The following is a 113,772-nucleotide window of genomic DNA, read 5'->3' as shown; positions in this document are numbered from 1 at the left end:
GATTCGGCAACGATCTTTGCGTACGGCAGGACGGTGGACGAACCAGCAACCTGGATCTGGTCGCGGGCGACAGCAACGCCAGCGAAAGCGGCGGTTGCAGCGAGCGCGGCAACAGTAAGTTTAAAGGTGTTCATTTGAATCTCCCGGCATTTGGGCTTGTGTGAGTGCGGCCTCAAAGAGGCCCTCGCATTGCCTTTTTTCATCGGCAGGACTCTCTTAGCGCCTTAAGCACCGTCCTTTTATGTCAAATCGGTGAAACATTTATGACAGATTAAGCTATTGATTATTAAAGTAAAAACACGACACTTCAAAATAGTGTGCGACATATTGCGTCAGAAGCGCACCGTGAACTCGGTTCCCTTGCCCACCTCGGATTTAACGATCAGCCGTGCACGATGGCGCGTCAGAATATGCTTGACGATGGCAAGCCCGAGGCCGGTGCCCTTCTTCGAACGGCTGTCTTCAATGCTGACGCGATAGAAGCGCTCCGTCAGGCGCGGCACGTGTTCGGCGGGAATGCCAGGCCCCTTGTCGATAACGCTGACCTCGACGGGCTGGCCCGACCCGTTCTTCAACCAGACATCGACGATCTCGCCCTCCTGGCCGTATTTACAGGCGTTTTCCATCAGGTTTTCAAAGACCTGAACGAGCTCATCGCGATCGCCCAGGACCTCGACCTTGCCCTCGGGCAGATGCAGGTTGATCGAGACGCCGACATCCCTTGCAAGCGGCAGAAGCGAGTCCCTGACGTGGCCGAGAAGCGGCACGAGATCCACCTTCTCGTCGGGAGCGATGTGCGATTTGAGTTCCAGCCTGGAGAGAGACAGGAGATCGTCGACAAGCCTGCTCATGCGTGTCGTCTGGTCGAACATGATGCCGAGGAAGCGCGCCTGCGCCTTCTGATCATTCTTTGCCGGGCCCTGGATGGTTTCGATGAAGCCGCGCAGCGAGGCAAGCGGCGTGCGCAGCTCGTGGCTTGCATTGGCGACGAAATCCGAGCGCATGCGATCGATGCGCCGAACCTCGGAAATATCGCGGAAGGAAAGGATGTAATAGCGCTCGTTGCGGCCGTCATCATCCTTGAATTCGACAGGAGCGCTGCGAACAATATAGACGCGCTCCGAAGGCAGCCGCTCGGAATGCTCGATCTGGTTCGGGGCGTTGGTGGCGATGGTCTCGCGCACCATGTCCAACACGCCAGGCGAACGCAACCGTGCCGATATATGGGAGCCGAGCGTCGCCTCGCCGAAGGCTTTTTCTGCCGCCCGGTTCTGAAACAGCACCGAGGCATCTTCCGAGAGCACCATGACCGGGATATCGAGGCCGGCCAGCGTGGCGGAGACTTCAGGCAGGCGGCTCGGAGGCACTTCGGGCTCGGGTTCGACCGGTTCGACGACATCGGGCCTGATGACCGGGGCCTCGTTGAAGAGCGAGGTGACGATCATAACGAGCAGCAGGGCGAATACGATCCATTTGTTCATGCCCGCAGCAAGCGCGACAAGCGCGCTCAGCAGCGTCGCCAGCAAAACCGGGCGTTCGCGCCGGATGCGCGCCAACAGGCTTTTTGTCCACGGCATTTGGTCTTCCAAACGGCCCCTCACGGCATCGATTCGTTTTTCTTCACATTCAAACTCTGCCTGATAGCCGCGTTTCATGACAGAAGTTTTCCGTTTCCGAAACTTGTACGAAAAGCCGCAGCACTCAGCACCGGATTATGCTTTGCTCACGCATCGGATTTGATTTTCAATGATAAATATGTTCGCCTGCCGAAAGGCGAAAGCATCAAGCGCCGGAGGAGATGATGGCCGAAGACGTCGAAAGCAGAGCCGTGGAGCTCGAGATCAGGGGCAAGAAACGCGTCTTCGATATCGATGATCCCGTGCTGCCCGACTGGGTGGACGAGCATGCGCTGGAATCCGGCGACTATCCCTACAAGAAGAAGCTCAAGGAAGACGAATATTTCGAGGAGCTGAGGAAGCTGCAGGTCGAGCTCGTGAAGGTGCAGTTCTGGCTGCAGGCGACCGGCAAACGGGTGATGGCGCTCTTCGAAGGGCGTGATGCGGCTGGCAAGGGCGGCGCGATCCAGGCGTCCTCGGCTCACATGAACCCGCGCCTTGCCCGCGTTGTGGCGCTCGCCAAGCCCACGGAGCGGGAGCAGGGCCAATGGTACTTCCAGCGCTATATCGCGCAGTTTCCGACCTCGGGCGAATTCGTGCTCTTCGACCGCTCCTGGTACAACCGTGCCGGCGTGGAGCCGGTCATGGGCTTCTGCACGCCGAAACAATACGAGGACTTTCTCAACCAGGCGCCACAGGTGGAGAAGGTCATTGCCCATGAAGGCATCTTCTTCTTCAAGTTCTATCTGGATATCGGCCGGGAAATGCAGATCAAACGTTTCCATGACCGGCGCCACGATCCGCTCGCCGTCTGGAAGCTTTCCTCGATGGATATAGCCGCCCTGACCAAATGGGACGACTACAGTGAGAAGCGCGACCGCATGCTGAAGGAAACCCACACCGAATTTGCGCCGTGGACGGTGATCCACGCCAACGACAAACGCCGGGCACGGCTCAACCTCCTGCGCCACATGCTGAAAACCATCGACTATGACGGCAAGGACAAGAACGCTATCGGCGCGATCGACGACAAGATCATCGGCTCCGGCCGAGGCTTCCTGAAATAGAGGTCGCTACAGCCTCGGACGCATGGCGCTCCGGCAAACCCTGCCGCTTATTGGCCGGGCAGGATCCGGACGGCGAAGAGATTGATGCCGCGAGCCTTGCCATCGACATCACTGTTGATCATGAGCCGGCCCGCGGAATTCGGGGCCAGCGAACGGTCGAAGCGCACCTGAAGCAGCGCGTCCGATTTTTCACGCGTGACGTTGAAGCGGTGGCGGGCGCAATTGCCGAGTGACTGGAAATCGCATTCGACGGTGATCTGCGTGGGCTCGTCCGTGGTGGACTGCAAGGTCAGCGCGATGGTCGAGGACTTGCCGGCGAGCTGCTGCAGGACATTGGCCGGGATGGTGATGGAGACGTTGCCATCCGTGTCGCCGCTCTGGGATGTCAGGCGGACGGCCTGACCTTCTGTTTCGGTGACATTTTCCGTGCGGGCACGCGCACCGCTCTCGATCTTGTCGGCATCGGAAGGCTTGAAGACCTCGATCCAGTCTGCCGAGAAGCTGTTTTGCGGGTCGATCGTCACAGGCTGGTCGTCATGCGAGGAGGGGCTATTGGCGGCACTATCCTCGCCGTCGAAATCTTCCGGCTGGGTGCTCGCGGGCGGATTGGCGACGCTCGTGTCACGCTCGGCCGCCGTCAGCAGCAGGCCGGAACTGTAAGCCCACCAGGCACCCGTGCCGATGAAAGCGAGCAGCACGCACCAGACGAGCAGACGAGAGAAGAACTTGCGCGGCTTGCGGCGGACAGCTGCCCGCTCGGGGCGAAAATCCATGCCGCCGCGCTTTTCCGGCGCTGCGCGCATTTCGCCGCGCGTCTCTCCGTGGGGTGCCGCCCCCAGCTGATCAACGCTGCTCGTGTGAACGTCATCCAGGCTCGCATCATCCGAGGCCCGGGAGGCGGCATGGTGGCCGCGCGTTTCACCGGCGACGACCGGATCGTGATCTTCCTGCGCAGGATAAGCGGGCTCTGCCGCGTGATGGACGGGCTCGGGCATTTCTACGACAGGGGGGACCGGAACCTCCGGAGGCCCCTGCCGCGGGTGAAGGCGGGCGCGCTCTTCGCTCTCGATGGTGTGGATCGTCGTTTCGAGACGGTGGCGATGATGGGCGACCACATCGGCATCGGTGATATCCTGCTTGCGCAAGCCGGCTTCCAGCGCCTGACGCGCGGACTGATAGATGCGTGCACGAACTTCCGCACTGTCGCGGTCTGAATTATCCAACGCAGTTCTGATAGCCGTTTCTAGTCCGCTCACATCAGGCCCTTCACGTTTCGTGCCGGCATCGAGCTCAAAGATCACATGCCTGTCAAAATTCGGTAGCGGCAAGTGCGGCAAACCGCAAGCCTTGCAACCTTACCGGAGCGCATCGGCGGGGGATAAGCGACCCCGCGCTGTGCTCCAAATCTCCATTAGATATTCTGAAACTAGACGGGATTACGGAAAAGAGCACGCGTTCCCTCTCTTGCCCTTTTCCTCAGGCACCGGCTCTGATAATCAATTGACGTTTTCGTAAACGTCAAAATCGGTGAAAGCATGGCCCTGCCCGCGATACTCAGAGATAATCTGCGACTGCCGGTCATCGGCTCTCCGCTTTTCATCATTTCCCATCCGGCGCTGACGCTGGCGCAATGCAAGGCCGGCGTGATCGGCGCCTTTCCGGCCTTGAACGCGCGGCCGGAAAGCCAGCTCGACGAGTGGCTGGCCATGATCACCGAAGATCTTGCCGACTATAATGCCAGGCATCCGGAGCGGCCGGCAGCCCCCTTCGCGGTCAACCAGATCGTCCATATGTCGAACAAGCGGCTGGAGCACGATCTGATGCTCTGCGTGAAATACAAGGTGCCAATCGTCATTTCCTCGCTCGGTGCCGTGCCGGAAGTGAATGCCGCGGTGCATTCCTACGGCGGCATCGTGCTGCACGACATCATCAACAACCGCCATGCCAATTCGGCGATCCGCAAGGGCGCGGACGGGCTGATCGCCGTTGCGGCAGGTGCCGGCGGACATGCGGGCACGCTTTCGCCCTTCGCGCTGGTGCAGGAAATCCGCGCATGGTTCGACGGCCCACTTCTGCTTGCCGGCTCGATTGCAACCGGCGGCGCCATTCTGGCCGCAGAGGCCATGGGCGCCGACATGGCCTATATCGGTACTCCCTTCATCGCGACCGAGGAGGCGCGCGCCTCCGATGGCTATAAACAGGCGATCGTCGAGGGCGCCGCCGCCGATATCGTCTACTCGAACTATTTCACCGGCGTACACGGCAACTACCTGAAACCCTCCATCCGCGCGGCAGGGCTAGACCCCGACAACCTGCCTGATGCCGATCCCTCGAAGATGGATTTCGAACAGGCGACCGGCGGCGCAAAGGCCTGGAAGGACATCTGGGGCAGCGGCCAGGGCATCGGCGCGATCAAGGCCGTGGAGCCGGTCGCCAAGCTGGTCGACCGGCTGGAAGTGGAATATCGGGCCGCCCGCACGCGGCTGGCGCTGTGAAATGCGGGCCTTTCCATTGAATGGGGGCCTTTCCACAGGCTTCAGCTTTTTTGCCATGGGGCATAAGAGGGTGCTTGAAATCTTCAGACAATGCCTGTATCAGCCCCATGCAAATCGCGGGCGACAAGCTTCGCCCGCCGGATTGCCGCTTTAGCTCAGTCGGTAGAGCACATCATTCGTAATGATGGGGTCACGTGTTCGAGTCACGTAAGCGGCACCACTAGCCTCTTGATTGCAAGTATAATTCTCGACGTCTTCAGATATTACCTGCCGACGACGCGCTCAAGTTGCCGCGCGTGTAGCGCCTAGGTGTACCGCGCTCCAAGCTCGCAGGTCTTCTATCACGGCCCGAAATCACAAAGGCGGGAGTGTACTTTCTGGTTAGCCCCAATCCGGACGCCGATGGTCAAACGTTCGTTGGCCATACAGCGCCTTGGCACCCCGCCGAAACAGCCTAAGTCGGCGAAGGCCCCCGTGTCAAAAGGACCACGACGACTGCGAGCGACAGGAGCACTCCGAGTACATAGAATGTGTCGGAAAACGCCATGACGAAGGATTGTTGCTGGACGAGCGTGCCGAGCAAGATTTCGGCCTCATGATGCGCATGACCGGCATCGCCGGCGCCATGCGCCATAAAATACTGCTGCATGTTCGTCAGAAACTGCCCGACGTTGCTTCCATAGGGCGTGACCGACTGGCCGATGATGTTGGAATGGAATTGTTCACGTTTGGTGATGATCGTTGCCAGTGTGGCCGTTCCCACTGCGCCACCGAGGCTTCGCATCATGTTGAACAGCCCGGATGCCGCTCCTGATTGCTCTCTGGGGATTCCAACAGTTGCGATACCGATCAACGGTGCGATCACCACGGCCTGACCAATTGCACGCACAATGTTGGTGATCATGAACTGGGGACCACCATCGTCAAAGCTCAGATGCGTGTTCAGAAAGCAGCTTGTCGCGAAGATAGCCAGACCGACAGAGACGATGGCACGCCGATCGAAGTGCTTTTGCAGCAAAGGCACGAAGGGGATGATCAGAAGCTGCGGCAGGCCGGCCCAGGCCAGCACCAAGCCGGTTTGCTCGGCATTATAGCCTTGAACTCCGTTCAGGTACGCAGGCAGCACGTACACCGAGCCATAGAGAGCAAAGCCAACGATGATATTGGCGAGCGTACCCAATCCAAAATTTCGGTGCGCGAGCAGACGTAATTGGACAGCAGGCTTCTCGACGACCAACTCGATAATGATGAAAATCGTCAGTGCAATGGCTGCCAGGATGGCCAAGTGCACTATGTAGGGTGACCCGAACCAGTCGTCCTTGTTGCCTTCATCGAGTACTGTTTGCAGTGATGCCAAGCCAACCGCCATGAATGCGATACCGAGCCAATCGCCGTCGCGCAGCAATGCGAGGTTCATCTTGGATCGTTCCAGCGTCGGATAGAGCAAGCCAAACATCAACGCCCCGGGGATGAGATTGATGAAGAAGATATACTGCCATCCGTAGTTTTCGGTCAGGTAGCCGCCGATGGTCGGCCCGATTGCTGGTCCGAAGGTCGCAGTCAGCGCGAAAGCCGCTAACCCCGTCGGCTGCTGGCGTAGCGGGATCGTCGTCAACACGCGAGTGAAGGCCATCGGAATCATCACCCCGCCCGTGAGGCCCTGCAATCCACGGAACATGATCATTTCCGATAGGTTCGAGGCAAAGGCGCAGCAGATGGAAAACATCAGGAACAGGCCGAGATTGCCGAGCAAGGCGCGGCGGAAGGTGAAGACGCGGCTGAGATAGTCCGTCAGCGGGATCATGATGATTTCGCCGATCAGATAGGCGGTCGAGATCCAGGTGCCGTTGTCGGAACCGGTACCGATTCCGCCTTCGATCTGTGGAAGCGAGGAATTGGTGATCTGAATGTCGAGAACGGCAATCAGCGCCCCCACCATACAGCCGCCAACCGCGATCCAAGTGCGTACGCTGGCGACCGCCTCGCGCTCAACGCCAGATGTTTCCATGCCCGCCATCGCCGTAACCTCCGAAGGATTACTTGCTTGTGTTCCCAGGAGGGTTGCCATTAGCGGCCGGTCCAACCTTGATTGTGGTCGTTACCGACATCCCCGGAAGCAGGCGACCGGCCAGTGGATCCGACTTGTCGATCGTGATCTTGACCGGAACACGCTGGACGATCTTGGTAAAGTTGCCGGTCGCGTTATCGGGCGGCAGCAAGGCGAACTCCTGACCGCTTGCCGGCGCTAGGCTGTTGACGATGCCGCGCACGGTGATACCTGAAAATGTATCCACGTCGATCCTGACCGGCTGGCCTGGCTTGACGTTGGCGAGCTGAGTCTCCTTGTAATTGGCGACGACATAGGCCGCCTGGAGCGGCACTACGGCCAGCAACAGTTGACCAGGCTGGGCGTAGAGGCCAACCCGGACTGCCCGCGCGCCGACAACTCCGTCGACGGGTGCTCGCAGCACCGTGTATCCGAGATTGAGTTCGGCCTGAGCCAGCGCGGCACGATTGTGACCAAGAGTCGCTTTTGCTTCGGACTCTTGAGCATCGAGCGTAGCGATCTGCTTCTGCGCGGCGACCAGTGCAGCCTTGTCCTTGACTACGACGGCCTTCGCCGAATCGGCCTGCGACGATGCCTGTTGGGCCTCCTCCACTGTTGCCGAACCCGTTTTTGACAGGGTCATGAAGCGCTGGTTGTTCTGTTCAGCGAACACTTCCGATGCCTGATCGGTATTGATCGTCGCTTGCGCTTCATCGATCAGGGCCTTTTGTTCGCTGAGTTGGGCGGCAATACTGACGATGGCCGCTTCGGCCTCGGCGACATCCGCCTTGGCCTGATCGACCGCCGCCTGAAAGTCGCGCGGATCAATTGTCGCGAGAACGTCACCGGCTTTGACCGGTTGATTGTCATTGACAAGAAGCGTCTGGATATAGCCCGCCACCTGTGGCGCTATCGCGACCACGTCGGCCTGCACATATGCATCGTCCGTCGATTGTTCGAATTGCCACACCGTCCAGTATTTCCAGCCGCCATAGGCCGCTGCACCAAGCGCCACTATCCCTATCGTACCCAGCACCAGCATTCGCCATTTCGGCTTTCGCGTCGGCGGAACAGGTGTCCCTGTCTCCGCTTGATCGCTCTCATCTGAAGTTTTCAGGTTTGTGTTCGCAGGATGATTGGTGACATTCATGGTCATGGGGGCTCCTGCCCCTGAAGCGCCAACTGGCGGTTTGGGCTGCACCGGGATTTAGCGATTCCAGCAAAGTTAGGTTCAGCCAGCCGGCCGACCCGACCGGGGAAGGCAGTGATGCGATGGATGAAAATTATCCCGTTAGTGTGTGTTCCATAACCATACGTTGGTGTAGGATATGCCGTGCTTTCTGGTCACGACTTTGAGTTCGGGCTTGCGACGAAGGCCAACTGCAGCAGGTCGTTGATCTGGCTGTTTGGATGCCCGCTGGCCGTAAGCGGTGGGCCGCCCCCCTTGACCGAGATCATCGGTAGATTTGCTACTCGCCGCATGAGTTGCACTCTGGTATCGCGGCACAGGCTGACATTTCGAGTTTCGCGAAAACCCCTGACGGCGATAATCCTACCGGCGGCGCAGCCGTTGGAGGCGGTGAGACGCGCCCATCCCGACGCCCGTATCGGACCGGGAAATTTGCCATCCCAGACTCGTGCTCGACAGTGTGCAGGTGATTGCGCTGCCAGTCATGGTCGTTCCGCTGAGACCGACCAGAGGCAGAATGCGCGACGACGGCTGTTCATAACAAATGCGATGCAGTTCGACGCGATACAGCCGACGCAGGGCGACGTTCACTCTATCGGCGGCTTGCCGCACGGAAGGCAATGTGGGCCGGCCCGGCACGGCAGCCGTCGTCCGTGCAGGTCCTGAAGCGGGCTGAACCTATGGCCCATTCCGGAACAGGCGTTTTGAATCAAGGTTCCTGATCATGCTGAACTGCAGCACGTTATCAGCTTCGAGCTGGGCTGCCGGCGCGGGCCTTCCTATGAAATAGCCTTGAATCTGGTTGATCCCATACTGCTGCATCAGCCGCTGATGTTCGATGGTCTCGACGCCTTCAATCAGGATCTGCACGCCGCGATTACGCAGCAGGCTGATGATGTCGAGCAACATCCTCTTGCCTCTTTCCGTATTGCAGTCATGGAGGAACGATCGATCGATCTTGACGGTGTCGAACTCTATGAGACGGAGCCACGAGAGACCTGCGAAGCCTGTGCCAAAATCGTCAAGCCAGACCTGAGCGCCGAGCTTTCTCAGGTCGCTGATGCAACGAACGACGTCCTGGTCGATTTCCAACTCCACGCCCTCGGTAATCTCGAAAGCAAGCCGGGCGCCCGTCACGCCGAATTCTGCCAGCGTTGCCGCCACATAGGTGGCGAAACCCGGCGTCTTGAGTTCGATCGGGGAAACGTTGACGCTCGCGACCTGCACGAGGTCGGCCGCCAGCAAGTCCCGGCAAACAGTGCGGATTGCCCACCGGCCGAGTTCGACGATTGAACCCGTACTTTCGGCGACCGGGATGAATTTGACAGGCGGTACGGACGTTCCATCCAGCATGCTCAAACGCATCAAGGCCTCGACAGCGTCCGTCTTGCCCGTCTGGACGTTGCGGATCGGCTGGTACACGAGAGAGACAAGGCCGTGATCGAGCGCGATCTTCAGGGTCGCAGCTATATCCTCGCTGTCATCGCTGCTCTCGGGATCTTCGGGATCGAAGACCACCAGGGTGTTGCGGCCCGCAGCCTTGGCGGCGTAAAGCGCGCGATCCGCTTCGTGAATGACCTTCTCGACCTGCTTGCTCTCGTCCCGCGTACAGGACACGCCGACACTCACCGTGATGACAGTGGTCCCGTCCCGCCTGTGTTCGTGTGGCCAGGCCAAGGCCCTAACGGCAGCACACATCGCTTCTGCAAGCTCGACCATTCGTTCTGGATTCGGCATCGGTGTGATGACGATGAATTCCTCACCGCCGTATCGCCCGATGATCGAACCCCAGGACTCGGCCACGCTTCGAAGAAGCTCGGAGACAGCGATGAGACAGCGGTCACCTTCCTGATGGCCGTAGCAGTCGTTGTAGCGTTTGAAATAATCCACATCGATCAGGAGGACGGCGAAGGGCGCGCTGTCGTCCTGCCAGTGTTGCCAATGATCACGCAGACGTTGATCGACGGCCCGCCGATTTTCGAGGCCGGTCAGCGAGTCGGTGTTCGAGAGATGCAAGAGAGCCTTGCCTCTTTCGTCCGCGGCAGCTTGCTGCAAACTGGCTTCAAGAGCATTCAGGAAGACTTTGTAGCGTTCCCTATTGAGCTGAAGATTCACGTAGGACGTGAAAACAAAGCAGGAAAAACAGAACGCGCCGAGAATGAGCTTGTGCAGCAGCAACATCGGCGCGAACAGATAGAGGGCGCCAGTGAAGATGAGCACGTTCGTTGCGGAGGCGGCAAGAGCAACCGGAAACCGGAAACTGAAGAACAGATTGACGCTCATCATGAAGATCGCGCCAAACACCATATAATAGGAGAACGCATCCCTGACCGCAGTCATCTGGCCAGTGAGAAGCCAGACGAGATAGGCAGCGAGCACCGACAGCGCCGCAGCCATGTCGACCGTATCGGCTTTTGCCTTGCGATAGAGCAGGAATTCCAGCACGCATAGTGCAGCGATGCCGACCACGAGCCGGCCGGCGACAGTGTACTGGACGACATCGCCAATAAAAAGATAGTCCGTGAAGGAATATGCAAGGTAGGCAGCGACCGCTGTCCAGAGGCCTTTGCGCGTCGCGTTCTTTCGGCTGCTCTCGCTATTCTGCTTGTATAGGCAACGCAACTGTTCTGGCGACAGCGTCGGCCGCACGGTAGCAGCTGCGGTCTCGGCTAACACGTGCATCATGCCCCTGCCACCCAACATCTTGCAGCAGTTGCCCTTCGCAGACTGCCGAGTGACGCTGGATAGCCGTAGGCAGACTCCACATCAACCGATAATGCCCAAACGGTCCCGAAGCGGGCGGGCTATCGCTCGGTTTCACTAATATTTTCTAAAGTCAGACGTGCATTTGCCCCGCAGTCCAACCTTAACGCTTGACCTCCGTGTAAATGATGAGGATTTTACGCAATGTTTTAAATTCTTGTTTACCAGTGAGGTTTCCGTGGCTCAGCCGCTCTTTTCTCTTGATGGCCAAAGCTTGATTACGCCGCAGTCCTTCAGCAATACGCTTCCCTCACCGAACCGAGATAACGGGGCAGACCATCTGCGAACTGCGGAGGCAGAGTTTGCGATCGTCATCAACATTGCCATGCAACGGTTCTCCGCGGGCGGGAACCTGCCGGATGCCGTCAGGTGGTTGATCGGCCAGCTCCATGAGGTCCGTCATAAATTCGGCGCTGCCGTGTGGCAGAAGCTCATCCCGATCATTCAGGCCCATCCCTCGGCAAAGATCCTCCAGCAATGCCCGTTCACCCGCTGGTCCTTTGACAAACCTCGCGGCTATTCCGGCGATGCCAGTCTCATAGACTTCATTTATGGGCATCCGGCGGTGGCCGAAGAAGTGGCCAGATCCACCCGTCTGGGCCTCGATATCTTCGACTACACGATAAATGCCCCCGGCCCGGTCGCCGTCAGGGAACGTCGCGACATCCTGACCCGCTATGTCGACGAGACCGCTGCGCGAACAGGTCCGGATACCGAGGTACTGGCCATCGCTGCCGGTCACCTGCGGGAAGCGGAGGCATCGAAAGCCCTTGCGGAAGGCCGCCTGAAACGCTGGGTAGCCCTTGATCAGGATCCGGAAAGCATCGGCTCCGTCTCGAGCCAGTTCCATGGAACGTCCGTCGAGCCCATCAATGGATCCGTGCGCGGCTTGCTTGCACGAAAACACCGGATCGGCACGTTCGATCTGATCTACGCGGCAGGATTATACGATTATCTTACGGACAAAGTGGCAATCCGGCTCACGCAGATCTGCATGGAAATGCTGAAGCCCGGCGGCGTCTTCCTGTTTGCCAACTTTTCCGACGAGATGGCCGATGACGGCTACATGGAATCCTACATGAACTGGGAGCTTCTCCAGCGCTCCGAAGCCGACATGTGGCGTATTTCCCATCGCAGTGCGCCGGGAGACACTGACAAGACGGTCTGGTTCGGTGCCAACCGCAACATCATCTACGCTACCATCAGGAAGCAGTCGTAGGTTCCGATGGGTCGGGCGCGTCACAAAATCCGGGACATGTTCACTGACGCTGCAGATCGATGCGGCTCGTCACCACCGATCGGCCCGAGGCAAGGTCGCGATCGACGGTCTGCAGGCGAAGCCCGTTCTGGCCCACCTTCTCGATCATCATGTTTGCGCTCCGATCGCCGTTAGTGACGCGCGCCCAGGTGACATTGAAGTTGAGAGCATCGCCTTTCCTGCTGCCGACAAGCCTGGAGGGCTGGCCCGATGGGCCCGTATAGTTGCCGGTATAACGTTGACCGACAGCCTTTACATTTGCCGAGAAGCTTCTTGTGACGACGGCGAGACCACGGCAGTTGCCGTTCATGGCCACTGTCGTGGCGCTGGCGTCGGATTTCAGATTGCAGGACACGTTGACCTTCATGCCGCCGATCCTGGTCAGGACCATGCCGCTTCCACTCCAGTTACCCTCGAGCGAATTGAGGAAATCCGCCTCGGACGCGTTTGCGCCGGCGGCAAGGCCGGTGAGCGAAAGAAATGCTGCGCATAGAAGAGGACGCATCGGAGCACCCGGGAGTTTTCCTCAGCCGAAAACAGTCAAGGCGAGAAATAGTTCCGTTCTACAGGCGAACTTGCGTTGTTATTCATGCCAGTGATCCGCCACCCATGGCGTCGGGAGAATATAGTGGCGCAGGTAGCGGAACGGTTTCTTGTTGCCGCGCTTGCCGGCGTCGAAGACGCCCCTGATATGATCGAGCCTCGTTTCGGCCCGGCCTTTCGGGCCGAATTTCCCGTCGATGGCATTCTGCGGGTGGAAGCCGCGCGGGAAGAGGACGACGCGGGCGCTGGAGGGCAGGCGCGGAGTGAGGAAATAGTTCAGCGGAAAGGCCCAGTGGCAATCCTGCCGGAAATGCAAGACCCAGCTCCGCGGGAAGAACTTCACGCCACCCGGCGCATTGCGGGTGACGAAGCGCTGTTCATACTGATATTCATCGGCCACTTTCTGCGGGTTGGCCCTGAACTCCTCCTGCAGCGGCAGGAGCTTGCCGACCGGGAAGCGAAAAAGCGAGCTCTGGCCCAGCTTTTCGAAAGGCGTCGTCTGGTTGCGGGCCATGACGACATCCTCAGGCTCTCCAACCTCGAAAAACGCATCGAGGGAGGCGACGATCACCAGGTCGAGGTCCAGATAGAGGACCGGCCCGCTCAGACTTCCAAGCTTCGGTCCCCAAAGCCTTGCCTTCGGCCAGATGCCTCTCGTATTGACAGGCATTTCGACATCCAGAGGCGGCAGATCCTCACACAGGATGCCGGAATGGAGGTCGTCCCGGCAGTCGGTGAAACAGGTAAAGGTGAAGGGCGGCGTGATGTTGCGTTTCACCATCGCAAAGAGACGGTTGATGAAGGTCGGCCCGTATCTCGTGCCCCAATTGATGCAAATTACCTGTCTAACCCCGCCGCTCGCAGCCAAAACATGCGTCATCATAGCTCGCCATTTCCCTGCCCGGATCCGAACCCCTCGCATCCGATGGAGCGGTTCGCAGGCCTGCATCAGATTTTCAGTTGGGAATAACCTGGCGGAAATGCAATCCTGACATCCGAGAGCCCTGGCCTGCCAGACCTCGTGTTTCGGCGGAAACCCACCGAAACCTGCTTTGTAAAATGCCTTGTATTTGAATTTTGCCGGGGTCGGAAGCGGTTTAAAGCGTCGACACAAAAGAAAGCATATCACTTGCGCTTTACCTGCTATCAGCGGGAGCATAAAAGACTGCCGACACTCCGCGTTGCACTTGCCCCGCCAAGCCGAGAGCAGTTTTCTCGCCACGGAGAAAGCTCCGAAAGGTTCATCATGTCCGCCACCGCCCAGCAATCCAACCGCACGCTCGTGGTTGCCACGATCATGCTCGCAACCTTCATGGTGGCGATCGAGGCCACCATCGTGGCGACCGCCATGCCGCGGATCGTCGGCCAGCTCGGCGGCTTCACCTATTACAGCTGGGTCTTTTCAGCCTTCCTGCTGGCGCAGTCGACGACCACCGTCATCTACGGCAAGCTTTCGGATATTTTCGGCCGCAAGCCGGTCTTGATCGGCGGCATCATCGTCTTCCTCGTCGGCTCGCTCTTCTGCGGGCTTGCGTGGTCGATGGCCTCGCTGATCGTCTTCCGCCTGGTGCAGGGGCTGGGTGCCGGGGCGATCCAGCCGGTGACGATGACAATCATCGGCGACCTCTTCAAGCTGGAGGAACGCGGCAAGGTGCAGGGCGTGATGGCGACAGTCTGGGCGACTTCGGCCGTCGTCGGGCCGCTCGCCGGCGGCATCATCGTCGATACGATCTCCTGGGCCTGGATCTTCTGGATCAACCTGCCGATCGGCATCTTCTCGATCATCGCCTTCCTGCTCTTCCTCAAGGAGGACGTGGCGCACAAGGATGCGAAGATCGACTATCTCGGCGCCATCCTGTTTTCGATCGCCATCATCGCGTTTTTGACGATCCTGACGGAGACAGATGCGCCGGCCTGGGTGCTCATTTCACTTGCCGCCGTTTTCGTCGTGACCGGTATCCTATTCGTGCTGCAGGAGAAGCATACGCCGGAACCGATCATTTCGATCGCGCTCTGGAGCCGGCGGCTGGTCGCCACCAGCAATGCCTGCATGCTGCTTGCCGGCATGGCGCTGATCGGCCTTTCGACGATCCTGCCGATGTATGTGCAGGGCGTGCTCGGCCGCTCGCCGATCGTTGCCGGCTTCACGCTCACCATGCTCGTCGTCGGCTGGCCGCTTTCCGTGATGCTTTCCAGCCGGTTCTTCAGGGCATTCGGCATCCGCAATACGTTGCGGGTCGGCAGCTTCATGTTTCCCTTCGGGGCCTTCTTCCTGCTGTTCCTGACGCCGGAAAGCCATCCGGCCGTCGCGGGCGCCGGCTCCTTCTTCATGGGCTTCGGTATGGGACTGATCAACCTCACCAGCATCGCGCTGGTGCAGGACAGCGTGGAGTGGTCGATGCGCGGCAGCGCCACCGCCTCGATCATCTTTGCCCGCAGCCTCGGCAATACGCTGGGTGCCACCGTACTCGGCGCCATCCTCAATGCCGGTATCAACCACTATGCGACGGGGAATGCGGCCAACAGCCTGCGTGAGGCGCTGAACCAGCCGACCGGGCTCTCCGAACTCGCCGCCGATCCGGCAGTGCGCGGCATTTTCGATGCGGCACTACACTGGAGCTTCTGGGGCGTCGTCGTGGTGGCGGTGCTGACCTTTGCGACCACCTGGCTGATCCCGATCGGGCGCGGTGTGAAGGCCGGGGGCGCGGGGAGTGCTGCGAGCGAAGCGGCGTCGCATTAGACCTGATCTTTTTCCCGAAGTGCAAAAATGCAATAACAAAGGAGTGACGCTCGCCCGGGTCATTTACAACAGCTCATTCGTTGGATAAGGCGAATTAGAGCATCAATAAAACCGGGAGCTGAAATACTAATGGTTGTTTCGGGATTTTTCAGACAAAGTCATATTCAAATTTTTATGCTCTCTACGATGTTAGGTCTGTCAGGATGCGTCACAAATAATAATGGCGTTCAGAATTCTGAGGATCATAGTCGAGCTCTAAGTGGAGAGCGGACAAAAATGGGCCAGTCTTACATGCTGAATCCAGACTGCAGCCCAAGAACAATGCCTAATGTAAAACTAATTCAAGCCCCGGAGCACGGATCCGTCGAATTCGTGAAAGAAAATATTTTCGCTAACTATAAGAGTGCCCCTCAAAGCAGATGCAATTCCAGGAAATCTCCCGGAGTATCCGAATACTATACTTCAAAGAGCGGCTATTCTGGAAAAGATATGTATAAGGTGAGAGTGTCCTATGGGGAGGGAACGATCAAGGACGTAACCGTCAACATCAATGTGATCAAGAATTAAAGAGGCCTGAGCATCGGCGATCCCGTAAGTCGTAGCGCCACTCGTCACTTCACGCAGTCTCGGCCGCCTGCGGAATGGACTGCAGCAGCGTCTGGCGGGCCGAGCGGAGGTGGATGCGACAGGCGGCCTGGATCCTGGCCTGATCGCGGGCTTCGAGTGCTGCGATATAATCGAGATGCTCGTGGATCGCCCGCTCGTTGCGTTCGCGGGCCGCCGTCTTGTTCCACTGATAGTGATAGTGAAAGATGATGGCGATCGCGTCATAGAAATCGGCGATGAAACGGTTCTTCGAGGCGCGGTGGATCAAGAGGTGGAAGCGCTCGTCGAGGACTGAGAATTCCTTGAAGCGGTTGTTGATGTCCGAGAGCATGGAGAGGTGCTCTTCCTTGATGGTCGCAAGGGCAGCCCAGGCCTGATGGTCAGCAGGAAGCTTGCCGAACTCGGCGGCCGAATGCAGCTCGAACATTTCGCGCACATCGGCAAGTTCCAGCGCAAATTCACGGGTAAAGCCCTTCAGCGTCCAATGGCTGTTCGGCCGTTTTTCGATCAGGCCGAAGCGCGAGAAGCGGATCAGGAATTCGCGCACGCTGGTCGTGCCCGTGCCGATCTCGCGGGCAAGCTCCAGCTCGTTGATCTGCATGCCCGGGGCAGCCTCATCGGAGAGGATGCGCTGCATGAAGCTGCGCTCGATGATGTCGTGCAGCGAATCCGTTTCCTCCGAGGGGAAGAAGTCGCGGTCGACAGGCTGGCGCAGCACGATCTTCTGGCGCTTGTTCCAGCGGATGATGCCCTCATCGCTGAGGCGGGTCAGGATGGCGCGCGCGGTGCTGCGGCTGACGCCGAGCTGGGCGGCGATTTCCGGCTCCGAAGGCAGCGCCGTGTCCATGCGCAATGCTGCCGCATATCGGTTATAGGCTTCCTTGAAGACTGTATTCTGCCGTGCCATCAGACCCCGCTTTCCGCTCAAACCCGACGGCTCTGGCGACACGGCGATAGTGCCCGCCGCCAAGAACGGGCACAGCCGGACCAGGAGCCTCTTCAGGCGACCTTTATCTTATTTTCGGTCGCATGCGGCTGTTTGCCTCCCTCGTCCACAGGATCAATATTCCCGTTGACTTGAAAATGTTTATTGTAGATAAAAAACAAAATCAATGCGCATTCGTCGATGTAACAGGCGCAGAAGCGAACGTTTCGTCAGGGAGATGAAATTGGACAGACAGCCTTGGATCATCCTGTCGGCCGGAGACAATGTCGCGGTCGCAACGGCCCCGATTGCCGAAGGAGCGACCGTTGCCGGCGTTACGACGCGCCAGAAGATCGACCCCGGCCACAAGGTCGCCATATCGGACATTCCGATCGGCACAGCGGTCGTGAAATACGGCCAGGCGATCGGCCGCACCACGGCTGATGTGAAAGCCGGCGACCACGTTCACAGCCACAATCTGCATTTCGAAAACGACCGCCTCGCGGCGACCGCCAATTCAGCGCCTGAAGAAGCAAGTGCTGAGGACAGGGCGCGGACCTTCATGGGTTACCGCCGCGCCGACGGCCGGGCGGCGACGCGCAACTATATCGGCATCATTGCCAGCGTGAACTGTTCCACCACGGTCTGCCGGGCAATTGCCGACGAGGCCAACCGCACCATCCTGCCGCACTATGACGGCATCGACGGCTTCGTGCCGATCGTCCACGACCAGGGCTGCGGCATGAGCTCGACGGGTGACGGCATGAACGTGCTGCACCGGACACTTGCCGGCTATACGCGCCATGTGAATTTCGGCGGCGTGCTGATGATCGGCCTCGGCTGCGAGGTCAACCAGCTCACCCTTTACGGCCAGAGTGGCGCGGGCGCCTCCAAGCGGCATTTCAACATTCAGGACGCAGGCGGGTCCCGCCGCGCGGTCGAGCGCGCGATGGGCGTGCTGCGCGAAATCGCCGCCGATGTTGGCCGTGAGAAACGCGTGCCGATGTCGATCGGCGAGATCATCATCGGTCTGCAATGCGGTGGCTCGGACGGTTTTTCGGGCATCACCGCCAATCCGGCGCTTGGTGTTGCTGCCGACCTCCTGGCGGCTGCCGGCGGTACGGCGATCCTTTCGGAAACCTCCGAGATCTACGGTGCCGAGCATTTGCTGCGCAGCCGCGCCGTCAGCGACGATGTCGCTAAAAAGCTCGATGAGAAGATTGCCTGGTGGGAAGACTATGTCGCCCTGCACGGTGCCTCGCTCGACAACAATCCGTCTCCGGGCAACAAGCGCGGCGGCCTGACGACCATTCTCGAAAAGTCGCTCGGCGCCGTCGCCAAGGGTGGCCGCTCGCCGCTGACCGCCGTCTATGGTTATGCCGAGCGCGTCACCGCCCCCGGCCTCGTCTTCATGGACACGCCCGGCTACGATCCGGTTTCAGCCACCGGCCAGGTTGCCGGCGGCGCGAACATGATCGCGTTCACGACCGGTCGCGGCAGCTGCTTCGGCTGTCGTCCCGCGCCCTCCCTGAAGCTCGCCAGCAATTCCGCGCTCTATACCTCGATGGAAGAGGATATGGATATCGACTGCGGCTCGATCGTTACGGGTGACGCGACGATCAGCGGCAAGGGCCGCGAGATCTTTGAACTGATCGTCGATACGGCCTCCGGCAAGAAGACGAAAAGTGAGATTTTCGGCTACGGCGACAATGAATTCGTCCCGTGGCATCTCGGAGCGACGCTCTGAATAATATTTATTGATTTCAGGTCTTCACGAGGAGGAATGATGAAGACGAGGAGAATTGGCAAGACGGCGCTGGAGGTGACCGAAATCAGCTTCGGCGCCGCTGCCCTCGGCGGCCTTTACCGCGCCTGCCCGCGTGAGCAGGCAATGGAAACGCTGGAAACGGCATGGGATCACGGCATCCGCTATTATGATGTGGCGCCGTGGTATGGCCTCGGACTTGCCGAACGACGCGTCGGGGATTTCCTGCGTGACAAGCCGGAAAACGATTATGTTCTGTCCACCAAGGTCGGTCGTCTGTTGCGCCCGGTGCCGACAGGCACGGTTCCCGACTACAGCTATGTCGATCCGCTCTCCTTCGATGCCGATTACGATTATTCCTATGACGGCATCATGCGCTCGGTCGAATTCAGCTATGCGCGCCTCGGCCTGAACCGCATCGATATCCTCTTCGTTCATGACATCGGCGCCTATACGCATGGTGCGGCCAGGAATGCCGTGCATCTGAAGAATTTCCTCGATAGCGGCGTCAAGGCGCTGGAGCAGCTGAAATCCTCGGGCGCGATCAAGGCTTTCGGCCTCGGCGTCAACGAGGTGCCTGTCTGCCTCGACGTGATGCGCAACGCCGATATCGACACGATCCTGATGGCCGGCCGCTACACCCTGCTCGACCGTTCGGCCGTTGCCGAACTGATCCCGCTCTGCCGGCAGAAGGGAACCTCGTTCGTCGTCGGCGGCGTCTTCAATTCCGGCATCCTCGCGACCGGCCCGGTGCCGGGCTCGCATTTCGACTATATGCCGGCGAGCGATGAAGTGCTCGCCAAGGTGGGCGCAATGGAAGAGGTGGCCAAGCGCCACCGCGTACCGCTGGCAGCCCCTGCCCTGCAGTTTCCGCTGCACGACCCGGTCGTCTCCTCGGTGCTGATCGGCACCGCGCGCCCGTCGAGCCTGACGCGCAACATGGAAAATTTCGAGCCGCGGCTTCCTGCCGACATCTATCCCGAATTCGAACCCTATACGCTTGTCGCCGCGCCGCTCGGCGAAGAGGCCGTGCGGGTCTGAGGAGACACCATGCTTAAAGGTATTCACCCGCTTCTCGGCCCCGATCTGCTCTATGCGCTGAAGAGCATGGGGCATGGCGACGATATCGTCATTGTCGATGCCAATTTCCCTGCAAGCAGCATGGGGCCCGACGTCATCCGGGCCGATGGCGTCAGCGCCACTGCCATGGCCGAGGCGATCCTCACCCATATGCCGCTCGATACGTTCGTGCCGCGATCGGCATGGCGGATGGAGGTGGTCGGCGATCCCAAGGCGGTGCCGGAGGTTTGCGCCGAATTCCAGGAGATCGTCACCCGGCGCGCCGGCGATTTTTCCATCGCATCCGTCGAACGCTTCGCCTTCTACGAGATGGCACGGAAGGCGGCCTATATTGTCGCGACCACCGAGTTCCGGCTCTACGGCAACCTGATTTTGAAGAAGGGCGTCGTGCACCCGCACGAGGTGCAATTCGACTGAGGACCGTATTTTAGGTTCTTATGTATTGGAAACGAAAACAATTGCTTGGCAGACAATTTAGCGGGTAAAAAAGCGAAATCGGCACACTTGCAATTTGCTTTCGCCTCGGCTAGCTTCACATCGTAAATGTTTTTTATCGATAAAAATCGTCCGCCTGCGTTCAGCGGTCCGGTTTCATTGGAGGAGAACGCACCCTGAGAGGAGAACCCTTATGAATATCGTGAAATCCATTCTGTCTCGCCGCGCCTTTACGGCACTTGCAGGCGCCGCTGTCATTGCAACGGCAATGCCGGCCGCGTCCTTTGCCGCCGAGGTAACGATCCCGATCATCGTCAAGGACACGACGTCCTTCTACTGGCAGATCGTTCTGGCCGGCGCACGCAAGGCCGGCAAGGATCTCGGCGTCAACGTGCCGGAACTCGGCGCCCAGGCTGAATCCGACATCAACGGTCAGATCAGCATTCTCGAGAATGCCGTTGCCGGCAAGCCGGCCGCCATCGTCATCTCGCCGACCGAGTTCAAGGCACTCGGCAAGCCGATCGATGAAGCCGCCAAGTCGGTTCCGATCATCGGCATCGACTCCGGCGCCGACTCCAAGGCATTCAAGTCGTTCCTGACGACCGACAACGTCCAGGGCGGCCGTATCGCCGCTGACGGCCTTGCCGCCGCCATCAAAGGCGCCACCGGCAAGGAAGAGGGCGAAATCGTCATCCTGACGAACCTTCCGGGCGTTGGCTCGCTGGAACAGCGCCGCGAAGGCTTCCTGGATCAGATCAAGACCAAGCATCCCGGCCTGAAGGTGATTGCCGACAAGTACGGCGATGGCCAGGCAACGACCGGTCTCAACATGATGACCGACCTGATCACGGCAAACCCGAAGCTCGTCGGCGTCTTCGCCTCGAACCTGATCATGGCGCAGGGTGTGGGCCAGGCGATCGCCGAAAACAAGCTCGGCGACAAGATCAAGGTCATCGGCTTCGACAGCGACGACAAGACGGTCGGCTTCCTCAAGGATGGTGCGATCGCCGGCCTCGTCGTTCAGGACCCCTATCGCATGGGCTATGACGGCGTGAAGACCGCTCTTGCCGTCTCCAAGGGCGAGAAGGTCGAGCAGAACGTCGACACCGGCGCAAACCTCGTCACCAAGGCGAACATGGCCGAGCCGAAGATCGACGCGCTCCTGAACCCGAAGATCAAGTAAAAACGACAGGCGGCCGCGCCGGCTTCAAAAGCCGGCGCGGCCTTTCTCATCCGTGGTATGGTTCACCAGGGATGGAGCAGACGTGACAAGAGGAGGAGAGGTCCATGGTCGGACTGGAAGAGGTCAGTCATCGCCACGATGACAGCGCCACGCTGAAAGAAGCCAATCGAATTCCCGCCGGATCGCCTATCCTCGAACTGAAAGGCCTGCAGAAGAATTACGGTCACGTGCAGGCGCTGAAACCGGCGACGCTGACCTTCCTTGCCGGTGAAATCCACGCCATCGTCGGCGAAAACGGCGCCGGCAAATCCACCCTCATCAAGTTGCTCACCGGCGTCATCACCCGCACGGCAGGCGAGGTGCTGTGGTGCGGCCATCCGGTGGGACTGTCGACGCCGAACGAGGCAATCGCCCGCGGCATCAACGCCGTTCATCAGGAAGTCGTGCTCTGCCGGCACCTGACCGTGGCCGCCAATCTCTTCCTCGGCGACGAGGTCAACCGTTATGGGCTGATGCGCAGGAAGCAGATGGAGAAGATGGCGCAGTCCGTCCTCGACGATCTCGGCTTCGGCCTGCCGGCCGGTGCGCTTCTGAGCTCGTTGACGATCGGTCAGCAGCAGCTCGTCGCCACCGCGCGCGCGGCCATGCGCGGCACGCAGTTCCTGATCTTCGATGAGCCGACCGCCTACCTCACCCGCCAGGAATCCGCACAGCTCTTCAAGCTGATCCGCCGCCTGCAGAGTGAAGGCGTCACCATCGTTTATATCAGCCACCGCATGGAAGAGGTCTTCGAACTCGCCGACCGTGTCTCGGTGCTTCGCGACGGCACGCATGTCGGTACGCGCCTGATCGGCGAGACCAACGAGGCCGAGCTGATCGCGCTGATGATCAACCGCTCGATCGAGCAGATCTACCACAAGGAAGACATTCCGACCGGCGAGACAATCCTCGACGTCAGGGGACTTACAGGCCCGGGCTTCGAGGAAGTGACGCTCTCCGTCAAGGCAGGACAGATCGTCGGGCTGTATGGCCTGATCGGCGCCGGGCGCAGCGAATTCGCGCTCGGGCTTTATGGTCGCCAACCGACAAGTGCGGGCGAAATCCACTGGATGGGCAAGCGCGTCGACATCAAGAACGAACGCACCGCGATGGAGCTCGGTATTGCGCTGGCGCCCGAAAGCCGGCGCGACCAGGGGCTTTGCCTCAACCTGCCGATCGGCCTCAATATCAACCTGCCGGTATTCGGACGCCTCAGCAACGGCCCGGTCATCAATCACGCACGCGAATCGACGAATGCCGACAAGCAGATCCGCGATCTCAGCATCAAGACGCCGAGCCGGCGTGTTCCGGCCTCCAGCATGTCGGGCGGCAATCAGCAGAAGATCGTGATCGGCAAGTGGCTGAGCCACGGCGCCCGGCTTTTCATTTTCGACGAGCCGACTGTCGGCGTCGACGTCGGTACCAAGGCGGAAATCTACCGGCTCTTCGCCAAGCTGCTGAAGGAGGGGGCAGGCATCATCCTGATCTCCTCCTACCTGCCCGAGGTCTACGAACTGGCCGACCGGCTGCACGTCTTCCGCAGCGGCAAGCTCGTTGCAAGCCATGATTTCCACGCGGCGACGCATGAAGAAGTGCTCAGCGAAGCGATCGGCGTCTGAGCCAAAAGAATAAGAGGGAGAAAATTCATGACTGTCACCCCCACCGAAATTGTCGCGCCGCCGCCGCGCCGGAAGATGAACATTCTGTTCGGCCTGACACTGATCGGGTTGCTGATCTTCCTCTGGGTCGTGCTCGGCTTCGTCACCGAGAGCTTCTGGACGCCGCTCAACATCTCCAACCTGCTGCGCCAAGGTGCGATGACGGCGATCCTGGCGCTCGGCCAGACCTTCGTCATTATCACCGCCGGCATCGACCTTTCCGTCGGCGCAATCGTCGGTTTCTGCACCGTCATCATCGCCTGGCTCTTACAGGCGGGTGTGCCGCTCTGGGCGGCAATCTTGCTGACGCTGGCAATCGGTGTCGCGATCGGCTCCTTCCATGGCTTCGGCATCGTGCATATGGGCCTGCCGCCCTTCATCATCACGCTTGCGACGCTGACATCGCTGCGCGGCATCGGCCTCTTGATCACCAACGGCTCGACGATCAGCATCACGGACGAGGGTTTCAGCAATTTCGCCCGCGCCGATTTCCTTGGCGTTCCGAGCCTGTTCTGGATGGTCATCCTGGTGGCGATCCCCTCCTTCGTCTTCCTGCATCTGAGCCGCTGGGGCCGCTACCTCTTCGCGGTCGGTTCGAATGCCGAAGCGGCGCGCCTTTCCGGCGTCAACGTCAAGGGGATGATCTACCTCGCCTACATCCTGTCGGCTTCGTTTGCGGCCTTCGTCGGCGTGCTGCTCGCCTCGCGTATCGCAATCGGCAACGCGACACAGGCCGACGGCTGGGAACTGCAGGCGATCGCTTCCTCCGTCATCGGCGGCACGTCTCTCTTCGGTGCCGTCGGCTCCGTGCATGGTCCGCTGATCGGTGCGTTCATTCTGGCGACCATCAACAACGGCGCAAACCTTCTGAACGTCAACTCGTTCTGGCAGCGCATCATCACCGGCCTGCTGATCATCGTCATCGTCTACTTCGATCAGCTTCGCCGGCGCCGGGCGGGCTGAGCGAAATACAAAACAAAGCCGGCCCGAGGGCCGGCTTTCTTCATTTCAGCAATGCGAGAACCGTCATGAAAGCAGTCCTTTGCCGCGAACCCGGCGTCCTCGATCTCATCGAGCGCCCCTCCCCCGAAAAACCTGTTGCCGGCTGGGTACGGCTCGCCGTCAGCCATGTCGGCATCTGCGGCACGGATTACCATATCTTCGAAGGCAAGCACCCGTTCCTCGAATATCCGCGCGTAATGGGACACGAGATCTCGGCGACCGTGCTCGAAGCAGGCGACGGCGTGGCGATGGCGACGGGCACACCTGTGATCGTCAATCCTTACCTTTCCTGCGGTAGCTGTGTCGCCTGCCGGCAGGGCAAGCCGAACTGCTGCACCAATATCAAGGTTCTCGGAGTTCACACCGACGGCGCCTTCTGCGAGGAGATCGTGGTGCCTGCGGGCAATCTCTATGCCGCCAAGGGCCTCAGCCTGGAGGCTGCCGCGACCGTCGAATTCCTCGCAATCGGCGCGCATGCTGTACGCCGCTCCATGGCGGCGGAAGGTTCCCGCTCCCTCGTTATCGGCGCAGGCCCGATCGGCCTTGGTGCGGCAATCTTCTCGCGTATTGCCGGTCATGATGTGACATTGCTCGATACGAGTGCGGAACGGCTGCAGATGGCCTCCGAGCGCTTCGGCTTCACGTCAGGCATCGTCGCCAATGATGGGACCACAGATGCCGTGAAAGCCAGGACGGACGGCGATGGTTTTGATGTCGTCTTCGACGCGACAGGCTTCGGGCCGTCGATAGAGAAGGCTTTCAGCTTTGTCGCCCATGGCGGCGCGCTGGTGCTCGTCAGTGTCGTGAAAGACGATATCCGCTTCTCCGACCCGGAGTTTCACAAGCGGGAGATGATGGTCATCGGCAGCCGCAATGCAACGCGCGTCGACTTCGAACATGTCGCGGATTCGATCGCCAAGGGCCTCGTTCCGGTCGACAAGCTGATCACGCATCGCACGACGCTTGCCGACGCGCCGCGCGACCTTGCCCGCTGGGCGCATGAGAAGAGCGGCCTCATCAAAGCCGTGATCAAGGTTGCCGCTTAAGCAGCGTCGATTGCCGCGCGCATCTGCCTGACGACCTCGACATCCGTGCGGTTCGAGGTCGGCACATCGAAGCCGAAGGAGACGGCGCGCGGATCGGCGCTGGCAACGGCGGAGCTGCAGGAGCCGTGGATCTCGTGCGCACCCGTTGCCCGCAGAATCTCGACGGCATTAGCCGGACGCACGCCGCTGCCCGGCATGATGGAGATGCGACCTGCCGCCTTGGCGGCGATGCGCTTCAGCGTTTCGAGCCCATCCATTGCCTTCGGTACGCAGCCTGACGTGAGGATGCGCTCGCAGCCGAGTTCGACCGCCTGCTCCAGTGCCGCATCCGGATCGGGCACGAGATCGAAAGCGCGATGCAGGGTCGAGCCGAGGCCGGCGGCATGCGCCTTCAAGCGATGAATGAGCGGCATGTCGAGCGTGCCGTCCGACCGGTTGGCGCCAATGACGACGCCGGCGAGGCCGACGGCCCTGACGGCATCGATATCGGCCAGCATCGCCTTTTCATCCGTGGCATCGAAGATGAAGGGACCGGCGTGAGGGCGGATCATCGCATAGACCGGGATCGGTGCTTCGGCGGCAATTCGCATCAGGCTCGGCAGCGGCGTCAGTCCGCCAAGTTCCAGCGCCGAGCAGAGCTCGATGCGGCCGGCACCACCCTCGATCGCCGCCGCAAGGCCTTGAGCGCTATCGACGCATACTTCCAGCAAAACCGTCATCGTCCGAATCCCTCTTCTTCCGCCGCAGCTTATTTATGCGAAGGCGGCATCTTTCGCGACAGGTCCCGGGACGATTTTTGCAGCAGTCGCGATCAGCAGGTCGCAAGCGTCAGCGGCCGCTTTCCGATGATTGAAGGCCACGTGGTAGGACATGGGCATCGGCTCGGCGAGTTCGACGATGCGCACTCGGTCGGCAATCGGCATGGCGCTGACGCGGCCGAGGAAGGAGACGTAGCCGTGATTGGCGACGAGATCGACGATGACAGGCAGCGAATCCGCCGCGGTGATATCCCGGTCGCGGAGGCGGCGATGCAGGGTACGGTCATAGCCGAAGGTCATGGCGGCATGGCCGATGCCGGTGCGCGGGCTCGGCGTGCAGATCGGATGACTGGCGACAAGCTCCGTGGCAGTTGCTCCCATGCTGTCGAGCGGAGCGATCGCCACCATGTCGGTGCGCAGCAATTCGCGATGACGGAAGCTTTCCAGGCCGAAGACGGAATCGAGGATCGCGACATCGATGCGCCCGGATTTCAGCGCCTCGCGCAGATCGTCCGCGGTCATCGAGACCAGCGATAAGGCATTCTTGTTGCGGCCGGTATTCCACTCGGCGACGAGGCTGCCCAGGCAACGTGCAACCCAGCTTTCCGAGCCCGTGGGGATGATGGCGCCGATGCGCAGCGAGCGGGCGGTGCGCTGGTAGCGTTCGTCGGCCGCGGATTTCAGTTCGTTCCAGGCAAGGCTGATGGTCGAAAAGACCGCATAAGCAAAGCGGCCCTCCTCCGTCAGCGCAGAGCCTTGTGCCTGACGTTCGAAGAGTCGGTCTCCGAAGAATTTCTCAAGATTGGCGATCTGCAAGGAAAGCTGCGGCTGACCAAGACGAAGGCGGCGTGCTGCCCTATTGATGCTGCCTTGATCGGCAACCTCCAGATAACGCTCCATGGTGACGAGCTTGACGGGGATGCGGGCGGCCCATTGTCCGTAAGCTTCCGGTTCACGATGACCGAGCCTGTCTCCAAGCTGCCCTATTGCAGCAAGGATCGGCGCCAATCCCTCCAGGACTCTGCCTCCGGCAAGCAGAATGACCAGTTCGCCCGAGGAACGCTCCGCGAGCTTCAAGGCAAGCTCCGTCTCCAGATTGTCGATCGCCGCCGACACGGTCGAGACGGAGACGTTGAAGCGGCGCGCCGTCTCGCGCATGGAGCCGGAAGAAAGAACGTGACTTGCGATGAAGAGGGCGCCGAGATGCAAGGCTTTCTCCGGAAACTACTGAAAAGGCGGAGGATATGACGTGTTCGTGAAAAAAGATATCCCTGCCCGCGAAGGTGCAGGCTATCGTTCACCCATAGAAATCCAGGCGGCGAAAAGAACCGATCAAAAGCACCGGAACATCGTGGAAACACGCAAGGGGACAAAAACAAATCGCGCCGGCCTTGGAAAAGGGAATGCAATTCCGCGCAACGGTCTGCATTCGCCGCCATAATCGCGCCGCGAGAGCGAATACTGGAGGGGGCTGCTTCGATTTTCGGGCATCGATTTTTCGGGCATGCACACTATTTCCATGACGCACGTATTTCCGGCATGATGGCCTGATGGCTGACCATGCCGGCTGGTTTTATGCGCGCAGGCTTCGCGTCCGGGGCTTTCGCGACGTTTAACGGTGTTCAACCAAGGGGATAATCATGCTGAAGAAATTCGCACTTGCCGTTTCGCTTGCCGCCTTTGCGGCCGGCGCGGCCCACGCCGCAGACGTCGTCGTTTCATCGAAGATCGACACCGAAGGCACGCTGCTCGGCAACGTCATCGCGCTCGCGCTGGAAGCCAACGGAATCAAGACGCAGGACCGCATCGCGCTCGGCGCGACGCCCGTCGTGCGCAAGGCGATCACTGCTGGCGAAATCGACATCTACCCGGAATATACCGGCAATGCCGGCTTCTTCTTCAACAAGGCCGATGACGCAGCCTGGAAGAACCTCGAGCAGGGTTACCAGGAAGCCAAGAAGCTCGACTACGACGCCAACAAGATCGTCTGGCTGACGCCTTCGCCGGCCAACAACACCTGGGCGCTTGCCGTGCGCAACGATGTTGCCGGCCCGAACAACCTCAAGAGCATGTCCGATTTCGGCAAGTGGGTTTCGGGCGGCGGGGCCGCCAAGCTTGCAGCTTCGGCTGAATTCGTGAATTCGGCCGGCGCGCTGCCCGCCTTCCAGACCACCTATGGCTTCACGTTGAAGCCGGATCAGGAAGTCGTGCTTTCGGGTGGCGATACGGCCGCGACGATCAAGGCTGCGGCCGACCAGACCAACGGCGTCAACACCGCCATGGTCTACGGTACGGATGGTGCAATCCAGGCTGCCGAGCTGACGGTTCTCGAAGACGACAAGGGCGTGCAGCAGGTCTATGCACCGACCCCGATCATCCGCGAGGCCGTGCTGCAGGCAAACCCGAAGATCCAGGAAATTCTTGCTCCGATCTTCCAGAGCCTGACGGCAGACGAGTTGCGCAAGCTCAATGCCAAGATCCAGGTCGATGGCGAACCGGCGAAGTCCGTTGCCGAAGCCTACCTGAAGGAAAAAGGCTTCCTGAAATAATTGGCTGATGCGCCCCGCCTGTTCAGGGCGGGGCTTTCTCCCACAGGGTAGGATCGATGGAAGAAACCTTAGCGGTCCGCAAACTGGACCGGCTCGGCGTGGTACTCGTGGCAGGCGGCATTCTGGCAACGGCGCTTCTGCCCTTCATCTATGTGAAGGCAAACCGCATCGCCGCCGGCAAGCCGATGCTCTTGACGCAACTTCTTCCGCAACCTTCCGTCGTCATCCTGCTGGTGCTGCTGATTGCCACAGCATTGGCAACTCTCTTCCTGCGCAATGCTTTCACCCGGCTCGCCCTCGGCACGCTCTGTCTTGCGGCGCTGATCGCCGCCATTGGTCTCACCGCAACGGCTGCCACCCCGCCCGGCAGTACGGTGGCACGCATGACGCCCGGCGGCAGTTTCTGGGTGCTCTTCGGGGTGATCGGCCTCATCATCTCCGACGCGCTAGTGAAGATCCGGCTGACGCCCTGGATGCGTGTCGCTGTGCTTGCCGCCTATACGGCGCTTCTCGGCCTCTGCCTCTCCTCCGGCCTGCTCGATAGCCTGTCGATCCTCCGGGAATTCTCCACGCGCTCGGCGCAGTTCTGGACGGAGGCCTATTCCCATCTGCTTCTGGCCTTCGGATCGCTTGCGGTGGCGATCGTGCTTGGACTGCCGCTTGGCATCCTCTGTTTCTGGGTGCCCAAGCTGCGCGCCATCGTGCTGCAGACGCTAAGTCTGATTCAGACCATTCCAAGCCTTGCGCTATTCGGCATATTGATGCTGCCGCTCGGCTATCTCGCGACGCATGTGCCGCTCGCGGCCGAAATCGGCATTCGCGGGATCGGCACGGCGCCGGCGCTGATCGCGCTCGTGCTCTATTCGCTGCTGCCGATCGTCGCCAATACGGTCGTCGGCCTCGAAGGCGTCGATCCCTCGGTGCGCGATGCGGCGGCCGGCATGGGGCTGACGCGCCGACAGATCCTCACCGGAATCGACCTGCCGCTTGCCTTCCCCGTCATCCTCACCGGCATCCGTATCGTGCTGGTGCAGGCAATCGGCATGGTGACGATCGCCGCCCTGATCGGCGGTGGCGGCTTCGGCATCTTCATCTTCCAGGGGCTTGGCCAGACGGCCATGGACCTCGTTCTGCTCGGCGCCGTGCCGACCGTTTTCTTCGCCTTCTCCTCGGCCGTCATCCTCGATGCGGTCATCGAAAGCATCCAGGGGCCAGCTGCATGAGCAAGATCGAGATCAGGAACGTCACGAAGCGCTACGGCGCGGCCACCGTCGTCGATGATGTCTCCATGAGCGTCGAGAAGGGCTCGATCACCGTCATCGTCGGCACATCGGGCTCCGGCAAATCGACGCTGATGCGGATGATCAACCGGCTGGTGCCGATCACCGAAGGTGAGATTCTGGTCAATGGGCAGAATATCATGGACGTGCCGGCGACAGAGCTTCGCCGCAAGATCGGCTATGCGATCCAGGGACACGGCCTCTTTCCGCACCGGACGGTGGCGCAGAATATCGCGACCGTGCCGCAACTGCTCGGCTGGGACGCAACCCGGACCGACAAACGCGTGAGGGAACTGCTCGGCCTCTTCAATCTCGATCCGGCAGCCTTCGCGGAGAAATATCCGCATCAGCTGTCTGGCGGTCAGCAGCAGCGCGTCGGCGTTGCCCGGGCGCTCGCGGCCGAACCGGAACTGCTGCTGATGGACGAGCCCTTCGGCGCGCTCGATCCCGTCATTCGCGGCAAGGCGCAGGACGATCTGCTGGCGATCCAGAAGCAGTTCGGCACGACGGTCGTGCTCGTCACCCATGACATGGACGAGGCCTTCCATCTCGGCAACCAGATCGCCGTGATGAGCGGCGGCAAACTCCTGCAGTGCTCGACGCCGGAGAAGATCCTGACAGAGCCTGCAGACCCCTTCGTGCAGCAATTGACCGGCACATCCGACCGGGCGCTGAAGCTGATGTCGCTGACACCGCTGAAGGACAGTATGGAGCCAGCCAAGCCGGGCCTGCCCTATTCGCTGGCGCAGTCGCTCAGCCTTCGCGATGCGCTTGCCGAAATGATCTGGCAGGGCGTGGATGAGGCAGCCGTGCAGAATGCCGACAAGACGGCTGTCGGTTCGATTTCGATGGAGCGGCTCATCGAACTGGGCCGCAAGGCATGAAGTTTCTCCTCGCCAATCTGTTTCGCGCGCTGGCGCTGGTGATCCTGCTCATCCTGATCTTCAGGACGGAGTGGCTCTCCTTCATGCTGGTGCCGCTGACCAACAACAATGCGCCGCCGGTCTATATGCAGAACAGCCTCGCTTCACTGGCGCTCGGCCATCTGGAGCTGGTCTTCGTTTCGATTATCGGCAGCGCGGTGCTTGCCGTTCTCGGCGGTATTTTCGTTACCCGGCCAAGCGGCGCCGACTTCTTGCCTTTGTCACGCGCCATCGCCAATGCCGGCCAGACCTTTCCGCCTGTCGCGGTGCTGGCGCTTGCCGTTCCCGCTACCGGCTTCGGTGCTGCGCCGACGCTGATCGCACTCTTTCTCTACGGCCTGCTGCCGATCTTCGAAAATACGGTCGCAGGCCTCAAGCAAGTGTCACCGCAGGTACTGGATGCAGCAGACGGAATGGGCATGAACGGGACGCAGCGCCTCTTCCAGGTCGAGCTGCCCCTCGCCCTTCCGCTGATCCTCGAGGGGCTGAAGGTCGCAACCGTCATCAATATCGGCACGGCGACGATCGGCTCGACGGTTGCGGCAAAGGGTCTCGGCGAAGTGATCATTGCCGGTCTGATTTCCGACAATACCGCCTTCATTCTGCAGGGCGGCCTGATCGTCGGCCTGATGGCGGTGCTGATCTATGATGTCGTCGGCATGCTCGAAGGCGCGATCACGCGCAGAATGGGCTTGCGTCCGGCTTGAGAGGACGGCTACCAAGGCTGCCTAGGGCACGTTCGTTTTCTTCGAATCACGAAAGTGCTCTATCTGCTCGTTTTTACGCAATTCCGAACGCATAACCGCTGCACGCTTCTGATGGAATTGCTCTGGATATCAGCGATTGGGAGACCGCCTTGGCCAAGATGATCCATTCCATGATCCGCGTTCTGGACGAGGCGCGCTCGGTCGAATTCTACAGCAAGGTCTTCGGGCTCAAGATTGCCGACCGTGTCGATTTCGAGACTTTCACGCTGATCTACATGAGCAATGACGAGAGCGGTTTCGAGCTGGAACTGACGGTCAACAAGGGCCGTATCGAGCCCTACAATCTCGGCGATGCCTACGGCCATCTCGCCGTCTCCGTTCAGGAAGTGGAGGTCGAGCACAAGCGGCTGACCGATCTCGGCCTCAATCCCGGCAAGCTCGTGGAACTCAACCGCGACGGCAAGCTGTTCGGGCTGTTCTTCTTCATTACCGATCCCGACGGCTACAAGATCGAAGTGCTTCAGCGCCACGGTCGTTTTCAATAAAATACAAGAGGCTGACATGATTGGGAGGAGAGACCTTCATAACGGCTGGACGCTTTCCTGTAACGATACAGGAAGAACCAGTCTGCCGGCGTCCATTCCGGCAACGGTGCCCGGCTGCGTGCATCTCGACCTGCTGACAAACCGGCTTATCCCCGATCCCTATCTCGATATCAACGAGATCACCAATGACTGGATCGGCAAGACGGAATGGGTCTACCAGCTCAATTTCGAAGCCGCGGCCGATGCCATCAAGATGCAGGAACTGGTCTTCGACGGCATCGATACGATCGCGACGATCCAACTGAACGGCGAGGAGATCGGCCGCACCTTCAACATGCACCGCACCTATCGCTTCGACGTTTCGTCTCTCCTGCGGTCGGGCACGAACGAACTCAGTGTCACCTTCCATTCCGCCTATGCCTACGGTGCGGAAATGGAGAAGCACTACGGCTACCGCCCAAACAACTATCCGGGGCCGGGCAACCTGATGCGCAAGATGGCCTGCAATTTCGGCTGGGACTGGGGCCCGACGCTTGTGACGGCTGGCCTCTGGAAGCCGGTGCGGCTGGAGAGCTGGGATCGGGTGCGGCTTGGCGAAACCCGCGTCTCGGCAACGCTTGCCGGCGGCGATGGGCTGGTCAAGGTTCATGCGCGGCTGGCAAGACATGGCGAGACCGGACTGACCAAGCTGACGGCCGAGATCGGCGGCGTGACGCAGACGGTCACGATCGACACAGATGCGGATGAGGTTTCGTTCGAGGTGCGCGTGCCCTCGCCGCAGCTATGGTGGCCGCACCATCTCGGCGCGCAGCCACTCTATCCGCTGGAGATCCGGCTGGAGGACGAGAGCGGCGATATACTCGACAGCTATTACAAGCAGATCGGCTTCCGCTCGCTGCGGCTCGATACGTCACCGGACGCACATGGCTCTGCCTTCACCTTCATCATCAACGACGTGCCGATCTTTGCCTGCGGCGCCAACTGGATTCCGGACGATTGCTTTCCCTCGCGCGTGACGGCGGAGCGCTATGCGGCGCGGATCGACGAGGCGAAGGCCGCCAATATCAATCTGCTGCGCGTCTGGGGCGGCGGCATCTTCGAGCGGGACGAATTCTACGAGGCCTGCGACCGGGCCGGCATGCTCGTCTGGCAGGATTTCCTCTTTGCCTGCGCGTCCTATCCGGAGGAAGAGCCGTTGCGTAGCGAGGTGATTGCCGAGGTGCGAGACAATGTCGTGCGGCTGATGCCGCATGCTTCGCTCATCATCTGGAACGGCAATAACGAGAATATCTGGGGTTTTGACGAGTGGGGCTGGAGGCCGATCATCAAGGACGGCGTCAGCTGGGGGCTCGGCTATTATCTCGATGTCCTGCCAAAGCTCTGCGCGGAACTCGATCCTGACCGGCCCTACTATCCTGGCAGCCCCTATTCGGGCTCCATGGATATCGAGCCGAATGACGACCGGCATGGCTGCAAGCATATCTGGGACGTGTGGAACGACGTCGGTTACGAGGTCTACCGCAATTACATCCCGCGCTTCTGCTCGGAATTCGGCTGGCAGGCCCCGCCGAACTGGGCGACGCTGCAGGAGAGTGTGCATGACAACCCGCTAACGCCGGAATCGCGCGGCGTCTTCCATCATCAGAAAGCGACGCAAGGCAATGACAAGCTCATCAGGGGCCTTGCCGGACATCTGCCCGTGCCGCAGACGATGGATGACTGGCATTTTGCCACTCAGCTCAATCAGGCCCGCGCCATCCGCTTCGCCGTCGAGCACATGCGCTCGCATCGCGACATCTGCAAGGGCGCGGTCGTCTGGCAATTCAACGATTGCTGGCCGGTGACGTCCTGGGCGGCACTCGATTCCGCCGGCCGGCGCAAGCCGCTCTGGTATGCGATGCAGCAGGCATTCCACCCTCGCCTGCTGACGATCCAGCCACGCGGCGAAGGCCTTTCGGCAGTGGCGGTCAACGAGCAGACGCTGTTCTGGCGCTCGAAGATCAGCGGCAAGCGGGTGCGGCTCGATGGTACCGTGCTGGCGGAGTTCGAATTCTGGCGGCTGCTCTGCGACCGGTTCGAAGCGAAGGAATTTCCGTTGCCTGCGGATATCGCAAAAGCCGGTGCAGCGGATGAGGAAGTCATCGTCGTCCAGATGCTGGACAAGCGGGCCTTCCACTATTTCGTCGAGGATATCGACCTTAAGCTTCCGGCACCTGATCTCAGCATATCGCTGGCAAAATCGGCCGGCGGCTACGATGTCACGGTGACGGCGCGGAATTTCCTGAAGGATCTCTGCCTGATGGCGGACCGGCTCGACCCCTCGGCTGTGGTCGACTCGATGCTGGTGACGCTGCTGCCCTGTGAAAGCCACGTCTTCCGTTTAACCACCGAGAAGTCCTTGTCGGCCGAACAAATCGTCGTTGGAACGGTGCTTCGGACCGCCAATGACCTTGTGAACAAAAACTGAAAGGCCCCGCTCTGGCGGGGCCTCTGCCGGCTCATCTGCGCGGGCGACGTTACATCCAGTAGGGCGGCACGCCGTAATAATCATACACGCGGCGGCCATTATCGTTGTACCAGGTGTCGTCATCATCCGCGTAGCTCGGCGCGCCTTCGATCTGCTCCTTGGTGAGATCGATGCGGTAGCCGTCCAGCTGGGTATCATAGCTCAGCTTTGCCCAGGGCAGCGGATAGTGGTCGTGGCCGATGCCGAGGAAGCCGCCAAAACTCAGGACGGCGTAGGCAACGCGGCCATCCTGCTTCCCGAGGATGAGACGTTCGATGGAGCCGATATGTTTGCCATCGGCGCCATAGACGCGGGTGCCTTCAACGCGGTCACTGGCGATCAGCGTCGGCGTATCCTTGACATTCGGGTCGCGGCGAGTGGCGTCGGTATCCTGATTGAGCATTGTGCACCTCCTTTATCGTTTCCTCGTGGTTCATCCACACCGACAAAACGTACCCTATGCTTCAAAGTTCCCTGTCACATGATGTTCGCAGGCACCGGCTGCGATATTGACGTTTACGTCAAGGTTATTGTAGCCTCAAGTTGCTTGAACCGTTCAAGCAATGGCATAAGCTGCCTTGACGGAGGATGGAGGAATCTTCCGATCGATCCCGGCGCAAATCCGGTTTCGGCGGCCGAATGGGAGAGAGAAAATGAACAGCATTTCCGTCCACCCAAGCGGTGAGAAACCGGAAAAACCATGGCTTGCCACCTATCCGGACATCGTTCCGGCCGAGATTCCCCCACTGGAATTCACATCGCTTCCCGACCTCCTGGAAAAAAACTGTGCCCGCTTTGCCGATCGCAAGGCTTTTTCCAGCATGGGCAAAACGATGACCTATCGCGAACTCGAGGCCCAGACCCGAAAGGTGGCTGCGTGGCTGCAAGGTGCCGGTCTGCAAAAGGGCGATCGTGTCGCCGTGATGATGCCGAACGTGCTGCAGAACCCCGTCGCGGTCTATGGCATCCTGCGCGCCGGGCTCGTCGTGGTGAACGTCAACCCGCTCTATACGCCGCGCGAGCTTGAGCACCAGCTCAACGATTCCGGCGCCAAGGCAATCTTCGTTCTGGAAAATTTCGCGCGCACCGTCGAACAGGTCATCAACAAGACGGACCTGCGCCATGTCGTCGTCACCTCTCTCGGCGAAATGCTCGGGCCCAAGGGGCATATCGTCAATTTCGTCGTTCGCCGGATAAAGAAGCTCGTTCCTTCCTGGTCCATCCCGCAACACAAAAGTTTCAGACAGGTCCTGGCCGAAGGCGCGCACAAGACCCTTGCTCCCGTTGCGCTCACCGGCAGCGACATCGCCTTCCTGCAATATACGGGTGGGACGACAGGCATTGCGAAGGGTGCTGTGCTGACGCATCAGAACCTGCTGGCCAACAAGCTGCAGCTGCAACTCTGGCTGAAATCCGCCTTCGACAAGAAGAGGCAGCCTGATGTGCTAAACTTCCTCTGCGCGCTGCCGCTCTATCACATCTTCGCACTGACGGTGAATTCGCTGATGGGCATGTCGCTCGGCGCCCATAATGTGCTGATCGCCAATCCACGCGACATTCCGGGGCTGGTCAAGGAATTCCAGAAGTCGAACATCCATATTTTTCCAGGCCTCAACACGCTGTTCAACGCGCTGCTCAACAATGCCGACTTCGCCAGGCTCGATTTTTCCTCGCTCGTCATGTCGCTCGGCGGCGGTATGGCAGTGCAAAGACCGGTCGCGGAGCGCTGGCTGAAGGTGACCGGCTCGCACATTACGGAAGGCTACGGGCTGTCCGAGACATCGCCTGTCGCGACGGCCAACCGTTTCGATTCCCCTGAATTCACAGGATCGATCGGCCTTCCCATTCCTTCGACGGAACTGGATATCAGAGACGAGGACGGCAATTCGCTGTCGCTCGGCGAGATCGGCGAGATCTGCATCCGCGGGCCGCAGGTCATGGCCGGCTATTGGAACAAGCCGGAGGAAACGGCGAAGGTGATGACGCCGGACGGCTATTTCCGGACCGGCGACATGGGCTTCATGGACGGGCGCGGCTATACCAAGATCGTCGATCGCAAGAAGGACATGATCCTTGTCTCCGGCTTCAACGTCTACCCGAACGAGATTGAGGAAGTGGCGGCCATGCATCCCGGCATTCTGGAGGCGGCGGCCATCGGCGTGCCGGACGTGCATTCCGGCGAGGCGGTGAAGCTCTTCATCGTACGCAAGGACCCTGGGCTGACAGAGGCCGATGTGAAGGCGCATTGCGCCGCCAATCTCACCAACTACAAGCGACCGCGTTTCATCGAATTCCGCACCGAGCTGCCGAAGACGCCCGTCGGCAAGATTTTGCGCAAGGACCTGCGCGGCTGAATTTGACCGTCCCGTGAAATTGCGAGCCATCCGCTTGTCGCGGGTGGCTTTTTTCATATTTCGACAGATGGCTGAACTTGATTTGACCAGGAGAAAGGGAATAGTTTCCGCAGCCCTCTCCGCCTCCAAAGGAGCCTTCCATGAATGCCATCGTCGAACAATTGAAGAGCACCGCGGCAGCCACCAAGGCAACCGATCTGCGCGCCGCATTCGCGGCCGATCCGCAGCGCTTTTCGCGCTTTTCCGTATCGCTTGACGACCTGCTGATGGATTTTTCCAAGACGGCCGTCAACGACGAGATCCTCAAGCTTCTGGTGAAGCTCGCCGAAGAAGGCGGTGTCGAAAAGAAGCGCGAGGAGATGTTCTCCGGCAAGGCGATCAACTTCACCGAAAACCGTGCCGTTCTGCACACGGCGCTGCGCAACCGCTCCAACACGCCCGTGCTGGTCGATGGCAAGGATGTCATGCCTGACGTCAATGCCGTTCTCGCCGCCATGGGCAAGTTTGCCGACGGCGTGCGCTCCGGCGCGCTGAAGGGCGCGACCGGCAAGAAGATCACCGATGTCATCAATATCGGCATCGGCGGCTCGGATCTCGGCCCGGTCATGGCGACGCTGGCGCTTGCCCCCTTCCATGACGGCCCGCGCGCCCATTTCGTCTCCAATATCGACGGCGCCCATATTGCCGATATCCTGAAGCTGGTGCAGCCGGAAACGACGCTCTTCATCGTCGCCTCCAAGACCTTCACCACCGTCGAGACGATGACCAACGCCCAGACGGCGCGCAAGTTCATCGCCGGCGCACTTGGCGAAGCTGCTGTTCAGCACCACTTTGCCGCCGTTTCGACGGCGCTCGACAAGGTCTCGGCCTTCGGCATCGAAAGCGAACGCGTCTTCGGCTTCTGGGACTGGGTCGGCGGCCGCTACTCGATTTGGTCGGCAATCGGCCTGCCGCTGATGATCGCCGTCGGTCCGGAGAATTTCGGCAAGTTCCTCGACGGCGCACATGCCATCGACAATCATTTCCGCAAGGCGCCGATTACCGAAAACCTGCCAATTCTGCTCGGCCTTATCGGTTTCTATCACCGCAATGTCCTGGGTTACCCGACCCGCGCCATCCTGCCTTACGACCAGCGCCTGTCGCGCTTCCCGGCCTATCTGCAGCAGCTCGATATGGAATCGAACGGCAAGGGTGTCACCATCGACGGCACGCCGGTCGAGGGCAATTCCGGCCCTGTTGCCTGGGGTGAGCCCGGCACCAACGGCCAGCACGCCTTCTACCAGCTCATCCATCAGGGCACGAGCATCATCCCGGCCGAATTCATGATCGCCGCGAACGGCTTCGAGCCGGAGCTGCGCCACCAGCACCAGCTCTTGATGTCCAACGTTCTCGCCCAGTCGGAAGCGCTGATGAAGGGCCGCACCTTCGCGGAAGCCAAGAAGCAGCTGACCGACAAGGGCATGGACGACAAGAAGGCCGATTTCATCGCCCCGCACCGTGTCTTTACCGGCAATCGCCCGTCGATCACCTTCGTGTACGACAAGCTGACGCCCTATGCGCTCGGTCGCCTGATCGCTCTCTACGAGCACCGCGTCTTCGTCGAAGGCGTGCTCTTCCGCATCAACTCCTTCGACCAGTGGGGCGTGGAGCTCGGCAAGGAACTGGCGACCGGCTTGTTGCCCGTCGTCGAAGGCAAGGAAAGCGCTGCCGGCCACGATTCCTCGACGCAGGGGTTGGTTGCCGCGCTGGCAAAGCTCGCCAAGTAAGTTTGGCGATCGCGCCCTTACAGAAGCCCATCCGTGATGCGGGTGGGCTTTTTTATTTGACGCTGTCGAAATGCAGAGCATCTCGTCGTCTATAGAGAGAGTGCTGGAGGAGGAGCCGATGACTGCAACGGATGACGAGCTGGTGAAATTCGAAGCCGAGGGGGCGCTACCATTGCCGCCCGCGGACGATGAGGGTTTCGTCGAGAATGAAGGCGCGCGCATCTGGTATGCAAGCTACGGCACCGGCCCGGCCGTCATCCTGCTGCATGGCGGGCTCGGCAATAGTGGCAACTGGGGCTATCAGGTTCCCGATCTCGTCGAGGCAGGCCACCGGGTCGTGGTGATCGACAGCCGCGGACATGGCCGCAGCACGCGTGACGACCGTCCCTATACCTATCACCTGATGGCATCGGATGTGCTGGCCGTGATGGATCATGCCGGGATTCGGGAAGCTGCCTTCGTTGGCTGGAGCGATGGCGCCTGCACATCGCTGATCCTTGCCGACCAGAATCCGGAGCGCGTCTGCGGCGTCTTCTTCTTCGCCTGCAACATGGACCCCGGCGGCACCAAGGAATTCAAGATGACGCCCGTTATCGATCGCTGCTTCAGCCGCCACAGGCAGGACTATCAGGCCCTATCGGCAACGCCCGACCAGTTCGAGGCCTTTGTCGGCGATGTCTCGAAGATGATGGCGACGGAGCCCAACTACTCGGCGGAGCAGTTGGTTGGCATCAAAGTTCCAGTTTCCATCGTGCTCGGCGAGCATGACGAATTCATCACGCCCGAGCATGCCGACTATCTGACAAGGACGATCCCGGATGCGGAATTCGTGCTCATGCCAGATGTCAGCCATTTCGCGCCGCTGCAGCAACCGGACCTCTTCAATCGCGAGGTCCGAGCCTTTCTCGACCGGATCGAATAAGATTCAGAGGCCGATTGCGTCTACCCAGGGCGCATTGGCCGTTGCAAGCGGCTTCGGATTGGGTGGCGCGCTTCAACCCTCGTCTTGGCGCAATCATATGGGGGAGCCTGATCGCCGTGGCCAGACCGAGCCGTTCCAGCAGCCGGATGAAATACCAGCCCAGATCCAGCTGGCCCGGTTCGATGCCGAGCCGCGCGGATTCCGGAAAGGCGTGATGGTTGCCGTGGAAACTCTCGCCGAAGGTCACCAACCCGAAGTGCGGCAGGTTATACCCCTGCACAGCGACATCATCGATACTCCAGCCCTGATGGCCAACCCGATGGGCAAAATGACCGACCAGCCAGTGTCCGGTCAGCGACACCGCTATCCGCACGGCAATGCCCCAGACTAGCCACGGCAATCCGCCGAGCATGAAGAGCATGAGTACCAAGGGGATCTGCTGCGCCATCCACGTCGCCTCCACGAAGCGATAGAAGCGATCGTGCCGCTCCCGCTCCCCGATGACGAAATGCGGCGGATGGTCCAGCACCACTGCACAATGCATCTGCCAGAAGGCGTCGATGAAAAACGACCGCCTGTGTGCAAAAAGGTCATGGCACTCTCGCTGTCGCTGAGCCCAATCGCGAATATCGTGCGCATAGATCATGCCGAAGGGGCCGGCCATGCCAACCAGCGTACCAATATAGACGAGAAAATGTTCGATCCAGATATGGGTGTTGAACGACCGGTGGATCAGCAGCCGGTGCATGCCGACCGAATGACCGAGGCAGATCGTGATCGCGGTCAACAGGATGAAGACGGCAAAGGCACTCCAGGTGAAAGTCAGCGGTCCGCCAATAATCGCAATCAAGGTCATCGTGGTAATCCAGATCGACTTCGTGGGCATCCAGACCACCCTGCCCTTCACTGGATCGCTTTTGTCATCAATCATCCGTCCGGTGGAAATGCTGCTCATGGCAAACTCCCTCCCTTCGGGCGCATTCAACACTTGAACACCGCCCGCCAATTCATTATTTAAGGAATTACCTAATTACTTTGCGGCAAGAGAAACAATTAAGCAATGCATTAATTGCTTAATTGTTTAATGGATCGATGCAGCGATGCCTCGGGCACGGAGACAGGACTTGGAAGAAGAGATGTTCGATGACGCTGCGGAAGACGGTTCCGTCAGCGCCGCTCAGCGGGTATTCCACGCACTTTCCAGTGCGCCACGTCGGAAGATACTCGCCTATCTCTCGGCATCGGGCCTGACCGCCGGCGAGATCGCCGACCGCTTCAGCATGTCCAAGCCGGCCGTTTCGCAGCATCTTTCCGTCCTTGAGACGGCGGGTTTGATCCGGCGAGAGAAGCAGGGTCAGTTCGTCCATTACTCCCTGATCGAGAACAATCTCGTCAACACACTCAACGGCTTCGTGCAGGAAGTCTGTCCGGTCGGTCGGCCGATCAAGAAGGAAAGCCAGGCGCGCGCCCGCGCGAAAGACGCGAAGGAATTGCCTTGAGTTTCAAGGCAGCGGCGGGGTCTGGCTGAAAGTCTTACAGTCCAATCTCTTTTGCCCAGGGCGGGTTGGCGCCGGCGCGGGAGACGGTGACGGCAGCCGCCTTGGCGCCAAGCGCCAAAGCGTTGCGGAGCGCCTGTTCGTCGAGGCTGGCGACCTGCGCCTTGGTCAGCAGGTTATCCATCTTCAGCGAGGCGAGGACGCCGGCGTCGAATGTGTCGCCGGCGCCGACAGTATCGACGACGGTGACGCGCTCGCTAGGTACGGTGACCTTGCGCGCGCTTGTGTAGCCGGTTGCGCCTTCAGCACCCTTGGTGATGACCACGAGCTTGGCGCCGTGGTTCAGCCAGTGAGCAGCCAGTGCGTCATGGTCGCCGTCCAGGCCGAACCATTCGAGATCCTCGTCGGAGAATTTCACGATGTCGGACTTGGCGGCCATGCGCTTGATGCGGGCCATGTGCGCAGGCTTGTCCTTGATGAAGCCAGGGCGGATGTTCGGGTCGAGCGAGATGACGCGCTTTGCGGCTTCGCGGTCGAGAAGCGCTTCGTAGGTTTCGCCGCAGGGGCTCGGGATCAGGCTGATCGCGCCGAAATGCAGCGCTTCGCAATCATCGCCGAGAACAGGCAGATCATCCGTGGTGATCATGCGGCCGGCAGTGCCTTCGTCGTAGAAGGCATAGGTTGCCTGACCGTTGACGAGCTTGACAAAGGCGATCGTCGAAGGGCGCGAGGTGATGGCGCACGGGCTGTAATCGACATTGCTCGCCTTCAGCGTATCGAGCAGGATTTCGCCCATCATGTCATCGGCAATGCCGGTGAAGAAGGCCGTCGGGATGCCCAGACGACCAAGCGCAATCGCCGTGTTGAAGATCGCGCCGCCGGCATAGGGCGCAAAGCCCTTTTCGCCAAGGGTCGTATCCCTCGGCAGCATGTCGATCAGGGCCTCGCCGCAGCACAAAATCATCGAATTCCTCCCAACAGGACTTACGCGTTTCTCAATCGATTAAGCGAGCTTTTGTCAAAAGGCTAGAGCGAAAGCTCACTCACGCCACCATTCCTTGCCGACCAGGCCAGCGGCGCATCGAGGAAGGCCTCGACTTCCTGCAGCGTCTTTTCATCGAAGAGCTTCTGCTCTTTGGCGATCGCCAGAACCTCACGCCAGGTGGCGATATGATGGAACTGGACCTTGCCATTGGCAAAGCGCTGATGCGCCTCCTGGAAGATGCCGTAGAAGAAGAGCGCCATGCCGTGATCGACGATGCCGCCGGCGGCCCTGATGGCATCGATGAAGGTGAACATACTGCCGCCGGCAGTGGTCAGATCCTCGATGATGAGAACGCGGGCGCCTTCCTTCATGTCGCCTTCGATCTGCGCATTGCGACCGTGGCCCTTCGGCTTCTTGCGGACATAGATCATCGGCAAGCCGAGACGATCGGCAAGCAGTGCGGCAAAGGGAATGCCTGCGGTTTCGCCGCCGGCGATGCAATCGAACTGTTCGAAGCCGGCATCGCGCAGCAGCGTGCTGGCGGCAAAGTCCATAACCGTCGAGCGGACGCGTGGGAATGAGAGAAGCTTGCGGCAGTCGATATAGACCGGGCTCATGATGCCGGAAGCATATTTGTAGGGCGTCTCGGCATTGAAATGAACAGCCTTGATCTCCCAGAGCATCTTTGCCAGCAGCTCTGCCATGACGGCGCGGTCAGGAAATGTGGTCTGGATCATGCGGCTTCTCCTTCGGCTGACGTTCCAGCGGCAATAGCAGCAAGAGCGGTCGGTTTCCAGACTGAAGACGGCCGTCAGCCGAGCAGGCGGCCAATATCCGCAACCTGCATCTTCCTGAAGAGCGCGATTGCCTGCGCGCCCTCTTTCTCATCCAGCGAAACAGCGTAGCGAACAGCCGCCGCCAGGAGCTGCATGGTCAGCCGGGCAATGGCCAGAAGCTCCGGCTCGGCACGCTTTGGCCATAGTTGTTTTAACACCGAGAACAGGGCCTGCGCGTGGAATTCCATATCTTCGGCATCGACCTGCTGAAGAAGCTTGTCCGTATGGGTCGCGTGCCAGATATCGCGCATGACAGGCTCGCGGCGGAAGAATGCATAATATTCATCCGCGATGACGCCGAGGACTGTCTGCAGATTGTCCGCGTCCGTCACCTTCGCCAGTTCGTCTGCCACGCATTGCCGGCCCTGCTCATTGAAGCGCTCGGCAAGTGTGCGGATGATCGAGGTCTTGTCCGGGAAATATTGATAGAGGGCACCGAAGGAAATCTCGGCCTTTTCAACGATTTCACTCATCTTCAGTGCATCGCTGCCGTTCTTTTCGATCACCGCGGAGGCGACCGTCAAGATTCTTTCGAAGCGTTCGCGGCCGCGCTGCTGGCTCGGGATACGGCGCGGCTGGCCGGTCGGCTCCTGCTGGCGCCTGCGTCGTGCGATCACCTCTTCTGCCATCTTCCGCTTCCCTCGACTGTTGACAAAGAAAATAAGAGAGTTTATCGCATTTTGCAAATGAGAGAGTTTCTCTTATTTTAACCGAAGAGGAGTTTCGATATGCAGAATTCCGAAATCGTTCTGATCGGCGGATCGGGAAAAACCGGCGGCCGCATTGCCAACAGGTTGGAGGAGCTCGGACTTGACGTTCGCAAAGCATCCCGCTCCACCGCACCGGCCTTCGACTGGGAGGATCGCACGACCTGGCGCAATGCACTCACGGGTGCGACGAGCGCATATGTCGCTTTCCAGCCGGACCTTTCCGTCTCCTGGGCGGCAGAGGCCATCGAGGCGCTTTCAAGACTCGCAAGGGAGTGCGGCCTGCAGCATATCGTGCTGCTGTCCGGCCGTGGCGAAGAAGGGGCGCAGCGGAGTGAGGAAGCGCTGCGGGCGGCAGGGATCGACTACACGATCCTGCGCGCCTCGTGGTTCTGCCAGAATTTCAGCGAGGGCGCTTTAGTAGAGTCGCTCATTGCCGGCAGGCTGGAACTGCCGGCCGGCGATATCAAGGAGCCCTTCATCGATGCCGATGACATTGCCGATGCGGCAGTGGCGGCGCTGACCGATATCAGGCATCGCAACAGGATCTACGAGCTGACCGGCCCTCGCGCGCTGAGCTTCCGCGAAGCCGTGGCCGAGATTGCGGCTGCCTCAGGCCGGACTATCGACTACGAACAGGTATCGATGGCGGACTTCAAGGAGAGCCTCTCCGTAGCGGGAACACCGGAGCCTGTCATCGCGCTGCTGGAAGAGCTCTTCGGCCAAATCCTCGACGGGCGCAATTCCGAGGTGATGAGCGGTGTGACAGAGATTCTCGGCCGCCCGGCAAGGGATTTCAAACAATATGCGCGGGAGACCGCGGCGACCGGATTGTGGAGCGCCTGACCATGCAGATCGTTCTCGTCATTTCCCTTATTGCCGCTGCGATCGGCAGCGGCCTTGTCGCCGGCATCTTCTTTGCTTTCTCCACCTTCATCATGACTGCCTTTTCGCGCATCCCTGCCGAGCAGGGCATTGCTGCGATGAATTCCATCAACGTGACCGTCGTCCGCTCGCCTTTCATGCTGCTTTTCGTGCCGGTGGCGATCCTCTGCGTCGTCATCGGAGTGCTGGCCTTCGTGAACTGGCGCGGCGGCGCCTCTTCGATGATGCTGGCCGGCGTGGCACTCTATGTCATCGCATCCTTCCTCTCGACCATCGTCTTCAACGTGCCGATGAATGATGCGCTGGCGAAAGTCAGCGGCAACGGGCCAGAAGCGGTGCAGCTCTGGACGACCTATCTCAGGGACTGGACGTGGTGGAACCACGTGCGCACGATCGCCTCGCTGCTGGCCTCGGTCGCTTTCGTGCGGGCGCTCATGATCATTTGAAAAGGGCGGAGGGAATAGCCCTCCGCCCTTCGCTGTTTCTGCGCAATTCCGGACGCAGAACCGCGGCACACCTTTGCTGGAATTGCTTTAGCTCTGCTGGCAGAAGGTGATGCGGTTGTTGAAGGGGTCGATGACGCCCATTTCGAGGCCCCAGGGCGCTTCTTCGACACCCGGGTTCATGTAGCGATAGCGTTTGCCGGCGAGTTCTGCCTGATAGGCTCGGACATCCCTCACCCGTACGAAGGCTCGCGCGCCTGGGCTGGCATCGCCGGAATGTTCGCTCAGGTGCAACTGCATATTCTCGCGGGAGACCTGGCAATAGAGCGGGGAGTTTTCGCCGAAACGATGCTCCCAGTCGAGCGTGAAACCCAGGAAGCCGCAGTAGAATTCCATGGCTTTCTCGACCGAGAAGATGCGGAAGATCGGCACAGGTGGTTCGATACCGATAGCAGATTTCGCACCTTCGGCCTCATCCAGCTTTGCCGAGAGAATATTCCACTGGTCGAGGCCGAATTGTCTGGCGACAATCTCCAGGGTTTCGCTATGGGTGAGGGAAATATCGCGGTCGGCAAGCGCCTGCCGCAGGGTTTTTGCCATAAGCTTGGCATCGCGAAAATCGCGCATGGTTCATCCTTCTCCGTTGGCGGCAAACAGGAAGATCAGTGCCCGCGTCTGCTGACCCGTTCGCCATCGATTGCCAGAGCAAGGATGTGAAGGTGGAGTTGGACGCATTCACCATTATGCTTGCGCATCGCGGGGCGGCTGGCTGCATCCGGCCGATCTCACATTACGAAAGGTCGGGAGACGGATCAAGAGGCCGAGCGCGCAACACCTGCCGGCACCGAATGAAGGTGGCTGGCGAGTTCGACGCGGTTGCGGCCGGCGCGTTTTGCGGCATAGAGCGCCTTGTCCGCCTCGTTCAGCATGGCATCGAAATCCAGCGGCTCGGAACGTCCGGGCGCGACGCCGACGCTGACAGTGCATTTCAGCACTTCGTCCTCGACATAGATGTCGCGCTCCTCGAAAGCCTTGCGAATGCGCTCGGCGGCAAGCTCGGCGCGGCCGGGCATGATTTCCCTCAGCACCAGCGCGAATTCCTCGCCACCGAGGCGGGCGGCCGTATCACCGCCGCGACAATTGGCGGAGAGTTCGCCGGCAAAGACTTTCAGGACGTGATCACCGGCCGCATGGCCGTAGCGGTCGTTGACCGATTTGAAATAATCGATGTCGAAGACGATGACGGCGGTCGAAGCATCCATGGAGCGGACGCCATATTGATCGAACAGAGCGCGGCGGTTCACTAACCCCGTCAGCGGATCGGTGATCGCATCCATGCGGTGACGGGCGGCAAGCCGCCATTGATGCAGTGCCAGCGACAAGGCGCCGATGCCGGTCATCCCGGCGATGCACACGGCGATACTGAGGTCTTCGGCCCAATTGCTGGGTGCGGCCCCGAGCACCAGCTTGCCGTCCCAGATCAAGACTGCGGCGCAGAGGACGAAGGAAATCGCCGTCAATGTGTAGAGGGCGGTAATGCCTGATATCGGCGCAGGTGCTTCTGCGCGGTCAAGCCAATATTGCCGGGCGGTGGTGAAGAGCAGGAAGGCGATGGCGAGATTATCCGCGATGAAGGCCAGACCATCCAGCCCGGCGATCATCGGCGGAATGGATGCGACCATGGCGACAAGTGCACGCACGACGATGCCTGATTTCGGGAGCCGACCGGTGCGGAACTGATAGCCCGCGCCCCAGATCGTGGCAAAACCGGCATGAAACAGCACGAAACAACCCGCACCGAGCAGGCGCTCGGGTTGTTCCACATAGTGGGCATAGGCTAAAATGCCGGCGACAACGAGAACGAGGCCGAATGCGCCGGTGAGAAGAAAGGTTTCAGCCCGGCGCGCAAGCCAGCTTCCCATGAGCGTCACGGCAAGGCAGGTTGCTGAAACGCCAAGCGCCAGCAGCAATGAATTATAGTCAAGCATCATGCTTTAAATCTCCGCGGCTCTTGCCGCGCCGATAACGTTTTTAAAAATCTATCTCGTCATTGCTGACGAATGTCTTACGCATTCCATTAAAAAACATAGGTTTCGCAGCCGAGCGTTACAAAATCAACGTTCGACAGCAACTATAAGAAGAAAAATATTCAAGCCTGTACAGCTTCTCAGGCTTTGATCTGCCAATGCAATGCAAACATCGGATCGAAGACGGTAACCGGCCCGGCGCCGGTTTCGATCCTGGCGGGGAAGACCACGGGGTCGGCCTGCCGCTCCAGCGTGATACGTTCCTCGTTCGGCTCGAGCCCATACCAGGCCGGACCATTCAAGGAGGCAAAGGCCTCCAGCCTGTCGAGCGCGCGATCCTGCTCGAACACATGGGCAAGGCAGCTCATCGTGTTGATCGAGGTATAGATCCCCGCGCAGCCGCAGGCACATTCCTTCAACGGGTCGACATGCGGCGCGGAATCCGTGCCGAGGAAGAACCTGGCATCGCCGCTGGTCGCCGCCGCCCTCAATGCCAGCCGGTGATTTTCGCGTTTCGCGACCGGCAGGCAGTAATAATGCGGGCGAATGCCGCCGACGAGGATGGCATTGCGGTTGATGATCAGGTGATGGGTGGTAATGGAGCCGGCAAGATTGCCCCTGGCCGACTTGATATAGTCGATTCCATCTGATGTCGTGACGTGCTCCATCGTCACCTTCAGTTCCGGCAGGCGCTTGCGAAGCGGGTCGAGCACCGTTTCGATGAAGACGGCTTCGCGGTCGAAAATATCGACGTCGGGCGTCGTCACCTCGCCGTGGACGCAGAGCGGCAGGCCGATCTTCGCCATGCGCTCCAGTACCGGCATCGCCTTTTCCATATCGCGCACGCCGCCGTGCGAATTGGTCGTGGCGCCGGCCGGATAGAGTTTTACGGCGGTGATGAGGCCGCTCTTCTTGCCCTCTTCCACATCGTCGGCGCTCGTGTGCTCGGTGAGATAAAGCGTCATCAGCGGCTGGAAGCGATGGCCGGCCGGAAGCGCCTTCATGATACGCTGGCGATAAGCGGCCGCATCCGCGGTCGTGACGACCGGCGGGACCAGGTTCGGCATGATGATGGCGCGCGCGAAGGTTCGGCTCGTATCTCCGATCACACCTTCCAGCATGGCGCCGTCGCGCAGATGCAGATGCCAGTCGTCAGGACGGCGGATAGTGATCGATTGCATGGGAGCCTCCGAAGCGATGCGGGTTTCGCCTCGATAGCATCAAGACCGGTGCAGAAACAACTGCTCAGGCCAGCGCGATTTCCAATGTGATGTCGGCGGGCCGACGATTTTCGAGAATGAGCCGGCCGTTCGGCAGGTCGTTGCCGTAGACTTTGGCGCTCGCTTCCTCCTCGGTCAGTCTATAGCCGCGCCAGCGATCCCAGAGGCGCTCTTCCAGAACTTCCATCGGCGGGGCGAGCATGATCGTGTAATCGAAGATGCCGTCGAGCTCGGCCCATTTGCCCTGCGTGAAGAGCAGATAGTTGCCCTCGATGATGATGAAGCGGTCCTGCGGATCGATCGGCCTGGCCGACGCGATCGCAAGCTCGCGCGAACGATCAAAGACGGGAACGAGGACCTCCTGATCGGCGGGCCGCACGGCTCGAACAATATCGAGGAAGCCGCGTACATCGAAGGTTTCCGGAATGCCCTTGCGAGCCAGCAGGCCGCGCTCGATGAGAACCGTATTGTCCATATGGAAGCCATCCATGGGCAAAACGGCAGCACTCTCGCCCAGCACCTTCAAGGCGTCGGCGATATTGTCGGCCATGGTGGATTTGCCGGCGCCGGGTGGCCCCGCAATCGCAATCAGGAAGCGCCTGGAATCGCCGGCGCGGTTCAGGACCTCGCCGACGATTTCGCCTATTCTCGCATTCATGCCGCAACGGGCTCCGCAGGGGCTGCCTTGGCGCCGGTCATGAAGGCGACGGCATCGGACATCGTGTATTCCTTCGGATTGATGACCGTCAGGCGGCGTCCGAGACGGTGGATGTGAACGCGGTCCGCGACCTCGAAGACATGCGGCATGTTGTGCGAGATGAGCACGATCGGGATGCCACGGGCGCGCACGTCGAGGATCAGTTCTAGCACGCGGCGGCTTTCCTTGACGCCGAGGGCGGCAGTCGGCTCGTCCATGATGATGACCTTGGAACCGAAAGCCGCCGCACGGGCAACGGCGACGCCTTGGCGTTGGCCGCCGGAGAGCGTTTCCACCGCCTGGTTGATGTTCTGGATAGTCATCAGACCGAGTTCGGACAGCTTGTTGCGTGCCTGCTTTTCCATCGTCGGCCGGTCGAGCATGCGGAACCACGAGCCCAACGGACCTGGCTTACGGATCTCGCGGCCGAGGAACATGTTGTCGGCAATCGACAGCGCCGGCGAAAGGGCGAGGTTCTGATAGACGGTTTCGATGCCCGCTTCGCGCGCTTCCATCGGTGATCTGAACTGTACCTGCCGGCCTTCCAGGGTGATCACTCCGTCATCGGGCGTGATTGCGCCCGATATCGCCTTGATGAGCGAGGATTTGCCGGCGCCGTTATCGCCGATGACAGCGAGGATTTCGCCCGGATAGAGGTCGAAATCGGCATTGTCGAGCGCAGTCACGCGTCCATAACGCTTGACGAGGCCACGGGCAGTGAGAATGGGTTCGCCAGCCATGGTCACACCGAAACCTTTCTGATCCATTGATCGATCGCGACGGCGGCAATGATCAGCACGCCTGTCAGCAGGACTTTCCATTGCGGGTCGGCACCGAGCATGTTGAGCCCCATGGACACGACACCGACGATCATGGTGCCGAAGAGCGTGCCGAGAATGGAGCCTCGGCCGCCGAAGAGCGATATGCCGCCGATGACGGTCGCGGTGATCGCTTGCAGATTATAGTCCGTGACGGCCGAGGACGGGGAAATCGAGCCATTGCGGCCGATCGAGACCCAGGCGGCGAAGGCAGCGATGACACCCGATATGGTGTAGACGGTCAGCAGCACCTTCTTGGTCTGGATGCCGGAGAGCTTGGCAGCTTCCGGATCATCGCCGACGGCATAGACATGCCGGCCCCAGGCGGTGTGATTGAGGACATACCAGAGCAGCACGACAAGCAGGACCATGGCGATAACACCGAGGGTCAGCACCGCGCTGCCGAGCTTGAAGCTCGTGGCGAAGAGATGGAGCAGCGGCGCCTGTTCATCGACATCGGTATCGCGGATCGTCTCATTGGCGGAATAGATGAAATTCGTCGCCATGACGATATTCCAGGTGCCGAGTGTCACGATGAACGGCGGCAGCTTCATGAAGGCGACGAGGAAACCGTTCAGCAATCCACAGAGACCACCGACGACGAGGCCGGCTACGACCGCGATCGGTGTCGGTATGCCATAGGTGATGGCGACATTGCCCATAATGACGGCCGAGATGACCATGATGACGCCGATCGAAAGATCGATGCCGGCGGTCAGGATAACCAGCGTCTGGCCGGCGCCGAGAATACCGACGATGGCGATCTGCTGCAGGATCAGCGTCAGCGTATAGGACGAGAAGAACCGTCCGCCGATCGTTATTCCGAAGATCACGATCGACAGTATCAGCACGATCAGCGGCACGGCGGCCGGTGTCGAGTGCAGAAAATGCTGCGCGCGCTTGATCAGCGAGACATTCTCGTGCTCGAACGAGGCAACACTCTTGTCGCTTTCGTCGAGGACGCGTTCAAATTCCTGTGCTCCGGTCATTGTTCCTCCTTCGCAGCCGCGCGCCGAACTCACGCGAAAGCCGTCGCCGATAGTCTTCCGGTCTTTGTTCAGCCGGTTTGTCGGGCGACGGCATATGGTCCGCCCAAAACGGCCGGGGATCAAGCCCCGGCCACTCCGCACTTATTCAGGCAGGGCTTAGCCCCAGCACTTGTCCGTGCCTTCCTTCGTGTCGATCGACTTGACGCCGGAAACCGGCTTGTCGGTGACGAGGGAAACGCCGGTGTCGAAGAAGGACTTGCCTTCGGTCGGCTTCGGCTTTTCACCGCCGTCAGCGAACTTCTTGATCGCCTCGACGCCGAGCGATGCCATCATCAGCGGATATTGCTGCGAGGTCGCACCGATGACGCCTTCCTTGACCGACTTCACGCCCGGGCAACCACCGTCGACCGATACGATCAGTACGTTCTTCTCCATGCCGACGGCCTTCAGGGCCTGATAGGCGCCGACCGCAGCCGGCTCGTTGATCGTGTGGATGACGTTGATGCTCGGGTCCTTCTGGAGAAGGTTTTCCATGGCCTTGCGGCCGCCCTCCTCGTTGCCGTTCGTCACGTCATGGCCGACGATGCGCTTGTCGTCTTCGTCGCCGATCTTGTTCGGGTCCTTCGGGTCGATGCCGAAGCCCATCATGAAGCCCTGGTCGCGCAGGACGTCGACAGTCGGCTGCGACGGCGTCAGGTCGAGGAAGCCGACCCTGGCGTCCTTTGCCTTGTCGCCCAGCGTTTCCTTGGCCCACTGACCGATCAGCTTGCCGGCGAGCAGGTTGTCGGTTGCAAACGTGGCGTCTGCGGCATCGGCCGGCTCAAGCGGCGTGTCGAGTGCGATGACCAGCAGGCCGGCGTCGCGAGCCTTCTTGACCGAGGGCACGATGCCCTTGGTGTCCGAAGCGGCGATCAGAATGCCTTTTGCGCCATCGGCAATGCAGCTTTCGATCGCTGCGACCTGGCTTTCGCTGTCACCGTCGATCTTGCCGGCATAGGACTTCAGCGTGACGCCGAGTTCCTTGGCCTTGGCTGTCGCACCTTCCTTCATCTTCACGAAGAAGGGGTTGGTGTCGGTCTTGGTGATCAGGCATGCGGAAACATCCGCCGCCATTGCCGGAGCGGAAAAGGCGACGCCGAGCGCGAGCGCGCCGAAAGCGAGAACTGATTTCTTCATGAACTCCTCCCAGATTAGCCGGCCCGCCCCCAAGGCGGCACCGGAATTCATGCACGGCGAGACTTGCGGAATGTGACATGAGCCCCTCCCAAAGCCGTCCCGTGCCGTTGACGCTGGCAATTAAGAGCGAAAGAAAACCGCTTGTCAATAAATAAATCCAATTGAATTATTAATTCGATGTGGCATGCTGGCGAGAAATCGGGCATAGGCCGTTAAACGGGAGGAGTGGCCAATGTCGTCCTTGGATTGTCCGGATTCCATGCCGGCCCCACCACCAATTCTAAATCCGTCGGGAGGTGCGAACCAGATCAGGGTGCGCGCCTATAACGAACGGCTCGTGCTGTCGCTGGTGCGCCTATACGGCGCGTTATCGAAGGCCGATATCGCACGCCGCAGCGGGCTTTCGGCCCAAACCGTCTCCGTCATCATGCGCGCGCTGGAGAAGGAAGGCCTGCTTTCGCGCGGCGAACCGATCCGCGGTCGCGTCGGCCAGCCATCCATTCCGATGCGGCTCAATCCGGACGCCGTCTATTCCTTCGGCGTGAAGATCGGTCGGCGAAGTGCCGACCTCGTGCTGATGGATTTCGTCGGCAATATCCGGCTGCAATTGCACAGGATCTACGCCTACCCCCTGCCGCACGAAATCCTGTCCTTTGTCACCAAGGGGATCAGGGAGCTGGAAGGGAGGCTCGACGAACGCGAGCGCAGCCGTATAGCCGGGCTCGGCATCGCGGCTCCTTTCGAGCTTTGGAACTGGGCGGACGAAGTGGGTGCGCCCGAGGGTGCCATGGAAGTCTGGCGCGACTTCGACCTGCAGGCAGAGATTGCCGAACAGGTCGCCTATCAGGTCTTCCTGCAGAACGACGCCACCAGCGCCTGTGGTGCCGAACTGGTCTTCGGGATTGGTCCGTCCTATCCGGATTTCGTCTATTTCTTCATCGGTTCCTTCATCGGCGGCGGGATCGTGCTCAATTCGGCGATCTTTTCCGGCAAAACCGGCACAGCAGGCGCCATCGGCCCACTGCCCGTGCGCGGCAAGAATGGCGAAACGCTGCAGCTCCTGGAAATCGCTTCCATCTTCGTGCTGGAAAACATGCTGCGCGAGCGCGACATAGATCCGCAGCCGCTCTGGTATTCGGCCGACGACTGGGTGGATTTCGGCGAACCAATGGAAACCTGGATCCAGGATACGGCCAAGGCGCTGGCACAGGCGATCGTGGCGGCCGCCTCCATCATCGACTTCAGCGCCGCCGTCATCGATGGCGGCTTTCCGGACTGGGTGCGCCGGCGCATCGTTTACGCGACGATCCACGAAGCTGAAAAGCTCGACCTGCAAGGCGTCGTCATGCCCGACATCGTGGAGGGCCTGGTCGGCGCGCAGGCACGTGCCATCGGAGGCGCCAGCCTGCCGATCTTTGCGCGCTATCTTACTGACCAGAATGTACTCTTCAAGGAGATAGACAATGCTGAAAGGGCTTGACCCGCTCTTGAGCCCGGATCTGCTCGCGACATTGCGCGGCATGGGCCATGGCGATGAAATTGCCATCGTCGATGGCAACTATCCGGGTATCGAGCATGCGCGGCGGCTGATCCGGCTCGACGGACATCATCTCATTCCGGTCCTTGATGCCGTTTTGAGCGTGCTGCCAATTGACGACTTCGTGGCAGAAGCAATTTTCCGCTCAACAGTGAAGGCCGAACGCGACAAGCTCGACCCCGTTCATGAGGAAATGATCGCCTGCTGCGCCAGGCATGAGCCGGATCGTGAGGTCGTTCCACTGGTCGGGCAGGATTTCTATGGCCGCGTGCGCGCGGCCCATGCGGTCATCCAGACCAGCGAGCCGCGGCTCTATGCCAATATCATCCTGCGCAAGGGCGTGATCTATCCCACGGCCGCCGACGAACCCGTCAAGGCCGAAGTCGATCCCTTCGTCTATTGATAGCTGAGACGCGAGATCAGATCTCGCCGGCCGAAGGCCCCCAGACATCCGTCAGCGCAAAGCCGAGAGGATGCGGGTCGAAGGGGTCGAGTGCGACCTGCGACAGGCCGAAGGTGAATCCGCGGCCAGTGATCGTCGGGATGACGGCAGGCTTGCCGGCGACCTCCGTCACCGCCTGGAGGCCGACTTCGAATTCCGATCCGATGATCGACTTCGACTTGAATGTGTCGCCGACTTTCGCTTTTCCGCGAGCGTAAAGGGTTGCCAGATTGGCCGAATTGCCGGTGCCGCAGGGCGAACGGTCTGCACGTCCAGGCCACATGGTCGTGCAGGTGCGCACCGTGCCATCGGCCTCGATATCGCGAAACATGACGTACGCGACGCCCGAGATTGCCGGAATTTCCGGATGGACGACGGGCATCTGCCGGTTGATGAGGTCCTTCAGCACCATGCCGGCCTGGACGAGTGCTGCGGCATTGGCCTTTTCGATCTTCGAATTGATCTGGCCGACATCGACCAGCGCATAAAAGATGCCGCCATAGCAGATGTCGGCCTTGATCTTTCCCCAGTGCGGCGTGTCGATCTCGACATCCAGCTCGTGGACGAAGGACGGCACCATCGTCAGTTTCACCTTCTCGCAGCGACCGTCGCGGCAAGTGGCGGTCGCCTTGACGAGACCGGCTGCAGTTTCCAGTGTGACGATGGTTTCGGGCTCCTTCATCTCGACGATGCCGGATTCCAGGAGAGCGGTCGTCACGCAGATGGAGTTCGAGCCGGAGCTCGCATGCGCCTGATCAGGCTGCAGGATGATGAAGGCCGCATCCGCGTCCGGGTGCTTCGGTGGCAGCAACAGGTTGACCGACCCGATCGGTGCACCACGCGGCTCGAGGCAGAGGAAACGACGAAGCTCCTGCCCCTTGGGGTCGGTGTTCAGCCAGTGAAGCTGGGCGGCGACTGTCTCGCCCGGAATTTTGGGCACGCCACCGATTGCGACCTTGCCGATCTCACCTTCGGCATGAACATCCAGAAGCTGGATCGTGCGCTTCCATCTCATTTCTCAAGCTCCCAATCAGACGTGACGCGCGATGCGGCCATCGACGCGGATATTATTGCGGGTGACGAAGGTTCCGGCCATGACCAATGCTAGTATCTGTCGATGCGGAATGGTTTTATATCAACTGCTGTTTTGACACCTGCCACCATTTCCGCGATCAACCGCGCCGTCGTTGCCGAATAGGTCAGACCGAGATGGCCATGGCCGGTGGCATAAAAGACGCCAGGCATTTTCGACGAAGGCGAAACGATCGGGATCGTATCAGGCAATGCCGGGCGATGGCCCATCCATTCGCTGGTGTCCTGGACCTTGAGATCGGGAAGGATGCGTTGCGCGTGGCGCACCAGCACGCGCGGCCGGCGGAAATCGGGGGCGGCCGTAAGCCCCGCCAGCTCGACATTGCCGCCGACACGGATACCGCCTGCGGTCGGCGTCACCATGAAGGCGCGATGCGGCCAGATCACCGAATAGCGCATGGAAATGCCGGGCTGCATGATCTGCGTATGATAGCCACGCTCGGTTTCGAGCGGGATCGGCTCACCGAGGGCCTCGGCGAGGAAACGCGTGTGGACCCCGGCTGCCACGATTACCTTGTCGGCTTCGATGCGATTGCCGTTTTCGAGAAGAACGGCGGTCCTGCCATCGCTCTTGCGTTCGACGGTTTTCACTTGCCCGGACACGAAGTTGGCGCCGGCGGCCTTTGCCGCATCTGCAAGCTTTACAACCAGCTTATAGGGATCGCGGATCGACTTGTTGTCCGGCAGCAGCACGGCCTTGGCGATTTTCGGCGAGAGGGTCGGCTCGTAATACTGGATCGCACCGTTGCTCAGCACCTCGAATTCCATGCCGTAGCGCCGCATCAGGTCAAGGTGGCCACGGTCCGCATCAAATTCGGCCTCGGTCTCGTAGATCGCAAGGCAGCCCTCTTCAGTCATCAGGTCGGGCGCGCCGATCGCATTGAGCATGGCGGTGATATCGCCGAGAGCGATCCTGGAGAGGCTCATGCCCGCATCCTCGATCTCTCTCAAACGTGCCGGACGGCCGGCCGCGAGAAACCGCAGGAACCAGGGCAGGATTTTTGCCGCATAGCCTGGCCGCAGCCAGACCGGACCTTCCGGATCGATCAGCCAGCGCGGCAGCTTCTTCCAGGTCGAGGGACCGGAACCGGCCGCGAAGTCGAGCGCGATGCTCGCCATATTGCCGTAGGAGGTTCCCCTGCCCGGCTCGCCCTTGTCGATCAACGTGACTTGAAAGCCGCGTCGCTGCAGTTCGAAAGCAATCGAAGCACCGATCACACCGGCGCCAACGACGGCCACCGTCTCATTCGTTTCATTCGCCATATTTTGTCCACCGCACGGCAGAGTCGGTGCCGTGTCGGAGATGTGATATATCACCGCGAAGCGAATGCCTATGATTTTTTACTGTGGATCTTCCGGCAGGCCGGCACCGACGCTATCGCCCACGGACCCCACCGTATTGTTCATTGACTGGCCGAGGCGGCGAACCTGGCTGTCATAGTTGCGGCGAGTGCGAGGATCGAAAATGGCGATCGGTGTGCTGACTGCGAGACTGACTGCGCTGCCGGCCGTCTGTGCAGCGCCCATGGCGACTGCACCGACGGCCTCACCGAGCCCGACTTCGGAATCGGTGATGGTCTGACCGGCAATCAGCCGGTCGCCGATGAGCTTCACCACTTCAGGGCTTTCGGCAAACTTGCCGTGGTTCAGGCGATCGCCGGTCTTCAGCTTGGTCAGGTCAAGCACGGTGATACCGGCCGCTTCCAACTTGCTGCGATAAGGCTCGGCCGAGGGATCGATCTGGCCGAGACGATCGACATTGCCGGAGATGCGGCGCGAGAGCGCCAGTGCCCGGTCGTCCTGGGATACGAAGATGGTGAAATGCGGCCTGTCCTTGCCGAGGCTCTGGAACTGACGACCGAACACGTCGACATCGAGGTCCGGCGAGGCAAGAATGATGTTGTTGATCTTGGAGGCGACGCGGCCGTCGCGGATCGCCATCTGACGCAGCGCCTCCACCGTCAGCCATGTGCCCATGGAGTGGGCCATGACGGTGATATCGCCGACAGCCGGATTGTTGGCCGTGCGCCGCAGCAACTCTTCCAGCGCATCACGCGAATAGTTGGTGCTTTCCTTGTCATAATTGTAGTCGAAAATGCTGGCGCGCGAGGGCCAGGTGAAAACGACGGGCGCAACGTCGGCATGCGAATCATGGACGATCTGCGCAAAACGATAGACCGCATCCTCATAGCGATTGTTGAAGCCATGCACGAAGATGAGCACGCGCTTGCTCTTCGGCATGTGCGTCCTCAACCAGTTCTCGCCCGCCTTCTCGCCATCGAGCGGGTCAACTGCGACGGTGACGAAATCCTTGAGAGGATCGGCAGGCAGGCGACGCGGCCATTGCACTTGGCCAGCCTTGCGGTTGGCTTCCGGCGGAATGGAGACATCGACGGCATCAACCATCAACCCGGTGCCGCGCTCGCCGGAGAAGAGCACCGCCGGATTTTCATCCGCAGCACGCGTGGTTGCCACCAGAAGGTCGACGCGCGAAGTACCCGGCGGAACGGTGCCGGCTGCCTGCATGACGCCGATCGGCCGCCCGCAGGAAACAAGACCAAAACACAGGACAAGCAGGGCTGCGAGGGCTTTGCGAGAAACGCCGCATCCGCCGATCATGACATCTCCGCAGGTTCAGGCGTCATCGCGCCAAGCCACCGATATGCGCTTGCGGCGCGCTTCCAGATAGTCCGAGCCCGCGAGCCGAGTCAATTTCACGAAGGTTTTAGGCGAGATTTGATCCGGAAAAGAAAAGAGCCCGACGCGGGAGGAGGTGCGTCGGGCTCTTGATCCTGACTGACAACTGGGAGGAGGAGTGTTGTCAGTCCGATGAAAGGGAGCGCTGGGAGGAGGAGTGCGCTGCCTTCGGGATTATTAATACCCAATTCATTTGATGGAGAATAGCGAAATTACCGCAATGCAGCAATGCATTGGGCGCAATGCTTGCCTAGTTAGCGTCACACACGCGCCTCATTTTGCGGCATCTTTTATCAACTGATCAAAATTATTCCGCACATTGCGGCGGATAGGACCAGATGCCGCCGCCCTTCCCCTTGTCCCTTGCCTTTATTATTGGCGAAAGGCACGCATCATCAAAGCTGCGCGTCTTTCTGGGCACTCTTCGGGAAACAGCGGCGCAAGGCGGAAAACGAAAACGGCCGCGACTGAGATCGCGACCGTTCAAATGCCGGTCCTATTCCAATCAGGCAGCCTTGAAGAGCTTCTTGCCTTCGGCGTCGAGAGCGGTGAACTCGTTGTCGGACAGAGTAATGTTCACGGCTGCAACGTTTTCTTCGAGATGCTTGACCTTCGACGTGCCGGGGATCGGCAGCATCACCGGGCTGCGTTTCAGTACCCAGTCAAGCGCGATCTGGCTGGGGGCAGCATTGTGTTTTTTGGCAATCGTATCGAGCAGTGAGCCGGGCTTGGCGAGATCGCCGGCTGCCAACGGGTACCAGGGGATGAAGCCGATATTATGCTTGGCGCAATAGTCGAGCACATCTTCGCTGGTGCGGTCGACGAGATTGTAGCGGTTCTGGACCGTCGCGACCTTGAAGACCTTGGAGGCCGCCTCGATATCGGCGACCGAGACTTCGCTGAGACCCGCATGGCGAATCAGGCCGGAATCGAGCAGCGACTTGATTGCGTCGAACTGTTCCTTGGCCGGGACCTTCGGGTCGATACGGTGCAACTGCCAGAGATCGATCTGTTCGACGCCGAGATTGCGCAGGCTCTTGTGCACCTGCTGGATCAGATATTCCGGGCGGCCGAGCGGCAGCCAGATATTGGGACCGTGGCGCGTGAGGCCGCCCTTGGTGGCGACGACGAGGCCCTTCTTATAGGGATGGAGCGCTTCCTTGATGAGCCACTCGGAAACGTCAGGACCATAGGAATCCGCGGTATCGATGAAGTTGACGCCCAATTCCGGCAGGCGCTTCAGCGTGCGGATCGATTCATCGTGATCGGCAGGATTGCCCCAGATACCGTCGCCGGTAATGCGCATGGCGCCGAAGCCAAGGCGGTTGACCTCCAGATCGCCACCGATCTTGAAGGTGCCGGATTTCGCTGCATTGTAATCAGTCATCGTCTCTTCCTCTCTTGGTCAATAAAATCACTCAAAATCGGCGGAGCCGGAGACCTGCCCTCAAGTGTCGAATATGGTCTTGAGAGACTCCAGCCTTTCGCGAACGGAGCTAATCGCGTCACGCCCAAGCAACAGATGGGCCGGCGGATCGTCGGATGCAATGAGCGTCAGCATTGCAGACGCTGCCTTTTTTGGTCGCGCAGCTCGACGACCATCACCTGGTTGACAAAGCTCCCGCCCCTTTTGCCGAGGTTCTCGGAAATGCCTTCGCGGGCGAACTTGCTGCCATGATGAAAAGCGATGCCCGGCATGGTGATGATCCCGTCCATCGAGATGACATTGAGGATGTGGCCGCTGCTGCGTTTGCAGCATATAGGGCAGCACTGCTTGCATGACAGCCACGGGCCAAGAACATTCATCTTGAACGGGCGGCGGATCTCACGCGCGTCGCCAACATCCCGGAACGGCATCGATCCGAAGCACCGCGACAACAAGAAGGGGGATCGTCCAGGCGTGAAACCGCCTAGAACCCGGACTTTGCTTCTTCACCGAATTCGGCCAGCATCTTCCAGAGCTCACCAAGGATCTCGCGTGCGAAGGCTTCCATCGCGACACTTTCGGTCGAAGTACCTGGCACGCGCCGCTCCCAGAGCTCACCGCCAACGCGCAGCGCGCCGATGACAACAGCCGAAAGCAAGCGCATGTGTGTCCGCACATCAGGATCGCCGCCCTTGCGGGCGATCAGCGCCTCGGTAAGCTTCTGCTCCAGCTTGGCATATTTAAGCTGATCGCGGGCCTTGAGGGTCGGCGTGCAATGGATCAGCTCACCGAGCGCCAGAGCGCGCTCGTCAGCTGAGGCGGTTACGGTGACGATAAGGGCCTCTTCTACAGCCTTGACGGAGGATTCGGCGGCCGGACGTGCGGCAATCGCCGCCATCAGGCGGTCAGCAAAAGAATCCTGCCAAGCGAAGACGACCTCTTCCTTCGACGGGAAATAATCAAAGAAACTACGCTTCGAGACATCTGCGGCTTCGGTGATTTCCTCAATCGTCGTGGCGTCGAAGCCGCGCTCCAGAAAGAGGGTCATCGCTGCCTGCTCGATGCGCTCGCGGGTCTGGCGCCGCTTGCGCTCGCGCCTGCCCTCTACGGCTTCAGGCTGTTTCTTCTCTGTCATTTCCATCAGGTGTCATTCAGTCATCCGCTTCGGGGAAAGCGGAGATCTCCATATCCGCTCCGCTACTGCGATATTTGAAACGCTCACGCGAAAGCTCCAGCGGCTTGCGGCGCGAGATCCGGTAGACGGAGGCCGGCGGCAGATTGCGTACCGTGCCGCCGATGCGCGTGGCCTTCAGGCCCAGGCGGTCAAGGATCGGGCGCGGCACAGGACAGCGCGGCCCATAGGTGAACTGATAGAAGGCGCCGCCGGCCCGCATATAGACAAAGGCACCGGCTAGGATCGAGGCGATCTTGCGCGGCGACATGGAAAGCAGCGGCAAGCCGCTGACGACTGCGCCGACAGGTTCACCCTCGAATATATCGGCCTGCGCCAGCTGAGCGGCATCCATCTGCAGGATGCGTGCATCGGGAAAACGCTTCTGAAGCGACCCGATGAATTCCGGACCGTACTCGATCAGCGTCAGATCGGATTCGCTGATACCACGCGCAAGCAGCGCGCGGGTGAAGACGCCGGTGCCCGGCCCAAGCTCGATAATCGGACCATCCAGGGCCGCGATCTCGCTGGTCATGATCCGCGCGAGCGAATCGCCGGAGGGCGCAATGGCCGCAACCCTCAGCGGGTTGCTCAGCCAGGAGCGGAAAAAATGCAGGAAATCGGAGCATGCAGTTCTAGCGATCATGATTATCCCACCTGTCTGAAATGCGATTGACCATTGATGCGACGATCTCTCGCAGCATGGCAATTCCAAGGCAAGCCCGTCAATCCATCGTCTTTGCGCACGTCCTTCTCCATAAACATTTTGTGTATTTTTGTATTTATTGCATTTTTGCATTTAGTGCAATATATGATACTAACAGGCAACTCGGCAGGCGCCGCACCGCAAAGGGAACTTTCATGGCTGACTGGATGACGAAGGACATACCGGACCAGACGGGCTGCATCGCGGTCATTACCGGCGCGACGAGCGGTATCGGATATGAAACGGCCAAGGCGCTTGCCGGGGCGGGTGCCCGCGTCATTGTCGCATCGCGCAATGTGGAAAAGGGCAAGCAAACGCTCGCGGAAATCCGTGCGGCACATGCCGGCGCCGAGGTAAGTTTCGAACCGCTCGATCTGGCGAGCCTGACATCGGTGGCAAACTGCGCCACCCGTCTCTCCGCCTCGCTTCCACGCATCGACCTGCTCATCAACAATGCCGGCGTAATGGCAATCCCGACGCGCCATGTCACCGAAGACGGGTTTGAAATGCAGCTCGGTGCCAATTACATCGGCCATTTCGCCCTAAACCTGCGGCTATTGCCCAAAGTATTGTCGGGCAGCGCCCCGCGCATCGTTACGGTCAGCAGCCTGGCCCACCGCTCCGGCAAGATCAACTTCGACGACCTGCAATGCGAGCAACGTTACGGATACTGGTCAGCCTACGCGCAGTCCAAGCTTGCAACGCTGATGTTCAGCCTGGAACTCGATCGTATGGCCAGAGCGCAGGGCTGGAATCTGAGGAGCAACGCGGCACATCCGGGCTACGCGGTGACCGGATTGCAGAGCACTGGTCCGCGCATGGGACGTACTGGCCCGAGCTGGCAGGAGCGTTTCAGCAAGTTGCTGGAACCCCTGCTCTCCCAATCGGCGGCCGCCGGCGCACTGCCGACGCTGTTTGCCGCGACTTCGCCGGATGCGAAAGGTGGCGCCATGTACGGTCCCGATGGATTTTATGAGCTGAAAGGCTCACCTGCGCTCGCAAAGATCGTTCCTGCTGCGCAGGTCAAGGCGGTCTGGCGCAGGCTGTGGCAGGTCTCGGAATATCTGACCGGCCTTTCCCTCGACGGCGTGGCCGAAGCGTCTGCGGAACGAAAAAGGCAGCCGTAGCGGCTGCCTTTTTCGGGGTGGGGACCTCAGTCCCTCCCCTTCGCCCATGCCATCAACTGCTTTTAGTAGTTGCAGCCCGAGCTGCTGGTCGGGTTGAAGCGCAGGCCGCAGGCCATGTTGAGCGACTTCTTCCGACCGTACTGGTAAGGGTCGGAGCTGTTGGAAGCACCATTGACGGATCCGGTGGTGCGCGGCTCGTTGCGAGCGTTCGTGTTCTTCTGCTGCTTTACGACCTGCTGCTGCTGTTGCGCCGGGGCTGCGTTGGCAGATGCGAAAGCCGAAACGCTGACGATTGCGCCAAAGGCTACGGCGACGAGGCCATTCTTCACGATATTGATCATTTCTTGTCTCCTTGGGAGGATGTTTGGGATTTACGCCAAGGAGCTAGGGAGCAGATCTGTCACATTCCACTGCACCAGATAGCAATCACGACGACGTGAGATCCAATTGCGCGCAAGAAAAAGGCGGCTTTTGGCCGCCTCTCTCTTTGCCGGCTCAATAGCCGTTGTCGCATGGCATGCTGCCGGGTCCGATCGTTCCACTAAATGCTGGGTTGCACATAGTTTTGGGCTCGGTGCGATTGAGGGGTTGGCGGACAATCGCGCCCGTGGTGCGGGCTTCAACGCCGAACGCAGCAAGCGGATACCAGTAGCCATCGGAGTGACGGCGGGTACCGGGGCGTTCCGTGCGGAAACCATGGTAGCCATGCCAATAGCCGGCATGTACCTTATATTGCACCATTTCTGGGCTTGAGGCGACCGGATTCCGGGCCTGCTGAACGGGCGCCGCCACCGCGGGAACGATAGACGAGAGGGCGAGAAGAGCGCTGAGCGCAATGGCGGACGGGACTAGAGTGAACATTTTCATGATAAACCCTCCTTCCTGGATTTATCTATGAAAAATGCGTTCTACGCGCGTGAAGTTCCGCCATCACACGCAGCTTCCTACACTTGTGATTGCAGGCGATCCGCCGCGACTGAAAGACACAAAAAATCAAAATTTGCGACTTTGCAGAAGCCGCTCGAGCGGGCTCCTGGGACATTTATCGAATGTGTGAATTCACCGTTCTTGATATGCGTACAAAGGACGGTAGCCCTGGCCAGCGATGCAGGAGACATATTGCCGATGGGCGGCACTGCTCGCATTCGTCTCCCGTTCCACCGGATCGCGGTGACCGGTCAACTGCGCCCGCAAGTCGTACTGTTTGTTGGATTCGTCATACATGGCATTGGCATCGGACATGCAGAGGCTGTGAGCGACGCCAGGCGGATTGACGGGCGAAGCGACAGCCACGAGCACCGGCGCATTGGCACGATCGACGCATCCCGCAAGGGCCGCCATCACCGCGACGAGACCTACGACACCAACAGTTCCCGTCCTCATGCGATCCTCCGGCTTCTCGCCTGCCATAATCCATCGCCTCCGCAGATAGACGTCGAAGGTTGCGCGAAACTAGGCTCGGATGGGGGAACTTCGCCGCCGACCAGGAAGCGGCGGTCTTATATGGGCTTTCTGGGCATCGGCGGCAGCGTGCAGAAGGCCTGAACCGCTTCCTTGCCAGCACGGCGAAATACTCGATGGCGTCAAAGAGCCTAGGAAGTCACATCATCCGGTCGGCTCGACAACGGGTACTACGAGATCGAAAAACTCAAGTAGCCGCCTGCTCCATAGTCATAGGGCTGCGCACTAGACCCATTGACCGTGCATTCGAAATGCGACCGGATAGTAGTCGGGCTTCGGCAACAACCGACCACGAAGCAGCTCAATAACTGATCATCGGAATTTGGAGAGGAAATGGCGCACCCGAAGAGATTCGAACTCCTGACCCCCAGATTCGTAGTCTGGTGCTCTATCCAGCTGAGCTACGGGTGCGTCTGCAGTGGCGGCCGTGCCGCTTGCGTGGGCGGTTCTCTAAAGGGTCTTTTCGGGCAATGCAAGAGCAATTCGAAAAAAATCGCGACTTTGGTTCAGCAAGGCTCCATTGCGGAAATTGCATCACTTTTCGGCGTGCGACCGGCTGCGGTAATCTTCCAGTGAAACCGGGCGATCCGGAATTTCGATACGGAACTGAGTGCCGACCGAGGGCTTTTCCACAAGTGCGATGGTGCCGCCATGGGCCAGCACCAGCTCACGGGCAATGGTGAGGCCGAGACCGGTGCCGCCAGAGCGGGCCGAGCCGCGGAAGGCGGCAAAGAGGTTCTGCCGCGCCTTAAGCGGCATGCCTGGGCCGGTATCATCCACGGTGATGCTGACGACGCTCCCGACGCGCTGGGCGGCAACGGTGATGCGCCTGACGATCCCTGCCCCCTCTTCGCCCGGAGAGGTCAGCGCCTGCAGGGCATTACGGCAGAGATTGTGGATGACCCGGAACAATTGCTCACTATCGGCATCCACTTCCAGATCCGGCCCCATCTGCTCGACGAATTCGACACCGGCCTGGGGGTCGATGGCAAGGATGTCCTTCACCTCCTGTATCAGCTCATAGAGGCGGAGGCGGCGGCGGCGGGGCGCCGATTCGGTCGCCTTGCCATAGGAGAGCACTTCGGTCGTGTAGCCCACGGCTCGGTCGATGGTGCGCAACAGCTTCGGCGCGAAGCTCTTCACCATGGGATCATCGACATCGACGAGGCGGTCGGACATGAGCTGGGCGGATGCCAGGATATTGCGCATGTCGTGATTGATCTTCGACACCGCGAGACCGAGTGCCGCGAGATTTCTCTGCTGCTTCAATGTCTTCTGCAGTTCGAGCTGCATGGATGTCAGGTTGCGGCCGGCAACAGCCAGTTCGTCGCGGCCGCCGTCTCCGACATAGACATGGAGCGGATTTTCGGGGTCGGAGGCAAATTGCTGCATGCTGCCCGTCAGCTTGCGGATGGGGCGAATGAGGATGCGATTGATGGAGAAGAAAATCAGTGTCGCGGTAAAGAGCGAAATCAGGATCGACAGCAGCAGAACGTTGCGGGCATAGACGAACATTGCCTTGCGTAGCGGCCTGTCCTTCATCACCACTTCGACGCCGGTATTCGTCTCGCCCACCGGTCCGTAGACGCGGATCATGCGGTTGCCGCCGAAGATCAGAGTGTCCAGCGCATCGCGCATGGCGGTCAATGGCGGGATATCCGTGAGGTCGTATGATTCGTCGACCGAGGTTGGCATCTCGCTCATGGCAAGCAGGCGGGAGGTGCCATCCTTGCGCAGCACGATCGCCTTGGTGCCGGTCGCCTCCAGCGTCTCTTTCTGCAGCGCCCGCGGCAGCTCCACCGGCTGCAGCCCGTCGATGACGATTGCGGCAGCGGCGGCCGTATTCAGGCGATCCTCGAGCCAGCGGACACGCATGCTTGCGATCGAGGGAAAGAAGATCAGGATTTCCGCCAGCATAATGAAGAAGACGGTGAGCCAGAGCAGCTTGCCGGACAGACGGCTGAACATGCCGGCACGCGGATAGGAGCCCTTTGCAGCCTCGCCGGCCGCGATGTTTTCCGCCTTGGAAGGCTCGCCCTGGTCTTGAACCGGCATCTCGTCTTGTCCGTGCGGCGAAAGGCCGCCATCAGAATGAGCTTGTATATTAGAGCAGAATGCTCCGCTTTCAAATCTTTGCGAGGAGCGGCAAGTCGTCACAAACAAAAACGCCGCCCGCAGGCGGCGTTCCGATCCTGATTGCAGAGGCTGTCAGAACTCTTCCCAGCTCTGCTCCGCAGCGGCTGCATTGCCGCCGAAGGCCCGTGCGACGCGGCTGATAGCGCGGCGCGCCGGAGAGGCGACTGGCTGGTGATGCTGCTGGCGGGCAACGGCAACAGACGCCTCACTGGAAAGCTTGAAGCGGGAGATGAGGCGCACGAGGCCATCGGCTTCGGCCGAGAGCTTGTGGGTCGCAGCCGAGGTCTCTTCCACCATCGCGGCGTTCTGCTGAGTGACCTGATCCATCTGGTTGACGGCGGTGTTGACTTCCTTGAGGCCGGTCGACTGTTCCTTTGCCGCTGTCGCGATCGAATGGATATGATCGTTGATGGCGATGACCCGAGTTTCGATCTCGGACAAGGCCTCACCCGTCGCCTGAACCAGCTTGACGCCGACCTGCACCTCGTCGCCCGACTTGGTGATGAGCGCCTTGATATCCTTCGCTGCGGTTGCCGAGCGTTGGGCGAGTTCGCGCACTTCCTGCGCGACGACAGCAAATCCCTTACCGGCTTCACCGGCACGGGCAGCCTCGACGCCGGCGTTCAGCGCCAGCAGGTTTGTCTGGAAGGCGATCTCATCGATGACGTTGATGATCTGGCTGATTTCGCGAGACGCCTGTTCGATGCGGCCCATCGCATCGACCGCGTTGCGAACCACGACGCCGGAGCGGCCGGCATTTTCCTTTGCCTCGGAGACCATGACGGTCGCTTCCTGCGCACGTTCGGTCGAATTCATAACAACAGCCGTGATCTCGTCGAGAGCAGCGGAGGTTTCCTCCAGTGCGGCGGCCTGCTGTTCAGTACGCTTGGAGAGATCGTCGCTGGCGTTCCGAAGTTCGTTGGTATTGCCGTTGATCGCTTCAGTCGTTTCGCGCACTTCGCGCATGGTCGTCTGCAGCGTCACGAATGTGCTGTTGACGTTATTCTGCAGTTCGGCAAAGGCGCCCTGGAATTGGCCGCGCATGGTCTGCGTCAGGTCGCCTTCGGCAAGGCTTGCAATGACCCGGCGGGTTTCATCGACGCCGGCATCGACGCTCGACAGGAGCAAGTTGATGTTGCCGGCGAACTGATTGAGGCTTTCGTCCTCATAGTCCTTGTCAATGCGATGGCTGAAATCGCCGGCGGCTGCGGCCGCAACAACGACCGACATGCTGGACTGCAGGTCGTCGCTCTTTGCGCGCATCGCCGCTTCCTGGGCATTCATGCGCTGGATAACGAGGCCGTTTTCCTTGAAAACGGCGACGGCTGCGGCCATTTCGCCGATTTCGTCCTTGCGGCCGGCAAAGGGCACTTCGACCTGGAAATTGCCGTCTGCGACCTCCTTGATCGCATCCGTCACCTTCTTGATCGGCCGGCTCAGGTGGCTGGTACCGATGTAAAAGCCCATGCCGACGCCTGCCGCGATGCCGATGCCGGTAATGCTGAGCACCAGCATCAGGATCCAGCTGCGGAAGTCTTCGATCTCGTCATTGACTGCCGTCAACTCGGCCTTGTCGGTGGTGACGATCGCGTCGATCTCGGCCTGGAAGGCCTTGCGGTTTGCGCGGTTGGCGTCGTTATTGCCCTGCTCGTTGGCCGCCTGCGGGCTGACCTGCGTGCCGAGACGTGCCGTCTCGCTGCGGAAGGTGCGGAATTCCTTGGCGCGGTCGACGAGCTTGGTGAAGGAATCTTTCTGGCTGTCAGGCACAAGCGGCGCCCAACCGGCGATGACCTTGTCGATCTCATCCAGATCGGCCATCAGCCCCTTGGCGAAAGCCGGCGTCTGGTCGAGGCTCTTTGCAGCATAGATGCCGCGCGATTCCATGACGACGGCGGTGACAAAGCGGTTCAAGCGTTCGCCTGCATAGGCGCGGGCCGCGGCGTGTTCATACGCCGTCAGGTTCGCGTTATACTTGGCCATCGCCGACAGCGCGGTGGCACCAATCAAAAGCGCAACGCCGCCCATGACAGACACAAGAAGATTGATTTTGCCGCGAATTTTCAACGAACACTCCTCGCCTCACAATGCCCGGAAAACACATTCCCAGCCGATGCACTGGAAGATCGGGTAAATTCGTTAATGTTGTATTTCGAATATTAACAATATCGACTACAGGAAATTACCCATATTTACTGTTAGCCGCGTTATGTTTCGTCCAGAACCGAGCATCTTCAAGAAAGAAAAACTCCGGCTGAAAGCTTTCCGAAGCCTCCAGACGAAATATACAACCATATATTGAACCGCCGCATTCGTTAACACCGACGTGCGAAATCTTGCCATCCGCCGTGTGTATTCAGGAATCTGCCTGCCATAATTGACTTTGAGAGGCTTCATCCGTATAAGCCGCCGCACGTCCGGTCGTTTCAGGTCTTTTGCGACCTCGTCCGTTCGAAAAACCACGCTCCTTGCATTATGCAAATTCAAGAAGGGCCGCACTCCGCGGTGTTTAAATAAATGAAGCGTACCTATCAGCCCTCGAAGCTTGTTCGCAAGCGCCGCCACGGTTTCCGTGCGCGTATGGCCACTAAGGGCGGCCGCAAGGTCATCGTTGCTCGCCGCGCACGCGGCCGCAAGCGTCTTTCGGCCTAAGGCCGGAATTGCCCGATAGAAAATGACGGGCGAATTGAAGACCAAAGAAGACAAACAGATTGTCGGGCGGCTCTTGAGCCGCCCGCAATTTCTTGCAGTCCGCGAAGGCGAAAAGCGCCGCGGCCCTCTCTTCCTTCTCGAGGTCCTGAACCGCAAGGAAGAAGAAAGCGAAGCCCGCGTCGGCTTCACAGTCACCAAAAAACATGGCAACGCCGTCGAAAGAAACCGCATGCGGCGGCGCCTTAAAGAGGCGGTGCGGCTTCATGCAGGGTTTGCAATGCAGCCCGGACACGACTATGTGGTTGTCGCCCGCAGGGACGTTTTGACGGCGTCCTTCGATGAACTGGCCGCGGAACTGAAAGCCCGCGTGGAAACCAGGCCGAAACACCGGCGCCCGAAAGACGAGCGCCCCAGGAACGTATGATGCAAAACAACCGCAATTACTTCATTGCGATCGCTCTCTCGGTGCTGATCGTCCTTGGCTGGCAGTTCCTCTACATGAACCCGCGCATCGAAGCTCAGCGCAAGGCTCAGGAAGCGCAGAAGGCACAGCAGCAGACCGAGCAGACGCAGCAGCCTGCCGCAAGCAGCAGCCCGAGCGCCCAGACGAATGGCGCCGCCCCGACAGGCCAGGCAGTTGCGACCGCTACCCGCGAAGAAGCGCTTGCAAAGACGCCGCGTGTTGCCATCGACACCGCCGCGCTCTCCGGCTCCATCAACCTCGTCGGCGCTCGCCTCGATGACCTGAAGCTCAAGGCCTATCACGAGACGGTCGATGACTCGAGCCCGATCATCACGCTGTTCTCGCCAGCTGAAACCAAGGATGGTTACTTCACCGAACTCGGTTATGTCGGCAGTGACACGACAGGCACCGTTCCAGGCCCATCCACCGTGTGGACCGCACCGGAGGGCGCAAAGCTCACCGAAAAGACGCCGGTCACTCTTACCTATACAAATGACAAGGGCATCACCTTCGCCCGCACGATCTCCGTCGACGAGCATTACATGTTCACGGTCACGGACAAGATCCAGAACGCCGGCCAGGCACCTGTCTCGCTTTCCTCTTACGGCCGCGTGACGCGCTACAACAAGCCGACGACGCCGTCCGTCTACGTTCTGCATGAAGGCTTCATCGGCGTCATCGGCGACGACGGTCTCATCGAGAGCAAATATTCGGCAGTCGAGAAGGAAGCCGTTACCCCGCCAAAATCCACCGGCGGCTGGCTCGGGATTACTGACAAGTATTGGGCCGCGACAATCATCCCGCCGCAGCAGGCACCCTATGACGCGCGTTTCTCGCACTTCACCGACGGGCAGCCGCGCTACCAGGCGGACTATAAGGAAGACGCCTTTACAATTGCGCCGGGCCAGTCGGTCGAACTCAAGAATCTTGTCTTTGCCGGTGCGAAGGAAGTTCCCGTCATCGACGGCTACGAACAGAGCTACAACATCCCGCGCTTCGACCGCCTGATCGACTGGGGCTGGTTCTATTTCATCACCAAGCCGATGTTCAAGCTGATGGATTTCTTCTTCCGCTACTTCGGCAATTTCGGCGTGGCGATCCTCTGCACGACCATCGTTGTCAAGGCGCTGTTCTTCCCGCTCGCCAGCAAGCAGTATGCTTCGATGGCGAACATGAAGCGCATGCAGCCGAAGATGGAAGAGCTGAAGGCCAAGTTCGGCGACGACCGTATGGGCCTGCAGCAGGCGACGATGCAGCTCTACAAGGAAGAAAAGATCAACCCGATCGCCGGCTGCTGGCCGGTGGCGCTGCAGATTCCGATCTTCTTCTCGCTCTACAAGGTGATCTACATCACCATCGAAATGCGCCATGCGCCGTTCTTCGGCTGGATCAAGGACCTTTCGGCACCCGATCCGACGTCGATCGTCAACCTGTTCGGCCTGCTGCCATTCGAGGCTCCGACCCTGCTGCATCTCGGCGTCTGGCCGCTGATCATGGGTATCACCATGTTCTTCCAGATGCGCATGAACCCGACCCCGCCGGATCCGACGCAGGCCATGATCTTCAACTGGATGCCGCTGGTGTTCATGTTCATGCTGGCGAGCTTCCCGGCAGGTCTGGTGATCTACTGGGCCTGGAACAACACGCTCTCGGTCATCCAGCAGTCGGTCATCATGAAGCGCCACGGCGTGAAGATCGAGCTCTTCGACAATCTGAAGGGCCTGTTCAAACGAAAACCGGCACCATCGAAATAGTCGAAAAGCCCTGCTTCGGCAGGGCTTTTTGTTTCCGGCCGCCGAAGCGCTCAACCGCGCGAAGCTTGACAACACGCCTTAAAAACATGAAGCCGGTTCCATTACCGAACCCGGAGATTGCAGAATTCATATGACTGAAATCGCAAAGCCGCTCTTCGGCCACCCCTGGATCTTCATCCGCGGCGTGCCTTCCCTGAAATTCCTTCCGCCGGAAGGTCCCCTGGAAGTCGCCTTCGCCGGTCGATCGAATGTCGGCAAATCGTCGCTGATCAATGCGCTGGTCGGTCAGAAGGGTCTGGCGCGCACCTCCAATACGCCGGGACGCACGCAGGAGCTCAACTACTTCGTTCCGGATGGCTATTCCGGCGAGGGCAGCGACCTGCCGCCAATGGCGCTGGTCGACATGCCTGGCTATGGCTATGCGCAGGCGCCGAAGGAGCAGGTGGATAACTGGACGAAGCTCGTCTTCGACTACCTGCGCGGCCGCGCGACGCTGAAGCGCGTCTATGTGCTGATCGACAGCCGCCACGGCATCAAGAAGAACGACGAAGACGTGCTGACGCTGCTCGACAAGGCGGCCGTTTCCTATCAGATCGTTCTGACCAAGACGGACAAGATCAAGGCGCCGGCCGTGCCGAAGCTGCTTGCCGAAACATCGGAAAAGATCCGCAAGCGGCCAGCCGCCTATCCGGCCGTGCTTTCAACGTCTTCGGAAAAGAACGAAGGACTGGACGAACTGCGCCAGGCGATTGCCGAAACAGTCGGCATCAACAACTGGAAATAAAGAGGCGCCCCGAAAGGCGCCTCTGACAGCCGATACCTGGAATTACATCTTCGGCAGCAGTACCTTGTCGACGACGTGAATGACGCCGTTCGACTGCTTGACGTCAGCGATGGTGACGTGGGCGACATCGCCATTTTCATCCGTCAGCGTGATCTTGCCCATGCTTTCCTTTGCCTTGAGCACGCAGCCGCCGACCGTCTTGATATCGTGCTCGCCGCCATCGTCCTTGATCATCTTTGCGACGGTCTTCGACATCGCGTCTGCGGCAACGACATGGCACGTCAGGATCTTGACGAGCTTAGCCTTGTTTTCCGGCTTCAGCAGCGTATCGACAGTGCCTTCCGGCAGGGCAACAAAGGCTTCGTTGGTCGGTGCGAAAACGGTGAAGGGCCCTTTGCCTTCCAGCGTGCCGACGAGGCCGGCGGCCTTCACGGCAGCAACAAGGGTCGTATGATCCTTGGAGTTGACGGCATTCTCGACGATGTTCTTGTTCGCATACATCGCGGCACCGCCGACGATCGGGTTCTTTGCCTGAGCAGCGAAAGCGATGGCGGAAAAGGCGGCGGCGAGAGCTGCAGCGCGTAATGCGGACTTGATCATGATTTTTCTCCTCTGCATCCGGTCGCAGCCGCCGGCTTTATGCCCTGCGCCGCCCGGATATCAGCAACTACGGAAGGCGCTGCAGAAGAGTTTCAGGAAAATGATCCGATTTTCACGGTCTGTGGATCGAACCGCTGGCGATGACGGGACCCGTCGGCTGATGTGTGGGCGAGCCGCCGAATGGCTCCAGGCTGACGGCCAGCGTCGCGCCATCGGAAATCTGGCCGCGCATATCCGTCGGTATCAGCAATTCGCCGTTCATACCGCGCTGGAAGACGCCGAGAGAACGGGGCGTGCCGCTGCCCGGCACCAACCAGAGCTCCAGAGATTTCTCCTCCGGCTTGCCGGCAGCGACCGGCACGATCTTCAACCGGCCCGTCTGGATCTCGTAAGAGGCGGTCAGATTGACCTGATTGTTCTGCCCGGAGAGATCGGCCACCAGCGGCGGCGATACAGGGGGCTGAGGCACGAGACCGGAGGTAAAGGCGATGACGCCCAGGGTGACCGCAAGGGAGGCAAATGTCAGCGAGCGCCAGAAACCGGCGGAATTCCAGAGGCCGTGCGAAAAGCGCGGCGCACTCTCCGTATCGGCGAAGAGACGCGCCTCGATCTGCTTGAAGGTCTCGTGGCTCGGAGAAGCCGTGCCATATTCGTCGTTGAAGCCGGAGAGGTTGACCTCCCAGCGGCTGACGATCGCGGCAAACTGCCGGTCGCGGCGCATGCGTTCCTCAACGATCTTGCGATCCTGAAGAGAGAGGACGCCCAGCACATATTCGCCGGCGAGAACCTCATCCCGGGAGCGGTCTCCCTTGCTTTTGTCGGGCGATGTCATCGTTCCATGCACTCTCTCAGTTTCAGCAGGCTGCGTCTAAGCCATGTCCGCATCGTATTCAGCGGGACACCAAACTGATCGGCCAGTTCCTGATAGCTCAGCCCTTCGACATAAGCCCGTTTCACTGCGACCGCACGATCAGCTTCCAACTCTTCCATGCAGGTGTCAATCCGCCTTCCTTCATCCTTAATCACGACTTGCGCTTCAGGATCGGGACCGGCATCGGCAAGATCAAGCGCTTTGTCGATTTCGTCGGCTACAGGCTTGCGCGCACGCAAGGCATCGATCGACTGATTGCGGGCAATTGCCGCAAGCCAGGCGACCGACGTCGCGGAGCCGGCCGTAAAGGCGCCGGCGCGCTGCCATATCTTGATATAGACCTCCTGCAACACCTCTTCGGCCTCGTTCCTGTTTCCAAGAATACGAAGGCAGATCGCCAGAAGTTTCGGGCCGGTCTGGTTATAGAGCGCGGCGAAGGCCCTGCGGTCGCCCAACGCGACACGGCCGATTAAATCTGCAAAATCCCCAGTCATGTCGCCCTCGAATGAACGATTTCCGGTTCAATAGTTTCAATATGAGCTGGCCGGCTTCCAGGTCGGCCTTAGATACGAAAAACTATTGCGTGCCGGATTATTCCCTCTGTTAAAAACTTGAGATAAAAGGCCGCGATCAATTCCGCGGGGTCCCCCATGAACGAGTCCGAAAGCGAAATCCAGGCACGTCTTCTCGCACAGGCGCTGCCCTTCATGCAGCGCTATGAAAACAAGACGATCGTCGTGAAATACGGCGGCCATGCCATGGGCAATCCGGAGCTCGGCAAGGCTTTCGCCAGCGATATCGCGCTTCTGAAGCAGTCCGGCGTCAACCCGATCGTCGTTCACGGCGGCGGCCCGCAGATCGGCGCCATGCTGACGAAGATGGGCATCGAATCGAAGTTCGAAGGCGGGTTGCGCGTCACCGACCAGAAGACGGTCGAGATCGTCGAGATGGTTCTCGCCGGCTCGATCAACAAGGAAATCGTCGCGCTGATCAATCAGACTGGCGAATGGGCGATCGGCCTCTGCGGCAAGGACGGCAACATGGTCTTCGCCGAAAAGGCCCGCAAGACCGTCAAGGATCCGGATTCCAACATCGAGCGTGTGCTCGATCTCGGTTTCGTCGGCGAAGTCGTCGAAGTCGACCGCACGCTGCTCGACCTTCTCGCCCGCTCCGAGATGATCCCGGTCATCGCGCCGGTTGCTCCGGGCCGCGATGGCGCGACCTACAACATCAACGCCGACACGTTTGCCGGTGCGATTGCCGGAGCGCTGAACGCCACCCGCCTGCTGTTCCTGACGGATGTGCCCGGCGTTCTCGACAAGCAGGGCAAACTCATCAAGGAGCTTTCCGTCGCCGAAGCGCATGCGCTGATTGCCGACGGCACGATTTCCGGCGGCATGATCCCGAAGGTCGAGACCTGCATCGATGCCATCAAGGCCGGCGTGCAGGGCGTCGTTATCCTCAACGGCAAGACGGCCCATTCGGTGCTGCTCGAAATCTTCACCGAGCACGGCGTCGGCACACTGATCGTTCCCTGATCGAAAAAGGCGCCCTTGCGGGCGCCTTTCTCATGCTCCGGCAAAGTTTGTCGAGAGCGTCAGATCTTCCCAAGCATCAATTTCCGAACTCATGCTCTTGAGCTTGTCGCGGACCAGCGTCAGCGCATCGGCGCCGAGCAGCAGATGGACCGGCGGATCTTCAGCCTCGACCAGTGCCAGCACAGCGGCCGCCGCTTTGCGAGGATCGCCTGACTGTCTGCCGCTCTTTTCCTCGCGCGCCCTGCGGATGGGATCGAAGAGCGCATCGTAATCAGAAATGCTCCTGTCGGTGCGGATCATCGATCGTCCGGCCCAGTCGGTGCGAAATGAGCCAGGAGCCACAGCGGTGACTGCAACATTAAATGGCTTCACTTCCTTCGCCAAAACCTCGCTGATGCCTTCGAGCGCAAATTTGCTGCCGCAATAATAGGCGATGCCCGGCATGGTGATGAACCCGCCCATCGATGTGATGTTGATGATATGACCCGCCCGCCGCCGGCGCATGAACGGAAGAACGGCCTTCATCATCCCGACGGCGCCGAAAACATTGACCTCGAATTGCCGGCGCATTTCCTCGATCGACGATTCCTCCAAAGTTCCTTCATGTCCATAGCCGGCATTGTTGATGAGAACGTCCACCGGACCGATGGTTCCCTCGATGCCGGCAACGGCCGGTTCGATTGCCTCTATATCGGTCACGTCGAGGCGGACTGCCGTCGCCCGACGCGGCGCCAGCCTCTCGAACGACGCTATTGCATCATCGTTTCTCACCGTTCCCACCACGCGGTGGCCCTTTTCCAATGCGGCCTGCGCAAAGGCGCGGCCAAAGCCAGAGCTGACACCGGTAATGAGAAACTGCTTTTCGATTGCACTCATCGTGAACTCCTTTCCTGGCGCACCCGTCATATGAAGGCTGCGCGTTCCGTCATGTGGCGGCGCAGGGGAGATAGTTCCAATATATTGCGGAGGTGAATGCGATATCTTAAACGTATCGCATGGAACTTCGTCATCTTCGTTATTTCATCGCCGTCGCAGAAGAACTCAATTTCACACGCGCGGCACGGAAGGTCGGTATCGGCCAGCCGCCACTCAGCAATCAGATACGCGATCTTGAAAACGAGATTGGCGCGGCTCTTTTCCGCCGCCTCTCGAACGGCGCGGAACTGACGGAGGCGGGCAAGGCCTTCCTGCCGGAGGCGCAGGCGATTTTGCTTCAGGCGGAGCAGGCCAAACGATCTGCGCTGCGGGCGGCGCGCGGAGGGAGCGGGCGGCTGCGGGTTGGCTTCACCAGCTCTGCGGTGTTCAATCCGGTCGTGCCCGCCATCGTGAACGCCTTTCGCGAGAAATATGCGGCCGTCGAACTCGGCCTGGAGGAAGCGCCGACGGCGCAACTGCTGCAGCGTCTCGACGGGGACGAACTCGACGCCGTCTTTATCCGCCCGGGCAGCAGTGATGTGCTGCAGGCCCGATGTCAGCTGCTGGCCGAAGATCCCATGGTCATCGTGCTTCCAGCAAGGCATCCGCTGTCACAGGCGCAGACGTTACCCCTCGGCGCCCTGGCCGAAGAGAGCTTCGTCCTCTTTCCACGTGAGGCGGGTGCCGGCTTCTTCGACGACATCATCGCTGCATGCCGGCGGGTGGGATTTGAACCGCGGCTCGGCCAATCAGCGCCGCAGATCACTTCGATTGCCAGCCTGGTCGCAGTCGGTCTCGGCGTTTCGATCGTGCCGGCGGAAATGGTGAAGATCAATGTTCCCGGTGTTTGCTACATCGCATTTGACGGCGAACCGCCAGCGGCACGGCTGGCACTCGCCACCCGGCGTGACGAGCGCTCCCCCACCGTTCGCAATTTCATTGCTCAGGCCATCGCCATGCAGCGAAACTCCACCGGCAACGATCAGTTGGCCGAATAGATCGCAGCTGCTGCTTCCTTCAGCTTTTCCATCATCGCCCGATAAGGCCCCGGACCATAGCTGATGCGCGAAACACCGAGCCTTCCAAGATCGGCCGGTTCGGGCGCACCGGCCTTCATCATGATATTGACCGGCAGCGAGGATGCGGCGCAGACCTTTTCGATCAGGGCCGGCTCGATCAGACCCGGCACGAAGAAGCCGCTGGCGCCTGCCGCTGCATAGGCCTTGCCACGCTCGATCGCTGCATCCACCAACCCTGCGTGCCTGGAGCCGTCACCTTCCTGAAGGAAGAGATCAGTGCGGGCATTGAGGAAAAAATTGATGCCTCGCGCCTTCGCCATTTCCCTGATGGCGCGGATGCGAGCCGCCTGCACTTCGATAGAATGAAGGCCGGCCTCGCCGACGCGCTGGTCCTCGAAGTTGATCCCTATGGCGCCAGCCTCGATGAGCTTTGCGACATTGGCCGCGGCGCCGGCGGGTTCGGTGGAATAGCCGCCTTCGAAATCGACCGAGAGCGGCAGGTCGTTGACGGCGGTGATCGTGCGCGCCGTCTCGATCAGCACATCCATCGGCAGCTTCTGGCCGTCGCCATAACCATTGGCAGCCGCGACGGACCAGCTTCCGGTCGCGAGCGCCTTCGCGCCCGCCTCCGTAACGGCCTTGGCCGTTCCGGCATCCCAGATGTTGTATAAAATGACGGGCGTGCCCTTGCGATGCAGCGTACCGAAATAGTCGGCTTTCTCAGTCTGATTCATGCTGTCCTCTCCATTTTATATCCGCTGATCTTTTCCTCGTGCCGCAGCAGCCATTGCTTGCGCCACAGCCCGCCGCCGTAGCCGGTGAGTGAACCATCCGCGCCGAGGATACGATGGCAGGGCACGATGATGGCGAGCTGGTTGGCGCCGTTGGCACGGCCGACAGCACGCACCACCTCCGGCCTTTCCATCTCTCTTGCAAGATCGCCATAGGCGCGTGTCTGGCCGACGGGAATTTCGATGAGCTTTGCCCAGACATGCTTTTCGAAGGACGTACCGTCAAGCGCCAGCGGCGTCTTGAATGTGGTCAGCCGCCCTTCGAAATAGTCCCTGATCTCCATCTCGATCTGGTCGATAGCAGGCGTACGGCCGATCGCGACCGAGGAACGGACACGCTTCTGCAGGGCTTCGAGTTCGGTCGGCAAAGCCTTGCGGTCGTGAAATTCGAGGAGATGCAGATGCGTCTTGTCGGCGACTGCTATCATCGGTCCGAGCGGTGTATCGAACCAGTCGGCAAAGAGCAGTTCGCGGTTTTGCGAAAGCGCCGGCGCCTTGCCGACCAGCCGCTGAAAAGCGGCGCGAAAGCCGCTCGGGGATTCATATCCTGCATCGAGCTGCACATCGATCACCCGCGCGCCACCGGCGAGCTGCCGTGCTGCTTCGCCAAGCCGGCGATAGCGTACGATATCGTGGAAGGTCATGCCGAGCGCCCGCTTGAAGGCGCGGCGCACGGTCGAAGGATCGTAGCCCCGGCGTACGAGCTCATCTTCGGTCCAGCGCACATCGGGTTCGCTGTCGAGCCGCGCCAGCAGCATGTCGACGACCGGCTCGCGGCCCGGCTGCTCCAGCGGCCTGCAGCGCTGGCATGGACGGAAGCCCGAATGCATGCAGGCGGCGATCGTATCGAAGAAGATGGTGTTTTCCCGCTTCGGCTTGCGCGCCGGGCAGGTCAGACGGCAGAAGATGCCTGTTGTCTTCACACAGACATAGGCCTGGCCCTCATAATCGGCGCTGCGGGCAATCAGGGCATCATAGAGCGTGTCATCGTCGGGGCGTTCGAAAAGCATGTCGGCTTTCTAGCACTCCGCGCCTCAGTCGTCCGCCGAAAATCGGGCGTCTATTTTATTCCGCAGCGTCGAGGCTCTTCACATGCCGCTGCGGGCGCAGCATCGATTCCTCCTCTGCATCCTGGGGTGCGCCCCAGAATGTCTCGAGGGTCGGGCCTTCCTTGAGGTGGCGGCGGCGGAAAAGGAATTCGAGGATCTCGTGAAACCAGACGCGGCGGCCCATCTGCGTATACCAGCGCATGGAATGACGCTGTTCTGGATCGCGGTGGAAGAGAATACGCAGCAGCGCCTTCGGGCGCGCCTGGACTGCGACCTCGATCAGCTTGACGCAGGCGACCAGCACGATCGGGTTGAGATAGCGCATCTTCAGGACCTGATGCTTATAGTCCCATTTGCGGATATCGGCCTCGATCACCTGTCGCTCGCGAGCGATGCGGAAGAAGGGCGTCCATCGATGCGGCGTCACATAGAGCGCCTGGATCTGGTCGGGATCATAGGAGAGCAACTGCCGGAAGCCGCGCCAGAGATCGCTCAGCTTCTCCTCCTCGAAACCGACGACCCAGGTCGCCATGGAGAGGATATCGTGCCGGCGCAGGAGGCGGATCGCTTCCCGGTCGGTTGTCTTGGCACCGCCCTTCTTGATCAAGGCAAGCGTCGCCTCATCGGTGTTTTCCATACCAAGCAGCCAGCGGACGATGCCAGCCTTGCGATAAAGGTGCAGGATATCGGCATCGCGAACGATGTCGTCGGCCCGCGTCGAGCCGACGATCTGCACGGGCACATTCTCGGCAACCATCGCTTCGAGGAAAGCCAGCCAGGCTTTTCGCGAGGATGTCGGGTTTTCATCGGCGAGGTTGATGAGTTCGACGCCCTCTTCGCGATAGAGCCTGGCAATCTCGCGGGCGAAAAGCTCCGGCGAGCGATGACGCCAGCGGGTCCAGAAACCACGCTGGCCGCAATAGTTGCAAAGATGCGGGCACCCCCTGGAAAACTGCATGACGACGGCACGCTTGCCGCCCCAGTAGCTATAGTTGCGATGATCGATCAGTTCCCAGCCGACGCGATAGGCATCGAGATCGGCGATCGCCTGTGCTGGCTGCGTTGCCAGGATTTCGCCATGGCCATCGCGAAAGGCAATTCCGGGGATCGTGGCGAGCGGACGGTTCGTCACTAGCGCATCCGCAAGACGCCGCATGGTTTCCTCACCCTCGCCGCGCACGAGGACGTCGAATGCCTCGGTCTCGGCCAGCACCTCCCGCCAGTGATAGGTTGGAAATACGCCACCATAGATGATGGAGATTTTCGGATCGCTGCTCTTGATAGCCTCTGCGATCACTCGAGCAGTCGGATGGGCCGACGTCGAGCCCGAATGGCCGATCAGCACCAGATCGGGACTGTCAGCCACCACCCGACTGACGATGTCCGCAACCGTCATCGGCCCGAATTCGGCATCGATCAGCCTGACGACATGACCATCGTCGATCAGCGGACCTCCAACCGAAAGAAGGCCGAGCGGCGGAAGATGATCATCGGGAATACGGCTGCCGATCGCGGTATGCGGCGGGTTTATCAGAACGATCTTCATGCGACTTTACCCTTGCGGGTCCCCCTGTCTGACGCAGGCAGAGGTCACCAGCTATCAATGGCGAAAGTCGGCCAAAATCTCTCTAAAGTTGTGAAAATCTGGCGGCTTTTTTTGGGAGGACCTCGCTGGGCCGGACCTGCTAGCGAAAGCCTTTGGTTTCCCGCCGCGGCCATGCGATAAGAGCGGCTATGACAAAGATCGACCGCACGCCTACCAAAAACGATTTCGAGCACGTGACCGAATGGGTCTTCGACCTCGACAACACGCTCTATCCGCATCATGTCAATCTGTTCGCGCAGATCGACAAGAACATGACGGCCTATGTCTCAGCGCTTCTGCAGATGGAGCATGACGAGGCGCGCAGGCTGCAGAAGCAATATTATCTCGATCATGGCACGACGCTGCAGGGGCTGATGATCCATCACGGGGTCGATCCCAACGATTTCCTCGAAAAGGCGCATGCGATCGACTATTCGTCGCTGACCCCGCATCCGGACCTTGCCGACGCAATCAAGGCCCTGCCGGGCCGTAAGTTCATCTTCACCAATGGCAGTGTCCCGCATGCACAGGCAGCTGCCGGCGCACTCGGCATTCTCGATCATTTCGACGATATCTTCGACATCGTCGCGGCAGACTACCTGCCGAAACCGGCGCAGGCGACCTATGACAAGTTCATGGCGCTGAAGAAGATCGAGACGAACAAGGCTGCGATGTTCGAAGACCTGCCTCGCAATCTCACCGTGCCGAAGGCACTCGGCATGCAGACCGTTCTGCTGGTGCCGCGCAACCTGGAAGAGACCGTCGTCGAATGGTGGGAAAAGACCAGCGGCGAAGATGACCACATCGATTTCGTCACCGACGATCTTGCTGATTTCCTTAAGAAGATTACGGCCTAGCTTACCAAAGTTTCATCCATCTTACAGATGTTTAACTGGGTCCGGGCGCGGTTCGGACCTACCTTTCGTGGTCGAGGGACACCCTACGAAAGGATGCAATCATGCACCGCAACAAGCTTATTCTGACGGCTCTTTCTTCTGTTCTTCTCCTCGGCGCCGCTGCCGGGGTGAGCTTCGCCGCACCAAGAGACCGGCCGGATCGGCCCGACCGTCCGGGACATCATGGCCAGATGGGCTGGGGCATGATGGGCGGTCCGCGTGGTGCTGCCTTCCGCGACATCGTCTTCGTGCGCATGCTGAAACAGTTCGACACCAACAAGGACGGAAAGATTACCAAGCAGGAGGCGACCGATGGCATGGAGAAGATCTTCGCCGCCATCGATACCAACCATGACGGCTCGCTGACGCCAGGCGAAATCCGCGCCTACCGCGAAGCACAGTTCAAGGCGCGTCGTGAAGCGGTCTCAGCCAAGCGGGGCGATGCGGATCAGAATGCGGCGCCGCAGGCCGGCGACGACAAGAACCATGGCCGTCATGGCCGCGACGGCCACCACTGGATGCATGGCAATGGCCGCTTCATGGCAATGATGATGGGCCGCATTGACACCGACCAGAACGGCCAGATCAGCAAGCAGGAAGCGGAAACCGCCTTCAACAAGTTCTTCGATCGCATGGACCGCAACAAGGACGGCGTGATTTCGATCGACGACATGCCGGACCAGCCCTTCCTCTGAAGGGATGACCGAACCGCAAGCAGTTCATCGCGAGGGGTTTGCCCCTCATCAGGAGCCCTCTTCCCCTCATGGGAAGAGGGCTTTTCGTTGCCAGGCGTTAGAGCCTAGTGGCCTTCCCGGTGCTCGTAAAAATCCTGGACGATCTTCCAGGCCTCGTCGGCAGTATCGACGAAACTGATCAGGTTCACGTCCTCGGGGGCGATCGTCCCGAATTCGGCGAGCGCATCGAAATTGATGATGCTGTGCCAGAATTTCGAGCCAAAGAGCAGCAGCGGGATGCGCTCCATGCGGCCTGTCTGGATCAGCGTCAGGCATTCGAAGAATTCGTCCATCGTGCCGAAGCCGCCGGGGAAGACCGCAATTGCCTTGGCGCGCACCATGAAATGCATCTTGCGGATTGCAAAATAGTGGAAATTGAAGCTGAGCTCGGGCGTCACATAGGCATTCGGCGCCTGTTCGTGCGGCAGCACGATATTGAGGCCGATCGAAGGTGCTCCTTCATCCGCCGCGCCCCGATTTCCCGCCTCCATGACGCCGGGACCGCCACCGGTAACGACGACATATTCGTGGAAATCGAAGCCGGCAGCATAGCGTGAGCAAAGGCGGGCGAACTTGCGGGCCTCATCATAATAGACCGATGCGGCTTCGAGGTTTGCGCGCTGGGTTTCGTTGCGGGCGGCCCAGGCGCTCTGGCCGGGGGCCGGAATGCGCGCGCCCCCGAACAGGACGACGGTCGACTTGATGCCGCGCTCGGCCATCATCATCTCGACCTTGAGGAGCTCGAGCTGCAGGCGGATCGGGCGCAGCTCCTCGCGGCAGAGGAAATCCTCGTCCACATAGGCAAGGCGATAGGCCGGCGAGAGCGTCTGTGGCGTCTTCGGAACCGCTTCCGCACGCTGCCTGTCGCTCGAACTGCTCTTCAACGGGTCCCAGACGCCATCCTTGCGCCGTCCGCCGCCGTTTCTTGCCTTTGCCATATCGAAATGCCTTTCAGTATCACCGGCCATAAGTGACCGGATATGTCGCTATAACGCCTTGAATCCAGATATGATCTTGTCCGAAAAATCATTCCATTTTACGGGCGCATGCTGTAGATCGGGTGAAAACCCGCCAACCGCAATTCCGGAGACTCCGTCGTCTCCACGATAAAGATCGAAGTTTAAGGAATTCTCATGAGCGCCACCGACCTCGCATCCCTCGAAAAGACCCTCGAAACTGCCTTCGACAATCGCGACAATGTGAACACGTCGACGAAGGGTGAAGTGCGCGATGCGGTCGAGGCGGCTCTCAACCTGCTCGACGAGGGCAAGGTGCGCGTGGCCGAGCGCGGCGCCGACGGCGCCTGGAAAGTCAATCAGTGGCTGAAGAAGGCCGTGCTGCTTTCCTTCCGCCTCAACGACATGGAAGTCGTCAAGGGCGGTCCTGGTCAGGCAACCTGGTGGGACAAAGTTCCCTCGAAGTTCGAAGGCTGGGGCGAGAACCAGTTCCGCGCCGCTGGCTTCCGGGCCGTGCCGAACGCGGTCGTGCGCCGCTCGGCCTATATCGCCCCGAACGCCATCCTGATGCCGTCCTTCGTCAATCTCGGCGCCTATGTCGGCGAAGGAACGATGGTCGACACCTGGGCGACTGTCGGCTCCTGCGCACAGATCGGCAAGCACGTGCATCTTTCCGGCGGCGTCGGCATCGGCGGCGTTCTGGAGCCGATGCAGGCCGGCCCGACGATCATCGAAGACAATTGCTTCATCGGCGCCCGTTCGGAAGTGGTCGAAGGGTGCATCGTGCGTGAAGGCTCGGTGCTCGGCATGGGCGTCTTCATCGGCAAGTCCACCAAGATCGTCGATCGGGCAAGCGGCGAGATCACCTATGGCGAAGTGCCGCCCTATTCGGTCGTTGTTGCGGGCTCGCTGCCATCTGACAAGACGATGGCGAACGGCCAGCCGGCGCCGAACCTCTATTGCGCCGTGATCGTCAAGCGCGTCGACGAGCAGACCCGTTCCAAGACCGGCATCAACGAACTGCTCAGAGATTGATGACAGCCCGATATTGATTCGGTAAACAATCGGCGTCTTTTTGGGCAAGGCGAGCTCACGCCTTGCCACGTCTTTGCCATTCCCACCGGATAGTTCCACCGCCATGACCGCTACGAATCCTGTTGCTAATCTTCAGACATTGATCCGCTGCCCGTCCGTGACGCCGGCGGAAGGCGGAGCGCTATCTGCGCTGGAAGCCATGCTTTCGCCGCTCGGTTTCAAAATCGACCGGATGGTTGCGAAAGAGGCTGGCACGCCCGACGTTGAGAATCTCTATGCCCGCCTCGGCACCGAGGGGCCGCATCTGATGTTTGCGGGGCATACGGACGTCGTGCCGGTGGGAGATGAAGGCGCATGGACCCACCCGCCCTTTGCTGCCGAGATCGCCGATGGCGAGCTTTTCGGCCGCGGCGCAGTCGACATGAAGGGAGGCGTTGCCTGCTTTGCAGCAGCCGTTGCCCGCCATGTCGAAAGACATGGCCTGCCGAAGGGGTCGATTTCCTTCCTGATCACAGGCGACGAGGAAGGCCCGTCGATCAACGGTACGATTAAGCTTCTGCAATGGGCAGCCGAACGCGGCGAGACCTGGGATGCCTGCGTGGTCGGCGAGCCGACCAATCCGAACAAACTTGGCGACATGATCAAGATCGGCCGACGCGGCTCGCTCTCCGGCAAGATCATCGTGCATGGCGTGCAGGGCCATGCCGCCTATCCGCATCTTGCTGACAATCCGGTGCGAGGCATGCTGCAACTGACGCAGGCGCTGATGGACCCGCCGTTCGACGCCGGGACCGACGATTTCCAGCCGTCCAATCTCGAAGTGACGACCATCGACGTCGGCAATCCGGCGACCAACGTCATTCCGGCCAAGGCTTCCGCGAGCTTCAATATCCGCTTCAACGATACCTGGACGGCCGATACGCTGCGGGCCGAGATCATCAGGCGGCTCGATGCGGCAGCCGCAGACGGTGCATTGCGGCCGGGCCGCGAACCGGTCAAATACGAGATCATATGGGCGGATCGCCCGAGCCACGTCTTCCTGACACGCAACAATGCGCTGATCGCCTCGCTTTCCTCCGCAGTCGAAGCCATTACCGGCGCATCGCCGGCGCTCTCGACGACGGGCGGTACCTCGGATGCGCGCTTCATCAAGGATTATTGCCCGGTCGTGGAATTCGGCCTTGTCGGCCAGACCATGCACATGGTCGACGAACGCGTCGCCGTTGCAGATCTGGAGACGCTGACGGCGATCTACGAGACCTTCATCGAACGATGGTTTGCGAATGCCGGGCTTTAGAGAGGTTCAATATTATCTCGCCGGCATCTGGCTGCTGATCAAGCTCGATCCGCGCGGCTTCCGCTTCCTCGACATATCGGATCGCGGCGTCAACCGGTCCTTCTGGGCGATCCTCTGGTGCCTGCCGCCAACAGGGATTTCCTGGCTCTGGTGGCGCAATGCCTTTCTGCGATCCATGCCGCCGGAAACCGATGTCGGATTTCCCTTCTATTTCCGGCTAGGGCTGGTCGAGCTTGCGAACTGGTTCGTGCCGCTGGTCTTTGCCGGTCTGTTGTTGCTTGCTTTCCGCATGGGCGAGCGCTTTGCTCCCATCGTAGTCAGCATCAACTGGCTCGGCGTGCCGCTTGCCTATATCAACGGTCTGCTGCTGGCGCTCGTCTTCTTCCTGCCAGCCTCCGTCGGCATTGTATCGCTGCTGTTACTCGTGTTCATGCTGGCACAGGTCTTCGTGCTGGCACGCATCCTCAGGATGATCTGCCAGGGCCATGCCCTGCTGGTCGGCGCTCTGACGCTGGTGCTGCTGGTGCCGTCGATGCTGCTGTCGGAATATCTGCAGAACTTCCTCGGCATCTATCCGGCGTGAGCTAGGAAAAGTCGTCCTCGTCACTTGCAGGCTTGCGGCGGTCGGTGATCACCTCGGGATAATCCACCTGCATGAAATAGAGCCCGTCGGGCGGGGCCACGGGGCCACAGGCCTTGCGATCACGTGCGTCCAGCGCCGCACGCACATCATCTGGCGTCCACTTGCCCTCGCCTGCAAGCTTCAGCGTTCCAGCGAATGAGCGGATCTGGTTGTGCAGGAAGCTCTGGGCCGTGGCGCGGATTTCGATCAGCTCGCCATTGCGGGTCACATCCAGTCGGTCGAGCGTGCGCACAGGGCTGTTTGCCTGGCAGTGAGCTGAGCGAAAGGTGGAAAAATCATGTTTGCCGACGAGCGTCTGGGCGGCCGCATGCATGACCTCGTGATCGAGCAGCTTCGGCACCCACCATGCCTTGCCCGCCTCCAGCGCCAGCGGCGCGCGCCGGCTGATGATGCGGTAGAGATAGTGCCGGCGGAGCGCCGAGAAGCGGGCATCGAAGAATTCGCTCGTGGCCTCCACGTCGATGATCGCCACTTTCTCGGCGGCGAGCCTCAGATGGGCGTTCAGCGCATTCTGCAGCTTGAAGGGGGACCAGTCCTTCGAAAGGTCAGCATGGACGACCTGCCCCATGGCGTGGACGCCGGAATCGGTGCGTCCCGCGCCGCGGATGGATACGGCATCGCCCGATGCCGAGAAGATCGCCTTTTCGATTGCGCCCTGCACCGATGGTCCGTTGTCCTGCCGCTGCCAGCCGACATAGGGGCCGCCGTCATATTCGACGATCATACGGTATCGCGGCATCAGGCGAGCCTTGTGCCGGCAACAAGCGGCGTGCCGCGCAGGAAGTCGGACGCGGCGAGCGGTTTGCCCCCGGCCTTCTGAAGTTTCGTGAGGCGAACCGCACCAGTGCCGCAGGCGACGACGAGATCATCCGTTACAAGCGTTCCAGCCATACCCTCGCCCGTCGCAAGTTCCGAGCCCAGCACCTTGACGCGCTCCGCCTTGTCGTGGCCGACGAGCTCGAACCAGGCGCCTGGAAAAGGTGCGAGGCCGCGGATATGGTTGTGAACGTCCTTGGCATCGCGGGCGAAATCGATGCGCGTTTCCGCCTTGTCGATCTTGGCGGCATAGAGCACGCCTTCGGCCGGCTGCGGCGTAAGCGGTAAATCGTCCATCTCAAGCTTGACCATGGCCTCGGCCATCGCTTTGGCGCCAACATGCATCAGGCGGTCGTGCAATTCGCCTGCCGTCATGTTCGGGGCGATTTCGACTTCGCGGGTCAGCGCCACGTCGCCGGTATCGAGGCCCTTGTCCATCTTCATGACCATCATGCCGGTCTTGGCATCGCCAGCCATGATCGCCCGTTGGATGGGGGCCGCGCCGCGCCAGCGCGGCAGCAGCGAGGCATGGCCGTTGTAGCAGCCATAACGCGTGCCGGTCAGGATAGCCTCGGGCAGCAGCAGGCCGTAAGCAACGACCACACCGACATCGGCACCCAGGGCGCGGAAGCTCTCGCGCTCTTCCGGATCCTTGAAATTGACCGGTGTGAAGACCGGCAGACCCAGCAGCTCGGCCGCCTGGTGCACCGGCGACTTCTGAAGATCAAGCCCGCGCCGTCCGCCCGGCCGTGGCGGCTGAGTATAGACGGCGATGATCTGATGGCCAGCTTCGACGAGCAGGCGCAGCGTCGGGACGGAAAAGTCGGGCGTTCCCATGAAAACGATACGAAGAGACATTCTATCTCGCCAAATGAGGATCAACCGTCTTCAAACGGGTTTACGGGCTCACAATCAAGCCCGCTCGAATCTTTTGTTTGTCGCTGCTGTCGGCCCTCTCAGAGCACTTTCGACTTTGCAGCCTTGGTGAACTTCTTGATCACCATTTCGCGCTTCAACCGCGAAATATGATCGATGAAGAGCACCCCATTCAAGTGATCGATCTCGTGCTGGAGGCATGTCGCCAAAAGACCATCAGCCTCGACGCTCTGCTCCTTGCCTTCGCGATCAAGATACTTGACCGTGACATTCGCGGGGCGTTCGACTTCCGCATAATAGTCGGGAATGGAAAGGCAGCCTTCCTCATAGACGGAGCGTTCGTCCGAAGAGCGGACGATCTCCGGATTGATGAAGATGAGCGGCTGCTTTTCCTCGCCTTCCTTCGAGAGATCGATAACGAGCATGCGGCGCGGCACGCCGATCTGGATCGCGGCAAGGCCGATGCCCGGCGCATCATACATGGTTTCCAACATGTCGTCGGAAAGGCGCTGCAGGTCGGCGTCGACCCGCTCGATCGGCTGGGAAACCTGACGGAGAAGGGGGTCGGGAAGAATGATGAGTGGCTTGATGGTCATGGCGTTCCCATAACGCATCTTTTCACACTAGGGAATCATCCGCCGGGCAGGGATTGCGGTTTTTTGCAGCGCCTGCCCGGTTTTCGTCGAGATTATCAGGCCGCGCGGCGAGGGGCAGGGGCAGCCTGACGGCCTTCGGCACGTGCACGGAAACGCTGCAGAAGCTCGATGAGGTTCTCGACCTCATCCTTCAGCCGACGGGTTTCGGCAGACGTACGCTCCACCATGCCGGAATTCTGCTGCGTGATCGTGTCCATGTTGCGGATTGCGATGCTCACCTCATTGACGCCGGTAGCTTGATCGCGGGCGGCGGCGGCGATATCGGCGACGAAACTGTTGATGATATCGATGCGGCTGATCATGTCGCTCAGCGCTTCACCGGTGCTGCTGACAATGTTGACGCCCTCGTTCACCTGCGTCGAGCTTTCGGAGATCAGGTTCTTGATCTCCTTGGCGGCATCGGCCGTGCGCTGGGCAAGCTGACGGACTTCCTGAGCGACGACCGCGAAGCCCTTGCCTGCATCACCGGCACGCGCCGCCTCGACGCCGGCATTCAGTGCCAGCAGGTTGGTCTGGAAAGCGATCTCGTCGATGACGCCGATAATCTTGGCGATTTCGGTAGAGGACTTCTCGATACCTGCCATGGCCGAAACGGCGCTGGTGACGAGTTCGCCGGAATTCTTGGCCTTCTGCTGCGTTTCGCGCACGGCGCCAGATGCCTTTTCGGCATTGGCGGCGGTCTGGCTGACGCTGACGGAGAGCTGCTGGAGGGCGGCCGAGCTTTCCTCAACACCTGCGGCCTGCTGAGCAGTGCGCAGGGCGAGGTCATCGCCCGCCCTGGAGATCACATCGGCGCCTTCGAGAATGTGGCGGGACGTCGTGCGAACGGAGGTGAAGGAATCGCGCAGTGCGCTGACGGCCCTGTTGTAATCCTCGGCCATCCCGCGAAAATTGCCGGGCAGATCGGAAGGAAGCGTCGCTTCAAGGTCACCACGCGAAAGAGCTTCGAGGCCACGACGCAAATGCTCCAGCGCCAGTGCCTGATCGGCTTCTGCCCGGGCGCGTTCCTCTTCCAGAACACGGCGCTTCTCATCAAGCGCTTCCAGATAGACCGAAATCGAATAGTCCATATCGAGCATCGCCGCCTTGATGACGGCGGTCAGCTTTTCTGCGAGCGTCTTTCCCTGCTGGCGGGCAAAGAGCGAAGGCCACTGCTTTTCCATCAGACCACGGACGAGCTCGGACATGACAAGCGCATAGCCGCCTATATACCAGCGTGGCTCGAGGCCGATGCGGGCATGGGTGCGGCCGACGGCCGTGACGCCATTCACATAGCTCTGGTCGAAATTGCCGCCGGAGAGATTGCCCCAATGTTCCTGCTGGCGCTTCTTGGCATGACCCATGTGGGCCTTGTCTGAAAAGAAGCTCGCGACGGCCGGGGTCTTGGCGAGCTTGCCATAGAACTTGTCCAGCGCACCGCCGAGCAGCTCCGAGATTGCCGGGCGCAGCTCCCGCAGGTTCTTGCGTGCCTCATCGTCGAGCTCAATGAAGTCAAGGCGCTGCCTGAGGGCATTATCGGTCTGCTGGGAAGTCATGGGGATCTCTATCTGGCGGGGATGCGGAGGGAAATTACCGCGCCAGATTTGGCGAATATGGTTTAGCAATAGTTAAGTGTACTCGCTAATTTTTCTTCCATTCCAGTGGGGTAGCCCGACAATATGCCACAGGACAACGGGGATTGTTCACGTTTTGATCTAGATATCGGCGGTTATTTTGTTATGGTGCGGCATGACCATGACATCCGACTCACTCACCATTTCCCTGCCCGTGCTAAGCCCCGGCGTACTTGCGTTTGCTGGTGGCACGCTCGCCGTCGTCATTCTCGTGACGATTGTGTTTGCGTTGCGCAATGCCGGCATTCGCCGCGAGGAGGCGGAGGAGGCCAATCTTCGTGCTGCCGAAAGCGAAGCCCGCATGGCCGAGCTTCTGAAAATCCAGGCGGAGATGCAGGGACGCATTTCGACGATGGCCGAGGTTTTCGGTTCAAGGCAGGCAGAGCTCAACCATGCGATCAACCAGCGGCTCGATGGCATGACGCAGCGCATGAGCTCGACGCTGACCGAGCAGACGAAATCGACGCATGACAACCTGCAGAAACTACAGGAACGGCTGGCTGTCATCGATGCCGCCCAAAGCAATATCCAGACACTCGCCAAGGATGTCGTCGGGCTGCAGGCCATTCTTTCCAACAAGCAGACGCGTGGAGCCTTCGGCCAGTCGCGCATGGAGACGATCGTCGCCGACGGCCTGCCCATGGGCGCCTATGCTTTCCAGCAGACGCTTTCGAATGGCTCGCGACCGGACTGCACGATCCGGATGCCGAACGGTGCACCGCCGCTGGTGATCGACGCGAAATTTCCGCTCGAAGCCTGGAATGCGATTCGCGATGCCGGCGGGCCGGATGCGGGCAAGCTAGCCGCACAGCAGTTTCGCCGCGACATGGAAGTCCATATCAAGGATATTTCCGAGAAATATCTGATTCAGGGGGAAACACAGGATACGGCTTTCCTCTTCGTTCCCTCGGAATCGATCTTTGCCGAAATTCACGAAAATTTCGAGGCGATCGTGCAGAAGGCTCACCGCGCGCGGGTCGTCATCGTCTCACCCTCGCTCCTGATGCTGTCAATCCAGGTCATTCAGGCCGTACTGAAAGACCAGCGCATGCGGGCGCAGGCGCATGTCATCCAGGGAGAAGTCGCCCTCCTCATGGACGATCTCGGCCGACTCGACGAACGCGTACGCAAGCTGCAGGGACATTTTTCCCAGACGCAGCGCGATGTGGACCAGATCATCACCTCGGCGGACAAGCTCACCAAGCGGGGTGCGAAGATCGAAGCGCTGGAATTTGAAGCAGGCGGCGACGGCAAGCCGGCGCGCGAGAACGAGGCGCCGGCCAAATCTGTCGAAAGCCGTACTGGACTGCTCAAGCTCAGGGTAGTTGACGAGGAATGATCGCTTCGGCAGTGTCGCGGCCCGAAGCAAGGGACGGACATGCCATGATTACAGTTTTCGGCTCCATCAACATGGACCTCATCGCCACGACCGAACGCCTGCCGAAGCCCGGCGAAACGGTTGCCGGCAACAGTTTTGCGACGGCTGCCGGCGGCAAAGGCGCCAACCAGGCGCTCGCCGCCCGGCGGGCTGGACGTTATGTCCATATGGCGGGTGCTGTCGGCAAGGACGCGTTTGCCGAAGGTGCGCTTGAACTTCTCGACGGCGCCGGCACCGATCTTTCCCGCGTCAGGCGTGTCGAGGGACCGACTGGCACTGCCCTCATTCTCGTCGGCGGCGATGGTGAGAACATGATTGCCGTTATTCCCGGCGCAAATGGCAAGGTCGACGGCGCCAATGCCGAGGCTGCCGTCAATGCCATGAATGAGGGCGATATCCTCATGCTGCAGCTCGAGATTCCGGTTGAAGCGGTCGAGCGTGCGCTTGCCACCTCTCGCGCCAAGGGCGTCACGAGCATTCTCAATCTCGCTCCACTCATTCCAGATGCACCGCGCCTTGGGCGGCTCGCCGATATCGTCATTGCCAACGAGACCGAATTCGAGCGGCTGGCGGGACGGGAAAACATGAGTGCCGGTGACCGTGAGGCTGCTTTGGAGCGTCTTCATGCGGAGACCGGCCAGACCCTGATCGTCACGCTCGGCGGTGATGGCGTCATCGCGATCCGTGATGGTCAGATCGCCCGCGCGCAAGGCCTCGTCATCGAACCCGTCGATACTGTCGGCGCCGGCGATACGTTCTGCGGTTACTTCGCCGCAAGCCTTGATGAAGGGCTGGATTTCGACTCGGCGCTCCGCCGCGCAGCGGTCGCCGGCTCGCTCGCCTGCCTGAAGCCGGGTGCACAACCGTCGATACCGCTCGCAGCGGAAGTCGCAGACAGAATATAGTCCAGTCCAACTGCGAATAACCCATGAAACGCCACCCCTAGTTTTGGGGCGGCGTTCCGGTTTTGCTGCCGAAACATAGCAAATTTCATTCAAATTTAAGAGGTTTCTGGCGATCTTTCTCGCGATCGCACCTCGTCCATCTTCGAGGCGGTTCAACCCCTGTGGCTGCTCCATGACGAAGCATGCCTTACCCGCTGTGCCGAAGAATGGCCCTTCGGCGCGTCCTGCCCGAGGAACACATGTTCATTTTCAGAATGAAATCGCTTGCGGCGAAACTCATTGTCATTACCGGTGCCGCCATCGCACTGGTGCTCGTCGTTTCAAACCTCTTCCTCATCGACCAGACCCGTAGCCGCGTTCAGACCCTCACGCTGGATCAGGCCAATTCGGAAGCCAAGTCGATCGCCAACGAGATTGCCGCCAATGTCGGTGAGCTTGCGAGTGCTGCCCGCACCATGTCGGGCGTCGTCGGGCGCGGACACGAGGGCAAGATCCTCGACCGCAAGGGCATCATCAATATTCTGAAAGCCAACCTCGAACAGAATGCTTTCGCCTTTGGCAGCTGGTTCTGCGAGCAGCTCGGCGCATTCGACGGCAAGACCACTGAGATCGCCAACAACAACGACGAAGGCACGAACAAAGTCGGCGCCTTTACGCCCTACTGGTCGAAGACCAGGACCGGCGACATCCAGTTCTCGACCTTCGACAACGATTATACTGCCGAATGGTGGAAACTCGCTGCCGACAGCGGCAAGGGCGCGATCACTGCGCCGTACCTCGCCGAGGGCACCGACGTTCCGACCTTGCTGACGTCGATTGCCTATCCTGTCATGTCCGGCGGCAAGATGATCGGTGTGGAAGGCGTCGATATTTCGCTGAAGTCGCTCACCGACAAGGTGCAGGCGCTGCGCCCCTTCGGATCCGGTCGCGTGACGCTGATTGCCCAGAACGGCAACTGGATCGTTGCCCCGAGCCCCGAGCTGATGTCCAAACCCTATGGCGACAATCCTGGCTCGGCTGACGTAAAGGCTGCGCTTTCGTCCATGAAGGTCGGCCTCGTCAAGAATCTCAGCTTCGATGGGCTCGATCCGTTCGACCGCGTCGTCTATCCATTCCCAGTTCCGGGCCTGAATGCCAACTGGGTCGTGCTGGTCGACGTTCCGCATGCGGCGATGAATGCGCCGGTTCAGGACCAGACCGTCATGATGATCGTCAACGGCATCATCGTGCTCGGCGCTGTACTGCTCGCCCTCTACTTCGCCGTCCGCTCGTTCGTTCAGCGTCCGCTCGCTGGCCTCGTCTCCAGCGTTAAGGCGCTGAGCGACGGCAAATATGACGAAACGGTCGCCGGCCAGAACCGCGCCGACGAAATCGGATCGGTCGCCAAGGCTCTCGAAGGTTTCCGCTTTGCCCTTGCCGATACACGGCGTCTCGAAGCCGAGGCCGACAACCAGCGCGTCGCCGCCGAAACCGAGCGCGGCCGCTCGGAATCGGAACGCCAGCAATCGGTCAACCTGCAGCGTCATATCGTGTCGATCGTCGGCGCGGGCCTTTCCGAACTGTCGCAGGGCAATCTCGGCCACCGCATTACGGAGGAATTCCCCGGCGAATACGGCAAGCTGAAGCAGGACTTCAATGCCGCTTTGGCGAGCCTCGAGGAAACCATCACTACGATGAGCCTCAGCGTCGTCAATATCGGCTCTGGCACCGGCGAAATCAGCAACAGCGCGTCTGACCTTGCCAAGCGCACCGAGCAGCAGGCGGCAAGCCTGGAAGAGACGGCAGCGGCACTCAACGAGCTGACTGCCCAGGTCAATTCCAGCGCCGAGAATGCCCGTACGGCGGCTGACAATGTCAATCTCGCCTGCGAAGACGCCGAGAAATCAGGTGAAGTGGTGCAGAAGGCGATTGCCTCCATGCACGGCATCGAACAGTCCTCGACGGAAGTGTCGCGCATCATCGGCGTCATCGACGAGATCGCCTTCCAGACGAACCTTCTGGCTCTGAACGCCGGTGTCGAAGCGGCCCGCGCCGGGGAAGCAGGCAAGGGCTTTGCGGTCGTCGCGCAGGAAGTGCGCGAACTCGCCCAGCGTTCGGCAAATGCCGCCAAGGAAATCAAGACGCTCATCAACACATCGGCCGTCCAGGTCAAGGAAGGCGTCGATCTCGTCGGTAGGGCCGGCGAGACGCTGCACAAGATTGCCGAGCAGGTGATGGGCATCAACGGTCTCATCCGTCAGATCTCAGCCTCTGCGAGCGAACAGGCTATTGGCCTGAAGGAAATCAACCAGGCCGTGAACCAGATGGATCAGGTCACGCAGCAGAACGCGGCAATGGTCGAAGAAACCACCGCAGCCAGCGTGACGCTGAACGACGAGGCCCAGACGCTGAAGACACTGGTCAGCCGCTTCCGCGTCGCGGGCCAGGGAAATGCCGCGGCAGCACTGCGAGCCACCGGGCAACAGATGCGCGCACCGGCCGCTCAGACACCACGCGCAGCCGCTCCGGCACCACGTGCGGCTGCTCCTGCACCGCGACGGGCCGTTACTCAGTCTCGGGGCTCAGCGGCTGTTGCCCAGGACAATTGGGAAGAGTTCTGATCGCTTGTCGCCGAACAGGAAAGGCGCCTGATCGATCAGGCGCCTTTTTGCATTCGGATGGACAGTCAGGCGTCAGGCAGCGTTCGACGTCTGCTCTTCATTGAGGAAGGCATAAATCGCCGAAGCGGAATCGGTCGCGCGCAGCTTGGCGACCAGATCGTGGTCGCGCAGGACGCGGGCGATGCGTGAAAGCGCCTTAAGGTGATCAGCACCGGCGCCTTCCGGCGCCAGAAGCAGAAACACCAGATCGACCGGCTGGTCATCCAGCGCTTCGAAATCGACGGGCTGTTCCAACCGAGCGAAAATACCGACGATGGAGTGGATATTGACGAGCTTGCCGTGGGGAATGGCGATGCCGTTGCCGACACCGGTCGAGCCCAGGCGTTCACGCTGCAGGATCACATCGAAGATTTCCCGCTCGGAAAGCCCCGTGGTCCTGGAGGCTTTTGCTGCCAATTCCTGAAGCAACTGTTTCTTGGAATTTACCCTGAGGGCGGGAATGATCGCATCCTGGTGCAGCAAATCTGCCAATGCCATTTCTTTTTCCTTCTGTCACCGAGATCACGCGTCCGAAGGAGCGGTACATCGCACCGCTCCTTCGTCCGGATCTCAGCTTTTGATATTGGCTGAATCGATCCAGCCAATATTTCCGTCGTGACGACGGTAAACAATGTTGAGCTGTTCCTTGCCGGGGCTGCGGAACAGGAGAAGTGGCTCATCGGTCATGTCGAGTGCCATGACGGCGGTTGCGACAGACATCGTCTTGAGCTGCTTGGTGCTTTCAGCGACGATGGCCGGAGCGAAATCGTCCGGGACCTCGTCTTCGTGATCGGGAACCGCGTCCATGACGGTGTAGGCGACTTCCGCGAAACCGTTCAGGTGATTACCAGCGTGGTGATCCTTGAGCTTTCGTTTGTAGCGGCGCAGGCGCTTCTCGATACGCTCGGATGCCGCATCAAAGGCAATCTGCGGGTCCATCGCCTCACCTGCCGCATGCAGCACGACGCCGCTGTCGAGATGAAGCTTGCAATCGGCGGAAAACCGAGAGTTCGATTTTTCCACGATCACCTGACCGGAATATCCCCCGTCGAAGTATTTCGTGACGGCCACACCAATTTGGTCCTCGATCTTTTGACGGAAGGAGTCACCAATTTCCATATGTTTACCGGATACACGCACACTCATGGAGTTTCCCTTCTTATGGTAGTTTGCGAGTATCAGTTTACGCCAAGCCTCAAGCTCATCCAAGCACTTCGCGCAATCTCAAGCAAGATGAGGCTCAAGTCTGCGTGTCCCTGGTGCCGTAAGGATGATGGGGATAATGCCCGGATGCCCTTCGCTGCTCCGATTGCGGCGGGCTTCTAGCGACAGGCTCCCGGAAAGTCAATAGCCCGGCACAGCGAGGCCTAGTATACGCGGAAAACGTGCAGTGAAAATCCCATGAAATGGGGAGGCATCCGCGATCAGCGGTTCGTAACGACGAGCGTTTGCTCGCCCTGGCGTTGCAACTCAGAAACCGGCGACCTTGGCTAGTGCACGCTTTTCCCTGCGGCGCTGGACCGAAGAGGCAATGTTCATCGCCTCCCGGTATTTGGCGACCGTTCGACGAGCAAGATCGATACCGCCCTTCTTGAGCATGTCGACGATGTCGTCGTCGGAGAGCACCGCGTCGGGGCTTTCCTGCATGATCAGCGTGCGGATCTTATGGCGAACCGCCTCAGCCGAATGGCTGTCCCCGCCCGCGACGGCGCTGATCGAAACCGTGAAGAAATATTTGAGTTCGAAAAGACCGCGCGGCGTCAGCATGTATTTATTCGAGGTGACGCGGCTGACCGTCGATTCATGCATCTTGATCGCTTCGGCAACCGTCTTGAGGTTCAGCGGCCGCAGATGATCGACGCCATGTACGAGAAAGGCATCCTGTTGGCGTACGATCTCGCTTGCGACCTTCATGATGGTCTTGGCGCGCTGATCCAGACTGCGCGTCAGCCAGTTGGCGCTCTGAAGACATTCGGAGAGGAAGGCGTAATCCTCTCCATTCTTCGTAATGTGCGAAAAATAGGTCTGGTTGACCAGGACCCGCGGGAGCGTATCCGGATTGAGTTCGACAAGCCAGGCGCCGTCCGACGAAGGGCGGACCACGACGTCGGGCGTGATGGCCTCTGAAACGCCGGCCTCGAACCCGCTGCCGGGTTTCGGATTGAGTTGGCGGATTTCGGCGAGCATGTCGAGCAAGTCTTCCTCATCGACGCCGCAGAGGCGCTTCAGGCTGACGAAGTCACGCCGCGCAAGCAATTCGAGATTTTCGACCAGTGCCTGCATGGCAGGGTCGAAACGATCCTTCTGGCGCAGTTGAATAGCCAGGCATTCGGCAAGGGTACGGGCAAAGACGCCGGGCGGATCGAGCGTCTGCAACGCTGCGAGCACGCGCTCGATGTCTTCTGCATCCGTACCGAGACGCTCACCGGCTTCGGCGACATCTGCCTGCAAATAGCCGGCATCGTCGAGCTGATCGACCAGGTTCTGGGCAATCAGGCGATCGGCCATATCGGGCAATATGAAGGGTATCTGCTGGGCAAGATGATCGCGCAACGAGACCTGGCCGGCAACGAAATCATCGAGATCATAATTGTCAGCACCTTCGGCGCTGCCCGGCATCGATTTCCACTGGCTGACGAGTTCCGGTGCGTCGAGACGCTGCGGCGCTCCATCATCGGGGAAAACATTGCTGTAATTGGCGTCCAGCTCGTCACTGAGCCGGCTTGGGCTGCCGTTATCGTACCAGTCGCCGGACAGCGTTTCGCCACGGGCCTCATAATCGCCGTCGCCCGCGTCCTCTGTCTGCTGGGAGTATGGTTCGTCCGCGGCCTCACCACGTTCGCCGGCGTCGCCATCGCCATCGCTCGACGGGATTTCGAGCAGTGGATTCTTCTCCACTTCCTGAGCGATGAACTGGGTGAGTTCGACATGCGTCATCTGCAGCAACTGGATGGATTGCATCAGTTGCGGTGTCATCACCAGGGACTGGTTCTGTCTTAGAAAAAGGTTTGCAGACAGGGCCATGGCGGACGCTAAACTCCCTCGACTCCTCCTGGAAACCGCGTCCGATCAAGGCTTCAGGCCACGGAAATCCGAGTTGGCCCAAAAATTGCTTTTTTATCCTATTTGGTCAAGCGGAACCTATACCGCAACGATAATTTTCTGTCGTCCAGGACTGGTTCAGAGACTGAAATTGTCGCCCAAATAAAGCCGGCGCACTTCGGGATTGTTGACGATATCGTTCGCGCGCCCGTGGGTCAGCACTTCGCCTGCATGGATGATATAGGCCCGGTCGATCAATCCCAGCGTCTCGCGCACATTGTGGTCGGTGATCAAGACACCGATGCCGCGTGCCGTCAAATGATGCACGAGGTTCTGAATATCGGCAACCGAGATCGGGTCAACACCGGCAAAGGGCTCGTCGAGCAACATGAAGGTCGGGTCGGTCGCAAGCGCGCGGGCGATTTCCAGGCGTCGGCGTTCACCGCCCGAGAGTGCCACGGCGGCACTCTTGCGGAGCTTGGCGATGTGAAATTCTTCGAGCAGTTCGTCGAGCTTGCGCTCACGCGCCGCCTTGTCTTTTTCATGCACCTCGAGGACGGCTCGGATATTCTCCTCCACCGTCAGTCCACGAAAAATCGAGGCTTCCTGCGGCAGGTAGCCGACGCCGAGGCGGGAGCGACGGTACATGGGCATCGTCGTCACGTCATTGCCGTCGATTTCGATCGTTCCCTCATCAACCGGCACAAGGCCGGTGATCATGTAGAAACAGGTGGTCTTGCCGGCGCCGTTCGGACCTAGCAGGCCCACGGCCTCGCCGCGCCGCACGACCAGCGAGACGCCGTTGACGACACGCCGCGTCGCATAGGTCTTGGTTAGACCGCGTGCAATCAGCGTTCCCTGATAACGGGCCTTATCGACGGGAGCAGCTGCGGCTTCCGTCGCAGCTCTGCCGGACTTGGTGGATAAGGAGAATAGCTTCACGTGAAAGGCCGACTCTCAGTTCTGCTTTGGCTGCTGGCTCGGCTGCGATTTCGGATCGAGCTGAATTTGGACACGGCCGCCACAGCTTTCAAGCTCTGCCTGGCCTGTCGTCATGTGAACGGTGAGCTGGCAACCGGTAAAAACGTTCGGGCCATCCGTCAGCACGACCTTCTTGCCGGTGAGGATGAAGACCTGCGAGGTCATATCGAAATTGCCATCGTCGGCGGTCGCCGTCTGCGTCCCAGAGGTGAGGTAGACCTTGTCGGTCACCAGGATCTTGTCGATGTCTGCGCTGCCCGAGGCAAGGGAATTGGACTGTTCAGCGGCTGCCTGCGCCGGCTGGGCTGCAGGTGCTGCTGCGCCGCCTGCCTGGGGCTGCTTTGCCTTGTCCTTGTAATAGACGGTCATTTTGCCGGCCTGCAGGGTCGTCGTACCCTGAACGACCTTGACGTCACCGGTGAAGAGCGCCGTGTGTTCCTGATCATGGATTTCCAGCTTGTTGCTTTCGATCTGGATCGGCTGATCGCTTGAAAGCTTCATGCCAGGCATCGTCGTCGACTGAGCGGCCGCCCCCGCGACCGACAGAACGAAGGCAAGCGCGCCAGTGATGAAAGCTACGCCAGTCTTGCAAGTTGAAATGCGACAATCTTTTGTCATGTGACCCGGCTCTTTAGGTACCCTGTTTGTGGATAGCGGATGATTCAACATTCATGCGAACATTCCCCTCGAATGTGATCACGCGCCCCTTATCGGTTATATTGAGGGTCTGCGCAACAATCGAAGCGTTGTCCTTGGTAATTCTGACGGGGTCGTCCGTCGTCAAGTTTCCGCCCTTGATATCAAGGTGGGCGGACTGAAAATTCGCAACGAGACCGCTGCTCAGGACAAGGGTGAACGGTGCGGTCATATGCAGGTTGTCGGTGGCGCGGTTGAAATCCGCGGTCGCCGCCGTCACGCGAGCCATCAGGCCGTCATTCATCGGCACGGCCGCCTTGATCGTCTCCAGCGTGATGAAGTCGGGATTGCGAATATCCTGCAGCGCGCGTTCGGCCAGCATCGAATAATTGATGCCGTCGGAGTTACGACCGGCAATGGCCGGCTTTTCCATCACGACTTTGCCGTTCTCGATCTTGGCGCCCTCGATCTTGATGGTTTCAGGCAGGTAAGTGCGGATCACAGAGACGGCAATGAAGATGAGGGAAACGACGAGAGCTGCGACCGGGAGCAAAAATTTCAGGCGGCGGACACGTACGGAATGAAACCGGGCAACGCCATAGGCGCTGTCCTTTGGCCCTGCGTATGCGGGCTTCCCGTTATTCCTGAGGGTATCGAGCATATGCCTGGTCCGTGTGTGATGATCGTGCCGCTTATATAGCAATACCGGGCGCCAATCACAGTTCGTTTCGCATTATTACATTGGCTTGCCAATATGGATTTTTTTCTGCAACAAGCAACTAAACCGAAAATAGCAGGTTTCCGGGCATTTTCTCGAAGGGGCTTGCGCCTTATTTCCCAGCGGCGGAAACCGCTGTTGGGTTTCGTTTCTGGAGGTTGGAATGGACAGCTCGATCATCGCAGACCGCCGGCTGCTGCGCCGCAGGCTTGGTTTCTGGCGCCTTGCTGCGGTCGTGCTGCTCGTTGCGCTGGGCTTCGCGCTTTATAATTTTGCCTTCAGCGAAAGTAGCACGGCGCGGCCGCATATCGCCCATGTGACGATCTCCGGCCTCATCACCGATGATGACGAACTGCTCGAGCGACTGAAAAAGATCAAGGATAATGATCAAGTCAAGGCAGTCGTGGTCTCGATCTCCTCGCCCGGCGGCACGACCTATGGCGGCGAAAAGATCTTCAAGGCGATCCGGGCGATTGCGGAGAAGAAGCCCGTCGTCTCCGACGTCAGGACGCTCGCAGCTTCCGCCGGCTACATGATTGCAACGGCCGGCGATACGATCATCGCCGGCGAAAGCTCGATCACCGGCTCGATCGGGGTCATCTTCCAATACCCGCAGATCCAGCCACTGCTCGACAAGCTCGGCGTCTCGCTGCAGGAGATCAAATCTTCGCCGCTCAAGGCCGAGCCGTCGCCGTTCCACGACACGAGTGAAGAAGCCAAGGCCATGATCCGCAACATGGTTCTCGACAGCTACGACTGGTTCGTCAACCTTGTTGCCGACAGGCGCAAATTGCCGCATGACGAGGTGCTCAAACTGGCTGACGGCACGATCTATACGGGCCGCCAGGCGCTCAAGGTGAAGCTCATCGACGCCGTCGGTGGAGAAGCGGAAATCAAGGCCTATCTGACCTCCCGAAACGTTAGCGACAAGCTCCCGGTCGTCGACTGGGACAAGAAGAGCAACACGCCCTTTTTGCTCGCTGGAGCTGTTTCGCGATTGATTACGATCTTTGGTTATGGTGATCTGGTCAAAGGTCAGGATATGAACGGCATCCTACCCCCAAAGTTGCTCCTTGACGGGCTGCTTTCAGTTTGGCAGGTTGGCCAGGATTGAATAAGAAATCAATAATTTAAGGGGGCAATCGTGATCAAGTCCGAACTGGTGCAGATCGTTGCGGCACGCAATCCGCATCTCTACCACCGCGATGTTGAAAATATCGTCAATGCGGTCCTCGACGAGATCACGGATGCGCTTGCTGCCGGCAACCGCGTCGAACTGCGCGGCTTCGGCGCATTTTCGGTCAAGAACCGCCCATCCCGCTCCGGCCGCAACCCGCGCACCGGCGATACGGTATTCGTCGAAGAGAAGTGGGTCCCCTTCTTCAAGACCGGCAAGGAACTGCGCGAGCGCCTGAACCCCGGACAGGCCGACGAAGAGGATTGATCCTCGGCATCGCGCATCAAGCCACACTTGAACTTCGCCGCCGCCCTTCTATTCTGGCGTCCATGAAGCTTGCCTTTGGAAGACCGGCGCGGAGAACCATATGACCAAGAAGATCATCAACCTTTTGATTTTGCTGCCACTCGGCGTCATCCTGATCATCTTCTGCGTCGCCAACCGACAGAATGTGACGCTTGCCTTCAATCCGTTTCGCCCGGAAGATCAGGTTCTTTCCCTCGCCGCGCCTTTCTTCGTCTTCCTGCTGATCGCCTTCATCATTGGCATGCTGGTGGGTTCTGCTGCGACCTGGTTCAATCAGGGCAAACATCGCAAGCGCGCACGCGTCGAAGCCAAGGAAGCAATCCGCTGGCAAGGCGAAGCTGGCCGCCACAAAACGCGGGCGGAGGAAATCGCCGGACAGTTACCCTCGCGATGATTGCAGCTATCCCGTCGTGGCGGGAATGAAACTCAGTTCTTCATAGTCGCCTTCCGTCGAAGCGCCCCTGCCGGTGACCTGAAAGCCATGCGCCAGATAGAAGGCTTTGGCCCTGCTGTTGTTGACCAGGCATTTCAGCCGATACCTGTGCTCGGGCCAGGCGGGAAGCGATTGCAGCAAGGCAGTTCCCGCGCCTTTGCCCTGGAATTCGGGCAGTATGTAGAGCATGTGGATGAAATCATCCGCCGCCCAGATCGATATGAAGCCAGCTATCTTCCCAGCGGGTCCCTCGCAGACGGAGATCATTTCGCCGTTGGTATGGGCGGCAAAATCCTCCCGATGAAATTTGCCGGGGTCCACCCATGTGAAGGTTCGGCGTCGGACGGAGAGGTAGATCTCAGCGAGCTGCATCGCATCTTCGGGACGGTTCGGTCGGATTTTCCAGGTCATCGATCCTGCTTGGAAGGGATTGTGCATGGTGTCTAGCCTGCAGCCTTTTCGACGACGGCCGCGTTGAAGCTGCCCCAGAAGCGTCGCGCGAGCTTTTCCAGCGTGGTGCGGATCAGCCTGCCGCCGAGTTCGGCGACCCGGCCACCCGTATCACCGTCCGCCTTATAACACAGCAAGGTATGCAGGCCCTCGTCCACCAGGGTCACATCGGCTTCGCCTCTTGCAAAGCCGGCAATCCCGCCCCGCCCTTCCGCGGCGATGGTGTAACTGCGCGGAACATTGACATTCGAAAGCCTGATCTCGCCGTTGAACGTAACGGAAAACAGTCCGAAACCGACTTTGACCGTTGCCAGGAATTGTGTGGGCGACAGCTTTTCGACGCTCTGGCAGCCGGGAATGCATTGCCTGATGATATCGGGATCGTTCATGGCCGCCCATACGACATCCCGCGGCGCGGCGATGCGTTCCTCCCCGATCAGTTCCATCAGCAATTCCCCATTTCCATGAGCGAACCATATCATAACGGGAAAGCGCTTTGCCAAGGTCGGACAGGATGCTATTTGCACTGGCTCAATTGATTTTTGGACGCGGAAGACCACGTTGAAACAGAGAGAACGCCGGCCCGGCGCGAAGACGTCGGCAGGCCCTTCGGGCGGACGCCGCACCGATGCGCGACCTGCAATGCCGGAGAAGACGGCCGCAAAACCTGCACCTCAGCGCGAACAGCGCCCACCGGCAGCCATTCCGGCAGCAATCGACCGCCCGCTCATGGTGCGCAATGGCGAGCGGCCGGCTGAACGCGTCCCCGTCATCCTCGATTCGACGGGCGCCGGCGATTTCCATCTGATCGACAGCGGCAACGGTCAAAAGCTGGAGCAGTACGGCCCCTACCGTATCGTGCGCCCTGAGGGACAGGCACTGTGGCAGCCAACGCTGCCCGCCCATGCCTGGGAGAAGGTCGACGCTGTCTTCACCGGCGATACGGATGAGGAAGGCACCGGCCGCTGGCGTTTTCCGAAGGAGGCGCATGGCGAGACCTGGCCCCTCAACCTGCTCGGCGTCGATTTCTTCGGTCGCTTCACCTCCTTCCGGCACGTCGGCGTTTTTCCCGAGCAGATCGTGCACTGGAGCTGGATGAAAGAACAGGTGGAACGGGCTGGGCGACCTCTGAAGGTGCTGAACCTCTTCGGTTATACCGGCGTCGCCTCACTGGTCGCCGCCGCCGCCGGTGCGGAGGTCACGCATGTGGACGCGTCGAAGAAGGCGATCGGCTGGGCCCGCGAAAACCAGGCGCTGGGACGCATGGAGAAATTGCCGATCCGCTGGATCTGCGAGGACGCCATGAAATTCATCCTGCGCGAAGAGCGCCGCGGCAGCCAATACGACATCATTCTCACCGACCCGCCGAAATTCGGCCGCGGGCCGAACGGCGAGGTCTGGCATCTCTTCGAACACCTGCCGCTGATGCTGGATATCTGCCGCGAGATCCTATCGCCTAGAGCCGTCGGCCTGGTGCTGACCGCCTATTCGATCCGGGCGAGCTTCTATTCGATCCACGAATTGATGCGCGAGACAATGCGCGGGGCCGGCGGCGTGGTCGAATCCGGCGAACTCGTCATCCGCGAGGCAGGCCTCGACGGCAAGACGCCGGGTCGGGCGCTCTCCACTTCCCTCTTTTCCCGCTGGGTGCCGAAATGAACGAATTCCACGATCGCGGCCCCCGCAGGGTTGGGCAGGTGAAGGAAGTTACCTCGCTTGCCAATCCGATCATTAAAGACATCAAGGCGCTGACGAACAAGAAGTCGCGTGAAGAGAGCGGCACCTTCATGGCTGAAGGGCTGAAGCTCGTCATCGACGCGATCGAGCTCGGCTGGACAATCCGCACGCTCGTCTATGCCAAGGCAGCCAAGGGCAAGCCGCTGGTCGAGCAGATGGCGGCAAAGACCGTTGCGTCCGGCGGTCTGGTGCTCGAAGTCAGCGAGAAGGTGATCTCCTCGATCACGCGTCGCGACAATCCGCAAATGGTGGTCGGCATTTTCGAAACGCGCTGGGCAAAGCTCAGGGATATCCGGCCGAAGGATGGAGAGACGTGGGTGGCGCTCGACCGCGTGCGCGATCCCGGCAATCTTGGAACGATCATCCGGACGGCTGACGCGGCCGGCGCCTCCGGCGTCATTCTTGTCGGCGAAACGACCGATCCTTTCTCGCTGGAAACGGTGCGGGCCACCATGGGCTCGGTCTTTGCCGTTCAGGTCGCGCATGCAACTGCGGAGGAATTCATCACCTGGAAGAAGCAGGCGGGCGTTTCCGTCGTCGCGACCCATCTTGCCGGCTCGGTCGACTATCGCACGATCGATTACAAGAAGAAGCCGATCGTGCTTCTGATGGGTAACGAACAATCCGGCCTGCCGGACCAGCTTGCCAGGGAAGCGGACGCGCTTGCCCGCATTCCGCAGCAGGGCCGCGCCGATTCCCTCAATCTCGGCGTTGCCACTGCCGTCATGCTTTTCGAGGCACGCCGCCATCTCCTCTCACTATCCGAGGGCAAATGACCGATCTTGCGACCGCACGCCCGGCGCTCTTTTCACGACCGCTGCCGATCCTGATCTTCATCGTGATCGCCGTCATCCTCGACCAGATCGTCAAGATCGCCGTCGACCATTATCTTCCGCTGCAGGAGGCCGTGCCCGTCATTCCGATGCTGGCGCTCTACCGCACTTACAATCTGGGCGTCGCCTTCTCGATGCTATCAGGCATGGATGGCTGGTTCATCGTCGGCATGCGCCTGATCATCGTCGCTTTCGTTCTTTATCTCTGGCATCGCACGGCCAAGGACCGCTGGCTGGCGCATCTCGGTTACGCGCTGATCATTGCAGGAGCGATCGGCAATCTCATCGACCGTTTCGCCTATGGCCATGTGATCGACTACATCCTCTTCCACACGGAAACCTGGTCCTTCGCCGTGTTCAATCTCGCCGACAGTTTTATCACCGTTGGCGCAGGCTGCGTCATTGTCGATGAGATGCTGCAGAAGCCGAAAAAGACGGATCATTAAATTTTTAGCGGATTCCTGAAAACATTCGGAACGGGCAATATGTTAGCTGGACTGCATGCAAAGTCTGGCGCAGTTACAGGACCGATTGTCCGCCGCATTCGGCGGTACCGCCGTCAGGGCCTACCGAGGCCGGGCGGCGGGTGAATTATCGTCGCCGCCTCCCCTGCGCTCTCTGTATCCTCTGCTCTTTTACTGGCTCGGCGGAGCAGGTCTCATTTCGGCGATCCTGCTGCTGTTGCTTTCTCACTGGGGCGGGCCACTCGTTGCAGGCCTCGGCCTTGTCCTGATCGCCGCGATTGCAGGCTATCTTGCCACGCTTTTGAAGAACGGAGCCAGGCCCGGCGGGCGAAGCCCGGATATATCTGAACGTGTCGATACAACCGGCCTGCTCGGTGAGGTCCATGACGTGCTCGGCGACATCGTCGTCACCCGGACGATGGACCGCCGCATCATCGGCGCCAATGAGACGTTCCGCCGGCTGACCGGGCGCGCCAAACCCCAAGGCCAGACTTGCGAGGAGATCGGCCTTGCCTTCCGCCCCGGCCCTCAGCCGCACCGCTATGATGTCGAAATCTCGACATCGACCGGCCAGCGCATCTTTCTCTGGCAAGATGTGGTGACCCGCGATCCGGCAAATGGACGCCTGCTTCTGCAGAGCATCGCGCGCGACGTGACCGAAGAGCGGCTTGCCGCCGAAAGCCGTGAGGAGGCTCGGCAGAAGGCCGAATATAACAGCGCCGCCAAATCGCGGCTGCTTGCCACGGTCAGTCACGAAATCCGCACGCCTCTGTCAGGCATTCTCGGCATGGCGCATCTGATCGCAGAAACGAAGCTCACGCAGGAACAGCAGAACTACCTCACCAGTATCCGCCAGTCCGGTCAGGCGCTGACGCAGCTGGTTGAGGATTTGCTCGACTTTTCCACCATCGAGGTCGGCCGCTTCCAACTTCATCCGCGCTCGGAATCCCTGCGCAAGCTGGTCGAAAGCGTTGTCGAGATGCTCGCCCATCGCGCCCATGAGAAGGGTATCGAGATCGGCGCGACAGTTTCCTCCGATGTACCGGAGCTGATGAACTTCGATCCGGCGCGACTGCGGCAGGTGCTCTTCAATGTCATCGGCAATGCCGTCAAGTTCACCCAGGCCGGCGGTGTCTTCATCCGCGTCTCCCGGGCTGCCGGCGAGCTGGTGATATCGGTGACCGATACCGGGCCCGGCATGACGGCGGAGGAGCAGGCGCGCATATTTGGGGAATTCGAACAGGGCGGTTCGCTTGCCCAGAAGAGCAACGGCACGGGCCTCGGCCTTGCAATCTCCGCCCGTATCATGCGCGAATTCGACGGTTCGCTGACAGTTGCGAGCGAGAGGGGCAAGGGCAGCCAGTTCACCATCCGCTTTCCTGTCGAATTTTCGGAAGAGGATACAGCCACCCGGAATGCATTGCTGGCGGGAAACAGCATCGTGCTGCTCGCTCCGGCGGGCGCAGCACGCACGGCGATCGCCGAAACAATCACGACGCTTGGCGGACGCTGCCACCTGGTCGCCGGCGGCGAGGCGGCGCGCGAAAGTCTGCTGTCGCTAGCCCGCAGCGGCGAGCGACCGACCGATATTATCGTCGATCACCGCATGTCTGACGATTTCTCGCTGCACATCGCCGATCGCACGGAGATCGCGGCACTCGGCCTGCGCAAGGTGCTGCTCGTCAATCCGGAAGAGCGCAACTCCTATTCGCTCGACCTCTTCGATGCGTGGCTGATCCGGCCGCTGCGCGAGCAGTCGCTGATCGATGTGCTGCGCGGACGCATGCGCGGCATGGAAAAGCGCGATGCGCTGAACGACAACCAGCCCGGGCTCGGCCCATCCATTGCTGAACGCACGGCGATGGGCGGCGGTCTTTCCGTTCTCCTCGGCGAGGACGATCCGATCAACGCCATGCTGGTGCGCGTCATGCTGGAAAAAGGCGGCCATTCCGTCAGGCACGTGGATGATTTCGAAACCCTGCTCGATTATGCACTGGGTGACGACAGGCCCGATATCATCATCAGCGATCTCTCCATGCCCGGCGGCAATGGCATCGACATGCTCGGACGCCTGCGCGGACACGAACGACGGCTCGATCTTCAGCCCGTACCGGTCATCGTCCTGACTGCCGACAAGAGTGACGAATCGCGGCGACAGGTCTTGCTCAACGGCGCCAATCGCGTCATGGTGAAACCGGTGGATCCAGTCAGGCTGTTGACCGAAGTACAGGCGGTTGTTGCGCTTTCGGCACGCCGGGCTGAGGCGCGCTGAAGGTGGGGAAATCGGCACGTTTCTTGCGTGCACAAATTCGATATGTCACTTTCCTGTCGTACATAAGTGTTTTATGGCGTGTGGTAGGCCGGAGACGGGAGAATCGCCATGTCTGTTGACATCCTTAATTGTGACGCTGTTGCCGAGGCCGCTCGGCCGTCGACGGCTGCCGCCCCGAAGGAAGACGATGTTCTCGGTCGTATCGGCAATCTGGAGACTCGCCTTGCCCGCAGCGCGCGTGAAATCGATGCCGCGCAGGCTGTGCGTTACCGCGTTTTCGTCGAGGAAATGAAGGCCCAGCTGCCGGCAGACGCCATGCGCCGCGAGCGGGACTTCGATGCCTACGATGCCTTCTGCGATCATCTTCTCGTTCTCGACCGCTCGATCGAGGGAGACGCTGAAGACCAGATCGTCGGGACCTACCGCCTGCTGAGACAGGATGTCGCCATGGCCAATGGCGGTTTTTACTCGGCTTCGGAATTTGCGATCGACGAGCTCATTGCCCGTCATCCCGACAAGCGCTTCATGGAACTCGGCCGCTCCTGCGTGCTGCCGGAGTACCGTACCAAGCGTACGGTGGAACTGCTCTGGCAGGGCAATTGGGCCTATGCGCTGAAGCACGGCATGAGCGCCATGTTCGGCTGCGCCTCCTTCCCAGGCGTTCACCCGGAAAGCCATGCGCTGGCACTCTCCTTCCTCTATCACAGCGTGCTCGCCAAGAACGAATGGGCCGTTGGCGCCCTGCCGCATCTCGCGCGCGACATGGACCTGATGCCGGCTGAAGGCGTCAATCCGAAAAAGGCGCTGATGGCCTTGCCGCCGCTCATCAAGGGTTACCTGCGCCTCGGCGCGATGGTTGGTTCCAGCGCGGTCGTCGATCAGGCGTTCAATACGACCGACGTACTGATCGTGCTACCGATATCGAGCATTTCGGACCGGTATCTCAATTATTACGGTGCAGACGCAGGTCGCTTCGCAAGCTGACGGCCATCGCTTGACGGCGATGTCTCATGCATCCATTCTTGTTCGGCGTTTTCAGTAGGGCGCATCGGCAATGGTGCCGGCTGGGCTATGCCCGCCTACAAGATCAAACCTTGCGCCATGCCGAACCTCGAAAATCTCCGGAAGAAAGCCAAGCAATTCAAGCGCTGGCATCAGGATCGTTATTATCCTGTCGCCGCAGAGATTCGCCATTGGCTTGCCCGCTACCGCCATCTCAATGACCGGCAAATCCTCGAGCTTGAGTTCAAGCTTGCGGATGCACAGGAACTGGTGGCCGCACAGGAGGGATTTGAAAGCTGGGAGGCGCTGAAAAAAGGGCTCACGGAGATGAGTGCAACCGACCAACAGAAATCCGCTTGCCAACCGACATTGCTTGACGCTCAGCCACAGCTTTTTGTGGACGATATCCAGGCCGCCTGCGATTTCTACTCACAGAAACTCGGCTTCACGATCGCCTTTACCTACGGCGAACCGCCCTTTTATGCGCAAGTCGTTCGCGATGCAGCCAGGCTCAATCTTCGCCACGTCGACATGCCTGCCTTCCATCCTGAACTTCGTCAGCGCGAGAGGGATATCCTGTCGGCAACGATCACACTTGATGATGTGAAGGCGCTTTTTCTCGAATACACCGCAAATGGCGTGCCGTTTCATCAGCCGCTGAGGCTGGAGCCCTGGGGCGCCAGAACATTCATCGTATGCGATCCAGATGGAAACCTGATCGCCTTCGCGGGCTAGGCTGCGTGCGGCCGGACCACAGTGATCCGGCCTCTTTTATCTATCAGGAGCCGGCAGCATAGGCCGCGATGGCAGCCATGTTGACGATATCGCTGTCCTTGGCGCCCATCGAGGTGATCTGCACCGCCTTGTCTAAGCCGACGAGGATAGGGCCAATGACTGTCGAGCCGCCGAGTTCCTGCAGCATCTTGGTCGAGATCGATGCCGAGTGGAATGCCGGCATCACGAGGACGTTGGCCGGGCCGGAGAGGCGGCAGAAGGGATATTGCTCCATCACCTTGCGGTTCAGGGCAACATCGGCGGCCATTTCGCCATCATACTCGAAATCGACGCGACGCTTGTCGAGGATCTTTACTGCTTCGCGGACACGCTCGGAACGCTCCCCCGAGGGATGGCCGAAGGTGGAATAGGCAAGCAACGCGACGCGCGGCTGGTAGCCCATGCGGCGCGCCAGACCTGCGGCCTCCTCGGCAATATCAGCAAGCTCCTCTGCCGTCGGCATGTCGTGGACCGCAGTGTCGGCAACGAAGACCGTGCGGCCGCGGCAAAGCGCGATCGACACACCGATCACGCGATGGCCCGGCTTATGGTCGATGCAGCGGCGCACATCTTCGAGTGCCGTCGAATAGTTGCGGGTGATGCCCGTCACCATGCCATCGGCATCGCCAAGCGCCACCATAGTGGCCGCGAAATGGTTGCGGTCATTATGGATCAGGCGCTGCGCATCGCGGTGCAGGTAGCCTTTGCGCTGAAGGCGGGCATAGAGATAGTCAATATAGGCCTCGACACGGGTCGAGATACGAGCGTTGACGATCTCGAGGCCGGGGCGATTGAGGTCGATGCCAGCGCGTTCGGCCGTTGCATGGATCAGGTCCTCGCGACCGAGCAGTATGGCTGTGCCAAGCTGCTGATTGGCGTATGACATGGCGGCGCGCAGCACCTGCTCCTCTTCGGCCTCGGCGAAAACCACCCGCTTCGGGTGACGGCGCACACGCTCATAAAGGCTGGCGAGCGTAGAGGCGATCGGATCGCGACGGGCCGACAGCTCTCGCTTGTAGCCAGCCATGTCGGTGATGATCTTGCGGGCGACGCCGCTTTCGATCGCCGCCTCGGCAACGGCGGCCGGAATAGCTGAGATCAGGCGCGGATCGAAGGGAACCGGAATGATATATTGCGCGCCGAAACGCGGACGATTGCCCTGATAGGCAGCCGCAACATCGTCGGGCACATCTTCACGGGCGAGGCTGGCGAGTGCGTTTACAGCGGCAATCTTCATTGCATCGTTGATGGTCGAAGCGCGGACGTCGAGGGCGCCGCGGAAGATATAGGGGAAGCCCAGCACATTGTTGACCTGGTTCGGATAGTCCGAACGGCCGGTCGCCATGATGGCGTCATCACGGATACGGGCGACTTCTTCCGGCGTGATTTCCGGATCGGGATTGGCCATGGCGAAGATGATCGGCCGGTCGGCCATGGAGCGGATCATCTCCTCGGAGAAGGCACCCTTCTGCGACAGGCCGAAAACCACATCGGCGCCCTGCATGGCTTCTTCCAGCGTGCGGGTATCGGTCTTTGCCGCATGCGCCGACTTCCACTGGTTCATGCCTTCGGTGCGGCCCTGATAGATGACGCCCTTGGTATCACAGAGGATGATATTTTCCGGCGCAAAGCCCATCGACTTGATGAGCTCGACGCAGGCGATGGCGGCAGCACCCGCACCGTTGCAGACGAGTTTGGTGGTCTTGAGATCACGCCCGGTCAGTTCCAGCGCATTGATGAGGCCGGCGGCAGCGATGATTGCCGTGCCGTGCTGATCGTCATGGAATACAGGAATATCCATCAGCTCGCGCAGGCGGCTTTCGATGACGAAACAGTCCGGCGCCTTGATGTCTTCCAGATTGATGCCGCCGAAGGACGGGCCGAGGAAGCGCACGCAATTGATGAATTCGTCAATATTTTCGGTGTCTACCTCGAGGTCGATGGAATCGACATCAGCGAAACGCTTGAAGAGAACCGATTTGCCTTCCATGACCGGCTTGGAAGCCAATGCTCCGAGATTGCCGAGGCCAAGGATGGCGGTTCCGTTGGAGATGACGGCGACCATATTGCCGCGGGTCGTATAGTCGTAGGCAGTGGCAGGATCGGTGGCGATGGCTTTGACGGGCACCGCGACGCCGGGAGAATAGGCAAGCGAGAGGTCGCGCTGTGTCGCCATCGGCTTGGTCGGGTTGATCTCCAGCTTGCCTGGCCGACCCATCGCGTGAAATTCGAGCGCTTCCTTGTCGGTAACAGAGGTCACCGGCCGTTCTTTCTTCTCCATCTGGGACATGCCTCCTCCAAACGTCTGTGGGTGACGTTTTCCTCTTTCCCAATTGCTGTTGTCATCTATAGCGGCGCGCGGATAGGGTTGGCACCTGTTTTTTTGGGAAAAACTGCACCTCCGTGAACGCACGAATAGACAGCAGAAACGAAGCCTTCTCGGCAGCCGAGCTCGCGACTGAGGAAAGTCGCGCCTCGGCGACGCCGATGATGGAACAGTATATCGAGATCAAGGCGAACAATCCGGATTCGCTGCTCTTCTATCGCATGGGCGATTTCTACGAGCTGTTCTTCGAGGACGCGCTCGAAGCTTCGCGCGCGCTCGGCATCACGCTCACCAAGCGTGGCCAGCACATGGGGCAGGACATAGCCATGTGCGGCGTGCCTGTACATGCGGCCGACGACTACCTGCAGAAGCTGATCGGGCTCGGCTACCGCGTCGCCGTCTGCGAGCAGATGGAAGACCCGGCAGAAGCCAAAAAGCGCGGTTCGAAATCCGTCGTCAAGCGCGATGTCGTCCGTCTTGTCACCCCAGGCACGATTACCGAGGAGAAGCTGCTTTCCCCCTCGGAATCGAACTATCTGATGACGCTGTCGCGCATCCGCGGTTCTTCCGAGCCGGCGCTGGCGCTTGCCTGGATCGATATTTCCACCGGCGTCTTCCGCTTGGCGGATACCGAAGCATCGCGACTGCTCGCCGATATCCTGCGCATTGATCCGCGCGAACTCATCGTTCCCGATACGATGTTTTATGACGGCGAACTGAAGCCGGTCTTCGACATACTCGGTCGCACTGCCGTTCCGCAGCCGGCCGTGCTTTTCGACAGCGCGACAGCAGAAACGCGTATAGCGCGCTATTTCGAGGTTTCGACGCTCGACGGTTTTGGAAGTTTTTCGCGCGCCGAGCTGGCGGCCGCCGCCGCAGCCGTCGCTTATGTGGAAAAGACACAGATTGCCGAGCGGCCGCCGCTCGGGCGGCCCGAGCGGGAAAGCGGCGCGTCGACGCTGTTCATCGATCCGGCAACACGCGCCAATCTGGAACTTGTGCGCACGCTTTCCGGCGATCGCAATGGCGCCCTGCTCAGAGCGATCGACCGGACGACCACCGGCGGAGGGGCGCGACTGCTTGCGGAGCGGCTGATGTCACCGCTGACGGATCCCATCCGGGTCAACCAGCGCCTGGATTCGATCGGCTTCCTGATGCAGGAACCGTCGCTCTGCGGCGACTTGCGCGACGCGCTGAAACACGTTCCGGACATGCCGCGGGCACTCTCCCGCCTGGCACTCGACCGCGGCGGTCCGCGGGATCTCTGGGCTATCAGGCAGGGGCTTGGTGCGGCGGCTCAAATCGCCGATCTGCTGGGAAGCGCGATGCTGCCGGAGGAACTGGGGCAGGCGCGCATGGGGCTGCAGGCTCTCCCATCCGAACTGGAAACACTCCTCGCCGAAAACCTCGCCGAAGAATTGCCGCTCCTGAAACGCGACGGCGGCTTCCTGCGTGACGGTGCCAATGCCGATCTCGACGAGGTTCGAGCGCTGCGCGACCAGTCGCGCCGGGTCATTGCCGGCCTGCAGCTGCAATATGCCGAAGAGACCGGCATCAAATCGCTGAAGATCAAGCACAACAATATTCTCGGCTATTTCATCGAGGTCACCGCCGGCAATGCCGGGCCGATGACCGATACATCCGAGGCGAAGGCCCGCTTCATCCATCGCCAGACAATGGCGAATGCCATGCGCTTCACCACCACCGAGCTTGCCGACCTCGAAAGCCGGATTGCCAACGCCGCAGACCGCGCGCTGCAGATCGAGCTCGAAGCTTTCGGCCGGATGACGGAAGCGACCGTGGCCGAGGCCGAAGCGATCAAGGCCGGCGCGCGCGCGCTTGCCGTCATCGATGTCGCGGCAGGGTTGGCACTGCTTGCGGAAGAGCAAGCATATTGCCGACCGCTGGTCGACGGCTCGAAGATGTTTGCAATCGAGGGCGGGCGCCATCCCGTCGTCGAACAGGCGCTGCGGCGGCAGTCCATCGGCCCCTTCGTCGCCAATAATTGCGATCTCTCGCCCGTTTCAGATGGGAAGGATGGGGCGATCTGGCTGCTGACCGGCCCGAACATGGGCGGCAAGTCCACCTTCCTGCGGCAGAACGCGCTGATCTCGATTCTCGCCCAGATGGGTTCCTTCGTGCCGGCAACGTCAGCGCATATAGGAATCGTCGACCGGCTGTTTTCGCGCGTCGGCGCTTCCGACGATCTGGCGCGCGGGCGTTCCACCTTCATGGTGGAAATGGTCGAGACGGCTGCGATCCTCAACCAGGCAACCGATCGTTCCCTCGTCATTCTCGACGAGATCGGCCGCGGTACT

107 protein-coding genes and 2 tRNA genes (2 of these 109 cut by a window edge) are annotated in these 113,772 nt (G+C 60.1%); 52 read left to right on the top strand and 57 right to left on the bottom strand.

Translation table 11 applies throughout. The annotated features are described in order from the left end of the window. Together FHT93_RS13230 and phoR are read right to left on the bottom strand one after the other, a co-directional pair. Positions 1-134, bottom strand: partial view of a substrate-binding domain-containing protein gene (locus FHT93_RS13230; protein ID WP_112541682.1) — the start only. The gene continues 901 nt to the left of window position 1, outside the view; 134 of the gene's 1,035 nt are visible here — the first part of the coding sequence; it begins with the start codon at positions 132-134; its stop codon lies beyond the left edge, outside the window. A gap of 198 nt (positions 135-332) precedes the next feature. Next, positions 333-1,556 carry a phosphate regulon sensor histidine kinase PhoR gene (phoR, locus tag FHT93_RS13225; RefSeq protein ID WP_183848389.1) on the bottom strand — a complete coding sequence of 408 codons (1,224 nt, stop codon included), beginning with the start codon at positions 1,554-1,556 and terminating at the stop codon, positions 333-335. Between the two features lie 245 nt (positions 1,557-1,801). On the opposite strand from phoR, the gene ppk2 reads away from it, so the two are divergent. Continuing rightward, the gene (gene ppk2 / locus FHT93_RS13220) at positions 1,802-2,683 is read left to right on the top strand and encodes a polyphosphate kinase 2 (protein ID WP_113013018.1); all 882 of its coding nucleotides are present in this window, start codon (positions 1,802-1,804) and stop codon (positions 2,681-2,683) included. 47 nt (positions 2,684-2,730) lie between these two features. Here the strand turns inward: ppk2 and FHT93_RS13215 are convergent, their stop codons facing one another. After that, positions 2,731-3,939: a regulator gene (locus FHT93_RS13215; RefSeq protein WP_183847910.1), complete on the bottom strand. Its 1,209-nt coding sequence runs from the start codon at positions 3,937-3,939 to the stop codon at positions 2,731-2,733. 279 nt (positions 3,940-4,218) lie between these two features. On the opposite strand from FHT93_RS13215, the gene FHT93_RS13210 reads away from it, so the two are divergent. Continuing rightward, positions 4,219-5,178 (top strand): nitronate monooxygenase family protein, encoded by a 960-nt coding sequence (locus FHT93_RS13210; RefSeq protein WP_112541684.1) that lies wholly within the window; start codon positions 4,219-4,221, stop codon positions 5,176-5,178. Between the two features lie 144 nt (positions 5,179-5,322). Next, a tRNA-Thr gene (locus tag FHT93_RS13205) sits at positions 5,323-5,398 on the top strand. 234 nt (positions 5,399-5,632) lie between these two features. Here FHT93_RS13205 and FHT93_RS13200 read toward each other — a convergent pair. The 3 genes from FHT93_RS13200 to FHT93_RS13190 all read right to left on the bottom strand — a co-directional run bounded on the left by FHT93_RS13200 (position 5,633) and on the right by FHT93_RS13190 (position 11,096). Beyond that, entirely contained in the window at positions 5,633-7,195 is a 1,563-nt protein-coding gene (locus FHT93_RS13200; RefSeq protein WP_246781601.1) for a DHA2 family efflux MFS transporter permease subunit, read from the bottom strand. A gap of 19 nt (positions 7,196-7,214) precedes the next feature. Next, positions 7,215-8,381 (bottom strand): HlyD family secretion protein, encoded by a 1,167-nt coding sequence (locus tag FHT93_RS13195; protein ID WP_112541733.1) that lies wholly within the window; start codon positions 8,379-8,381, stop codon positions 7,215-7,217. Positions 8,382-9,092: 711 nt separating this feature from the next. After that, the gene (locus tag FHT93_RS13190) at positions 9,093-11,096 is read right to left on the bottom strand and encodes an EAL domain-containing protein (RefSeq protein WP_183848387.1); all 2,004 of its coding nucleotides are present in this window, start codon (positions 11,094-11,096) and stop codon (positions 9,093-9,095) included. 259 nt (positions 11,097-11,355) lie between these two features. Between FHT93_RS13190 and FHT93_RS13185 the strand changes: the two genes are divergently transcribed. Continuing rightward, positions 11,356-12,396 carry a class I SAM-dependent methyltransferase gene (locus FHT93_RS13185; protein ID WP_113211346.1) on the top strand — a complete coding sequence of 347 codons (1,041 nt, stop codon included), beginning with the start codon at positions 11,356-11,358 and terminating at the stop codon, positions 12,394-12,396. A gap of 40 nt (positions 12,397-12,436) precedes the next feature. Here the strand turns inward: FHT93_RS13185 and FHT93_RS13180 are convergent, their stop codons facing one another. Together FHT93_RS13180 and FHT93_RS13175 are read right to left on the bottom strand one after the other, a co-directional pair. Continuing rightward, positions 12,437-12,940, bottom strand: a complete 504-nt coding sequence (locus FHT93_RS13180) for a hypothetical protein (RefSeq protein ID WP_112541735.1) — start codon at positions 12,938-12,940, stop codon at positions 12,437-12,439. A gap of 78 nt (positions 12,941-13,018) precedes the next feature. Continuing rightward, on the bottom strand, positions 13,019-13,861 hold the full coding sequence (locus FHT93_RS13175) for a glycosyl transferase (RefSeq protein ID WP_183847906.1): 843 nt from the start codon (positions 13,859-13,861) through the stop codon (positions 13,019-13,021). Between the two features lie 363 nt (positions 13,862-14,224). Between FHT93_RS13175 and FHT93_RS13170 the strand changes: the two genes are divergently transcribed. Continuing rightward, positions 14,225-15,718, top strand: a complete 1,494-nt coding sequence (locus FHT93_RS13170) for an MDR family MFS transporter (RefSeq protein ID WP_183847905.1) — start codon at positions 14,225-14,227, stop codon at positions 15,716-15,718. A 616-nt stretch (positions 15,719-16,334) separates the two neighbouring features. Here the strand turns inward: FHT93_RS13170 and FHT93_RS13165 are convergent. Then, positions 16,335-17,231, bottom strand: a complete 897-nt coding sequence (locus FHT93_RS13165) for a GntR family transcriptional regulator (RefSeq protein WP_113013030.1) — start codon at positions 17,229-17,231, stop codon at positions 16,335-16,337. Positions 17,232-17,493: 262 nt separating this feature from the next. On the opposite strand from FHT93_RS13165, the gene FHT93_RS13160 reads away from it, so the two are divergent. The 7 genes from FHT93_RS13160 to FHT93_RS13130 all read left to right on the top strand — a co-directional run bounded on the left by FHT93_RS13160 (position 17,494) and on the right by FHT93_RS13130 (position 25,457). Next, positions 17,494-18,996, top strand: coding sequence for an altronate dehydratase family protein (locus tag FHT93_RS13160; protein ID WP_112541991.1), 1,503 nt, complete (start codon positions 17,494-17,496; stop codon positions 18,994-18,996). A 39-nt stretch (positions 18,997-19,035) separates the two neighbouring features. Further along, positions 19,036-20,055 (top strand): aldo/keto reductase, encoded by a 1,020-nt coding sequence (locus FHT93_RS13155; RefSeq protein ID WP_113013031.1) that lies wholly within the window; start codon positions 19,036-19,038, stop codon positions 20,053-20,055. Between the two features lie 9 nt (positions 20,056-20,064). Continuing rightward, positions 20,065-20,511: an RbsD/FucU domain-containing protein gene (locus tag FHT93_RS13150; protein WP_113013032.1), complete on the top strand. Its 447-nt coding sequence runs from the start codon at positions 20,065-20,067 to the stop codon at positions 20,509-20,511. 211 nt (positions 20,512-20,722) lie between these two features. Beyond that, a complete protein-coding gene (locus tag FHT93_RS13145) occupies positions 20,723-21,712 on the top strand; it encodes an ABC transporter substrate-binding protein (RefSeq protein WP_112541741.1) in 990 nt (329 codons plus the stop codon). 104 nt (positions 21,713-21,816) lie between these two features. Next, positions 21,817-23,370, top strand: coding sequence for a sugar ABC transporter ATP-binding protein (locus FHT93_RS13140; RefSeq protein WP_113013033.1), 1,554 nt, complete (start codon positions 21,817-21,819; stop codon positions 23,368-23,370). A 27-nt stretch (positions 23,371-23,397) separates the two neighbouring features. After that, positions 23,398-24,372, top strand: a complete 975-nt coding sequence (locus FHT93_RS13135; protein WP_112541743.1) for an ABC transporter permease — start codon at positions 23,398-23,400, stop codon at positions 24,370-24,372. 65 nt (positions 24,373-24,437) lie between these two features. Further along, positions 24,438-25,457 carry a zinc-binding alcohol dehydrogenase family protein gene (locus FHT93_RS13130; RefSeq protein ID WP_113013034.1) on the top strand — a complete coding sequence of 340 codons (1,020 nt, stop codon included), beginning with the start codon at positions 24,438-24,440 and terminating at the stop codon, positions 25,455-25,457. Here FHT93_RS13130 and FHT93_RS13125 read toward each other — a convergent pair. Then, on the bottom strand, positions 25,454-26,176 hold the full coding sequence (locus FHT93_RS13125) for a copper homeostasis protein CutC (protein WP_113013035.1): 723 nt from the start codon (positions 26,174-26,176) through the stop codon (positions 25,454-25,456). The two genes, FHT93_RS13130 and FHT93_RS13125, sit on opposite strands and share 4 nt — an antisense overlap. Positions 26,177-26,209: 33 nt before the next feature. Then, positions 26,210-27,424, bottom strand: a complete 1,215-nt coding sequence (locus tag FHT93_RS13120; protein ID WP_113013036.1) for a LysR family transcriptional regulator — start codon at positions 27,422-27,424, stop codon at positions 26,210-26,212. A gap of 40 nt (positions 27,425-27,464) precedes the next feature. On the opposite strand from FHT93_RS13120, the gene FHT93_RS13115 reads away from it, so the two are divergent. The 7 genes from FHT93_RS13115 (at position 27,465) to FHT93_RS13085 (ending at position 34,686) form a co-directional block, all read left to right on the top strand. Then, positions 27,465-27,656, top strand: a complete 192-nt coding sequence (locus FHT93_RS13115; protein WP_113013037.1) for an acetyltransferase — start codon at positions 27,465-27,467, stop codon at positions 27,654-27,656. Between the two features lie 199 nt (positions 27,657-27,855). Further along, positions 27,856-28,764, top strand: a complete 909-nt coding sequence (locus FHT93_RS13110) for an ABC transporter substrate-binding protein (RefSeq protein WP_112541747.1) — start codon at positions 27,856-27,858, stop codon at positions 28,762-28,764. 56 nt (positions 28,765-28,820) lie between these two features. Further along, positions 28,821-29,987: an ABC transporter permease gene (locus FHT93_RS13105; protein ID WP_113013038.1), complete on the top strand. Its 1,167-nt coding sequence runs from the start codon at positions 28,821-28,823 to the stop codon at positions 29,985-29,987. Next, positions 29,984-30,928: an ABC transporter ATP-binding protein gene (locus tag FHT93_RS13100; RefSeq protein WP_112969953.1), complete on the top strand. Its 945-nt coding sequence runs from the start codon at positions 29,984-29,986 to the stop codon at positions 30,926-30,928. Before FHT93_RS13105 ends, FHT93_RS13100 begins: the two co-directional genes overlap by 4 nt. Beyond that, complete coding sequence (locus tag FHT93_RS13095) at positions 30,925-31,674, top strand: ABC transporter permease (protein WP_112541750.1); 750 nt, start codon at positions 30,925-30,927, stop codon at positions 31,672-31,674. Before FHT93_RS13100 ends, FHT93_RS13095 begins: the two co-directional genes overlap by 4 nt. A 149-nt stretch (positions 31,675-31,823) precedes the next feature. Next, positions 31,824-32,219: a VOC family protein gene (locus FHT93_RS13090; RefSeq protein ID WP_113013039.1), complete on the top strand. Its 396-nt coding sequence runs from the start codon at positions 31,824-31,826 to the stop codon at positions 32,217-32,219. A gap of 16 nt (positions 32,220-32,235) precedes the next feature. Beyond that, on the top strand, positions 32,236-34,686 hold the full coding sequence (locus tag FHT93_RS13085) for a glycoside hydrolase family 2 protein (protein ID WP_183847903.1): 2,451 nt from the start codon (positions 32,236-32,238) through the stop codon (positions 34,684-34,686). A 49-nt stretch (positions 34,687-34,735) separates the two neighbouring features. Here the strand turns inward: FHT93_RS13085 and FHT93_RS13080 are convergent, their stop codons facing one another. Further along, positions 34,736-35,128 carry a PRC-barrel domain-containing protein gene (locus FHT93_RS13080; RefSeq protein ID WP_112541753.1) on the bottom strand — a complete coding sequence of 131 codons (393 nt, stop codon included), beginning with the start codon at positions 35,126-35,128 and terminating at the stop codon, positions 34,736-34,738. 250 nt (positions 35,129-35,378) lie between these two features. Here FHT93_RS13080 and FHT93_RS13075 point away from each other — a divergent pair, with 250 nt between their 5' ends. The 3 genes from FHT93_RS13075 (at position 35,379) to FHT93_RS13065 (ending at position 39,767) form a co-directional block, all read left to right on the top strand. Continuing rightward, a complete protein-coding gene (locus tag FHT93_RS13075) occupies positions 35,379-37,079 on the top strand; it encodes a long-chain fatty acid--CoA ligase (RefSeq protein WP_113013041.1) in 1,701 nt (566 codons plus the stop codon). A gap of 140 nt (positions 37,080-37,219) precedes the next feature. Continuing rightward, a complete protein-coding gene (gene pgi, locus FHT93_RS13070) occupies positions 37,220-38,845 on the top strand; it encodes a glucose-6-phosphate isomerase (protein WP_113114680.1) in 1,626 nt (541 codons plus the stop codon). Between the two features lie 118 nt (positions 38,846-38,963). Continuing rightward, positions 38,964-39,767 carry an alpha/beta hydrolase gene (locus tag FHT93_RS13065; protein ID WP_183847901.1) on the top strand — a complete coding sequence of 268 codons (804 nt, stop codon included), beginning with the start codon at positions 38,964-38,966 and terminating at the stop codon, positions 39,765-39,767. Here the strand turns inward: FHT93_RS13065 and FHT93_RS13060 are convergent. Further along, positions 39,727-40,722, bottom strand: coding sequence for an acyl-CoA desaturase (locus FHT93_RS13060; protein WP_246781616.1), 996 nt, complete (start codon positions 40,720-40,722; stop codon positions 39,727-39,729). The genes FHT93_RS13065 and FHT93_RS13060 overlap by 41 nt on opposite strands. 169 nt (positions 40,723-40,891) lie before the next feature. Between FHT93_RS13060 and FHT93_RS13055 the strand changes: the two genes are divergently transcribed. Continuing rightward, complete coding sequence (locus FHT93_RS13055; protein ID WP_113013045.1) at positions 40,892-41,266, top strand: metalloregulator ArsR/SmtB family transcription factor; 375 nt, start codon at positions 40,892-40,894, stop codon at positions 41,264-41,266. A gap of 34 nt (positions 41,267-41,300) precedes the next feature. Here the strand turns inward: FHT93_RS13055 and FHT93_RS13050 are convergent, their stop codons facing one another. The 3 genes from FHT93_RS13050 to FHT93_RS13040 all read right to left on the bottom strand — a co-directional run bounded on the left by FHT93_RS13050 (position 41,301) and on the right by FHT93_RS13040 (position 43,713). Beyond that, the gene (locus FHT93_RS13050) at positions 41,301-42,227 is read right to left on the bottom strand and encodes a carbohydrate kinase (protein WP_183847899.1); all 927 of its coding nucleotides are present in this window, start codon (positions 42,225-42,227) and stop codon (positions 41,301-41,303) included. A 62-nt stretch (positions 42,228-42,289) separates the two neighbouring features. Then, positions 42,290-42,985: an orotate phosphoribosyltransferase gene (locus FHT93_RS13045; protein ID WP_183847897.1), complete on the bottom strand. Its 696-nt coding sequence runs from the start codon at positions 42,983-42,985 to the stop codon at positions 42,290-42,292. A 74-nt stretch (positions 42,986-43,059) separates the two neighbouring features. Beyond that, positions 43,060-43,713 (bottom strand): TetR/AcrR family transcriptional regulator, encoded by a 654-nt coding sequence (locus tag FHT93_RS13040; protein WP_183847895.1) that lies wholly within the window; start codon positions 43,711-43,713, stop codon positions 43,060-43,062. 99 nt (positions 43,714-43,812) lie between these two features. Between FHT93_RS13040 and FHT93_RS13035 the strand changes: the two genes are divergently transcribed. Both FHT93_RS13035 and FHT93_RS13030 read left to right on the top strand, forming a co-directional pair. After that, a complete protein-coding gene (locus FHT93_RS13035; protein WP_183847893.1) occupies positions 43,813-44,637 on the top strand; it encodes an NmrA family NAD(P)-binding protein in 825 nt (274 codons plus the stop codon). A 2-nt stretch (positions 44,638-44,639) separates the two neighbouring features. After that, on the top strand, positions 44,640-45,122 hold the full coding sequence (locus tag FHT93_RS13030; protein WP_183847891.1) for an anthrone oxygenase family protein: 483 nt from the start codon (positions 44,640-44,642) through the stop codon (positions 45,120-45,122). Between the two features lie 87 nt (positions 45,123-45,209). On the opposite strand, the gene FHT93_RS13025 is transcribed toward FHT93_RS13030, so the two are convergent. From FHT93_RS13025 to FHT93_RS12995, 7 genes are all read right to left on the bottom strand, one after another. Next, positions 45,210-45,746: a glyoxalase superfamily protein gene (locus tag FHT93_RS13025; RefSeq protein ID WP_183847889.1), complete on the bottom strand. Its 537-nt coding sequence runs from the start codon at positions 45,744-45,746 to the stop codon at positions 45,210-45,212. 185 nt (positions 45,747-45,931) lie between these two features. Then, positions 45,932-47,110, bottom strand: a complete 1,179-nt coding sequence (locus tag FHT93_RS13020) for a GGDEF domain-containing protein (protein WP_183847887.1) — start codon at positions 47,108-47,110, stop codon at positions 45,932-45,934. A gap of 176 nt (positions 47,111-47,286) precedes the next feature. After that, complete coding sequence (gene pyrC / locus FHT93_RS13015; protein WP_183847885.1) at positions 47,287-48,327, bottom strand: dihydroorotase; 1,041 nt, start codon at positions 48,325-48,327, stop codon at positions 47,287-47,289. Positions 48,328-48,391: 64 nt separating this feature from the next. Further along, entirely contained in the window at positions 48,392-49,024 is a 633-nt protein-coding gene (locus FHT93_RS13010; protein WP_112541766.1) for a nucleoside triphosphate hydrolase, read from the bottom strand. Continuing rightward, positions 49,021-49,803 (bottom strand): ATP-binding cassette domain-containing protein, encoded by a 783-nt coding sequence (locus FHT93_RS13005; protein WP_112541767.1) that lies wholly within the window; start codon positions 49,801-49,803, stop codon positions 49,021-49,023. Before FHT93_RS13005 ends, FHT93_RS13010 begins: the two co-directional genes overlap by 4 nt. A gap of 2 nt (positions 49,804-49,805) precedes the next feature. Beyond that, entirely contained in the window at positions 49,806-50,870 is a 1,065-nt protein-coding gene (locus tag FHT93_RS13000; RefSeq protein ID WP_112541768.1) for an ABC transporter permease, read from the bottom strand. 156 nt (positions 50,871-51,026) lie between these two features. Next, positions 51,027-52,046, bottom strand: a complete 1,020-nt coding sequence (locus FHT93_RS12995) for a sugar ABC transporter substrate-binding protein (RefSeq protein WP_112969968.1) — start codon at positions 52,044-52,046, stop codon at positions 51,027-51,029. 232 nt (positions 52,047-52,278) lie between these two features. Between FHT93_RS12995 and FHT93_RS12990 the strand changes: the two genes are divergently transcribed. Together FHT93_RS12990 and FHT93_RS12985 are read left to right on the top strand one after the other, a co-directional pair. Beyond that, on the top strand, positions 52,279-53,526 hold the full coding sequence (locus tag FHT93_RS12990) for an ROK family transcriptional regulator (protein ID WP_183847883.1): 1,248 nt from the start codon (positions 52,279-52,281) through the stop codon (positions 53,524-53,526). Then, positions 53,510-53,986 carry an RbsD/FucU domain-containing protein gene (locus FHT93_RS12985; protein WP_113013054.1) on the top strand — a complete coding sequence of 159 codons (477 nt, stop codon included), beginning with the start codon at positions 53,510-53,512 and terminating at the stop codon, positions 53,984-53,986. Before FHT93_RS12990 ends, FHT93_RS12985 begins: the two co-directional genes overlap by 17 nt. A gap of 16 nt (positions 53,987-54,002) precedes the next feature. Here FHT93_RS12985 and FHT93_RS12980 read toward each other — a convergent pair whose 3' ends face one another. The 7 genes from FHT93_RS12980 to FHT93_RS12950 all read right to left on the bottom strand — a co-directional run bounded on the left by FHT93_RS12980 (position 54,003) and on the right by FHT93_RS12950 (position 61,057). Continuing rightward, complete coding sequence (locus tag FHT93_RS12980; RefSeq protein WP_113013055.1) at positions 54,003-55,040, bottom strand: 4-hydroxyproline epimerase; 1,038 nt, start codon at positions 55,038-55,040, stop codon at positions 54,003-54,005. A gap of 89 nt (positions 55,041-55,129) precedes the next feature. Further along, positions 55,130-56,380, bottom strand: coding sequence for an FAD-binding oxidoreductase (locus FHT93_RS12975; RefSeq protein WP_183847881.1), 1,251 nt, complete (start codon positions 56,378-56,380; stop codon positions 55,130-55,132). Positions 56,381-56,458: 78 nt separating this feature from the next. After that, positions 56,459-57,736, bottom strand: coding sequence for an alpha/beta hydrolase (locus tag FHT93_RS12970; RefSeq protein ID WP_113013057.1), 1,278 nt, complete (start codon positions 57,734-57,736; stop codon positions 56,459-56,461). 583 nt (positions 57,737-58,319) lie between these two features. Further along, entirely contained in the window at positions 58,320-59,201 is an 882-nt protein-coding gene (locus FHT93_RS12965) for an aldo/keto reductase (protein WP_113013058.1), read from the bottom strand. 167 nt (positions 59,202-59,368) lie between these two features. Continuing rightward, a complete protein-coding gene (locus tag FHT93_RS12960) occupies positions 59,369-59,671 on the bottom strand; it encodes an SDR family NAD(P)-dependent oxidoreductase (RefSeq protein WP_210299280.1) in 303 nt (100 codons plus the stop codon). A gap of 53 nt (positions 59,672-59,724) precedes the next feature. Then, positions 59,725-60,375: a TetR family transcriptional regulator gene (locus FHT93_RS12955; protein WP_113013201.1), complete on the bottom strand. Its 651-nt coding sequence runs from the start codon at positions 60,373-60,375 to the stop codon at positions 59,725-59,727. A gap of 16 nt (positions 60,376-60,391) precedes the next feature. Then, the gene (locus FHT93_RS12950) at positions 60,392-61,057 is read right to left on the bottom strand and encodes a methyltransferase domain-containing protein (RefSeq protein WP_112969974.1); all 666 of its coding nucleotides are present in this window, start codon (positions 61,055-61,057) and stop codon (positions 60,392-60,394) included. Positions 61,058-61,272: 215 nt separating this feature from the next. On the opposite strand from FHT93_RS12950, the gene FHT93_RS12945 reads away from it, so the two are divergent. Next, the gene (locus tag FHT93_RS12945) at positions 61,273-62,244 is read left to right on the top strand and encodes an oxidoreductase (protein ID WP_183847879.1); all 972 of its coding nucleotides are present in this window, start codon (positions 61,273-61,275) and stop codon (positions 62,242-62,244) included. A gap of 62 nt (positions 62,245-62,306) precedes the next feature. Here the strand turns inward: FHT93_RS12945 and FHT93_RS12940 are convergent, their stop codons facing one another. The 6 genes from FHT93_RS12940 to FHT93_RS12915 form a co-directional block, all read right to left on the bottom strand. After that, positions 62,307-62,585 carry a hypothetical protein gene (locus tag FHT93_RS12940; RefSeq protein ID WP_029869090.1) on the bottom strand — a complete coding sequence of 93 codons (279 nt, stop codon included), beginning with the start codon at positions 62,583-62,585 and terminating at the stop codon, positions 62,307-62,309. A gap of 154 nt (positions 62,586-62,739) precedes the next feature. Continuing rightward, positions 62,740-63,111 (bottom strand): cell surface protein, encoded by a 372-nt coding sequence (locus FHT93_RS12935; protein ID WP_113114695.1) that lies wholly within the window; start codon positions 63,109-63,111, stop codon positions 62,740-62,742. Positions 63,112-63,303: 192 nt separating this feature from the next. Further along, complete coding sequence (locus FHT93_RS12930; protein WP_183847877.1) at positions 63,304-63,627, bottom strand: hypothetical protein; 324 nt, start codon at positions 63,625-63,627, stop codon at positions 63,304-63,306. Positions 63,628-64,039: 412 nt separating this feature from the next. Then, positions 64,040-64,116: transfer RNA gene (locus FHT93_RS12925), tRNA-Arg, on the bottom strand. A gap of 123 nt (positions 64,117-64,239) precedes the next feature. Further along, complete coding sequence (locus FHT93_RS12920) at positions 64,240-65,760, bottom strand: HAMP domain-containing sensor histidine kinase (protein ID WP_183847875.1); 1,521 nt, start codon at positions 65,758-65,760, stop codon at positions 64,240-64,242. A gap of 153 nt (positions 65,761-65,913) precedes the next feature. Continuing rightward, positions 65,914-67,905: a methyl-accepting chemotaxis protein gene (locus FHT93_RS12915; RefSeq protein WP_113013064.1), complete on the bottom strand. Its 1,992-nt coding sequence runs from the start codon at positions 67,903-67,905 to the stop codon at positions 65,914-65,916. A 450-nt stretch (positions 67,906-68,355) separates the two neighbouring features. On the opposite strand from FHT93_RS12915, the gene rpmH reads away from it, so the two are divergent. From rpmH to yihA, 4 genes are all read left to right on the top strand, one after another. After that, positions 68,356-68,490 carry a 50S ribosomal protein L34 gene (gene rpmH / locus FHT93_RS12910; RefSeq protein ID WP_016552555.1) on the top strand — a complete coding sequence of 45 codons (135 nt, stop codon included), beginning with the start codon at positions 68,356-68,358 and terminating at the stop codon, positions 68,488-68,490. 22 nt (positions 68,491-68,512) lie between these two features. Next, the gene (gene rnpA / locus FHT93_RS12905; protein WP_112541782.1) at positions 68,513-68,914 is read left to right on the top strand and encodes a ribonuclease P protein component; all 402 of its coding nucleotides are present in this window, start codon (positions 68,513-68,515) and stop codon (positions 68,912-68,914) included. Then, positions 68,914-70,707, top strand: a complete 1,794-nt coding sequence (gene yidC, locus FHT93_RS12900; RefSeq protein ID WP_029869014.1) for a membrane protein insertase YidC — start codon at positions 68,914-68,916, stop codon at positions 70,705-70,707. The genes rnpA and yidC overlap by 1 nt, the downstream gene beginning before the upstream one ends. 130 nt (positions 70,708-70,837) lie before the next feature. Beyond that, positions 70,838-71,491: a ribosome biogenesis GTP-binding protein YihA/YsxC gene (gene yihA, locus FHT93_RS12895; protein WP_029869015.1), complete on the top strand. Its 654-nt coding sequence runs from the start codon at positions 70,838-70,840 to the stop codon at positions 71,489-71,491. 42 nt (positions 71,492-71,533) lie between these two features. Here the strand turns inward: yihA and FHT93_RS12890 are convergent, their stop codons facing one another. The 3 genes from FHT93_RS12890 to FHT93_RS12880 all read right to left on the bottom strand — a co-directional run bounded on the left by FHT93_RS12890 (position 71,534) and on the right by FHT93_RS12880 (position 73,456). Next, positions 71,534-72,091 (bottom strand): fasciclin domain-containing protein, encoded by a 558-nt coding sequence (locus tag FHT93_RS12890; protein WP_113013065.1) that lies wholly within the window; start codon positions 72,089-72,091, stop codon positions 71,534-71,536. A 112-nt stretch (positions 72,092-72,203) separates the two neighbouring features. Further along, on the bottom strand, positions 72,204-72,923 hold the full coding sequence (locus tag FHT93_RS12885; protein ID WP_113013066.1) for an anti-sigma factor: 720 nt from the start codon (positions 72,921-72,923) through the stop codon (positions 72,204-72,206). Next, complete coding sequence (locus FHT93_RS12880) at positions 72,920-73,456, bottom strand: sigma-70 family RNA polymerase sigma factor (RefSeq protein ID WP_183847874.1); 537 nt, start codon at positions 73,454-73,456, stop codon at positions 72,920-72,922. The genes FHT93_RS12885 and FHT93_RS12880 overlap by 4 nt, the downstream gene beginning before the upstream one ends. A gap of 156 nt (positions 73,457-73,612) precedes the next feature. On the opposite strand from FHT93_RS12880, the gene argB reads away from it, so the two are divergent. After that, on the top strand, positions 73,613-74,500 hold the full coding sequence (gene argB / locus FHT93_RS12875; RefSeq protein ID WP_037100983.1) for an acetylglutamate kinase: 888 nt from the start codon (positions 73,613-73,615) through the stop codon (positions 74,498-74,500). A 30-nt stretch (positions 74,501-74,530) separates the two neighbouring features. Here the strand turns inward: argB and FHT93_RS12870 are convergent, their stop codons facing one another. After that, on the bottom strand, positions 74,531-75,376 hold the full coding sequence (locus FHT93_RS12870; protein WP_183847872.1) for an oxidoreductase: 846 nt from the start codon (positions 75,374-75,376) through the stop codon (positions 74,531-74,533). Positions 75,377-75,495: 119 nt separating this feature from the next. Between FHT93_RS12870 and FHT93_RS12865 the strand changes: the two genes are divergently transcribed. Beyond that, on the top strand, positions 75,496-76,413 hold the full coding sequence (locus FHT93_RS12865) for a LysR family transcriptional regulator (RefSeq protein WP_183847870.1): 918 nt from the start codon (positions 75,496-75,498) through the stop codon (positions 76,411-76,413). On the opposite strand, the gene FHT93_RS12860 is transcribed toward FHT93_RS12865, so the two are convergent. From FHT93_RS12860 to bchE, 3 genes are read right to left on the bottom strand one after another with little or no spacing between them, the layout of a single operon-like run. Then, positions 76,398-77,168, bottom strand: a complete 771-nt coding sequence (locus tag FHT93_RS12860; RefSeq protein WP_113013070.1) for an isocitrate lyase/phosphoenolpyruvate mutase family protein — start codon at positions 77,166-77,168, stop codon at positions 76,398-76,400. The genes FHT93_RS12865 and FHT93_RS12860 overlap by 16 nt on opposite strands. Next, the gene (locus FHT93_RS12855) at positions 77,165-78,235 is read right to left on the bottom strand and encodes a trifunctional transcriptional activator/DNA repair protein Ada/methylated-DNA--[protein]-cysteine S-methyltransferase (protein ID WP_183847868.1); all 1,071 of its coding nucleotides are present in this window, start codon (positions 78,233-78,235) and stop codon (positions 77,165-77,167) included. Before FHT93_RS12855 ends, FHT93_RS12860 begins: the two co-directional genes overlap by 4 nt. A 55-nt stretch (positions 78,236-78,290) precedes the next feature. Beyond that, positions 78,291-79,820, bottom strand: a complete 1,530-nt coding sequence (gene bchE / locus FHT93_RS12850; protein ID WP_183847866.1) for a magnesium-protoporphyrin IX monomethyl ester anaerobic oxidative cyclase — start codon at positions 79,818-79,820, stop codon at positions 78,291-78,293. 188 nt (positions 79,821-80,008) lie between these two features. On the opposite strand from bchE, the gene FHT93_RS12845 reads away from it, so the two are divergent. Both FHT93_RS12845 and FHT93_RS12840 read left to right on the top strand, forming a co-directional pair. Then, positions 80,009-80,716 carry a pyrimidine 5'-nucleotidase gene (locus FHT93_RS12845; RefSeq protein ID WP_113013073.1) on the top strand — a complete coding sequence of 236 codons (708 nt, stop codon included), beginning with the start codon at positions 80,009-80,011 and terminating at the stop codon, positions 80,714-80,716. A gap of 101 nt (positions 80,717-80,817) precedes the next feature. Next, entirely contained in the window at positions 80,818-81,450 is a 633-nt protein-coding gene (locus tag FHT93_RS12840; protein WP_183847864.1) for an EF-hand domain-containing protein, read from the top strand. Between the two features lie 104 nt (positions 81,451-81,554). Here the strand turns inward: FHT93_RS12840 and FHT93_RS12835 are convergent, their stop codons facing one another. After that, positions 81,555-82,427, bottom strand: coding sequence for an LOG family protein (locus FHT93_RS12835; protein WP_112970243.1), 873 nt, complete (start codon positions 82,425-82,427; stop codon positions 81,555-81,557). A gap of 195 nt (positions 82,428-82,622) precedes the next feature. Between FHT93_RS12835 and dapD the strand changes: the two genes are divergently transcribed. From dapD to FHT93_RS12820, 3 genes are all read left to right on the top strand, one after another. Continuing rightward, entirely contained in the window at positions 82,623-83,480 is an 858-nt protein-coding gene (gene dapD / locus FHT93_RS12830) for a 2,3,4,5-tetrahydropyridine-2,6-dicarboxylate N-succinyltransferase (RefSeq protein WP_112969987.1), read from the top strand. A 103-nt stretch (positions 83,481-83,583) separates the two neighbouring features. Next, positions 83,584-84,777 carry a succinyl-diaminopimelate desuccinylase gene (gene dapE, locus FHT93_RS12825; protein WP_183847862.1) on the top strand — a complete coding sequence of 398 codons (1,194 nt, stop codon included), beginning with the start codon at positions 83,584-83,586 and terminating at the stop codon, positions 84,775-84,777. Beyond that, the gene (locus FHT93_RS12820; protein WP_113207053.1) at positions 84,764-85,360 is read left to right on the top strand and encodes a hypothetical protein; all 597 of its coding nucleotides are present in this window, start codon (positions 84,764-84,766) and stop codon (positions 85,358-85,360) included. Before dapE ends, FHT93_RS12820 begins: the two co-directional genes overlap by 14 nt. Position 85,361: 1 nt before the next feature. Here the strand turns inward: FHT93_RS12820 and truA are convergent, their stop codons facing one another. The 4 genes from truA to FHT93_RS12800 form a co-directional block, all read right to left on the bottom strand. Continuing rightward, positions 85,362-86,159 (bottom strand): tRNA pseudouridine(38-40) synthase TruA, encoded by a 798-nt coding sequence (gene truA / locus FHT93_RS12815; RefSeq protein WP_183847860.1) that lies wholly within the window; start codon positions 86,157-86,159, stop codon positions 85,362-85,364. Continuing rightward, the gene (gene fmt / locus FHT93_RS12810; protein ID WP_183847858.1) at positions 86,159-87,094 is read right to left on the bottom strand and encodes a methionyl-tRNA formyltransferase; all 936 of its coding nucleotides are present in this window, start codon (positions 87,092-87,094) and stop codon (positions 86,159-86,161) included. Before fmt ends, truA begins: the two co-directional genes overlap by 1 nt. A 98-nt stretch (positions 87,095-87,192) precedes the next feature. Then, on the bottom strand, positions 87,193-87,708 hold the full coding sequence (def, locus tag FHT93_RS12805; protein WP_112541996.1) for a peptide deformylase: 516 nt from the start codon (positions 87,706-87,708) through the stop codon (positions 87,193-87,195). A gap of 95 nt (positions 87,709-87,803) precedes the next feature. Next, positions 87,804-89,303, bottom strand: a complete 1,500-nt coding sequence (locus tag FHT93_RS12800) for a globin-coupled sensor protein (protein ID WP_183847856.1) — start codon at positions 89,301-89,303, stop codon at positions 87,804-87,806. Positions 89,304-89,496: 193 nt separating this feature from the next. Between FHT93_RS12800 and FHT93_RS12795 the strand changes: the two genes are divergently transcribed. The 3 genes from FHT93_RS12795 (at position 89,497) to FHT93_RS12785 (ending at position 94,264) form a co-directional block, all read left to right on the top strand. Then, complete coding sequence (locus tag FHT93_RS12795; RefSeq protein ID WP_112969993.1) at positions 89,497-90,720, top strand: DNA recombination protein RmuC; 1,224 nt, start codon at positions 89,497-89,499, stop codon at positions 90,718-90,720. Positions 90,721-90,764: 44 nt separating this feature from the next. Further along, positions 90,765-91,664, top strand: a complete 900-nt coding sequence (locus FHT93_RS12790) for a ribokinase (protein WP_112541997.1) — start codon at positions 90,765-90,767, stop codon at positions 91,662-91,664. Positions 91,665-91,903: 239 nt separating this feature from the next. Continuing rightward, entirely contained in the window at positions 91,904-94,264 is a 2,361-nt protein-coding gene (locus FHT93_RS12785) for a methyl-accepting chemotaxis protein (RefSeq protein WP_183847855.1), read from the top strand. Positions 94,265-94,336: 72 nt separating this feature from the next. Here the strand turns inward: FHT93_RS12785 and ptsN are convergent, their stop codons facing one another. From ptsN to lptC, 6 genes are all read right to left on the bottom strand, one after another. Then, positions 94,337-94,801, bottom strand: a complete 465-nt coding sequence (gene ptsN, locus FHT93_RS12780) for a PTS IIA-like nitrogen regulatory protein PtsN (RefSeq protein WP_029868958.1) — start codon at positions 94,799-94,801, stop codon at positions 94,337-94,339. 72 nt (positions 94,802-94,873) lie between these two features. Continuing rightward, positions 94,874-95,449 (bottom strand): ribosome-associated translation inhibitor RaiA, encoded by a 576-nt coding sequence (gene raiA, locus FHT93_RS12775; RefSeq protein ID WP_029868957.1) that lies wholly within the window; start codon positions 95,447-95,449, stop codon positions 94,874-94,876. Between the two features lie 324 nt (positions 95,450-95,773). Continuing rightward, the gene (gene rpoN, locus FHT93_RS12770) at positions 95,774-97,327 is read right to left on the bottom strand and encodes an RNA polymerase factor sigma-54 (protein WP_183847853.1); all 1,554 of its coding nucleotides are present in this window, start codon (positions 97,325-97,327) and stop codon (positions 95,774-95,776) included. Between the two features lie 156 nt (positions 97,328-97,483). Beyond that, positions 97,484-98,287 carry an LPS export ABC transporter ATP-binding protein gene (gene lptB, locus FHT93_RS12765; protein WP_112969995.1) on the bottom strand — a complete coding sequence of 268 codons (804 nt, stop codon included), beginning with the start codon at positions 98,285-98,287 and terminating at the stop codon, positions 97,484-97,486. Between the two features lie 15 nt (positions 98,288-98,302). Then, on the bottom strand, positions 98,303-98,944 hold the full coding sequence (locus FHT93_RS12760) for an LptA/OstA family protein (RefSeq protein ID WP_029868954.1): 642 nt from the start codon (positions 98,942-98,944) through the stop codon (positions 98,303-98,305). Positions 98,945-98,957: 13 nt separating this feature from the next. Continuing rightward, a complete protein-coding gene (lptC, locus tag FHT93_RS12755; protein WP_029868953.1) occupies positions 98,958-99,623 on the bottom strand; it encodes an LPS export ABC transporter periplasmic protein LptC in 666 nt (221 codons plus the stop codon). 220 nt (positions 99,624-99,843) lie between these two features. Between lptC and sppA the strand changes: the two genes are divergently transcribed. The 3 genes from sppA to FHT93_RS12740 all read left to right on the top strand — a co-directional run bounded on the left by sppA (position 99,844) and on the right by FHT93_RS12740 (position 101,557). Next, positions 99,844-100,794 carry a signal peptide peptidase SppA gene (gene sppA, locus FHT93_RS12750; protein ID WP_113207058.1) on the top strand — a complete coding sequence of 317 codons (951 nt, stop codon included), beginning with the start codon at positions 99,844-99,846 and terminating at the stop codon, positions 100,792-100,794. Between the two features lie 30 nt (positions 100,795-100,824). Beyond that, the gene (locus FHT93_RS12745) at positions 100,825-101,124 is read left to right on the top strand and encodes an integration host factor subunit beta (RefSeq protein ID WP_003544934.1); all 300 of its coding nucleotides are present in this window, start codon (positions 100,825-100,827) and stop codon (positions 101,122-101,124) included. A 100-nt stretch (positions 101,125-101,224) separates the two neighbouring features. After that, the gene (locus FHT93_RS12740; protein ID WP_029869035.1) at positions 101,225-101,557 is read left to right on the top strand and encodes a LapA family protein; all 333 of its coding nucleotides are present in this window, start codon (positions 101,225-101,227) and stop codon (positions 101,555-101,557) included. Positions 101,558-101,563: 6 nt separating this feature from the next. Here the strand turns inward: FHT93_RS12740 and FHT93_RS12735 are convergent, their stop codons facing one another. Then, the gene (locus tag FHT93_RS12735) at positions 101,564-102,007 is read right to left on the bottom strand and encodes a GNAT family N-acetyltransferase (protein WP_113013083.1); all 444 of its coding nucleotides are present in this window, start codon (positions 102,005-102,007) and stop codon (positions 101,564-101,566) included. Positions 102,008-102,039: 32 nt separating this feature from the next. Continuing rightward, positions 102,040-102,492, bottom strand: a complete 453-nt coding sequence (locus FHT93_RS12730; protein WP_113013084.1) for a carbon monoxide dehydrogenase subunit G — start codon at positions 102,490-102,492, stop codon at positions 102,040-102,042. Between the two features lie 115 nt (positions 102,493-102,607). Here FHT93_RS12730 and FHT93_RS12725 point away from each other — a divergent pair, with 115 nt between their 5' ends. The 6 genes from FHT93_RS12725 to FHT93_RS12700 all read left to right on the top strand — a co-directional run bounded on the left by FHT93_RS12725 (position 102,608) and on the right by FHT93_RS12700 (position 109,089). Next, the gene (locus FHT93_RS12725; RefSeq protein ID WP_113114713.1) at positions 102,608-103,705 is read left to right on the top strand and encodes a class I SAM-dependent methyltransferase; all 1,098 of its coding nucleotides are present in this window, start codon (positions 102,608-102,610) and stop codon (positions 103,703-103,705) included. Continuing rightward, positions 103,702-104,559: an RNA methyltransferase gene (locus FHT93_RS12720; protein WP_183847851.1), complete on the top strand. Its 858-nt coding sequence runs from the start codon at positions 103,702-103,704 to the stop codon at positions 104,557-104,559. Before FHT93_RS12725 ends, FHT93_RS12720 begins: the two co-directional genes overlap by 4 nt. Next, the gene (gene lspA, locus FHT93_RS12715; protein ID WP_029869030.1) at positions 104,556-105,062 is read left to right on the top strand and encodes a signal peptidase II; all 507 of its coding nucleotides are present in this window, start codon (positions 104,556-104,558) and stop codon (positions 105,060-105,062) included. Before FHT93_RS12720 ends, lspA begins: the two co-directional genes overlap by 4 nt. A gap of 55 nt (positions 105,063-105,117) precedes the next feature. After that, on the top strand, positions 105,118-107,352 hold the full coding sequence (locus tag FHT93_RS12710; protein WP_183847850.1) for an ATP-binding protein: 2,235 nt from the start codon (positions 105,118-105,120) through the stop codon (positions 107,350-107,352). A 108-nt stretch (positions 107,353-107,460) separates the two neighbouring features. Continuing rightward, positions 107,461-108,336: a GNAT family N-acetyltransferase gene (locus FHT93_RS12705; protein WP_112541806.1), complete on the top strand. Its 876-nt coding sequence runs from the start codon at positions 107,461-107,463 to the stop codon at positions 108,334-108,336. A 117-nt stretch (positions 108,337-108,453) separates the two neighbouring features. Continuing rightward, entirely contained in the window at positions 108,454-109,089 is a 636-nt protein-coding gene (locus FHT93_RS12700; RefSeq protein WP_112541999.1) for a VOC family protein, read from the top strand. A 43-nt stretch (positions 109,090-109,132) separates the two neighbouring features. Here FHT93_RS12700 and FHT93_RS12695 read toward each other — a convergent pair whose 3' ends face one another. Beyond that, positions 109,133-111,418 (bottom strand): NADP-dependent malic enzyme, encoded by a 2,286-nt coding sequence (locus FHT93_RS12695; protein ID WP_112541807.1) that lies wholly within the window; start codon positions 111,416-111,418, stop codon positions 109,133-109,135. A 113-nt stretch (positions 111,419-111,531) separates the two neighbouring features. Here FHT93_RS12695 and mutS point away from each other — a divergent pair, with 113 nt between their 5' ends. Next, positions 111,532-113,772: the 5' portion of a DNA mismatch repair protein MutS gene (gene mutS, locus FHT93_RS12690; protein WP_112541808.1), read on the top strand. It continues 486 nt past the right edge of the window; the window shows 2,241 of its 2,727 coding nt (coding positions 1-2,241); its start codon is at positions 111,532-111,534; its stop codon lies off the right edge, out of view.

Source organism: Rhizobium sp. BK379 (assembly GCF_014193955.1).
GTDB lineage: Bacteria > Pseudomonadota > Alphaproteobacteria > Rhizobiales > Rhizobiaceae > Rhizobium.
Note: the sequence above shows the minus strand (reverse complement) of the source record. Positions and strands in the feature narration are given on the sequence as shown.

Excerpts from the sequence above, each read along its gene's own strand:
- ppk2 (WP_113013018.1), top strand. The coding sequence starts at position 1,802 with ATGGCCGAAGACGTCGAAAGCAGAGCCGTGGAGCTCGAGATCAGGGGC.
- FHT93_RS13210 (WP_112541684.1), top strand. The coding sequence starts at position 4,219 with ATGGCCCTGCCCGCGATACTCAGAGATAATCTGCGACTGCCGGTCATC.
- FHT93_RS13200 (WP_246781601.1), bottom strand. The coding sequence starts at position 7,195 with ATGGCGGGCATGGAAACATCTGGCGTTGAGCGCGAGGCGGTCGCCAGC.
- FHT93_RS13195 (WP_112541733.1), bottom strand. The coding sequence starts at position 8,381 with ATGACCATGAATGTCACCAATCATCCTGCGAACACAAACCTGAAAACT.
- FHT93_RS13190 (WP_183848387.1), bottom strand. The coding sequence starts at position 11,096 with ATGCACGTGTTAGCCGAGACCGCAGCTGCTACCGTGCGGCCGACGCTG.
- FHT93_RS13180 (WP_112541735.1), bottom strand. The coding sequence starts at position 12,940 with ATGCGTCCTCTTCTATGCGCAGCATTTCTTTCGCTCACCGGCCTTGCC.
- FHT93_RS13175 (WP_183847906.1), bottom strand. The coding sequence starts at position 13,861 with ATGATGACGCATGTTTTGGCTGCGAGCGGCGGGGTTAGACAGGTAATT.
- FHT93_RS13170 (WP_183847905.1), top strand. The coding sequence starts at position 14,225 with ATGTCCGCCACCGCCCAGCAATCCAACCGCACGCTCGTGGTTGCCACG.
- FHT93_RS13165 (WP_113013030.1), bottom strand. The coding sequence starts at position 17,231 with ATGGCACGGCAGAATACAGTCTTCAAGGAAGCCTATAACCGATATGCG.
- FHT93_RS13155 (WP_113013031.1), top strand. The coding sequence starts at position 19,036 with ATGAAGACGAGGAGAATTGGCAAGACGGCGCTGGAGGTGACCGAAATC.
- FHT93_RS13150 (WP_113013032.1), top strand. The coding sequence starts at position 20,065 with ATGCTTAAAGGTATTCACCCGCTTCTCGGCCCCGATCTGCTCTATGCG.
- FHT93_RS13145 (WP_112541741.1), top strand. The coding sequence starts at position 20,723 with ATGAATATCGTGAAATCCATTCTGTCTCGCCGCGCCTTTACGGCACTT.
- FHT93_RS13140 (WP_113013033.1), top strand. The coding sequence starts at position 21,817 with ATGGTCGGACTGGAAGAGGTCAGTCATCGCCACGATGACAGCGCCACG.
- FHT93_RS13135 (WP_112541743.1), top strand. The coding sequence starts at position 23,398 with ATGACTGTCACCCCCACCGAAATTGTCGCGCCGCCGCCGCGCCGGAAG.
- FHT93_RS13130 (WP_113013034.1), top strand. The coding sequence starts at position 24,438 with ATGAAAGCAGTCCTTTGCCGCGAACCCGGCGTCCTCGATCTCATCGAG.
- FHT93_RS13125 (WP_113013035.1), bottom strand. The coding sequence starts at position 26,176 with ATGACGGTTTTGCTGGAAGTATGCGTCGATAGCGCTCAAGGCCTTGCG.
- FHT93_RS13110 (WP_112541747.1), top strand. The coding sequence starts at position 27,856 with ATGCTGAAGAAATTCGCACTTGCCGTTTCGCTTGCCGCCTTTGCGGCC.
- FHT93_RS13105 (WP_113013038.1), top strand. The coding sequence starts at position 28,821 with ATGGAAGAAACCTTAGCGGTCCGCAAACTGGACCGGCTCGGCGTGGTA.
- FHT93_RS13100 (WP_112969953.1), top strand. The coding sequence starts at position 29,984 with ATGAGCAAGATCGAGATCAGGAACGTCACGAAGCGCTACGGCGCGGCC.
- FHT93_RS13095 (WP_112541750.1), top strand. The coding sequence starts at position 30,925 with ATGAAGTTTCTCCTCGCCAATCTGTTTCGCGCGCTGGCGCTGGTGATC.
- FHT93_RS13085 (WP_183847903.1), top strand. The coding sequence starts at position 32,236 with ATGATTGGGAGGAGAGACCTTCATAACGGCTGGACGCTTTCCTGTAAC.
- FHT93_RS13080 (WP_112541753.1), bottom strand. The coding sequence starts at position 35,128 with ATGCTCAATCAGGATACCGACGCCACTCGCCGCGACCCGAATGTCAAG.
- FHT93_RS13075 (WP_113013041.1), top strand. The coding sequence starts at position 35,379 with ATGAACAGCATTTCCGTCCACCCAAGCGGTGAGAAACCGGAAAAACCA.
- pgi (WP_113114680.1), top strand. The coding sequence starts at position 37,220 with ATGAATGCCATCGTCGAACAATTGAAGAGCACCGCGGCAGCCACCAAG.
- FHT93_RS13065 (WP_183847901.1), top strand. The coding sequence starts at position 38,964 with ATGACTGCAACGGATGACGAGCTGGTGAAATTCGAAGCCGAGGGGGCG.
- FHT93_RS13060 (WP_246781616.1), bottom strand. The coding sequence starts at position 40,722 with ATGAGCAGCATTTCCACCGGACGGATGATTGATGACAAAAGCGATCCA.
- FHT93_RS13050 (WP_183847899.1), bottom strand. The coding sequence starts at position 42,227 with ATGATTTTGTGCTGCGGCGAGGCCCTGATCGACATGCTGCCGAGGGAT.
- FHT93_RS13045 (WP_183847897.1), bottom strand. The coding sequence starts at position 42,985 with ATGATCCAGACCACATTTCCTGACCGCGCCGTCATGGCAGAGCTGCTG.
- FHT93_RS13040 (WP_183847895.1), bottom strand. The coding sequence starts at position 43,713 with ATGGCAGAAGAGGTGATCGCACGACGCAGGCGCCAGCAGGAGCCGACC.
- FHT93_RS13035 (WP_183847893.1), top strand. The coding sequence starts at position 43,813 with ATGCAGAATTCCGAAATCGTTCTGATCGGCGGATCGGGAAAAACCGGC.
- FHT93_RS13030 (WP_183847891.1), top strand. The coding sequence starts at position 44,640 with ATGCAGATCGTTCTCGTCATTTCCCTTATTGCCGCTGCGATCGGCAGC.
- FHT93_RS13025 (WP_183847889.1), bottom strand. The coding sequence starts at position 45,746 with ATGCGCGATTTTCGCGATGCCAAGCTTATGGCAAAAACCCTGCGGCAG.
- FHT93_RS13020 (WP_183847887.1), bottom strand. The coding sequence starts at position 47,110 with ATGATGCTTGACTATAATTCATTGCTGCTGGCGCTTGGCGTTTCAGCA.
- pyrC (WP_183847885.1), bottom strand. The coding sequence starts at position 48,327 with ATGCAATCGATCACTATCCGCCGTCCTGACGACTGGCATCTGCATCTG.
- FHT93_RS13010 (WP_112541766.1), bottom strand. The coding sequence starts at position 49,024 with ATGAATGCGAGAATAGGCGAAATCGTCGGCGAGGTCCTGAACCGCGCC.
- FHT93_RS13005 (WP_112541767.1), bottom strand. The coding sequence starts at position 49,803 with ATGGCTGGCGAACCCATTCTCACTGCCCGTGGCCTCGTCAAGCGTTAT.
- FHT93_RS13000 (WP_112541768.1), bottom strand. The coding sequence starts at position 50,870 with ATGACCGGAGCACAGGAATTTGAACGCGTCCTCGACGAAAGCGACAAG.
- FHT93_RS12995 (WP_112969968.1), bottom strand. The coding sequence starts at position 52,046 with ATGAAGAAATCAGTTCTCGCTTTCGGCGCGCTCGCGCTCGGCGTCGCC.
- FHT93_RS12990 (WP_183847883.1), top strand. The coding sequence starts at position 52,279 with ATGTCGTCCTTGGATTGTCCGGATTCCATGCCGGCCCCACCACCAATT.
- FHT93_RS12985 (WP_113013054.1), top strand. The coding sequence starts at position 53,510 with ATGCTGAAAGGGCTTGACCCGCTCTTGAGCCCGGATCTGCTCGCGACA.
- FHT93_RS12980 (WP_113013055.1), bottom strand. The coding sequence starts at position 55,040 with ATGAGATGGAAGCGCACGATCCAGCTTCTGGATGTTCATGCCGAAGGT.
- FHT93_RS12975 (WP_183847881.1), bottom strand. The coding sequence starts at position 56,380 with ATGGCGAATGAAACGAATGAGACGGTGGCCGTCGTTGGCGCCGGTGTG.
- FHT93_RS12970 (WP_113013057.1), bottom strand. The coding sequence starts at position 57,736 with ATGATCGGCGGATGCGGCGTTTCTCGCAAAGCCCTCGCAGCCCTGCTT.
- FHT93_RS12965 (WP_113013058.1), bottom strand. The coding sequence starts at position 59,201 with ATGACTGATTACAATGCAGCGAAATCCGGCACCTTCAAGATCGGTGGC.
- FHT93_RS12960 (WP_210299280.1), bottom strand. The coding sequence starts at position 59,671 with ATGCCGTTCCGGGATGTTGGCGACGCGCGTGAGATCCGCCGCCCGTTC.
- FHT93_RS12955 (WP_113013201.1), bottom strand. The coding sequence starts at position 60,375 with ATGACAGAGAAGAAACAGCCTGAAGCCGTAGAGGGCAGGCGCGAGCGC.
- FHT93_RS12950 (WP_112969974.1), bottom strand. The coding sequence starts at position 61,057 with ATGATCGCTAGAACTGCATGCTCCGATTTCCTGCATTTTTTCCGCTCC.
- FHT93_RS12945 (WP_183847879.1), top strand. The coding sequence starts at position 61,273 with ATGGCTGACTGGATGACGAAGGACATACCGGACCAGACGGGCTGCATC.
- FHT93_RS12940 (WP_029869090.1), bottom strand. The coding sequence starts at position 62,585 with ATGATCAATATCGTGAAGAATGGCCTCGTCGCCGTAGCCTTTGGCGCA.
- FHT93_RS12935 (WP_113114695.1), bottom strand. The coding sequence starts at position 63,111 with ATGAAAATGTTCACTCTAGTCCCGTCCGCCATTGCGCTCAGCGCTCTT.
- FHT93_RS12930 (WP_183847877.1), bottom strand. The coding sequence starts at position 63,627 with ATGAGGACGGGAACTGTTGGTGTCGTAGGTCTCGTCGCGGTGATGGCG.
- FHT93_RS12920 (WP_183847875.1), bottom strand. The coding sequence starts at position 65,760 with ATGCCGGTTCAAGACCAGGGCGAGCCTTCCAAGGCGGAAAACATCGCG.
- rpmH (WP_016552555.1), top strand. The coding sequence starts at position 68,356 with ATGAAGCGTACCTATCAGCCCTCGAAGCTTGTTCGCAAGCGCCGCCAC.
- rnpA (WP_112541782.1), top strand. The coding sequence starts at position 68,513 with ATGACGGGCGAATTGAAGACCAAAGAAGACAAACAGATTGTCGGGCGG.
- yidC (WP_029869014.1), top strand. The coding sequence starts at position 68,914 with ATGCAAAACAACCGCAATTACTTCATTGCGATCGCTCTCTCGGTGCTG.
- yihA (WP_029869015.1), top strand. The coding sequence starts at position 70,838 with ATGACTGAAATCGCAAAGCCGCTCTTCGGCCACCCCTGGATCTTCATC.
- FHT93_RS12890 (WP_113013065.1), bottom strand. The coding sequence starts at position 72,091 with ATGATCAAGTCCGCATTACGCGCTGCAGCTCTCGCCGCCGCCTTTTCC.
- FHT93_RS12885 (WP_113013066.1), bottom strand. The coding sequence starts at position 72,923 with ATGACATCGCCCGACAAAAGCAAGGGAGACCGCTCCCGGGATGAGGTT.
- FHT93_RS12880 (WP_183847874.1), bottom strand. The coding sequence starts at position 73,456 with ATGACTGGGGATTTTGCAGATTTAATCGGCCGTGTCGCGTTGGGCGAC.
- argB (WP_037100983.1), top strand. The coding sequence starts at position 73,613 with ATGAACGAGTCCGAAAGCGAAATCCAGGCACGTCTTCTCGCACAGGCG.
- FHT93_RS12870 (WP_183847872.1), bottom strand. The coding sequence starts at position 75,376 with ATGAGTGCAATCGAAAAGCAGTTTCTCATTACCGGTGTCAGCTCTGGC.
- FHT93_RS12865 (WP_183847870.1), top strand. The coding sequence starts at position 75,496 with ATGGAACTTCGTCATCTTCGTTATTTCATCGCCGTCGCAGAAGAACTC.
- FHT93_RS12860 (WP_113013070.1), bottom strand. The coding sequence starts at position 77,168 with ATGAATCAGACTGAGAAAGCCGACTATTTCGGTACGCTGCATCGCAAG.
- FHT93_RS12855 (WP_183847868.1), bottom strand. The coding sequence starts at position 78,235 with ATGCTTTTCGAACGCCCCGACGATGACACGCTCTATGATGCCCTGATT.
- bchE (WP_183847866.1), bottom strand. The coding sequence starts at position 79,820 with ATGAAGATCGTTCTGATAAACCCGCCGCATACCGCGATCGGCAGCCGT.
- FHT93_RS12845 (WP_113013073.1), top strand. The coding sequence starts at position 80,009 with ATGACAAAGATCGACCGCACGCCTACCAAAAACGATTTCGAGCACGTG.
- FHT93_RS12840 (WP_183847864.1), top strand. The coding sequence starts at position 80,818 with ATGCACCGCAACAAGCTTATTCTGACGGCTCTTTCTTCTGTTCTTCTC.
- FHT93_RS12835 (WP_112970243.1), bottom strand. The coding sequence starts at position 82,427 with ATGGCAAAGGCAAGAAACGGCGGCGGACGGCGCAAGGATGGCGTCTGG.
- dapD (WP_112969987.1), top strand. The coding sequence starts at position 82,623 with ATGAGCGCCACCGACCTCGCATCCCTCGAAAAGACCCTCGAAACTGCC.
- dapE (WP_183847862.1), top strand. The coding sequence starts at position 83,584 with ATGACCGCTACGAATCCTGTTGCTAATCTTCAGACATTGATCCGCTGC.
- FHT93_RS12820 (WP_113207053.1), top strand. The coding sequence starts at position 84,764 with ATGCCGGGCTTTAGAGAGGTTCAATATTATCTCGCCGGCATCTGGCTG.
- truA (WP_183847860.1), bottom strand. The coding sequence starts at position 86,159 with ATGCCGCGATACCGTATGATCGTCGAATATGACGGCGGCCCCTATGTC.
- fmt (WP_183847858.1), bottom strand. The coding sequence starts at position 87,094 with ATGTCTCTTCGTATCGTTTTCATGGGAACGCCCGACTTTTCCGTCCCG.
- def (WP_112541996.1), bottom strand. The coding sequence starts at position 87,708 with ATGACCATCAAGCCACTCATCATTCTTCCCGACCCCCTTCTCCGTCAG.
- FHT93_RS12800 (WP_183847856.1), bottom strand. The coding sequence starts at position 89,303 with ATGACTTCCCAGCAGACCGATAATGCCCTCAGGCAGCGCCTTGACTTC.
- FHT93_RS12795 (WP_112969993.1), top strand. The coding sequence starts at position 89,497 with ATGACCATGACATCCGACTCACTCACCATTTCCCTGCCCGTGCTAAGC.
- FHT93_RS12790 (WP_112541997.1), top strand. The coding sequence starts at position 90,765 with ATGATTACAGTTTTCGGCTCCATCAACATGGACCTCATCGCCACGACC.
- FHT93_RS12785 (WP_183847855.1), top strand. The coding sequence starts at position 91,904 with ATGTTCATTTTCAGAATGAAATCGCTTGCGGCGAAACTCATTGTCATT.
- ptsN (WP_029868958.1), bottom strand. The coding sequence starts at position 94,801 with ATGGCATTGGCAGATTTGCTGCACCAGGATGCGATCATTCCCGCCCTC.
- raiA (WP_029868957.1), bottom strand. The coding sequence starts at position 95,449 with ATGAGTGTGCGTGTATCCGGTAAACATATGGAAATTGGTGACTCCTTC.
- rpoN (WP_183847853.1), bottom strand. The coding sequence starts at position 97,327 with ATGGCCCTGTCTGCAAACCTTTTTCTAAGACAGAACCAGTCCCTGGTG.
- FHT93_RS12760 (WP_029868954.1), bottom strand. The coding sequence starts at position 98,944 with ATGACAAAAGATTGTCGCATTTCAACTTGCAAGACTGGCGTAGCTTTC.
- lptC (WP_029868953.1), bottom strand. The coding sequence starts at position 99,623 with ATGCTCGATACCCTCAGGAATAACGGGAAGCCCGCATACGCAGGGCCA.
- sppA (WP_113207058.1), top strand. The coding sequence starts at position 99,844 with ATGGACAGCTCGATCATCGCAGACCGCCGGCTGCTGCGCCGCAGGCTT.
- FHT93_RS12740 (WP_029869035.1), top strand. The coding sequence starts at position 101,225 with ATGACCAAGAAGATCATCAACCTTTTGATTTTGCTGCCACTCGGCGTC.
- FHT93_RS12735 (WP_113013083.1), bottom strand. The coding sequence starts at position 102,007 with ATGACCTGGAAAATCCGACCGAACCGTCCCGAAGATGCGATGCAGCTC.
- FHT93_RS12730 (WP_113013084.1), bottom strand. The coding sequence starts at position 102,492 with ATGGAACTGATCGGGGAGGAACGCATCGCCGCGCCGCGGGATGTCGTA.
- FHT93_RS12720 (WP_183847851.1), top strand. The coding sequence starts at position 103,702 with ATGAACGAATTCCACGATCGCGGCCCCCGCAGGGTTGGGCAGGTGAAG.
- lspA (WP_029869030.1), top strand. The coding sequence starts at position 104,556 with ATGACCGATCTTGCGACCGCACGCCCGGCGCTCTTTTCACGACCGCTG.
- FHT93_RS12710 (WP_183847850.1), top strand. The coding sequence starts at position 105,118 with ATGCAAAGTCTGGCGCAGTTACAGGACCGATTGTCCGCCGCATTCGGC.
- FHT93_RS12705 (WP_112541806.1), top strand. The coding sequence starts at position 107,461 with ATGTCTGTTGACATCCTTAATTGTGACGCTGTTGCCGAGGCCGCTCGG.
- FHT93_RS12700 (WP_112541999.1), top strand. The coding sequence starts at position 108,454 with ATGCCGAACCTCGAAAATCTCCGGAAGAAAGCCAAGCAATTCAAGCGC.
- FHT93_RS12695 (WP_112541807.1), bottom strand. The coding sequence starts at position 111,418 with ATGTCCCAGATGGAGAAGAAAGAACGGCCGGTGACCTCTGTTACCGAC.